A 114,093-nucleotide genomic window follows, 5' to 3' on the forward strand; every position below is an offset into this window, starting at 1 on the left:
GAGCGGCATCTCGGCTTCGACACCTTCGACCTCGTCGAGCAGATCCTCGTCTCCCACCACCTCACCCTAGACGGCGACGGCGACGGCGGCCGCTACCGCCGCGACGCCTCCCGGCACCGGTATGCCTGGCCCGCCGAGCTCGACCTGATGGCCCGGATCGCCGGGCTCGAGCTGGAACGCCGCGTCGCCGACTGGGACGGGTCACCGTTCACCCAGGACTCCGCGAAGCACATCTCTGTGTGGCGCAAGCCGGTCTGAGGCCCGCCGGCCTCCGGGCCGTCGACATGAGGACGGCCCCGCACCCGGGACAGGGGTGCCGCCTCACCCTCCGTGTCCTCCGCGTCCGTCGCGCGATCGGCTGGTGTGGGCGAAGCGACGCCCGGTGTTATTCAATGAGGTGTGCGGTCAGGGATCTCGGGGCCCCGTCGCACGGGTCCGAGAAACGCACCCGGCGCCGGGCCGGGGAATGCCGAGAGAGCCGCATGGACGCCACGCCGTCGCCCTCGTCCTCATCCCCGTTCGACCTGCTCAGCAGCGCCTTGGGCCGCTACTGCCCGCGTGGCGGATCGGCGGCGGCCGGCGGCCGCGCCACTCGCCCGCACACACCGGACGACGCGGTGGCCGACCGTCAGGACCGGATTCTCGGCGTGGTCAGCCTGGACGCGGAGCTGCGCATCACCCGCTGCAATCTGGACGCCGCCGTGTTCGCCGGTCTGGACGCCGTGGCCGGGAGCCCCTTCGCGGATCTCCTGCCGCCCGGGGACGTGCCCACGGTCACCCGTCGGCTGCGGCAGGTCCTGGAGATCGGTGAGGCGCACGTCGCCCGGATCCAGCGCCTGCGGCGCGCCGACGGGACGGAGCTGGTGGTCTCCATGAGCATCCTGCCCGCGGCGGCGCCCCAGGACGGCCTGACCGTCTCCCTGATCGCCATGGCAAGGCGGCTGCACCTGTACGCCGCCGAGACCGCGATCGGCACCTCCCTGGACATCGGCGAGACCGCGCAGTCACTGGCGGAGTCCCTGCTGGCATGGGGGGACGTGGCCGCCGTCGACCTCGACTTCGCCGTGTGGACGGGCGAGGGAGTCACCGAGCACGCACAGGGGCGCATCCGGCTGCGGCGGGCGGCCCTGGTGCCGGACCGGGTGTGGCCGGAGGGGTACACGACTCCCGGCGACGATCTTCCCAACGACGCGAGTCGCCTCCTGGCGCAGGCGGTGCGCCGGGACGACGCCCCGCAGGCCATCGTCATACCGGACCGGGATTCGGTCGAACGGCTGCTCGGCAGCCCCCGGGTGATCCGTGCCCTGGTGCCCGGCGACCGGTCGGCGAGTGTGGCGTGCATACCGCTGGTCCTGGACGGCACGCCGCCGGTCGTGCTGGGCGTGGCGGAGGTCTGGCGGCGGGCGGACAGCCCCTTCCGCGACAGTGAGCTGTTCGACCTGCAGGAACTGGTGGCCAGGACCGCCCATCACGTCGACCTGGCCCGTCAGCACCACCGCGAGCACACTCAGGTGCTGGCGTTGCAGCGGCGGCTGCTGCCCCGGACGAGCGGCCGCACCATGGAGGTCGCCAGTGTCTACCAGCCCGCCACCCCCGACAGCGCGGGCGTCGGCGGCGACTGGGTGAACAGCTTTCCGCTGGCGGACGGGCGTACCGCGCTGGTGGTCGGAGACGTCGTCGGGCACGGTCTGGGGGCCGCGGCGACCATGGGCCAGCTGAGCATGGAGGCGCGCGCCCTGCTGTCCGCGGGGCTGGCGCCCGACGAGGTGCTGGAGCACCTGGACGAGACGGTGACGCTGCTGGACGACGCGGACTCCGGGCTGGCGGCCGGCTACAGCGCCCTCGGCTCCACCTGCTGCATCGCCCTCTACGACCCGGTCAGCCATCGTGTGACGCTCTCCAGCGCCGGTCATCTCCCGCCGGTCCTGGTGCTGCCGGACGGCCGCGCCGGCCCGCTCGCCGTCACCCCTCACCCGGGCCTCGGCGCCGAGTTCGCGCTGCGGGAGCCGTTCGACGTGTACACGTTCGACGCGCCCCCGGGTTCCCTGCTCGCCCTCTACACCGACGGCCTGGTGGAGGATCCCGCTCTGTCGATCGACGAGGGGATCAGCAGGCTGGCGGACACCTTGTCCACCGTGCACCCCTGGGACGCGCTGCAGCGGGCCGCACGGCATGTCGTCTCCTCGCTGGCGCCCGTGCGCCGGCGCGACGACGTGACCCTGCTGCTCGTGCGCATGATCGGCTACCGCAAGGGGGACACGGCGACCTGGCGACTGCCCGCCCGCGAGGACGCGCCCGCCCGCGCCCGTGCGCACGTCGCCGCGCGGCTGCGGCGATGGCACACCCGGGACGACCTCCGGGACGATGTGACGCTGCTGGTCAGCGAGCTGGTCACGAACGCGGTGCGATTCGCCGCCGGCCCGGTCACGGTACGGCTGATCAGAGCCGGACACGGTCTGCTTTTCGAGGTGGGCGACACCGGCAACGGCAGGCCCCGTCTGAGCCGGGGCGGCCTCCTCGACGACGGCGGGCGGGGCCTGCGCGTCGTGCACCGGCTGACCACCCGGTGGGGGGTGCGCTGGACGGATACCGGCAAGGTGGTCTGGGCGGAAGTCGCGAGGTGACACGCCTGCCGGGCGGGGTCGCGGGGTGACACGCCTGCCGGGCGGTGGTTCGGGCGTACGCGACTCTGTCCCGCCGGCACGTCCTACGGCTCCTACGGCTCTTACGGCTCTTACGGCCGGTCTACAGCCACTCCCCCTCCAGGGCGGTGGCGGTGAGCCCGGGCGCCGCCGCGTACAGGACGGCGCGATCGCCCGACTTCTGCCCGGCTTCGTACGCCCGCCGCAGGATGTCGAACACGGCGGCGCCCCCGCGGTTGCCGCTGGTGTAGCTGTCCCGGCTGTGGTCCAGCAGCCCCGACGGCCACGAGTCGGGCATCGTCTGCTCCATGTACTCCAGCACCCGGGTCCCGCCGGGGTGGGCGAGCAGCACGTCGGGGTGCCACGCCTCGGGGTCGTCCTGGTAGCGCAGGCGCAACCACTCCCACATCGCGGTGACCGTCTCCTGCACGGCGCGCGGCCCACGCCGGTCCATCACGAAGTGGGCGCCGTCCGCCCGCGTGTCCAGGCGGTGCAGGTCCTGGGTGCCGGGCAGGGTGTGGTGCCAGGCGGCGTCCAGTCGCAGCACCGACTCCTGCCTCGGGCGGCCCGTGACCACCGCGGCGACCGCGGTGTCGGCGAACAGCAACCGGACGATCAGGGACTCGAGGGTGTCGTCCGCGGGCTGGTACGTCGTGCTCAGCGCCTCCGCGATCACCACCAGGACCACCCGCTCGGGATCCGCGGCCACGAGATCCGCCGCCAGGGCCAGGGACCGGGTTCCCGCGACACAGGCCCACTGCGTGGCCGGCAGCAGCATGACATCGCTGCGGAGCGCGAGCCTGTTGGCCAGGGCGACGTCCAGGCCCGGCAGCGCCGGGGTGGTGGAGTGACTGGTGATCAGGCAGTCGACGTCAGCGACGTCCAGACCCGCGGTCTGCAGGGCCCCGCGCGCGGCGCGCTCCCCGTAGGACTGCACCGCCTCCCAGGCCGGGGCGGTGCGCTCCTGGACGGTCTGCGGCGCGGGTATGGACTCGAGGGCGGCGATCACACGGTCCATGTCCTGCCGGGTGAACCCGTCGCGTGCCAGCGCCTCCTGGGCGGCCCCGGCGCCGACAGCCCCCAGGCCGGTGCCGTTGCCGGGGGCGACGGCGGTCTCCAGCGGCAGCATCCACCCGCGGGTCTCGATGCCCGTACTGGCGGCGATCCCGTCGATCCGCGGCGCCCACGCCGCGTGCGGGTGCCGGTCGCGCACCTCAGCCACGATCTGGCTGGTCTCCACGGCGTGCTCACCGTGTATCACGGCGGGAGGACAGACGTAAGCGGCCATGATGGGTCACCTTTCCAGGAGGACGAGGAGGGAACGTCACGAGGACTTCGTCATGGGCCACTTCTGGATGTCGCGCCCATGGCGGTGGGCTCCGCTTCGGGAGTCGCCGTCCGTGTCGAGCATGGACGCCAAAGGGACATTTCCGCTGTGACTCACACAACTTGGGCGACCTTCGGCATGCGTGATACGGCACACATCGCAGCAATGGGGACCTTCGGAGCGGCTTCGCCCGTCGCCTTCTGACGCTTCGTCAACCCTGAAGCCGCCTGTCCCGCCGGGACCGCCGATCGAGCCGGACGCCGCGCGGAAGAGCGGCCGAGGGTCGTCGGTGACACCCGAATCACGGGAGCGCGTACGGCAGTTGCCCCTCCGAGGTCGCCACCGCTCGACAGGAAGGGTGAACGGCAAGGCACGCCCACCCCCTCCCGTCAGCCGCGGCGCGTCACGCACGGGTCCGGCGCGGTGCGCCCGCCAAGCGGGCGAGCGGGGCGGGCGGACCCGGCATGGTGCGGCTGCCCGAAGGGGCCGAGGCCGGAGACTGGCGGTCCGGAGCCAGTCAGGAGAGAGCATGGACGACCGCAGCCGCCCGGACCCCCACGGCTTGGTGACCGCCGACGGGGACGGGGGAGCCGGCAACCGGGCCGGGGTGCTGGGCACCGCGCTCGCCGGCGTGCTCGCGTTCGCGCTCTCCGCCGGCTCGTGGCAGTGGTTCTCCACCTACCTCGGCGTCACTCTGCTCGCCTTGATCCTCTCCTTCACCGGGCCACCGACCCCCGTGCCCGGCGCGAGATTCGCGTACGCGCGGAGCCTGACGGCGTACTCGCTGGTCGTCGGCCTGTGCGTCACGCTCGCGGTGGCCCCCGCCATGCAGCGCTGGGCCTGGTTCTTCCCGATGCCGGGCGCCCGCGACGCATGCGCCCACCTGGGCCGCTACGCGGCGCTCCAGACGCAGGCCGCGGTGAGCGGCCTGCACAGCCACGACAGCGCCGCGCTGGCGTATGCGCGAAGCGACCGGAGCATGCACGCCGTCAACGACTGCCTGGCGTCCACGACGACGCTCTGGCTGCCCGTGTACGCCTTGGCGGCGGCTCTCCTGGCCGGATTCGGCGCCTGGTTCGTGAGCAGGACCGGCGGCGCGCTCCGTCGAGCGGCATGACGCCGGCGAGCCGGAATTCCCGTTGCGGGTCCGCAGCTGCGGAAGGAGGTGACGGTGCACAGCGCGGCCGACGGCAAGGAGCCGGGCCACGTCGTGACGCTCGTCCGGGCGTCACCGTCGTCCGCGGAACGCACTCCTTCCAGTTCGGGTACAACCATGACGAGGGCACCCACGGCACCCACCACGACCTCTTCAGCGTGGTGGCCAGGAAGCCCTTCTCGCGCTTGCCGTGGATGTCGTGGCCCTCGGCGCCGAGCTGCTCGGCGACCTTCATCCGGACCGGGTCGTCGTCGTAGACCGTGCGGGCGTTCTCGCGGTGGACCGCGACGTCGACGCAACGGGTGACGACAGTCGTCATCGACCGCGTCACGGTAGACCATGACGAACGTCATAACCAGAGGGATCGGAAGAGAGGTCGTACGTGACCAAGCCCGAGCAGTCGGCGCGCGACCTGATCGTGGCCGGCGCGGCCTGAACGCGACGAGCATCCGCGAGACGGCCAAGCATGCCAGGGCGCCGCTCGGCTCGACGTACCACTACTTCCCCGAGGGCAAGCAGCAGCTGGTCACCGAGGCGGTCCGCTTCACGGGCGACGCCACAGCCAGGGCGCGTGACAATCCGCTGTTCCCCTGCACGTGACAACGAACTCACCGTCCGGCGCTCGCAGTTCAGACACTGCCGGGCGGGACGGGTGTGGCCTGGTGGTAGTACATCTGCCACGTTGCGGCCGCACCCCGCTTGCGCCAGAGCGAACTCCGCCGTGCCCGGTTTCCGTTCAACGTGGTCTCGTAGGTGAGATGCACCAACCCAGGCGCCAGCAGGACACCGGTGAACTTCGAGGCCTCAACGCGCGAACCGCTTCCTGCCGCACCGTCCAACTCGGGCAGCGCGGCCAGCATCTCGTCGAACGTCCACCGCCGCCCCGAAGCGCCGACCTCGGTGAAGTCCGGGTCCAGCAGCTGTCGGGCGAGCGAGCGTGACGCGCGCACGCTGGGGTCCATCAGACGCAGCTCGCCTGCGATCGCTTCGCGTACCTCATCCGTCTCTCGGCTCATACCGGCATCCTCGCCCAGGTGACCAAGCCCCTCGCAACCGAGTTACGTCACGCAGAGCACAACTCAGCCCCCGGGCCGTGACCTGTGGCTCAGCCGCGACGTGGTCCGGCGGCCTGGAGAGCTTGGCGGAACGCTTTCGACGGGTACGGGGTATCCCTGTCCTCGTCCTGGACCGTGACATAGAAGTCCGTCATCGCAGCGGCGATCGGTGCATGGCGGGAGAGGATCGCCCTGACCTCTCACCGATTCGACTCTGTTCTGCGCCAGGTCGGAAAGGTTCTTGTGAAGCCTCTGTACGAAGGCCAAGAAATTTTAAGTCTCAAGATTCCATTTCGCGACAACGGCCGCGACAGTGGAGCTGCGGGGAGAACGCCCATGCCGGATCGACCACATGGAACAGACTTTGACGCACCTTCGCATGGCCCGCCGGGGAGCCGCCGTGGCCCTGGGCCCTCTCCTCGTCGGAATCCTGTCACTCGGCTGCGCTCTTACGCCGACGAAGATCACTACAATCCAGGCGCCGACCGTGGAACTCCAGCATGCCTACGACGGTGGCGAGCCGACGGTGCGCATCAACGATGAGCCTGCTCCCTCACCCTTGCCGCGGCCCGTTCCGCCTGAGGACAGGGCGGTTCCGCGTGTGGAGCGTGATCCTGCTGCGCGGGTACCGCCGGCGGTCGCCCCGGAAAGCGGTGGTGGGGTCGATGAACAGGACCCGGTACAGCGCTCCCGGTCGGCCTGCTGAGCCGGCCGGGCCTGACAGCCGGGGCAGACCGATCCGCGATGCGGGGACGGGTCAGGGGCGTGCTCGGGGGGGCGGGGGACGCTGGTGGGTAATTTCCGGTCATTCCGACGTCGTGGTCTCGAACCAGGTGGGTCCGTCGGAGAGCGCCTGCTTGATGCGGAACAGCTGCCGTTCGTCCAGCGGCGGCAGGGCGTCCACCGCGAACCAGCCCACGTCGACGGACTCGTCGTCGTTGACCCGTGCGGCCCCGCCCACGGCCCGGCAGCGGAAGGTGACGTCCATGAACTGGCACTTGTCGCCGTTGGGGAACTCCATTTCCGTCCCGGCGCGCACCAGGACGACGCGCTCCGGAACGCAGCGCACGCCTGCCTCCTCGTAGACCTCGCGCACGGCGCAGTCCGCGGGCTGCTCCCCGGGGTCCGGGATGCCGCCGATCACGGTCCACTCCCCGTTGTCGGCGCGCTGGCCGAGCAGCACCCGCCCCTCGTCGTCGAAGACGACGGCGCTGACGCCGGGCAGCCAGAGCAGCTGGTGTCCCGCGGAGGCCCGGATCTCGGTGATGAAGTCAGGAGTCGGCATGGTCCGACCCTATCCGGGCCTCCCGGTCAGCCCGCCGCGTTCCGTCGGGTCCGCACCCCGGCGCCGATCGCCCACCCCAGACCACCCGCCGCGACCAGCACCAGAGCCACCTCGGGCAGGATGCCGAGCTTCGTCGCCGGGGTCTGCGAGGAGCGCAGAGGCACCTTCTGCACCAGGGAGTCCGCCACGAACATGCCGGTCTTCTGGGTGATCTTCCCGTCCGGCATGATGATCGCGCTGACACCGCTGGTCACGGGCACCGTGACGGTCCTGCTGTGCTCGACCGCGCGGACCCGGGACATGGCGAGCTGCTGGTAGGTCATCTCACTGCGGTCGAAGGTGGCGTTGTTGCTGGGCACGGAGATCAGCTGGGCGCCGTCGGTGACCTCGGAGCGCACGGCCCAGTCGAACGCGGCCTCGTAGCAGGTGACGAGCCCGACCTTGGCGTCGTCCATGTCGAAGACGCCCGGCTTCGTGCCCCGGCTGAAGTCCTTGCGGACCATCGACGTCCAGTCGCTGTTGATCGCCCCGATGAGCGAGCGCAGCGGAAGGTACTCGCCGAACGGCTGGACCTGTCGCTTGTCGTACGTCTGGGTGGGGCCCTTCACCGGGTCCCAGAGGATCTGCTCGTTGTAGAGCTCGCCGTCCCGCTCGACGACGCCGCCGACCGAGATGGGCGCGCCGATCGCCTTGGCGGCCCGGTCGATGACGGCGGCGGCGTCCGCGTTGGCGAAGGGGTCGATGTCGGAGGAGTTCTCGGGCCACAGCACGAAGTCGGGGCGGGCGACCTTGCCGGCCTCGACCTCGGCGGCCAGCCGCTCCGTCTCGCGCGCGTGGTAGTCGAGCACGGCCCGGCGCTGGGAGTTGAAGTCCAGGCCGAGGCGCGGCACGTTGCCCTGGATGACAGCGACCGTCGCGGTGCCGTCCTGCGCCTGGTCGCTCACCAGGGTGCGGGCGGCCAGCGCGGCGACGACCGGGACGGCCACGCTGAGCAGGGCCACCGCGGCCGCCGACCGCCGCACCTCGCCCGAGCGCCGCCGCTCGAGCACGAGGCGGACCGTCTCGTACAGGCCGAAGCCGCACAGGACGACGCCGAAGCCGAGCACGGGGGTGCCGCCGACCGCGGCGAGGGGCAGGAAGACGCCGTCCGCCTGACCGAAGGCGATCTTGCCCCACGGGAAGCCGCGGAAGGGCACACGCGCGCGTGCCGCCTCGCCGGCGATCCAGAGCGCGGCCGCCCACAGCGGCCAGGCCGGCAGCTTGGACACGGCGGCGACGCCCACGCCGACCAGCGCGACGAAGATCGCCTCGATGGCCACCAGGGCGAGCCAGGGGCCGGGGCCGACCTCGACGCCGGTCCACACCAGGAGCGGCAGCAGGAAACCCAGCCCGAAGAGGTAACCGAGACCGAAGGCGGCCTTGGGGCTGCGCCCCCGCAGCACCCAGCCGAAGGCGGCGAAGGCAGGCAGCGCCAGCCACCACACGGTGCGCGGCGGGAAGCTGACGTAGAGCAGCACGCCGGAGAGCGCCGCGGTGGCGGCCGGGACGAGGCGGCGCAGGAGCCGCGCGCCGCGCGAAGCCGGCGCGGCCGAGGGCTCCAGCCGGTCCGGCCGGCCTACGGAAGTTGCGGTGACGGTCACTCCGGGAGTGTACGGCGAGTGACCTTTTGCCCGACAGTTCGGTCCCACCGGGGCCGGGACAAGGCCCGCCGGGTCGACGGGCGTGCGCACCTGGGGCGATGACCGTGCCCGCCCGGGTCGAGACCGTGCCGGGACCGCAGACCGGACCCGCCAAGACGGAAGACCGGACGCGCCGGGACCGAAGATCGAGCTCTCCCGAGCCGAAGACCGAGCCCGTCCGAGCCGAAGACCGAGCACGCCGGGACCGGAGACCGGACCCGGCTAGGCGGAAGAAGACCGGACGCGTGGGGCCGATGACCGGGACCGCCAAAGGCCGACGACCCTGCGTGCCGCGGTCGGAGACCGGGCGCGTCATGGCCGATGGCCGGGCCCGCCGGGGTCCCCGGCCCTGGTGGGCCCGGGTCCCCGTGCCGGCGCACAACCCGGCGCGACTCATCCACAAACCGCCCATCAGCGGTTACCGTGGGCCAGAGTCCCGGTCTCGTGCGACCGGGGTCCGGCACGGTTCAGGTCCGTCACGGTCGGGGGGCGACCGGGTTCGGGGGGCGGGGTGGGTTCCACCGGGATGTCGTCCGCGGTCGACGAGGCCGCGGACGGAAACAGACGAAACGTTTCGGACGCGCTCGGCGCGACCGTGCTCGGGGCCTGTGCCGTCTGGTCCCTGGTCACTGCGGCGGTGCACGGCGGACGCCCCGAGGGCGTCCTGCTCGCCGTGCTGGCGGTGGCCGCCGGCTATGCGGCGGGGCGGATCACCGGCGTGCTGCTGCCGGTCGCCGCGCCCGGCGCCGGCGCGCTGGCAGGGCTGGCGTTGACGGTGACCGTGCCGGGGCTCGGCCCGGGGCCCGAGATCGCCGCGCCGCTGGGCCACGCGGGCGGCACCGCCGCGGTGCTGACCCTGTCGGCCGGCGCCGCCTGCTGCGCCGCATGGGCGACGCCCGTACCCGCACTGCGGCTCGCGCTGCGTCTGCTCGCCGCGGGCGTGGCGGTCACCGCGGCCCTCCTGGACTCGACGACGGGCGTGGTGACCTGCTGCGCCGTGTTGCTGTGCTCGCTGGCCGCCGGACGGATGCGCCACCGTGGGCCGGCGCTCGCCGCGTGGGTCGTGGCGGCCGCCCTGGTGACCGGCATGAGCTGGGCCGTCGCCGGGAACGCGCTGCCCGGCACACTCAACGGCTCACTCACGGGCCAGTTGACTCCGCACCGCGTCGACCTGTGGCGCGACGCCCTCGGCATGTTCCGCCGCCAGAGCGTTTTCGGCGTGGGCCCGGGACGCTTCGGCGAGCTGAGCGCGACGGCGGCGCAGTCGACGCCGTCCGACGACAAGCCGCACTCGGCGACGCTGCAGACGGCGGCGGAGCAGGGCGCCGTCGGGCTGCTGCTGCTTTCGGCGGTCTTCTGCTGGGTGCTGTCCGCGCTGTGGCGCTCGCGGCGTCCGACACCGGTCGTCCTCACCGCGGGGGCCACGCTGACGGCGGTCGGCGCGGTCGCCGCGGTCGGCAACGCGCTGAGTTTCACCACGGTGTCGGTGGGTGCGGGACTGCTGGCCGGTCTGGCCACGGCCCTGCCGCTCGCCGCGGAGCCCGCGGCGCCGGCGACTCCCGGAGCTCCGTCGCCGTACGAACGGGACCTGCACCACGGCGACCGCCCAACGGCCTGACGCAGCGGCCTGAAGGGGCGGCCTGAAGCGGCAAGGAAAGGCCTGACTGTCAGCGCGCCGGGCCCGGGGCGCCGGTGCGCAACCGCTCCCGGATGACGCGCACGGCCGACTCTGCGTCGTCCACCGTGATCGTGAACGTGTGGCCGTCCCACAGCCTCAGCACCACGCCCTCACCCTTGCGGACGACGACCGCGGTGCCCTTCTCCGGCCGCCAGCGATAACCCCAGCCGCCCCAGTGACGAGGCGTGACGTGCGGTTCGAAGTCGGCGCCGGCGACATGGGCCAGCGGGATCCGGCGGCGCGGCAGCCCGATGTGACCGCAGCGCACCTCGAGGGACTCCTCGTCGAGCTTCAGGTCGACGTGGACGAAGGCGAGGGTGCCGAAGAGCACCAGCAGCCCGGCGGCGATGCAGCCGACGACGGACATCACGAGCGGGGCGACGCCGGACGTCCAGGCCGACTCGACGGCGAGCTCGACGCCGAGCGCCATGCAGGCGGCCCCGACCAGGGCGAGCAGCCACTGGAAGCGGTTGGTGGCGCGCCCCGTCCAGACATCGGCATGCGGGACGGCGGAGGGCGGGGCGTCGCGATGCGGGACGTCAGGAAGCGGAATGCTCTCATCGTGGGGGTGGTGGTCCCTCATATCCATGAGATTACTCAGGTTTCGCTGCGCCGGTAGTCCGTAGCGCAGGGTGACTACTCCGCCCGGAGCCGGCCCGGGACCCGCCCGGGGAAGGCTCGGAGCCCGCCAGAAACAGCACACCCAGCGGGCCACAGGCGGGGTTCCGGACGGTCACGGAGCGGGGCTGACAGCCTGGAGCAGGCGGCCTTCCGGGTAGGCCAGCGCCGGAGTCGGCAGAACGCCCGGGCGACCGCTGAGCAGAACCGTCACTGCACCGAGCGCCGCACCCTCCGGCTCGGGGCGGGCGCCGATCCTGCGCAGTGCCTGCGCGGCCACCGCGCCGGCCGAGCCGTGCAGGACCAGCGGCGGCCGGCCGGGGCGCCGCACGGCGGCACGGATCCGGTCGGCGACGAGCTCGTAGTGGGTGCAGCCGAGGACGACGGTGGTGACTTCCTCGGGGGTGAGGGCGGCGGCCGCGGCGACCGCCGCGTCGATCGCCGTCTCGTCCGCGTGCTCCACCGCCTCGGCCAGCCCCCAGCAGGGCACCTCGGCGACCGTGACGCCGTCGGCGAAGTTCTCGATCAGGCCCCGCTGGTAGGGGCTTCCGGTGGTGGCGGGCGTGGCCCAGATCGCGACGGGACCGCCCCCGGCCGCGGCCGGCTTGATCGCCGGAACGGTGCCGATCACCGGGATGCCGGGTTCGAGGGTGGCCCGCAGGGTGGGCAGGGCGTGCACGGTCGCCGTGTTGCAGCCCACGATGAGGGCCTCGGGCCGGTGCGCCGCGGCGGCCTCCGCGACGGCCAGCGCACGCGCGGTGAGGTCCTGCGGGGTACGCGGTCCCCAGGGCATGCCGTCGGGGTCGAGGGAGAGCACGAGATCGGCGTCCGGTCGCAGGCGCCGTACCGCGGCGGTGGCCGCCAGCAGGCCGATTCCGGAGTCCATGAGCGCGATCTTCACCCGGCCACCATAGACGATGTGCGCCTGTCGCCCCTTCGGGTGGGGAAGACTGCGCACGTGAGCGCCATTGTGTGGATCGCCGCCCTGTCCCTGGCCGCCTGGCTGTGGCTGCTGCTCTGTCAGGGGCTCTTCTGGCGCACGGACATCAGGCTGCCGGACCGGTCGGCGCCGCGGGAGTGGCCGTCGGTCTGTGTCGTCGTCCCCGCGCGCGACGAGGCGGCGGTGCTGCCCGCGAGCCTGCCCTCGCTGCTCGCCCAGGACTATCCGGGGCGGGCCGAGGTCTTCCTCGTCGACGACGGCAGCCGCGACGGCACGGGAGACCTGGCGCGCGCCCTCGCCCGGCGGCACGGCGGGCTCCCGCTGACCGTGGACTCACCCGGTGAGCCGCCCGCGGGCTGGACCGGGAAGCTGTGGGCGGTGCGGCACGGGATCGGCCTGGCACGCGCGCGTGAGCCCGAGTACCTCCTCCTCACCGACGCCGACATCGCGCACGCGCCCGACAGTCTGCGGGAGCTGGTGGCGGCAGCCCGTACCGGCGGCTTCGACGTCGTCTCCCAGATGGCACGGCTGCGGGTGGAGAGCTCGTGGGAGCGGCTGGTGGTGCCGGCGTTCGTCTACTTCTTCGCCCAGCTGTACCCGTTCCGCCGGATCGGCCGGCGCGGTGCGCGCACGGCGGCCGCGGCGGGCGGCTGCGTCCTGCTGCGCGCCGAGACGGCCGAGCGGGCGCGGATCCCGGACGCCATCCGGCAGGCGGTCATCGACGACGTGGCGCTCGCGCGGGCCGTGAAGGGCGCGGGCGGGCACATCTGGCTGGGGCTGGCCGAACGGGTGGACAGCGTGCGGCCGTACCCGAGGCTGCACGACCTGTGGCGGATGGTGTCGCGCAGCGCGTACGCGCAACTGCGCCACAGCCCTGCCCTGCTCCTCGGGACGGTGCTCGGTCTGGCTCTGGTGTACCTGGTCCCGCCGCTCGCCCTCCTCGTCGGACTCACGGCGGGCAGCGCGCCGACGGCGGTGTGCGGCGCGCTGGCCTGGCTGGTCATGGCGGGGACGTACGTCCCGATGCTGCGCCACTACCGGCAGCCGGTGTGGCTCGCTCCCCTGCTGCCGTTCACCGCGTTCCTCTACCTCCTGATGACGGTCGACTCCGCCGTGCAGCACTACCGGGGGCGCGGTGCGGCCTGGAAGGGCCGCACCTACACGCGTCCGGACGCCGTCGCCGACGAGGGCTGAGCCGGCCCGGGACCGGCGCCGGCTCCTATTTGCGGCCCGGGGTCCAGTTCATGCCCCACCCGTAGGCGTGGTCGACGGTGCGCTGCGGGCTCACGCCGCGCTCGGGCACCAGGTAGCGGGCCTCGCGCTGGACGACGAGGTCGCCGCCCTGGTTGGTGATGAGCGCCAGTACGCAGACGGTCGACGGAACGGTGCACTCGTCCAGGGAGAAGTCGACCGGTGCGCCGAACTGGGGTTGCAGCGTGACCGTGGCGTGCAGGTCGGCGAACGAGCGGGCGCCCTCGTAGATGGTCACGAATACCAGGATGCGCCGGAAGTCGTTCTTTCGGTCGAGGTTGACCGTGAGGTTCTCACCGCTCGACACGGCGCCCGTGCGGTCGTCGCCGTCGAGGTGGATGTACGGCGGCTGGTGCAGCGAGCCGAAGGCGTTGCCCAGGGCCTGGACCACGCCCTTGCGGCCGTCGGCGAGTTCGAACAGGGCGCACAGGTCGAGGTCGAGGTCGTTGTGCAGCGCGACCGCCCGCCCGCGCTTGCTGCCCCATCCGGAGAACTGCTTGCGCACCTCCCAGTTGAGGTTGACGCGCAGGGCGCCCGACGTGCCGCCCTGTTTGGTCAGGGACACCGACGGGGCGGCCTTGGTGAGCGTCACCTTGGTCAGCCTGATGGGCGCGCCCGTCGCGCCCGGCGCCGCGGGCGGGGCGGTGGGGGGCGGCGGGGCCTGGTGGACGGGCGGGGGCACCGTGACGGGGAAGGCGGGCATCGTCGGCTGCTGGGGCGGCGGCGTCGGGGTCACGGGGGCCGACGGAACCGGGGGCTGCGGAGCGGAGGCCGGCGGCGGAACGGGGGGCGCGGCGTGTTGCGGCTCGTCCACGGTGATGCCGAAGTCCGTGGCCAGGCCCTCGAGTCCGCTGCCGTAGCCCTGTCCGACGGCGCGGAACTTCCAGGCGCCCTGACGGCGGTAGAACTCGCCCAGCACGAAAGCGGTTTCAACGGTGGCCCCGGCGCTGTCGAACCGCGCCACCACCGCGTCCCGCGCCGCGTCCCGCACCTCGATGTAGAGGTCCGGGATCTGACCGAAGGAGCCGCCGTCCGACGAAGCGGCCAGGACGACGGTCTCGATCGCGGGCTCCACGCGCGCGAGGTCGACGAGGATGCTGTCGGTCACCCGCCCCTCGGCGTCGCGTTTGCCCTCGTGGCGGACGGCGCCGGAGGAGTGCGCGGGCTGGTTGTAGAAGACGAAGTCGGCGTCGGAGCGGACCTTTCCGGCCAGCAGGAGCAGCGCCGACGCGTCGGCGTCGGGAACGCCCGGTCCGGAGCGCCGACCCAGTTCGACGCGCAGCGCCGTGGTCGGGACCGGGACATTGGACCCCTTCTGCATTGACATGTACGCCCCCATTGTGTGTCAGTGCACCAGGCCGTAGGTCCCGGCACCCCTCGGGTTGTCTACCGGCCAACCTATTGCGAGGGACGGCGGACGCCCATCAAGAGCGCGGGACCGAGCCTGGCCAACCCCTGGTAACCCACCCGGAACTCGGCTTTTACACGATCTACGTGTTGTTCGCCGTCCTTTTTTCCCAAGTTCGCTCGCATTGGGGATCCGAGGCTCCTACCGACACGGAAATCAACCCTCTTATCGGTCTCCCCAACCAGCACATCGTGGGCTTACCTTATGTGCCATGACCTCCCCCCGCTCCACCTACGGAGGCGGCTACTACTCCGCCTTCCCGGACACTCCGATCTACGACTCGCTCGTGGCCGAGCGGGGCACCCCGCAGATCGCCCCGATCCGGGTCCCCGCCGCGTACGACATGGGCGGCGGCAACCTGCCCGCGCTGCCGTCGGCGCTGCCCGCCCTCCCGGCCGGTCCGTCGCAGCAGTCCTACGGCTACCCGCAGGCGCAGCAGCCCGCGCCGCTGCAGCAGGCCCCGGCGGCCTACATCCCGCCGCAGGCCGTCGCGCCGCGCGGCTACCCCGGCCCCCAGATGCAGCAGCAGCCGCGCCCCGCGGGCCCCGGCATGAACTACGAGGCGATGCGCCCGGCCGCGCCCCGGCCCGCCGCGCCGCAGTACCAGGATCCGTACAACCAGCAGCAGTACCGGGGTTACTGAGCTGATCCGGGGTCACTGAGCTGATCCGGGGTCACCTTGCGCCTCCTGGCAAAATGACCCCCATGCCTGAAGCGGAACTGCTGTCGATCCACGTCCACCCGGTCAAGGCGTTGCGGGGCCAGGCGCCCCGTGAGGCCGTCGTGGAGCCCTGGGGGCTGGCCGGAGACCGGCGTTGGGCGCTGATCGACGACGGGGGAAAGGTCGTCACCCAACGCCAGCAGCCGCGCCTCGCACTGGCCGCCGCCGAGCTTCTGCCCGGCGGCGGCGTGCGTCTGTCGGCGCCCGGTCGGCCGCCGCTGTCGGTCGCCGTGCCCGATCCGGCGGCCCGGGTGCCGCTGGAGATCTTCCGCGACAAGGTGGAGGGGGTCCTCGCCGACGACGCCGCGCACGCCTGGTGCAGTGGCTATCTCGGCGCGGACGTACGGCTGGTCCACATGGACGATCCCGCCGTCCGCAGGCCCGTCGACCCGGCGTACGCGCTGCCCGGCGAGACCGTCGCGTTCGCCGACGGATATCCGCTGCTGGTCGTCACGACCGCGTCCCTCGACGCCCTCAACTCACTCGTCGCGAAGGGCGAGCACGCCGCCGAGGGGCCGCTGCCGCTGAACCGTTTCCGGCCGAACCTGGTCGTGTCGGGCACCGAAGCGTGGTCCGAGGACGGGTGGTCGCGGCTGGTGGTCGGCGAGGTGGGGTTCCGGGTCGCCAAACCGTGCGGACGGTGCGTCGTCACCACCACCGACCAGGTCACCGCCGCGCGCGGCAAGGAGCCGCTGTACTCCCTCGGACGGCACCGGCGCGTCGGCGGCGCGCTGGTCTTCGGCCAGAACCTGGTGCCCCTGTCCCGCGGCACGATCCGGATCGGCGATCCGGTGCGCGTCACCGACTGATCACGGGCAGGGGCGGTCACGGTGCGGGTGACCGGTGGGGAACCCCCGCCCGACCCGGGGCGTTGGGACGGCCGAGAGGTTCACGAAGGCTTCATCAGGGTTCTGAAGCGATCCTCGCGCTGGTGATTTCGCTCTCTCTTCGACGGGAGCCGGGTGTCAACCGCTCCGACGGGGGTTGTCTCGGATCGGAAGGGGGTGCGGTCCATGCGAGCGATGAGCGGGATCTGGCGCTGGCGACACAATCCGCTGCGCCGGGGAACGGACCTGGCCGAGGCGTGGGGGGCCCTGGCGGCCCTGCTCCTGATCCTCGTCGTCGCGCCCGTGGTGGGCTCCGTCGTCGGCGCCCTGGCACAGGGCACGCTGCAGCAGTCGGTCCGTGCGCAGCACGCGTCGCGCCACGAGGTCACGGCCACCGTGGTGCGCAAGGCGACCGGTTCGCCGACGGACGTGGATCCGGAGACGACCAACGGCCGGGAGACACGGACCCGGGTCGTCGCCGACTGGACCGCGCCGGACGGCAGCGCACGGCACGGCACCGTCCTGGCGGGCCTCAGAGCCCCGCACCCCGGCGACCGCTTCGCGATATGGACCGACGGTCACGGCCGTCTCGTGGCCCGTCCCCTGGACTCCGCCACCGCCACGGCGCACGCCGTGCTCGCCGGCTTCGGCGCGGCCCTGTTCTCCGCGGGCGCCGTGGAGGGCGGCCGGCGGCTGGTCGTCTGGCGCATGGTCCGCCGCCGTTACGCCCGTTGGGACCAGGCCTGGGACCGGGCGGGTCCGGACTGGGGGCGCACCGGCGCCGGCAGCTGACGGCCTTTCGTCTCTGGTCAACCCACTGCCCGCGCGCACGCTACGGTGGTCCGGCCGAAGCTTTCGGCATCAACCCGCGTACCACGAGGTGGGGGCACAGCAACGCCATGGCACAGGGCACGGTCCAGGTGACGCACACCGGCACATCGCGGTGGCGGCGCCGCACGGGTGAGTACGCATCGCTCGCCGCAGCCCTGGAGGCCGCGGCGGAGGGCGACGTCCTCACCATCGCTCCCGGCACCTACCGGGAGAACCTGGTCGTGGAGCGGTCGGTGACCCTGCGCGGGCCCGAGGGCTCCCCCGGCTCCGTGCGCCTCGCTCCGTTGGACGGAGTGCCGCTGACGGTCCGGGCCTCGGCCGTGGTGCAGGACCTGCACGTGGAGGGGCAGGACGCGGCCGCGCCCGCGGTGCTCGTCGAGGAGGGCACCCCGGAGCTGCTGGACCTGCGGATCGTCACCCGGTCCGCGGCGGGCGTCGAGGTGCGCGGCAGCGCCCGCCCCACGGTGCGGCGGTGCACCGTCGACAACCCGGCGGGCATCGGCATCGCCGTGGTCGACGGCGGCGGCGGCGTCTTCGAGGAGTGCGAGGTCCTCGCGGCCGGCCAGGCCGGCGTCGCGGTGCGCGGCGGCGCGCGTCCCCGGTTCGAGCGCTGCCGGGTGCACCACACCTCGGGGGCGGGTCTGAGCGCGACCGGCGACCACACCGCGCTCGAGGCGGTGGGCTGCGAGGTGTACGAGGTCAGGGGCAGCGGCGTCCAGGTCAGCGCGCGGGCCACGGCCCACCTCACCGACTGCGACGTGCACCGCACCACCGCCGACGGCGTCACCCTCGACACCGACGCCGTGCTCACCCTGGCCGACTGCCGCATCCACGACATCCCGGAGAACGCGGTCGACCTGCGCTCCCGTTCCGTGCTGACGCTGACCCGCACGACGGTGCGTCAGTTCGGGCGCAACGGGCTGTCGGTGTGGGACCCGGGCACGCGCGTGGACGCCAACCAGTGCGAGATCTTCGACAGCACCGGCGACTACCCGGCCGTCTGGGTCAGCGACGGCGCCACCGCGGTGCTGGACTCCTGCCGGGTGCACGACGTGCCGGACGCCCTGTTCGTCCTCGACCGCGGCTCCCGCGCGGACGTCGTCGACAGTGACCTGTCCCAGGTGCGCAACACCGCGGTGTCGGTGAGCGACGGCGCGACGGCCCAGCTCGACGACTGCCGGATCAGGGACGCGGCGACCGGCGCCTGGTTCCGTGACCACGGCAGCGGCGGCACCCTCGACAACTGCACGATCGACAGCACGCAGACCGGCGTGATCGTCACCAAGGGCGCCGACCCGACCGTGGAGCGCTGTACGGTCGACTCCCCCGCCGAGGCCGGGTTCTACGTGTCGGCCGGCGGCCGCGGCAGCTTCCTGAACTGCCGGGTGACCAACAGCGGGGGCTACGGCTTCCACGTGATAGACGGCAGCCGGACGACGCTGCGCAAGTGCCGGACCGAGCGCTGCGCGCGCGGCGGCTACGAGTTCGCCGACGCGGGGGCGGAGTCCGCGTCCGGTTCCGCGCCCGTCGTGGAGGACTGCAGCAGCGACGAGAGTGCGGGCGTGCGCATGCCCGGCGCGCCGGCCGCCCTGGAGACGGTCGCGCAGACGACGGTCCAGTCCCCGGGTCTGCTCGGCGTGCTGCCCGAACAGCGCGTCGCCGTGCCCGAACCGCAGCCGGCCGCCGCGGCGCCGCAGGCATCGGTGCGGACCTCGCAGGACGTGCTCGGCGAGTTGGACACCCTGGTCGGCCTGGACAGCGTCAAGCGCGAGGTGCGGGCCCTCATCGACATGATCGAGGTGGGCCGGCGCCGTCAGCAGGCGGGGCTCAAGGCGGCGTCCGTCAAGCGCCACCTGGTCTTCACCGGTTCCCCTGGCACCGGCAAGACGACGGTCGCGCGTCTCTACGGTGAGATCCTCGCCGCTCTCGGCGTGCTGGAGAAGGGCCATCTCGTCGAGGTGTCCCGGGTGGACCTGGTCGGCGAGCACATCGGTTCGACGGCGATCCGCACCCAGGAGGCGTTCCAGCGGGCGCACGGCGGTGTGCTGTTCATCGACGAGGCGTACGCGCTGTCGCCGGAGGACGCCGGCCGGGACTTCGGCAAGGAGGCCATCGACACGCTGGTGAAGCTGATGGAGGACCAGCGGGACGCCGTCGTCGTGATCGTCGCGGGCTACACGGCGGAGATGGAGCGGTTCCTGGCGGTCAACCCCGGGGTGGCGTCCCGTTTCTCACGGACCATCACCTTCGGTGACTACGGTCCCGACGAGCTGTTGCGGATCGTGCGGCAGCAGGCCGAGGAGCACGAGTACCGGCTCGGTCCGGGGGCCGAGGACGCGCTGCTGAAGTACTTCACGGAGCTCCCGAAGGGCCCCGCCTTCGGCAACGGCCGCACCGCCCGGCAGACGTTCGAGGCAATGGTGGAGCGGCACGCGAGCCGGGTCGCGCAGGTGGCGGAGCCCAGCACGGACGATCTGACCCTGCTGTACGCGGAGGACCTGCCGGACCTGCCCTGACGGTGGTGCGCGCCCGCTGCCGCGGCGCCTCCCCGGCGGGCGTTCACGCCCGCTGCGCCGGCACCTCCCCGGGTGGCGCCTCGGGCCGCAGCCGGCCCAGCAGCAGTTCGCGCTCCTCGGCGAACGCCGGGTCGGCCTGGTAGTCGGAGTGCCCGAGGACGGGCGTGGGCAGCGGATGGTCCTCGCTGCGGCCGTACGCCAGCGGGTCGGCGAGCGGATCACGGTCCACCCGGGGGCCGCAGCCGTCGCCGGACAGCCGTACGGGGCCGCCGATGGGATCGGTCGGCCGGTACAGGTTGCGCCAGCAGTCGATGTCCTCGTGCAGGGCGGCCAGCGCTGCCGGTCCGAAGTGGGCGGGGAACCAGCGGCCGTAGAGGCGCTCGATCGGGGAGCCGTAGGTGAGCAGGGCGACGCGGGCGCGGTCGGACGGTTTCAACTGCCAGGCCGCCGCGGCAGCGAGGACGCTGCCCTGGGAGTGCCCGGAGATGACCAGGCGTCCGCCCGTGGCACGCGTCCAGGTGGCCACGCGCCAGGTCAGGTCGGGCACCGCGCGCTCCGCGTAGCAGGGCGGGGCGAAGGGGTGCGCGGCGCGCGGCCAGAACGTGCCGACGTCCCAGAGGATGCCGATCGTGCGCCGCGCGGAAACGTCCTTGTAGGCGCGTCGGCCCCAGGTCACGAGCAGGATGAAGCCGAGCCCGATCAGCCAGGAACCCAGCGCCTGGGCGGTCTGGGCGGCGCCCTGCACGAAGGGCTGGGCCGTCTGCGCGGCCCGGGCCGGGGTCCGTCCGGTGCCGAAGGCGCCGACAAGCGCGCCCGCGCCGAGCAGCAGGGTCGCGGTGGCGACGACGGCGACGAGGAGCGGGCCGCGGTCGGTGAGCGAGGCCATCGCGCGGGCCCGGGCGATGAGCCGGGTGCGGGCCGCGTCGCCGGAGCGCACCCCGTACGTTTGGACCACCTCCTTCTCCTCGACCCGGATCAGCAGCAGGGTGCGCCGGGCGAGGAGCGCGCACAGCGTCAGCACCACCAGGAGCAGTACCGGAATGACGGCCGCCTGCCAGGTCAGCATTACCGGCGGGCCGTCGAGGGAGGCGCCGGTGCCGTCGAGCCAGTCCGACACCCGTTGTGACACCCCGCCGGACATGACGCCGCCCAGCGCGCAGGCCAGCATCGCGACGGCGGGGCCGCCGAGGCCGTGCAGCGCGCAGCGCTCCGGCGGCGCGCCGGGGCCGCGCGTTCGCGGGCAGTGGTGCAGGGTGCGGGCGACGACGGCGAGGGCGATCACCAGGGCGCCCTGGGCGAGGGCCAGTGCGCCGAAGGTGGCGTCGCCCGGGAGCCGGCCCTCGGAACTCCAGCCCGGGCGGTCCCATCCGGCGTACACCAGGGTGAGGGCGAGCAGCGTGAGGGCGGCCAGCGGCAGCCGGCGTACGAGGTGGGCGTCGACGCGCCGGTCGAGGCGGCGCTCGCTGCGGCCCCGGGCGCACACCACCCAGACCGTGGCCAGCGCGCCCGCGGCCAGGGACGCCTCCAGGGCGCGGCCCATCAGGTCGAGGAGGGCGGGGCCGCCGGGTCTGCGGTCCTCACGCACGGCCGCCGTGCCCACCGCCGCGGCGACCGTCAGCAGTCCGGCCGCGGTGTGCGCGGCGCGGAGCCGGGCGACGAGGCGGCGGCCGTACCAGAAGCCGGGCCGGCTGAGCGCGGTGTGCGCGGGGCCGGTCTCGGGCTCGGGCGTGCGGTGGAGGGGTTCCTGGGACTCGTACGCCCGCCAGGTGCGGTGCGAGAGGTACCAGAGGAGGCCGGTGAGCGCGGTCGGCAGCAGGGCGGCAAGGGCGAGGCGGCGGCCCGGCAGGCTCCACCAGCCGCCGTCCGAGGCGGTCGGTGACAGGAAGCCCAGCCAGGTGTGGCGTTCGGCGCAGGCGGCCGTGCCGGCGCACTGCCAGGCCGTCAGGTCGAGGGCGACCTCACAGGCCGCGGCCACCAGCAGCACGGTCAGGCTCAGCGCCGCGAGCCGCACCAGCAGGCCGTACACCCGCACCGCGCGTATGCGTTCCGTCGCGGCGGGGCGCATCCAGTGGGCGAGGTTGACGACCATGAACGGCAACAGCAGCAGCCACAGGGCGCGGGTGCCGTTGCCGGAGGTGAGGTTGGACCACACGTACGCCTCGGGGACCGGTGCCGCGCGACCGCGGTCGTCGCCGGGACGGCTGTCGGCGGCGACGTCGTGTCCGGGACGGGTTTCGGCGTGGACGTCGTCGGCACGCCGGTAGACGGCCGCCGTCGCGTCGCCGGTGATCCGCACGGTGCGCGGATCGTTCAGCATCTTCTCGGGCGTGGCGCCGCCCACGCCGTGGACCAGGAGTTCCAGGGCGGCTCCGCCGGCAGAGGCAGGTTTCACGATGCGCACTTCCCCCATGACACGTCTTCGGATGTGTCCGTGCGGGCATAACGATCGCCACTTCGGACGCGTGATACACCTCCGGTCACGGAATCTCCCCGTGGTGTGCGACGGACACGCACCTCGCGGGAGTGGCATGCACGCGTCGGGGTGGTGGCACAGCTGTGACCTCGCCGTGCGAGGATGGGGGGCCCGCACACCGGCGTCGGGGGCGAAAGTCCTCGTCGGAGCAGGTGAGCGGCCTGTCGGACGGCTTGAGGGAAAGGACCGGAGCGTACGTGAGTGAGAATCAGAACCTCCTCGCGGAGCAGCGCCGCTCCCTGATCCTGGACGAGGTGCGACGCCGTGGCGGCGTCCGTGTCAACGAGCTGACCCGCAAGCTCGGCGTGTCGGACATGACGGTGCGGCGTGACCTGGACGCGCTGGCCCGGCAGGGCGTGCTGGAGAAGGTGCACGGCGGCGCGGTGCCGGTCGTGGAGGCGAGCACCCACGAGCCGGGTTTCGAGGCGAAGTCGGGTCTGGAACTGACCGCCAAGGAGGACATCGCCAAGGCCGCGGCGGAGCTGGTCGCCCCGGGCAGCGCGATCGCCTTGTCGGGCGGTACGACCACCTATGCGCTGGCCCATCACCTGGTCGACGTGCCGGACCTGACCGTGGTGACGAACTCGGTGCGGGTGGCCGACGTCTTCCACGTGGCGCAGCGCACCGCGGGCCCCCGGCAGGGTGCGGCCACGGTCGTGCTGACCGGCGGGGTGCGCACACCGTCGGACTCCCTGGTGGGGCCGGTCGCGGACCAGGCCATCGCGGCGCTCCACTTCGACGTGCTGTTCCTCGGCGTGCACGGGATATCGGCCGAGGCCGGGCTGTCGACGCCGAACCTCGCGGAGGCCGAGACCAACCGGCGGCTGGTGCAGTCGGCGCGCCGGGTCGTGGTGGTCGCCGACCACACCAAGTGGGGTGTGGTGGGCCTGAGTTCGTTCGCCGCGCTGGAGCAGGTGGACACCCTGGTGACGGACGCCGGGCTGCCGGCGGCGGCGCGTGCGGAGATCTCCGAGCACCTGCGCCGGCTGACGGTCGCGGGCGAGCCCGGCGAGGGTGCAGACATCTGAGAGGGCGGCGGCTAGGGTGGCGCACCCGTTTCCCCGCCATGCGGAGGTCGCGCGTATGCCTCGCCGGTTGCGTCCCGAAGGGCTCGACTTCGTCCGGACCGCTCCTGTGCGTGTGTTCTTCGCGCGTGAGGTGTCCGCTCCCCCTGAGCTGGTCTTCCGTGCGCTCGCCGAGGACGTACCCGGGTGGGCGCGGTGGTTTCCGGGCGTGACGTCCGCCGAGCCGCTGGACGGCGGGGCGGGGCGCGAGGTGCGGCTGCGGGGCGGCACGCGTTTTCGTGAGACGGTCCTCGCGGCGAAGGAGCCCGAGGTGTACGCCTACCGCGTCGACGTCACCAACGCTCCGGGCGTCGGGGCGCTTGTCGAGGAGTGGCGGCTGGCGCCGGCCGGGGCGGGGACGCGCGTGCGGTGGACGTTCGCCGCTGACGGGAGCGTGGTGTTCCGGGCGGTGCTGCGACTGGCCCGGCCGGGGCTCGGGCAGTCCTTCCGCAAGGCCGTGACGCGGCTGGACCGCCGGCTCTCCGGCTGAGCGCCGCGGAGGGGGTGGGGCGCGGGCGCCTGTGCTTCGGTCCTGGGTTCAGTCCTGCCACACGCCGGTGACCAGCAGTGTCTCGATCACCGCGGTGTAGGGGGCGATGTCCAGGCCCTGCTCGGCGAGCCAGTCGTCGGAGTAGTACTTGTCCAGGTAGCGGTCGCCCGGGTCGCACAGCAGCGTGACCACACTGCCCCGGCGGCCGTCGGCCACCATCTCGGCGACGATCTTCAGCGCGCTCCACAGTCCGGTGCCCGTCGAGCCGCCCGCCTTGCGGCCGATGGCCCGCTCCAGGGCTCGGACGCCGGCGACGCTGGCCGCGTCGGGGACCTTCATCATGCGGTCGACGGCGCCGGGGACGAAGCTGGGCTCCATCCGGGGCCGGCCGATGCCCTCGATGCGTGAACCGCAGTCGCAGGTGACGTCCGGATCGCCGGTGGTCCAGCCCTCGAAGAAGCACGAGTTCTCCGGATCGGCGACGCAGATACGGGTGTCGCGCTGGGTGTAGTGGACGAAGCGCGCGAGGGTCGCGGAGGTGCCGCCGGTGCCGGCCGTGGCGACGATCCAGGCGGGCTCCGGGAACCGCTCCGACTCCAGCTGGCGGAAGATCGATTCGGCGATGTTGTTGTTGCCGCGCCAGTCCGTGGCCCGCTCCGCGTAGGTGAACTGGTCCATGTAGTGGCCCCCGAGGTCCGCCGCCAGACGTGCCGACTCCTCGTACAGCGTGCGCGAGTCGTCGACGAAGTGGCACCGGCCGCCGTGGAACTCGATCAGGCGGATCTTCTCGGCGCTCGTCGTACGCGGCATGACGGCGATGAAGGGGACGCCGATCAGCTTGGCGAAGTAGGCCTCGGAGACGGCCGTCGAACCACTGGACGCCTCGATCACCGGCCGGTCCGGCCGGATCCAGCCGTTGCACAGGCCGTAGAGGAACAGCGAGCGGGCGAGCCGGTGTTTGAGGCTGCCGGTGGGGTGCGTCGACTCGTCCTTGAGGTACAGGTCGATGCCCCACTTCTCCGGGAGGGGGAAGCGCAGCAGATGGGTGTCGGCCGAGCGGTTGGCGTCCGCCTGGACCCTGCGGACGGCTTCTTTCAGCCAGTCGCGGTAGGCGGCGTCGCTGTGGTCGACGTCGAGGGTGGCGCAGGTCCTGGTGTGCGGGGCAGTGGTCACGGCTGGGCTCCTTCGGACTTCGCGCCGACGGTGGTCCGCGCGGCCGACACTCCGATCATAAACACCTTCCACACCCTTCTCACCTGCATAAACACTCCTTTGAGGCCCTCAAAGGCGGCCCTGGGGGCGAGTGCGGGGGCCAGGGGGCGCATTCACATGAATGCTCCGGACGGCCCCTCGCGGGCCCGCGGAGGCACTGGTGCTCGGCGGCGGGCGCGGGCAGACTGCACCGGGTCGGGGGCGAGCCCCCGTACGGGGGGCACACCGGATCGCGGACGAGTTCGAACGAGGGGGCGGGAAGGCATGGCGGAGCCGGAGTTCACGGCTACGGGCGTGCGTATCGGGAAGCGGCTGCGCTCGCTCACCCGGGCCGGGCAGGTCCGGATCAGCGACGGCAGGCTGGAGTTGCTGACCAGCTACGGAAGCGAGATCGACAGCGCGCCCGTGCAGGCGGTCCGCGCCTCGAAGCCCTGGTTCGCCCCGGAGGACCGGGCGCTGGCCGACCTCAACGGCAACCGGTACCTGCTGACGCTCGGCGACCACGACCCGGCCCCGGGCGAGCCCGGTCCGCCCGCGGCACGCCGCTTCATCGAGGCCGTGCACAGGGCGGCGGGGCGCGGCGGCTGAGCCGGGGACGAGAGACCGGCCCGGGTGGCCGAATCACCGCGAGTTGCGCTACCGCATCCGCTGCGTCACTCTGGTCTCACGTCACTCTGGGTTTACCGGCGATAACGCTGCGAACCAGCCCCGCCGGCCATGTCAGCAGGCGGCCGCCTCGCGCAGACGCCCTGCTCGATCCGAACTCCGTGTTCTTCCGGACCTCAGTCGGGGAGTCGCAGCCGTGATCAGCAACCCAAGCAGGCACTGCATGGTGGAGCTTCAGGCCCTGCCGTCGCGGATCGGTCAGGTCCGCAGAATCGTATCGGCGCAGTTGCGCTACTGGCACATGGACCCGCTGATAGAGCGCGCCGCGCTCGGTGTCACGGAGCTGTTGACCAACGTCCACCTGCACGCCCAGCCCGACAAGACCTGCGTCGTGGAGTTGGAGCTGCTGCTCGACCGGCTGACCGTCTCCGTGCGCGACCACGACCCGCGGCTGCCGGTCGTCAAGGCCGCCGAGACCCTCGCCACCTGCGGACGCGGGCTGGCCATGGTGGCCGCGGTCAGCGAGAGCTGGGGCGCCCGGCCGGACGGCGAGTCCGGCAAGGTCGTGTGGTTCACGCTGCCGGCGCCCGTCGCCGCACGGGAGCTCGCGGCGCGTCCGCCACGCCGCACACCGCGGGAGCAGGCCGCCCCCCGCTTCACGGAGGTCGTCTCCGTCGACGATCTGCGGCCCGCACATGCCCCCGCCCGGTCGGCCGTCGTCGGCTGACCGGGCGGTGACGTCCCGTACCAGGAGACGCCCCCGCCGCGCCCGGTGCACCGCCCCGCCGAGGGGCCGGTACACCGGGCGCGCTTGTACAGATGCCCGGCAAAGCCGGATGTTCTCCTCCACGGTCAGGGTCGGCACCAGGTTGAACGCCTGGAAGACGAAGCCGACCCGGTCGCGGCGCAGCAGCGTGAGACGGCGGTCGTCGAGCGCGCCGAGCTCGGTTCCGCCGACGTACGCGGTGCCCGAGGTGTGTCCAGGCCGGCCGCGCAGTGCATCAGGGTGGACTTGCCGGAGCCCGAGGGGCCCATGATCGCGGTGAACCGTCCGGCCGGAAAGGCCACGGTCACCCCGTCCAGGGCCCGTACGGCGGTGTCGCCGGCGCCGTACACCTTCACGGCGTCGACGACCCGTGCGGCGTCCCGTGTGCCCGTCGGGGCGGTCACGGTGCTCATGCCGGGCCGCCCTTGCCCATGCTGCCGAACTGCTCGTCCAGGACGGACAGCCGGCGCCAGTACTCGTCCTCGTCGATCTCGCCGGAGGCGAAGCGGCGGCCGAGGACGGCGAGGGGCGAGTCTCCGGTGGGGCGGGTTTGGCCCGTCGCGTTCCAGGGGCCTGGGCGTCCGCGCCACACGGTGCGGCGCAGCACCGTGACGACGCCGATCACCACGGCCGCCCAGATCAGCGGAAGGAACAGGATCCAGGGTCCGGGACCGCCGCCTTGCCAGTCAGCCAGGGTGTTCATCTCGAGTCATCTCCTCTGGGGGTCCGCAGGAGTTCCGCGGCGGGTTCGCGCGGGGTCTGCGTCATGTCTCGAGAGTCCCGCCGGGCGGGGGTCCGGGTCGTCGTACGGCCAGCGGCAGTGTGCGTACCCCGCGGGGAGTACGCGCGCGTGCCCGGGCTGCTCCTCGCGGCGCGACGTGCCGGTCTCGTCGGAACTCGGAGGGCGGAAGTCGGAGAGCCGAACCGGGAGGGGACCATGGAAGGCGACGGACGACCCGCCGAGTGAGGAGCACCTGCCGCGATGGCCCTGGAGATGCGCGACCGCTGCGAACGCTGTACCACCGCTGCCCTGCCGCCCGACGGGCCGGCCCGGATCTGCTCCTACGAGTGCACGTTCTGCACGCCGTGCGCCGAGGCCATGGACGGCGTCTGCCCGAACTGCGGCGGGGAACTGGCGCCCCGGCCGCGCCGGGCCGCCGCCGATTGAGATGCGGTCGGCGTCGGCCCGGCTCTCGTCCCCGCGCGTCTCGACGGCCTGTTTCAGGCGGTGCTGTCGAAGCTGGCGAAGTAGGCGGCTGCCATGTCCTCGTCGCCGTGGCCCTGCGCGGCGGCCCGTTCCAGACGCTCGGCGCTCGCGGCCGCCACGTCCAGGCGGACGCCGTTGCCCCGCCCGGCCTCGACGATCAGCCGGGCGTCCTTCGCGGCCGTCGCCACCGCGAACTGGGCCGGGGTGAGCCGTTCGTCGAGGATGAGGGCCGCCTTCGCCTTCAGGTACCCCATGTCGAGCGGGCCGCCCTCGATCAGTTCGAAGAACGCGTTCGGGTCGACGTCCAGGGACTGCGCCAGGGCCAGGAGCTCGCCGGTCGCGGCGGTGGCCGCGATCACCCAGCTGTTGGTCACCAGTTTCAGCCGGGTGGCGGTACCCGCGCCGCCGTCCTCGCCGGTCCACACGGTCCGAGCGCCCACGGCGTCCAGGACGGGCGTCACCGCGGCCCGGCTCTCGGAGGGCCCTGCCACGAGGACGGTCAGCTGGCCGGTCTCGGCCGGCTGACGGGTTCCCAGGACGGGCGCGTCGAAGAAGACGAGGCCGTGTCCGCGGGCGAAGGCCGCCAGGTCGGACACGGCCTCGGTCCCGGCGGTCGTCGACTGCACCCAGGCCGTCCCGGCGCGCAGGGCCGGAGCGGCCTCACGCATCACCTCCAGAGTGGCGGGGCCGTCATAGAGCATGGTCAGGACGACGTCCGCGCCCTCGACTGCCTCCGCGGGGGAACCGGCGATGTGCGCACCGTCCGCGGCGAGCGGTTCGGCCTTGGCGCGGGTGCGGTTCCAGGCCCGGACGGTGTGGCCGGCGCGGGCGATGCTGCGGGCCATCGCGGCGCCCATGATGCCGGTGCCGAGGACGCTGACGGTCAGGTGGTCTGTCATGGCGTCAACCTACTGCGGCGCGGCGACGACCAGCGTCTCTCCCCCGCCCCGACAGGGGGCGGGGAACGGGCGACGGGAGCGCGGACCCGCCGCGCGCCTCTCATGCCGCGGTCAGCGCCCCCAGCGGGTCGTCGAGGACCGGCTGCCAGGCCAACTCGGCCGCGCCCACCAGGCTGTTGTGGTCGAGGGAGCAGGCGAGGATCGGCACACCGCCGCTGTGGCCCCAGAGACCGCGGTCGGTGACGACCGCGCGGAGCCGGTCGGGATCGGCGTCGAGGAGGGTGCGGTGCAGTCCGCCGAGGATGATGCGGTCGGGGTTGAGGATGTTCACCAGACCGGCCAGACCCAGCCCGAGCCGGTCGATCAGGGCGTCGACGGCCATCCGGACGACCGGGTCGCCGTACTCCTCGCGGATCAGTCGGTCGGCCTGCTGCAGCAGGGAGCCCTCGGGGCCGGGCTGCCGGCCGGCGGCGTTCAGCAGGGCGAGCGGATCGGCCTCCACGTCGAGACAGCCGCGGCTGCCGCAGTAGCAGGCACGTCCCTCGGGGTTGACGGTGAGATGCCCGACTTCCAGGGCGAGTCCCGAACTGCCCGTGTGCAGACGGCCGTCCAGCACGAGTGCGCCGCCGACGCCCCGGTGCCCGGTGGCCACGCACAGCAGGTCACGGGCGCCGCGCCCGGCCCCGTGACGGTGTTCGGCCAGGGCGGCGAGGTTGACGTCGTTCGCCGCGAACGCGGGTCCGGTGACGCCGACGGCGCGGATCCGCTCGGCGAAGATCTCCCGCACGGGCGCGCCCGCGGGCCAGGCCAGGTGCAGGGGGTTGAGCGCCAGCCCTTCGGGTTCGGTGATCGCGGAGGGCACGGCGAGCCCGGCGCCCACGCAGCGCCGGCCGGTGCGCCGCAGCAGCTCCGCGCCCGCGTCCACGGCGGCCCCGAGGACCTTCGCGGGGTCGGCGTCGACGGCCTCGCAGCTGGGCGTGGTGGCGACGATCCGGCCGCCGAGACCGACCAGCGCGGCCCGGAAACCGTCGGCGTGGACCTGCGCGGCCAGGGCGACCGGGCCGTCCTGCGCGACTTCGAGCCGGTGGGAGGGGCGGCCCTGCGAACCGGCGGCGGCGCCGGGCCGCGCGTCCACCCGGATCAGGCCCAGGGCGACGAGTTCGGCGGCGACCGCACCGGCCGTCGCGCGGGTGACGCCGAGCTCGGCCGTGAGTACCGCACGGGTGGGCGCCCGCCCGGTGTGCACGAGCTCCAGCGCGGGCCCGAGCGCACCGCGCCCCCGGTCCAGCCGCGCCCTCGAGGTGGTCCCTTCCCCCGCCGGCCGGGGGTCCGCCTTGCCGCTCATGAGGGCGAGTCTCCCATGATCCGTTACTCAGCCCGCGTCGGGGAAGCCGCTCACCCGCAACGTGATGTTCAGCCGTCCAGCCAGGCCCAGCGCGGGCGGAGCCGTGCCCGGCAGCACGCGGGGCACCCCGTGGTACGCGAGGCGGGAGGGGCCTCCGAACACGAAGAGGTCGCCGCTGCGCAGCTCGACGTCGGTGTAGGGCCGGGTCCGGGTCCGCGGGTTGCCGAAGCGGAAGACGCAGGAGTCGCCGAGGCTGAGGGAGACCACCGGTGCGTCGGACTTCTCGTCGGCGTCCTGGTGCATGCCCATCCGGGCGTCGCCGTCATAGAAGTTGATCAGTGCGATGTCGTATGCGGCCCGCCGGGACTCCTGCGGCCCGAGCGCGTCGGCCACCGCGCGCCGGCCCAACTCGCCCAGCCAGTCCGGAAACGGTTTGACGGGCGTGCCGTCGCCGTCGGTGACCGTGCGGGCGTAGGCGTACGGGCGCCAGTGCCAGCCCAGGCAGACCTGGCGGGCGGTCATGGTGCCGCCGCCGGGCGTGCGGACCGTGCGCAGCCCGGCCGGCGGACGGGCCCAGTCCCGGCACGACCCGAGCAGCTCGCGCTGGCCGGCGGCGTCCAGCCAGTCGGGCACGTGCACCGCCCTCGGTGCGACCTCCGCACGCTCACGGGGAAACAGCTCGTCGGCCACCGCCTCGTCCATGGCACCATCCTCCCGCATCGCCGTGGTGCCGCGTCCGGCGGTGACACCGCGTCTGAACTGCGGCTCGGCTAGCCTGACCACGATGAACGACCGTATGACGACGCCGTGGGGCGAGGTCGAGCTGGCCCGCCACCCCGAGGACACCCGCGATCAGCTGCGCGCCTGGGACGCCTCCGACGCCTACCTGCTCAGACACCTCGCGGCGCAGGACGTCCCGCTGACCGGCACGGTGGTGGTGCTGGGCGACCGCTGGGGCGCGCTGGTCACGGCGTTGGCAGCGCACCGGCCGACGCAGATCACCGACTCCTGGCTGGGGCAGGAGGCGACCCGGGCCAATCTGGCGCGGGCCGGCGTCGAGACCGGTTCCGTGCGGCTGCTCACCACGCAGGACCCGGCTCCGGAGCGGATCGACGTGCTGCTGGTCCGGATCCCCAAGAGCCTCGCGCTGCTGGAGGACCAGTTGCTGCGGCTGGCGCCCGCCGTGCACGCGGGCACGGTCGTCGTCGGCGCGGGCATGGTGAAGGAGATCCACACCTCGACGCTGAAGCTGTTCGAGCGGATTTTCGGGCCGACCCGGACCTCCCTCGCCGAGCAGAAGGCCCGGCTGGTCTTCTGCACCCCCGACCCGTCGCTGAAGCCGCCGGCCACCCCGTGGCCCTATGTGTACGACCTGCCCGACGACCTCGGCTCCACGCTCTCCGGCCGTCCGGTGGTCAACCACGCGGGAGTCTTCTGCGCCGACCGCCTCGACGTCGGCACCCGGTTCTTCCTCCGGCATCTGCCGAGCGCCGGGGGCGGCCGCCGGGTCGTCGACCTGGGCTGCGGCAACGGGATCGTCGGCACGGCGGTGGCGCTGGGCGACCCGCGGGCGGAGGTGCTGTTCACCGACGAGTCGTTCCAGGCGGTCGCGTCGGCGGAGGCGACCTACCGGGCGAACGGGGTGCCGGGGCACGCCGAGTTCCGGGTCGGGGACGGGCTCGCGGGCGTCGCGGACGGCAGTGTGGACGTCGTGCTCAACAACCCGCCGTTCCACTCCCACCAGGCCACCACCGACGCGACGGCGTGGCGCATGTTCACCGGGGCCCGGCGCGCTCTGCGGCCGGGCGGCGAGCTGTGGGTGGTGGGCAACCGGCACCTGGGCTACCACGTGAAGCTGAAGCGGCTGTTCGGCAACAGTGAACTGGTCGCCGGTGACCGAAAGTTCGTGGTCCTGAAGGCGGTCAGGCGAGGCTGAGCCCCGCCCCGCCCCGCTACGCCAACGCCATGCCATGGCGCCGTTCCTCCGCTCGACGGTGGGGGCGACGGCCTTCCGGCCGGCACGGCGCTCAGGCAGCGGCGGGCGTCAATGCGGAAGATCCGCCCCTGCCCCGCCGGATGCGACGAACCAGTCGCCCGCGGGGGCGCGCTCGACGTCGTGGGCGAGGTCGATGTCGTGGAAGCCCACGTCGGCGCCGCCCGGGTGGACGGTCTCGGCCCGGGGCGGGTAGCCGGCCGCGATGACCGTGTACGGGCCGTCGTCCAGGTCGGAGAAGGCGTACGCGCCGTCGCTGCCGGTCGTGACGCTCGCCACGACGTTGCCCGCGGCGTCCACCAGGGTCACCCGGGCGTCGCTCAGGGGAGCGCCCGCGCCGCGTACCGTGCCCCGCACCCGTGCGCCGGGCCGCAGTTCGACGTCGACCCGGGTGACGCCGGCGACGCCGATCTCGACGGGCAGGGCCTGCGGCCGGTGCTGCGAAGAGCTGACTGCCAGGACGACCGGTCCCGGCACCAGGTCGGCGACGGTGAACTCGCCCTCGCCGTCGGTCCGCGCAGTGGTCAGCACATCGCCGCGGACGTCCATGACGACGACCGCCGCACCCGCCACCGGCGCTCCGTCGTCCGCGGAGCGCACCGCGCCGACCAGCCCGGTGGCACTGCCGAGCAGCACGTCGTGCCGGACGGGCTGCGCCCCGAGCACGACGGTCGCGGCCTGCGGCTGGTGGCCGGCGGCCGAGGCGATGAGCACGTAGGCGCCCTCCCCCGGCGACTGGAGCTCGTAGGAGCCGTCGGGGCCGGCGACCGCACGGTCCAACTGGCGTCCGCTCAACGAGATCAGGGTGACGGCTGCCCCGGCCACCGGTATTCCCTCGGGGCCCCGCACCAGCCCGCGCACCGCTCGGCAGCCGCCGGCCGGACCACCGTCGGTCAGTCCGGGAACGGTCGCGACGAGCTCCGCGACGGCACGGGCCAGCGGCACGGCGACGGCCGCGCCCACCTCCCGGCTCCCTGCCCCTGCCCCTGCCCCGGTCACGCCGACGCCCGACAGCTCCGCGTTCTCTTGGATCGAGGCCGATTCGATCGGGGCGGGTTCGATCGACGCCGGGCCACCGGAAGACGGTTCGACCAAGGCCGATCCGCCCGAGGCCGGGCCGCCCGAGGGCGGCGCCACCGGCGCGCCGGTGGCCGCGGGCTGCCGCGCCGGGAGGACCGCGGCGACGGCCAGGGCGAGGACCACTGCTCCGGATCCCGCCACCATGACGACCCCGAAGCCGTTCCCCGAAGGCAGGACGAGGCCGCCGAAGTCGGTGGTCAACGGTGTGAGGATCACGCCGGCCACAGCACCGAAGGCGAGCACCGCCACGACGACGCCGGCCCGGGGCGCCGCGGCCCCCTCCTCGATCCGCACGGATCGGGTCTGCGCAGGGGACATGGGCCGGGCCTCCGTGGGGGGATGCGGTGCTTCACGACTGCGCAGCATCCTAGGCCCGCTTGATTGACTCAAGCAACTAGCATGTTCGGTGTGCGATGTGTGAAGGTTCCGGGCAGGGAAACCCTGCCCGGAACCCCTTTCCCGCCCGTTACAGCGCGCGCTCCAGGCTGTCCGCCACCAACTTCACGAACCGGCCGGGCTCCTTCGGCCGCCCGCCCTCGGCGAGCACCGCCAGGCCGTGCAGCAGCTCGGCGGTCTCGGCGAGGCCGGAGCGGTCCTCGCGCTCCTGGTAGGCCTTGTTCAGGCCCTTGACGAGCCCGTGCCCAGGGTTGAGCTCGAGGATCCGCCGGGCCCGCGGCACCTCCTGCCCCATCGCCCGGTACATGTTCTCGAGCGCCGGCGTGAGGTCGTTCGCGTCGGACACGATGCAGGCCGGCGAGACCGTGAGCCGGGAGGACAGCCGCACTTCCTTGACGTCCTCGCCCAGGTGCTCGTTCATCCAGCCGAGCAGACCGGCGTACTCCTCGCTCTGCTTCTCACGCTCGCCGTCGGCCTGCTCGCCGCTCTCCCCGTCGAGGTCGACCTCGCCCTTGGCGACCGACCGCAGCGGCTTGCCGTCGAACTCGCCCACCACGTCGACCCACACCTCGTCGACCGGGTCGGTGAGCAGCAGGACCTCCACGCCCTTCGCCCGGAACGCCTCCATGTGCGGGAGTTCTCGATGCTCTGCCGGGATTCGCCGGTCAGGTAGTAGACGGCGTCCTGGCCCTCCTTCATCCGCTCGACGTAAGCCCGCAGCGTGGTCGGCTCGTCCTCGCTGTGGGTGGTCGCGAACGAGGAGACCGCCAGCAGCGCGTCGCGGTTGTCGGAGTCGGAGAGCAGGCCTTCCTTCAGGACGGCGCCGAACTCCCGCCAGAACGTGGTGTAGCGGTCGGGCGCCGCGGTCATCATGTCCTTGACGGTGGACACGACCTTCTTGGTGAGCCGGCGCTGCATCATCCGGATGTGCCGGTCCTGCTGGAGGATCTCGCGGGACACGTTCAGCGAGAGGTCGGCGGCGTCGACCACGCCCTTGACGAAGCGCAGGTACGGCGGCAGCAGCGCCTCGCAGTCGTCCATGATGAAGACGCGCTTCACGTACAGCTGCACACCACGCTTGTAGCCCTGGTTGTACAGGTCGTGCGGGGCGTGCGAGGGCACGAACAGCAGCGCCTGGTATTCGAAGGTGCCCTCGGCCTGCAGCCGCACGGTCTCCAGCGGTTCGCGCCAGTCGTGGCTGATGTGCTTGTACAGCTCGTGGTACTCGTCGTCGGACACCTCGTCGCGCGAACGCGCCCACAGGGCCTTCATCGAGTTCAGCGTCTCGGGAGCGGGCGCGGCGTCGTCGCTCTCGCCCTTCTTCGGGGTCATCCTGATCGGCCAGGTGATGAAGTCCGAGTAGCGCTTGACGATCTCCCGGATCGTCCACTCCGACGCGTAGTCGTGCAGCTTGTCCTCGTCGTCCGCCGGCTTCAGGTGGAGCGTGACGGAGGTTCCCTGCGGCGCGTCGTCGACGGCCTCCAGCGTGTACGTCCCCTCGCCGCGCGACGACCAGCGGGTGCCCTTCGCCTCCCCCGCGCGCCGGGTCACCAGGGTCATCTCGTCCGCCACCATGAAACCGGAGTAGAAACCGACGCCGAACTGCCCGATCAGCCCCTCGGCGCTGCCCGTGTCCTGCGCCTCGCGCAGTTCCCTGACGAACTGGGCCGTGCCCGAGTTGGCGATCGTGCCGATCAGCCGTCCGACCTCGTCGTACGACATCCCGATCCCGTTGTCCCGCACGGTGAGGGTACGGGCCTCGGGGTCGGTCTCGATCTCGATGTGCAGGTCGGAGACGTCGGCGTCGGGCGCGTCCTCCCGCAGCGCGGCGAGGCGCAGCTTGTCCAGCGCGTCGGATGCGTTGGAGACGAGTTCGCGCAGAAAGACGTCCTTGTTCGAGTAGACCGAGTGGATCATCAGTTGCAGCAACTGACGGGCCTCTACCTGGAACTCAAACGTTTCGGTCGACATGGTTCGCGTGTTCCTCACAGATTCCGAAAAGTCTCCTGAACTGGCGGAAGCCACTTTAGGACACGTTCTCGGGCGGCGCGGGCCGGTGATACGGACGCTTTCCCGCCAAAGCGTGCGGGTCGGTCAGCGCATGAGCGCGGCGCGCAGGGTGAGGCCGTAGCCGACGCGGAGCCGGCGCAGTTCCCAGAGGGCGACCGCGGTGACCGACAGCGGGGCGCCCAGCAGAAGCAGGATCCGCACCGTCCCCGGGGCGCCCTCGTACGCGCCGGTGAACAGGTCGATCAGCGCCATCTCCCACACGAGCACGAGCGCCAGCACGGGCGGCACCGTCTCGTGGACGTCCGCGGTGCGGAACACGTGTACGAGGGACATCCCGGCGCCGTAGACGACGAACGGCAGGACCCACACGATCATGAGCAGGGCAACGAGGACGGTGATCACCGTCGTTGCGGGACCGGTTGCGAAACGACCGTCGAGCAGGCCGGTCAGGACGGCCGCCGGGAACAGGGCGACCGCGGCGATGATCGCCACGACCGAGCCGAACGGCCTGGCCGCCCGGCGCAGCAGTTCACGCCGGGCCGGCGGGCGAGCCGCGCCGATCAGCGCGCCGACGACCACGGGGAAGGTCACCGCGAGGACGAGAACGTTGATCCACGTCTGATGCACCCGGTCGTCGGCGAAGTCCCCGACGGACGCGACGAGTCTGTAGGAGATCATCACCCACACCACGGCGGCCAGTCCGACGGCGGTGCGGATCCGCTGCATACGCGCGACCACCGGATCGTCGACCCTGCCGGGCCGGGACGGCCGGAACACCGTGCGGCCCACCGCGATGGGGCCGACGGCCCGCCACACCCGCCGGAACACGCCCACGCGGGGCGCCGGCCGCGGCAACGGCTGCGGCCCATAAGGGTGGTTGGGGTGGTAGGGCTGGTTGGGGTGGTACGGGTCGTACGGCGGCTGTCCGCCCTGCTGGTTCCAGGCGTTCATGGTGACGGCTCCCCCGGTGGCACTGCGGTGATGACAGTGTGTGATGACAGCGGTGATGGCAGATGCGCGCGGAAGCCTAGCGACTGCGGCGCCTCGGTATCGGGCCACGCGTGGATCAGCGCGGAATCTCCTCCACCTGTGCGAAGCCTCCCGTCGCGTGCCAGTCCAGCCGGGTCAGCGTCTCGGTGGAGTTCCGGGTGAAGCGCAGGCGCCGCGCGTCGCCCTCGCCCTGCGCGGCGACCTCCGTCCAGCCGTCGAAGTCCTCGGTGAGTCTGGTGTCCCAGCGCCCGAGGTCCGCCGTGCCGACCGCGGCGATCGACTCGGTCGGCGGCTCCCCGTCGTAGCAGTAGTCGCCCCAGTCCGCGATGACGGCGACCGTGTCGTCGAACGCCTTGAGCGTGACGCTGTGACAGCGGTCCGTCGCGGTCGCGTACACCAGGAGGGGCGCGCTCCAGGCGCCTGTGCCCGCGTCCCGGTGCCGCTCCACCAGTCCGCGTCCGGCGACGTACGCCATGCCCACGCGCCGGCCGTCGGGCAAGCGGATCTCCCCGTCGAAGCGCGGGCCCACAGACGGGGTCGGCGAGGCCCCGGCGACGGACCTCGTCGGCGTCGCGGTCGCCCGGGTCGCCGTGTCCGTCGCCCCCGCGGTCGCGCTCCCCGTGCCCGTCGGCCCGCCGCAGGCCACCGCGAGGCCCGTCACCATCGCCACCGCGGCCGGGACCCGCAGCCGATCTCCGCTCATGCGCATTCCCCCATGGTGCACGCCCTGCCAGGTGCGCCGACGCCGCGCGACACGGCCGGCCGCCTCCCGTCGGCGCGCTGCTCCTCCCCGCATCCGCGCTCCGTCGGGCAGACTTCCCCCCATGGAGACTGCCGAGTTCCTCGAGATCCTCGACCGCGAGGGCCGGGCCCTGGCCGACGCCGCGGCGGCGGCGGGCCCCGACGCCAAGGTCGTGACCTGCCCGAGCTGGCAGGTTCGGGACCTGCTGCGGCACACGGGCGCGGTGCACCGCTGGGCCACGTCGTTCGTCGCCGACGGCCACGCCGCCTTTCGCCCCGTCGAGGAGCCGCCGGAGCTCGACGACGAGGCGCTGCGGGAGTGGTTCCGCGCCGGACACCGGCGGCTCGTCGACACCCTTTCCACCGCGCCGCCGGACGTGCGGTGCTGGCACTTCCTGCCCGGGCCGACGCCGCTGGCGTTCTGGGCCAGGCGTCAGGCGCACGAGACGGCCGTGCACCGCGTGGACGCCGAGTCGGCCCGCGGCCGCGATCTCGAGGACGTCGCGCGGGAGTTCACCGCCGGGTTCGCCGCGGACGGCGTCGACGAGTTGCTGCGCGGTTTCCACGCGCGCGACAGAAGCAGGGTGCGCAGCGAGGAGCCTCGGACGCTGCGGGTGCGGGCGACGGACACGGCCGACGCGGTGTGGTCGGTGCGCGTGTCGTCGGAGCCGCCGGTGACGCGGCGCGACGCCGACGGGCCCGCCGACTGCGAGGTGTCCGGACCGGCCGCCCTGCTCTACCTCTCGTTGTGGAACCGTTTGCCGCTGCCCGCCGTGACCGGTGACGTTGCGCTCGCGACGCTGTGGCGGGAGACGTCCGGGGTGGGCTGAGCGGCGGCCCCGGTCCGGCGGCGGGCGGTCGTCAGTCCGTCAGCATTCTTGTGAGCACCGCGCGCTGCACCGGCCGTACGTCGCCGTGCAGCGCGCGTCCCTTTCCGGTGAGCGCCACCCGGACGCCTCTGCGGTCCTCCGCGCACAGGCCGCGCTCGACGAGGCCGTCCTTCTCCAGCCGGGCGATGAGCCGCGACAGCGCGCTCTGGCTGAGATGGACCCGTTCGGCGATCTCCTGGACGCGGAAGCCGCACGAGACGTCCCGCGCGGCCGACGCGGCGAGGACGTCGAGCACCTCGAAGTCGCTGGCGCACAGGCCGTGTCGGTGCAGCGTCCGGTCGAGTTCGCACTGGGTGCGGGCATGCAGCGCCAGCAGATCACGCCACTGCTCCACGAGCGCCTGCTCGGCCTCGGCCGTGCCCTTCTCCTCCGCCATGCGGCGCACCGTAGCAGAGCGCGAAATTTGTTGCATCTGAATTTAATGCGCTTGCATTCAATGCATGCGCATGTACTGTCTTCGGCATGACCTCTCCGCTCTCCTCCCCCGCGGTCCCCCTCCCCGAGGGTCGCTGGACGTCCCGGCTCTGGGGCACGCTCCTGGTGCTGTGCGCCGCGATGTTCCTCGACGCGCTCGACGTGTCCATGGTCGGCGTCGCCCTGCCGTCCATCGGCTCCGACCTCGGGCTCTCCACCTCGACGCTGCAGTGGATCGTCAGCGGCTACATCCTGGGCTACGGCGGACTGCTCCTCCTCGGCGGCCGCACGGCCGACCTGCTGGGCCGCCGCCAGGTGTTCCTGGTCGCGCTCGGCGTCTTCGCACTGGCCTCGCTCCTCGGCGGGCTGGTCGACTCGGGTCCGCTGCTGATCGCCAGCCGCTTCATCAAGGGCCTCAGCGCCGCCTTCACCGCCCCGGCCGGCCTGTCGATCATCACCACGACGTTCCCGGAGGGCCCGCTGCGCAACCGTGCGCTCTCCATCTACACCACCTGCGCCGCGACCGGCTTCTCGATGGGCCTGGTCCTCTCCGGTCTGCTCACCGAGGCCAGTTGGCGCCTCACCATGCTGCTCCCCGCCCCGATCGCCCTCGCCGCGCTGGCGGCCGGTCTGCGGCTGCTGCCGCGCAGCGAACGGGAGAAGAACCACAACGGATACGACGTCCCGGGCGCCGTCCTCGGCACCGCGTCGATGCTGCTGCTGGTGTTCACCGTGGTGCAGGCCCCCGAGGCCGGCTGGACCTCCGCCCGGACGCTGCTGTCCTTCCTGGCCGTGGCCGCCCTGCTGACCGTCTTCGTCCGTGTCGAGCGGCGTTCGGCCGGCCCGCTGATCCGGCTCGGCGTGCTGCGCTCGGGCAGCCAGATCCGCGCCCAGCTCGGCGCGATGGCCTTCTTCGGCTCCTACGTCGGCTTCCAGTTCCTGGCCACCCTGTACATGCAGACGCTGCTCGGCTGGTCGGCACTGCACACGGCGCTCGCCTTCCTGCCGGCCGGCGCGCTGGTGGCGGTGTCCTCGACCAAGGTGGGCTCGGTCGTGGACCGGTTCGGCACCCCACGGCTGATCGCGGCGGGCTTCGCTCTCATGGTCGCCGGGTACGCGCTCTTCCTCCGCGTCGATCTCGACCCGGTCTACGCCGCCGTCATCCTGCCGTCGATGCTGCTGATCGGCGCGGCCTGCGCCCTGGTCTTCCCCTCGCTCAACATCCAGGCCACCAACGGCGTCGCGGACCACGAGCAGGGGATGGTCTCGGGTCTGCTCAACACCTCGGTGCAGGTGGGCGGCGCGATCTTCCTCGCCGTGGTGACGGCGGTGGTGACCGCGGGCTCCCCCGCCGACCCCACCCCGCAGGCCGTCCTCGACAGCTACCGCCCCGGACTGACGGTGGTGACGGTCGTCGCCGCCGCGGGTCTGCTCATCACCCTCCCCGGCCTGCGCACCCGGCGCGCCCGGAACTCGGTCGTCGTCGCCAAGTCCCCCTCGGCGGAAGCGGAGTTCGAGACGGAGACCGAGCGGGTGGGAGTCCGCGACTGAGCGAGCGGGCGCCCGGAGCGCGGTCCGCGCCGGACGCCCGGCAGGGCCGATTGCCCCGCCGGGCGTCCGCCTGTGACACTCCCTCCATGGGCGGTTACGGGGGGCAGGGCCGGCGCACGCAGGCCGAGCGGGACGCGATCACCGTCGAGATCGGGTACGCGCTGGCCAGCGCCGTGTTCGCGGCGGCGGTGGTCTTCGGCGCGGTAGCGGGCCCGGCGCTGCTGTTCGACCTGCCCGGCCCGGCAAAGACCTGGCTGGTGCGGGCGGGCCTCGTCCTCGCTCCGGTGCTGTTCGCGGCGCGGGTGATCTCCGTGCTGGTCCACTTCCGGCCGGGCGCTCAGCCCAGCCAGCCCGGCCGGACCAGCCCCGACTCATAGGCGAGGACGACCAGTTGGGCCCGGTCGCGGACGCCCAGCTTCACCATCGTGCGGCTGACGTGCGTCTTGGCGGTGAGCGGGCTGACCACCAGCCGGCGGGCGATCTCCTCGTTGGACAGACCGATGCCCACCAGGGCCATCACCTCGCGTTCCCGCTCGGTGAGCCGGCCCAGCGCGTCGTCCGTGGCGGGCTCCTTGGAGCGGGCGGCGAACTCGGCGATGAGCCGGCGCGTCACTCCCGGCGAGAGCAGCGCGTCGCCGGCCACCACCGCCCGCACGGCACGCAGCAGTTCGTCCGGCTCGGTGTCCTTGACCAGGAATCCGGAGGCGCCCGAGCGGATCGCCTCGAACACGTACTCGTCGAGTTCGAAGGTGGTGAGCATGACCGCCCTGACGTCGGAGAGGGTCGCGTCGTCGGTGATCCGGCGGGTGGCGGCCAGGCCGTCCAGGAGGGGCATCCTGATGTCCATCAGGACGACGTCGGGCCGCAGTTCGCGCACCGCCCGCACCGCCTCCTGCCCGTCCGCGGCCTCCCCGACCACTTCGATGTCGGGTTGCGCGTCGAGCAGCGCCCGGAATCCCGCCCGGACCAACGACTGGTCGTCGGCGAGCAGTACGCGGATCACCGGTCCTCCCTCGCTTCCTGGTCTTCCCCGGACTTCTCCTGGTCTCCCCCGGACTTCGCGGGCAGCACGGCCAGCACCCGGAAACCGCCGTCGGGCCGCGGTCCCGCCTCGATCGTGCCACCCAGCGCCGCGGCCCGCTCCCGCATTCCGGCGAGACCGTTGCCGCTGCCGCCCGCGTCGGCGCCGGTCGCCGGGCCGTCGTCGTCGATCCGCAGCCGCAGCGTCGAGCCGCTCGCGTCGAGCCGCACGCGCGCGTGACGCGACCCCGAGTGTCGTACGACGTTGGTCAGGGCCTCCTGGACGATGCGGAAGGCTGCGAGGTCCGTGTGCGGCGACAGCCGCGGCGGCCGTCCGGTCACCTCGACCGTGAGCCCCGCACGCGCCGCCTGCTCCACCAGTTCGGGCAGCCGGTCCAGGCCGGGCGCGGGGGCCCGCGGCGCGTCCCCGGGTGCGCGCAGGGTATCCAGCACCTGGCGCACCTCGCCCAGCGCCTCCTTGCTGGCGGACTTGATGGTGCCGAGCGCCGTGCGCGCCTGCTCGGGGTCGGAGTCGAGAAGCGCGAGACCCACACCCGCCTGCACATTGATCACCGAGAGGCTGTGTGCGAGGACGTCGTGCAGTTCACGCGCGATGCGCAGCCGTTCCTCGCCGGCGCGCCGCCGAGCGGCCTGGGCGCGTTCGGCCCGCTCACGGGCCCACTGCTCACGCCGGATCCGGGCCAGCTCCGCGAACGCCACGATCGCCAGGACCCATCCGGCGACGACTAGCTCCTGCCCGAAGGGGGCAGGGTCGTCGCCGTCGGGCGGCAGCCACCGGTACAGCCAGTGCGCGACCAGCAGATGCACGGCCCACAGCATCCCCAGGGCCGTCCAGGCGGCCCGGCGGTGTCCGGAGACGACGGCGGCGAAGCAGGCCACCGCCACGGTCAGGAAGACCGGTCCGTAGGGATAGCCCGCACCGAGATAGAGCGCGGCGAGCGCCGCGGTGCCGAACGCGACAGCGACGGGGCACCGCAGGCGCCACAGCAGGAGCCCCGAGGCGAGCACCAGCAGCACGCGCGCGAAGGCGTCGAGGGAGGCCCGTTCGCTCTCCTGCGCGTGGGCCGCGAAGGTCGAGCCGACGAGGACGACCACGGTGATCAGCACAGTCGAAAGCCACGGCAGGCGGGCGGGGCCGGGTTCCGTGGCGTCCCGCTCGTCCGACCGCCCCGCCCAGCGTCCCGCCCACGTCCCCTCCCAGCGTCCCCGTCGGCGGCGCGCCCACGGCGACGACTCGTGCCGGCGCCGGCTCCGCCGCCGCGGGCCGGCGCGCCCGGGCCCCCGCTCTGAGTCCATGCCCGCCACGCTAGACGCCGCCGGTCCCGCCCGACGTCCGCCGGGCGCGGTCATCGGCCGTACTCCCCCGGAAGTACGGCCGCGGAACGGATCGCGGCGGGAGACCGGGAGATGAGGAGAGGCAACGGTAGACGACCGGAGACGACCCTTCAGCGGGCAGCACGCGCACCACGTCGCCCCGACGACAGAGCGCCCGGACGACCGCGAGGTCAGCGGACGCCGCGAGGGCTCCCGGGACTGCGCTGCCAGGACTGCGGGAGCGGGGGGCGGGCGTTTCTGCGGGCTTGGCAGGTTCGGCGGGCCGGCGGAAGCTGCGGGGTCGGCGGGGCGGCAGGCTCGGCGGGGCGGCGGGACGGCGGGAGCTGCCGGGACTGCGGGGGCTCGGCGAGGCTGCGGGACTGCGGGTCGGCCTCTAGCGGAGGCCGACGTCGCGGGCCAGGCGGGTCACCGCGTAGCGAAAGAAGGGCTCGCGTTCCTCCACCACGCGGTGGAACTGACCGAAGAGCTCGAACCCGACCAGGCCGTACAGCTGGGCCCAGGCAGCGACGAGGGCGGTGACCGCTCCCGGCGGGAGGTCGGGCGCCAGGTCCGCGGCCATCCGCACGGCCTCGGGGACCAGCTCGTCCGTCAGGAGCGGTACGTCCAGCCGGTCCTCACGGCGCGCGTCGCGCACGATGCCGATGAGGAGAAGACCGACCCGGGCGGCTGAGGGGACGGTCGTCTGCGGGGCGCTGTAGCCGGGCACCGGCGAGCCGTAGATCAGCGCGTACTCGTGCGGATGCGCCAGCGCCCACGCGCGCACCGCCTCGCCGACCGCCACCCACCGCTCGACCGGCGCCGCGTCCGCGGTGGCCGTGTGCGCGGCTTCCGCGCTCTCGCCGAGGGAGTCGTAGGCGTCGATGATGAGCGCGGTGAGCAGATCGTCGCGGCTCGGGAAGTACCGGTAGAGCGCCGAGGAGACCATGCCGAGTTCACGGGCCACGGCGCGCAGCGAGAGCTTGGCCGCGCCCTCGGACGCCAGTTGCCTGCGGGCCTCCTCCTTGATGGCGGCGGTGACTTCGGCCCTGGCCCGGGCCCGTGCGCCTTTAACGGTGTTGCCGCTCATGTCCGCAGTGTCTCACGATCCGGATCAGTGCACACAAGAGTGAGCATAGAACAAAAAAGAGAGCACTGCTCTTGCCGTGGCGCGCCGCCCTCAGGCAGACTCGTCTCGAGCGAGAGCAGTGCTCACACTTTCCGCCTCAGGAGGCAGCAGCCATGTCGACCCACGTGCAGAAGCCCGGCTGGTTCACCGTCAACGTCCTCAACCGTGCCGTGGCCTGGCTGACCCGTCGCGGTCTCAGCGTGTGGGGGTCCAGGGTGCTCGCGGTCCGCGGCCGCAAGAGCGGCGCCTGGCGGACCACCCCGGTGAACCTGCTGACCGTGGACGGGCAGCAGTACCTCGTCGCCCCGCGCGGCCACGTCCAGTGGACGCACAACATGCGCGCGGCGGGCGGCGGCGAGCTGCACCTCGGCAGAGCCGTGGAGGAGTTCACGGCCACCGAGGTCACCGACGACGACAAGTCGCCACTGCTGCGCGCCTACCTCAAGCGGTGGAAGGCCGAGGTCGGCGTCTTCTTCAACGGGGTGGGCCCGGACTCCTCCGACGCCGAACTGCGGCGCGTCGCCCCGGACCACCCGGTGTTCCGGATCACGGTCACCGCCCGCCGCTGAAGGGACCCGTCAGGAACCGCTCTCCTCGGCCGCCGGAGCCGGAGCCGGGGACGGATCCGGCTCCGCGGCGGCCGCGGCCCGTGGGTCCATCGCGGTCAGCGCCCGCTGGGCCATCGGATGGGACCGGACGAGCTCGCCCAGCGTCGTCCGGCCACGCGTGATGTCGGTGAACGACCGCCAAGCCGGACGGAACCCGGTGAGCGCCGCGTGGAACAGCCCGGGACGGCGCTCGAACGCGGCGAGCATCCGCTTGCCGACGCTCATCTCCACGCCCAGGCCGGCCTTGATCGCGAAGGCGTAGTTCAGCGCCTGGCGGCGGGCGTCCACCGCGTCGTGCGCCTCGCCGATCCGGACCGCCCACTCGCCCGCGAGCCGACCTGAGCGCAGGGCGAAGGAGATGCCCTCGCGCGTCCACGGCTCGAGCAGCCCCGCCGCGTCCCCGCAGACCAGCACCCGTCCGCGCGAGAGCGGCGAATCGTCCGCCCGGCAGCGGGTCAGATGACCGGAGGAGATGCTCGGCTCGAACCCGGCGAGCCCGAGCCGCCCCACGAAGTCCTCCAGGTAGCGCTTGGTGGCCGCGCCTTCGCCGCGCGCCGAGATCACGCCGACGGTCAGCGTGTCCCCCTTGGGGAACACCCAGCCGTAGCTGCCCGGCATCGGGCCCCAGTCGATGAGCACCCGGCCCTTCCAGTCCTCGGCGACCGTGTCCGGCACCGGGATCTCCGCCTCCAGGCCGAGGTCGACCTGATCGAGTTTGACGCCGACGTGCGCTCCTATCCGGCTGGCGCTGCCGTCCGCCCCGACCACCGCGCGCGCCAGCAGCGTCTCGCCGCCCTGCAGGACGACGGCGACCGAGCGCCGGTCCGGCACCGCCGAGCCGTGCTGCTCGACCCGCTGCACGGTCACTCCGGTGCGCAGCTCGGCCCCCGCCTTCTGGGCGTGCTCGACCAACTGCTGGTCGAATTCAGGCCGGTTGATCAGCCCGAACAGCATCTGCCGGGAGCGGCGCGTCCGGGTGAAGCGGCCGTTGTTCGAGAACGTCACCGCGTGCACCCGGTCGCGGAAGGGCAACTCGAAGCCTGGCGGCAGCGCGTCCCGGGAGGGGCCGATGATGCCGCCGCCGCACGTCTTGTAGCGGGGCAGTTCCGCCTTCTCCAGCAACAGCACGCGCCGCCCCGTGACCGCGGCCGCGTAGGCGGCCGAGGCCCCCGCGGGTCCCGCGCCCACCACGACGACGTCCCACACCTGCCGGGCGTCGTCCGCCGAAGAGTTCTCGTCGTCCGCCGAAGAGTTCTGGCTGCTCACGATGGTCTACTGCTCCCGATCAAGCCGCTTGCCGCACCTGTATCCCCGCATCCTACGGCGGAGATCGTCACGGTCCGATGACGGTCCGCTGTGGCAGGATCGGCGGCGTGCGCGCCCCTCACCCGGCAGGCGCGTACGCTCGCACGGTCCCTCGAACGGACCAGTGCCACCCGTTACAACGTCGCACCCACAAGGAGCGTGCCCATGTCGTCGAATCCGGTCGCCGAGACCGTCGCCTCGCTCATGCCCAGGGCGCGGGCGGAGCTCACCGAACTGGTGGCTTTCGCGTCGGTGGCGGACTTCGACCAGTTCCCGAGGAGCGAGAGCGAGGCCGCCGTCGACTGGATCTCGGCGGCCCTGCGGGCCGAGGGCTTCCAGGACGTGGCCGTCCTCGACACTCCAGACGGCACCCAGTCGGTCTACGGCTGTCTGCCCGGCCCCGCCGGCGCGAGGACCGTCCTGCTCTACGCCCACTACGACGTACAGCCGCCGCTGGACGAGGCCGCCTGGACCAGCCCGCCCTTCGAGCTGACCGAGCGGAACGGCCGCTGGTACGGCCGCGGCAGCGCCGACTGCAAGGGCGGCGTGATCATGCACCTGCTCGCGCTGCGCGCCCTGAAGGCGAACGGCGGCGTGCCGGTCACCGTCAAGGTGATCGTCGAGGGCTCCGAGGAGCAGGGCACCGGCGGCCTGGAGCGGTACGCGGAGGAGCACCCCGACCTGCTGACGGCCGACGCCGTCGTCATCGGCGACGCGGGCAACTTCCGCGTCGGCCTGCCGACGGTCACCTCCACCCTGCGCGGCATGACGATGCTGCGGGTGCGGGTCGACACCCTCGAGGGCAATCTGCACTCCGGCCAGTTCGGCGGTGCTGCCCCCGACGCGCTGGGCGCGCTGATCCGCGTCCTCGACTCGCTGCGCGCCGAGGACGGCTCGACGACCGTCGACGGCCTCACCGACGACTCGCGGTGGGAGGGCCTGCAGTACGACGAGGCGCAGTTCCGCCAGGACGCCAAGGTGTTGGACGGCGTCGGCCTGATCGGTTCCGGCACGGTCGCCGACCGCATCTGGGCCCGTCCCGCCGTGACGGTTCTCGGCATCGACTGCCCACCGGTGGTCGGGGCCACCCCCTCGGTGCAGGCGAGCGCCCGTGCTCTGATCAGCCTGCGCGTGCCGCCGGGCGTGGACGCCGCCGAGGCCACGAAGCTGCTCCAGGCGCACCTGGAGGCGCACACCCCGTGGGGCGCGCGGGTGAGCACCGAGCAGATCGGCCAGGGCCAGGCGTTCAGCGCCGACACCGCCAGCCCGGCGTACACGGCGATGGCCGAGGCGATGGCCGTCGCCTACCCGGGCCAGGAGATGCAGTACGCGGGCCAGGGCGGCTCCATTCCGCTGTGCAACACCCTGGCGAGCCTGTATCCGCGGGCGGAGATCCTGCTCATCGGCCTGAGTGAGCCCGAGGCGCAGATCCACGCGGTCGACGAGAGCGTGTCCCCGCAGGAGCTGGAGCGGCTGTCGGTGGCGGAGGCCCTGTTCCTTCGCCGTTACGCGGCGGGCTGAGCCCCGGGGGCGGGTGCGGGGCTTGGAGCGCGCGGCCCTCGTGTGGACGAGAGCGGACCGGTGCGGACCGCTGCCGGCCGGTCCCGCAGGCACTGCGGCCCGAGGGCGTCCCCGGCGGAACGCCTCGCCAGCCGGCCGGCCCCGCTGGTCGGCCGCCCGCTGGTCTGCCGCCGCGCTCCGTGCGACGGCGGTCCGGCCGCCGTCGCACGGCTGCCCCGACAGGAGAGACGGGAGAGACTGCCGTCTCCGTCGCAGCCCGGCAGGATCCTCACAAAGGGCACGCGGGCGAGACGGCCCTCCCGGCAGGAGGGCCGGGAAGCTGTGTCCCGGCGGCGGTCGTGCGGCGTGTCCCTGCCCGGCCGCCGCGCTCATCCCTGCGGAACGCCGGCCTCGAGGTAGAGCGCGGCCCCGCGCTCACGGGCCCGCAGCGCCCAGCGCAGTCGCTCGTAGCGGACCGGCGGCAGCAGGTCGGCGGCCTCCTCCTCCGTCGCGAAGCGCCAGGCCCGCAACTCGGGGCCGGGCAGCAGCAGCCCTTCGACGGCAGCGGCGTCGAGCCGGCCGCCGTCGAAGAGGAGGCGCAGGCCCCCGTAGCGGGGCGGCGCCGGCCGCTCCCAGTCGACGACCAGCAGCCGGGGCATGTCCGCCAGCCGGACCCCGGTCTCCTCCTCGACTTCGCGGATGCCCGCGCGCGCGGGCGCCTCGCCGGGCTCGACCACACCGCCGGGGAACTCCCAGCCGGGCTTGTACGTCGGGTCGACGAGCAGCACCCGGTCCTGATCGTCGAAGAGGAGGACCCCGGCCGCCAGCGTCTCGGCGGTGGGCTCGGGGGTCTGCACGATGTCGCACGCTGTCACGGCTCCGCTGCCGACGGCCTCGGCGATCCGGACGGCGGTCTCCTGCGGGGTGAGGGCGCCGTTGTCCACGAGGTGGGCGTCGGCGGTGAGCCAGGACGCGAGGGCGGCGCGGTAGGGCTCGATGTGGTCGTACGCCCACTGCCGGACGCGTATCTCGCCGTCGGGAAGGTCCGCGGGGACCTCCCGGTCGGCTATTCGCTCGCGCAGGATCGTTTCCGCCGGGGCGAGGAGCACGTGCCGGACAGCGATGCGGCGGGCCGCGAGACCACCGAAGATCTCGTCGCGGTACTCCTGCCGCAGCAAGGTCATGGGGACGACGAGGGTTCCGCCCAGCTCGGCGAGGAGCGCGGCCGCCGTGTCGATCACGAGTCGCCGCCAGACCGGCAGGTCCTGATAGTCGCCGACCTCGGCGAGTCGCTTGGGCGGCAGCAGGTACGGGAGCGCCGCGCCGACGACCTCGGGGTCGAAGAGCGTGCTGTTCGGGATCAGGTCGATCAGTTCCCGTGCGGTGGTCGTCTTTCCCGCACCGAACGCGCCGTTGATCCAGACGACGGTCACTGTTCCCCCTCTTCTGTTGGCCCCCTGTGGCTTGCCCGCTCCACCCTGCCACGGAAACCAGTTCGCGTTGAGGGCGCGTGAACACGCCGACGCCGGCGCCCCCGGCAGTGGGGCGCCGGCGCGGTGGCCTCGGGGGCGGTCCGTCAGTCGGACTGCCCGAGAGCGTCCTCGTCGACGGCGAGGCTGTCGCCGGAGAGGGTCTCGCCGGAGAGGGTGTGGTCGAGTGAGCTGAGCGTGTCGTTGACGTTCAGTCCGTCGAGGTCGTCGGCGGCCAAGCCGTGCGAGGGGCTGATCGCCGCGACGACGAAGCCGGTGGCGAGGGAGGCGATGGCGAGCATGCTGCGCTTCTTCATGCGCGGATCAACTGCGCGAGCGGGCCCGGAGTCACGCCCCACCCGGCAATCCGTTCGCACGGCCCACCGCCCGGCGGCCCGAACGCCGACGCCCCACCGGCCGGCGGCCGGAACTCCGAGGTCTCTCCGACGGCACCGAGCACCGGCGGCGCCGACGGCAGTCGCGTCGCCGAACCCGGTACCGGGACCAGCGGGCACACCCGCAGGCGCACTGCCCTTCCGCCACACCTTCCCCAGCGGTCGGCGTCTCCCGGCGTCTCCCCCGCCTGCCCCACGCCTGCCCCACGCCTGCCACGCCTGCCACGCCTGCCACGGGCGGAACGTTCCTTCTCAGCCCCCGCGGACCCCCGCCGTCGTGGCTCCGGCCTCTGCACCCGCACCGGCGCCCGCCACCGCTCCGGCTGCCCCCGCTGCGCCCCTCACCGCTCCGGCTGCCGCAAGAGCGGCCGCCGCCGCTCCCACCAGCCCCGCGTCGGTGCCCATCCGCGCGGGCGCCACCGTCAGGCCTCGCACGAAGGAGAGGGTGGCGTAGTCGCGCAGGGCCCGGCGCAACGGAGCGAAGAGCACCTCGCCCGCCTTGCCGACACCGCCGCCGATCACCGCGATGTCGATCTCGACCAGGGTCGCGGTGGCCGCGATGCCGGCGGCGAGGGCCTGGGCGGCCCGTTCGAAGGAGGCCCCGGCGACCGGGTCGCCCGCGCGGGCGGCGGCGGCCACCGAGGCCGCGGAGACGTCGCCGTCCGGGCCCGGCCGCCAGCCGTTCTCCAGCGCCCGCCGGGCGATGTTGGGGCCGCTGGCGATGCGTTCGACACAGCCGCGCGCCCCGCACGGGCACGCGTCGCCGTCGAGTTCGACGCTGATGTGGCCGATGTGTCCCGCGTTGCCCGTGGGCCCCGGGTGCAGCCGGCCGCCCAGGACCAGACCGCCGCCGACGCCGGTGGAGACCACCATGCACAGCGCGTTGTCGTGGCCGCGCGCGGCGCCCTGCCAGTGCTCGGCCGCCGTGATCGCCACGCCGTCGCCGATCAGCTCGACCGGCAGCCTTCCGGTCGCCGCCCGGACGCGCTCGACCAGCGGGTAGGCCCGCCAGCCCGGCACGTTCACCGGGCTGACCGTGCCCGCGGAGGCGTCCACCGGGCCGGCGCTTCCGATGCCCACGGCGTGGACGTGTTCCCACCGGGGCGACGCGGTCAGCTCAGCCAGCACCTCCTCGACGGCCCGCATCACGGTGTCGCCGTTCTCCTGCGCCGGCGTGGGGCGCTGGGCGCGGGCCAGGATCGTTCCGTCGCCGTCCACCAGCGCTCCGGCGATCTTGGTGCCGCCGATGTCCAGCGCGGCAACGAGGTCGGTCTGCATCAGTGTGGGTTCTCCCCGTCCGCCATGGAAAAGAGCTGCCGGTCCAGCGGTCGGAGCACGCGGGCCGGGAGTTTGCGACGGACAGTGTCCCCCGCATCTGACAACGTTGTCCAGGCTCTATGCTCGACGACGCCACATCCTCATACGAACCCGGGGGACCACGCACCCCCCGTGCGCAGCATTCCGGAGCGTACGTGACCGCCCCCGTGGACGACAGGACAGGACACAGCATCGTGCCCGAGACGCAGCGCCGGCCCGAGAATCGTTACGGCAACCGTCCCACCATGAAGGACGTGGCAGCTCGGGCCGGAGTCGGCCTCAAGACCGTGTCGCGCGTGGTGAACAGCGAGCCGGGGGTCACGCCCGAGACGGAACGGCGTGTCCAGGAGGCCATCGACGCGCTCGGTTTCCGCCGCAACGACAGCGCGCGGGTGCTGCGCAAGGGCCGCACGGCCAGCATCGGGCTGGTCCTGGAAGACCTCGCCGACCCGTTCTACGGGCAGCTCAGCCGTGCGGTGGAGGAGGTGGCCCGGGCGCACGGGACGCTGCTCATCAACGGCTCCAGCGCGGAGGACCCGGACCGCGAACAGGAACTGGCGCTCGCACTCTGCGCCCGCCGGGTGGACGGACTCGTGGTGATCCCGGCCGGGGACGACCACCGCTATCTCGAGCCCGAGATCAAGGCGGGGGTGGCCACGGTGTTCGTCGACCGGCCGGCCGGGCAGATCGACGCCGACTGCGTCCTGTCGGACAACTTCGGAGGGGCCCTCGATGGCGTGGCTCATCTGCTGGCGCACGGGCACCGCCGGATCGGCTTCATCGGCGACATGCCGCGCATCCACACCGCCGCCGAGCGTCTGCGCGGCTACCGCGCGGCGATGGCGGAAGCCGGGATACCGGTCGAGGACGCCTGGATGTCCCTCGGCGCGACCGATCCGCTGCGGGTGCGCCGGGCGGCCGAGGAGATGCTGGCCGGGCCCGCGCCGGTGACGGCGGTCTTCTCGGGCAACAACCGGGTGACGGTCACGGTGATCCGGGTGCTCGCCGAGCAGCCCCGGCGGACGGCGCTGGTGGCCTTCGACGATCTGGAGCTCGCCGACCTGCTGCAGCCGGGCGTCACCGTGGTCGCCCAGGACGCGGCCGTGATCGGCCGTACCGCCGCGGAACGGCTGTTCCGGCAGCTGGACGGCACCCTGCTCGTGCCCGAGCGGATCGAACTGCCCACCCGGCTCGTCGCGCGCGGCTCGGGCGAGCTGCCGCCGGCGGACTGAGGCGGTCGTGGACGCCCGCGGCGCGCGCCGCACCCTGGAGGCGCTGGGACTGGCCGAGGCGCCGCGCGACCGCCCGTTGACCTATCCGGGAGTGTGGCCTGCCGAGTCCGGGCTGCTCGACGGCGACGAGTGGCTGCCGCTGGACCGGCTGACCCATCCGGGCCGGACTCCGGTGGTGGCCGTCGGGTCCAACGCCAGCCCCGCCCAACTGCGGCTGAAGCTGGCCGCGTTCGACGTCTCCCCGGCCGTCCCGATGACGCGGGCGCGGGTGACGGGCGTGGAGGTGGGGGTGTCGGCGCACATCAGCCGGGCCGGATACGTGTCCGCGTCTCCCGTCCACGCCCCCGCCGTCACCCGGGAGTTGTTCGTCATCTGGCTGGACGCCGGGCAGCTCGCCGTACTCGACGCGACCGAGCCGAACTACGACCGGGTCCTGTTGCCGGCGCCCGGGTTCCGGGTCGAGCTGGAGAACGGCGAGGCACTCCTCGACGCGTTCGCCTACGTGAATCATCACGGTGTGCTGCACGACGGCTCCGGCGTTGCGCGCAGCCATCCCGGGCAGCGTGCCCTGCTCACGGAACTCCTGGCAGGATCAGCAGAGTTGCGGCGACTGTTCGGTGCCACGCCGGAGGAGTTCTGTGCCCGGGCGCGGGCCGACGCAGGGCGCTGCGAGCAGGGTACGAGACTGTTCGCACAGGAGAAGAAAGTGACCGCGTCCGGTCTGGAGCACCTGCACGTCCGTTAGGGTGATCGAACGGCGTCGCGTGTCGGTCAGCGGCCGGGTGAGGCATGGAGGCGCCCGTGAGTTTGCCTTACGGAGGCATTCACACATGTCAGTCGAGTTGAACCACACCATCGTCCATTCCCGGGACAACCGGGAGTCCGCCGAGTTCCTCGCCCACATCCTGGGCCTCGAGGTCGGGGCCGAGTGGGGCCCGTTCGTCCCGGTGGCCACCGGCAACGGGGTCACCCTGGACTTCGCCGCCATCCCGGCGGAGTCGATCGTCATGCAGCACTACGCCTTCCTCGTCTCCGACGAGGAGTTCGACGCCGCCTTCGACCGGATCGAGCGGGCGGGGATCACGTACTTCGCGGATCCGCACGGCAAGCACCCCGGTGAGATCAACCATCACTACGGCGGCCGCGGCGTGTACTTCATGGATCCCGCCGGGCACGGCATGGAGATCATCACGCGCCCGTACTAGTTCCCGCAGCAGTAGTCGCCGCCCGGCAGCGACCGGGGGGCGGGGCAGGGGCCGCGCGTGTCGTCGCGCGGCGCCGGTCCTCGGTGAGGAGGCCCCGCCCACCGACCGGGCGCCTCCTCGCCCCTGGGGAAGGGCCCGCGGCCGCCCCGTGCCGGGTGCTACGGCGCGGCGACGGTGAGATCGCCGCGGCGTGGCGACGCGAACGCCTCCAGCGCCTGCCGGGTCAGCCCGGTCGCCTCACTCACCTCGGCCGGGTCGAGCGCGCCGCAGTCCAGACCGCGCAGCAGATAACCGCTGAGGGCCTTGGCGGTCGCCGGCTCGTCCATCACGTCGCCGCCGGCCCGGCCGGCGTACCGGGACAGCCGCTCGGCGGCCTGGACGAAGCCCTCGCGGTAGAAGGCGAAGACGGCCGCGTAGCGGGTGGGCAGGTGGCCCGGGTGCATGTCCCAGCCCTGGTAGTAGGCGCGGGACAGGGCGCGACGGGTCAGGCCGTAGTGCAGCCGCCAGGCGTCGTGGACCTGGGCGGTCGGGCCGACCGGCAGGACGTTCGTGGAGCCGTCCGAGACGCGCACACCGGTGCCCGCGGCCGCGACCTGCATGACCGCCTTGGCATGGTCGGCGGCGGGGTGGTCGCTCGCCTGGTGGGCGGCGGAGACGCCGAGGCAGGCGCTGTAGTCGAAGGTGCCGTAGTGCAGTCCGGTGGCGCGGCCCTCGGCGGCCTGGATCATGCGGGCGACGGTGGCGGTGCCGTCGGTGGCGAGGATGGACTGGCTGGTCTCGATCTGGATCTCGAAGCCGAGCCGACCGGGGGTCAGACCGCGCGCCTCCTCGAAGGCCTCCAGGAGCCGGACCATGGCGGTGACCTGCTTTGGGTACGTCACCTTCGGCAGGGTGAGGACCAGGCCGTCGGGCAGGCCGCCGGCGTCCGCCAGGCCGGTCAGGAAGACGTCGAGGGTGCGGATGCCCCGGTCGCGCACCGCGGCCTCCATGCACTTCATGCGGATGCCCATGTAGGGGGCCGCGGCGCCCTCGGCGTACGCCCGCGCGATCAGCCGGGCCGCCCTGGCGGCCGCCTCGTCCTCCTCGGCGTCCGGGCGGGGTCCGTAGCCGTCCTCGAAGTCGATCCTCAGGTCTTCGACGGGCTCGCGTTCCAGCTTGGCCCGCACGCGCGCGTACACGGGCTCGGCGAGGTCGTCGGACAGGCCGAGACAGGCGGCGAAGGAGGCCGCGTCGGGGGCGTGCTCGTCGAGGGCCGTGAGGGCCTGGTCGCCCCAGGAGCGGATCGTGCCGCCGTCGAAGACGTCGCCGGGGACGTAGACGGTGTGGACGGGCTGGCGGGTGCCGGGGTCGCCGGGATACCGGCGGTCGAGTTCGGCGTCGACCGGGGCCAGGGACGCGCTGATCTTCTCGCTGACGGCGCCCGCGAGGCTCGTCGCCACCGTCTCCTGCCGGCCCTGACCCATTCCACATCCTCCAGTTTTCCGCTGTACGGAATCAACAATCCGTAGAATGAAGTTATCCGGGCGTCTTCCGATGGTCAACACCCTGTCCACGGTGTCGCCCCGCGCACCTCTCGCCGCACCCACGCCCTCTTCCGTACGACAGTTCCCCCCTTCATCCTGTCTCACGGGGCGCGCGCGGGACCGGAGACGAGGGGGACGTATGACGAGGAGCGGCAGGCCGACCCGGCGGGCGGGGCTGAGGACCGTGCTGGCCGCCGTGGCCGCCGCCCCGCTGATCGGCACGGCAGGGGCGTCCGCGGACCGCAGGCAGGAGAGCCTGCCCCGCGAGCCGCTCCGGCCCGTGCCCGTCCCGTCGCTCGAGGTCATGACGTTCAATCTTCGCTTCGCCTCCGCCCGCAGGCCCCACAGCTGGTCCGTCCGCCGTCCCGTGATGCGGGCGTTGCTGCAGCGGGCGGCCCCGCACGTCATCGGCACCCAAGAGGGCCGCCCCAAGCAGTTGCGGGACATCGCGGCCGACCTCGGACCGCACTACGACTGGATCGGGACCAGCCGGGGCGTGGGCGCCGACGAGGCGGTGGCCGTCTTCTACGACACGCGGCGGCTCGCCCCGGCCGAGTACGGGCACTTCTGGCTCTCCGGCACTCCGCAGGTGCGCGGCTCCAACACCTGGGGCGGCGACCATCCCCGCATGGTCACCTGGGTCCGCTTCCGCGATCTGCCGGCCGCGGGGCGGCAGTTCTGTGTGCTCAACACCCATCTCGACAACGCGAGCCAGTACGCGCGCGAACGTTCCGCCGCACTCATCGCCGCGCGGATCTCCCGGTTCGACCCCTCGCTGCCGCTGCTGCTGACCGGCGACTTCAACACCGTCGCGCACCACGACCCGGTCTACGACAGGCTGCTCGCCGCCGGTCTGGTGGACACCTGGGACACGGCACGCACGCGGGGCGACGCGTACGCCACTTACCACGGGTACAAGGCGCTGACACCGAACGGCGGCCGCATCGACTGGATCCTCGCGACGCCCGGCGTCCGCGTCCAGCGGGAGTGGACCGACGCCTTCAGCGTGGGCGGTCAGTACCCGAGCGACCATCTTCCGGTGCAGGCCTCACTGGACCTGGGATGAACGAAGGCCCCCGCGACCGGGAAGGTCACGGGGGCCCGATGCGGTCCTGCGACCGCCGGGAGATCAGCCCTTGCGGGTCTTGATCTCCTCGGTGAGCTGCGGGACGACGTCGAACAGGTCGCCGACGACGCCGTAGTCGACGAGGTCGAAGATCGGGGCCTCGGCGTCCTTGTTGACGGCGACGATGGTCTTCGAGGTCTGCATGCCGGCCCGGTGCTGGATCGCGCCGGAGATGCCGTTGGCGATGTAGAGCTGCGGCGAGACCGACTTGCCGGTCTGGCCGACCTGGTTGGTGTGGGGGTACCAGCCGGCGTCCACCGCGGCGCGGGAGGCGCCGACGGCCGCGCCGAGCGAGTCGGCGAGGGCCTCGATGAGCGCGAAGTTCTCCGCGCCGTTGACGCCACGGCCGCCCGAGACGACGATCGCGGCCTCGGTCAGCTCCGGGCGGCCGGTCGACTCGCGCGGGGTGCGGCCGGTGATCTTGGTGCCGGTGGCCTGCGCCGAGAAGGAGACGGCGAGGGCCTCGACGGCGCCGGCGGCGGGAGCGGCCTCGACCGCGGCCGAGTTCGGCTTCACGGTGATGACCGGGGTGCCCTTGGAGACACGGGACTTGGTGGTGAAGGACGCGGCGAACACCGACTGGGTGGCCACCGGACCCTCGTCGCCGGCCTCGAGGTCGACGGCGTCGGTGATGATGCCGGAGCCGATGCGCAGCGCCAGACGGGCGGCGATCTCCTTGCCCTCCGCGGAGGAGGGGACGAGGACGGCGGCCGGGGAGACGGCGGCGACGGCGGCCTGCAGCGCGTCCACCTTCGGCACGACGAGGTAGTCGACGTACTCGGAGGCGTCGTGGGTGAGGACCCGGGTCGCGCCGTGCTCGGCCAGCGCGGCGGCGGTGCTCTCGGCACCGGCGCCCAGCGCGACGGCGACGGGCTCGCCGATGCGGCGGGCCAGCGTCAGCAGCTCCAGGGTGGGCTTGCGGACGGCGCCGTCCACGTGGTCGACGTAGACGAGGACTTCAGCCATGGGATTTGCTCTCCTGCGAAACGAAGTTGAGGGGCGGTCGGCAAGGGGCCTTTAGATGAACTTCTGGCCCGCGAGGAACTCGGCGAGCTGCTTGCCGCCCTCGCCCTCGTCCTTGACGATCGTGCCCGCGGTGCGGGCGGGGCGCTGGGTCGCGGACTCGACCGCGGTCCACGCACCCTCGAGACCGACTTCCTCGGCCTCCAGGTCCAGGTCCGACAGGTCCCAGGACTCCACCGGCTTCTTCTTCGCCGCCATGATGCCCTTGAAGGACGGGTAACGCGCTTCACCCGACTGGTCGGTGACCGACACGACGGCCGGCAGGGACGCCTCGAGCTGCTCGGAGGCGGCGTCGCCGTCGCGGCGGCCCTTGACCGTGCCGTCCTCGACCGAGACCTCGGAGAGCAGGGTGACCTGCGGCACGCCCAGGCGCTCGGCCAGCAGGGCCGGGACGACGCCCATGGTGCCGTCGGTGGAGGCCAGGCCGGAGATCACCAGGTCGTAGCCGGCCTTCTCGATCGCCTTGGCCAGTACCAGGGAGGTGCCGATGGCGTCCGTGCCGTGCAGGTCGTCGTCCTCGACGTGGATCGCCTTGTCGGCGCCCATCGAGAGGGCCTTGCGGAGCGCGTCCTTGGCGTCCTCGGGGCCCACCGTCAGGACGGTGATCTCCACGTCGTCGTCTGCGTTCTCGGAGATCTGCAGCGCCTGCTCGACCGCGTACTCGTCGAGCTCGGAGAGCAGACCGTCCACGTCGTCCCGGTCGACGGTCAGGTCATCGGCGAAGTGCCGGTCGCCAGTGGCGTCGGGCACGTACTTCACAGTGACAACGATCCTCAAGCTCACGCCGGCTCTCCTACTGCATCGTCAGTTACGGCTGCCTTCTTCCAGGCAGCATAGGCGTCACAAGCGGCCGATCCCGGTTGGGGCGGCCTGCGCTCCCGACCGAAATATTACTCGTCAGTACACCCAGTTCGTTCCCGCTAAGCAAGCGCTTTGAACTGTGACCTTCGCAACGCAGCGTAACCGGAACCCGACGACCTCGCAGCGGGCCGCGACAGTGATCAATCCCGCAGCGCCGTGAACCGGCCCTGGTGGTACAGCAGCGGGCGGCCCGCTCCCTCCGGGTCTCCCAGCACCACCTCGGCCAGGACGATGCGATGGTCGCCGGCGGGCACCCGCGTGACGACGCGGCACACCAGCCACGCCAGCACGCCGTCAAGGACGGGGACGCCCTCGGGTCCTTCGTGCCAGGCGGTCGGCGCGCCGAAGCGGTCCGCGCCGCTGCGGGCGAAGGTGGCGGCGAGCTCCTGCTGGTGTTCTCCGAGTATGTGGACGCCGACATGCCGCGCGCGGGAGACCGCCGGCCAGCTGGACGCGCCGGTGCCGATGCCGAAGGAGAGCATCGGCGGCTCGGCGGAGACCGAGCTGAGGGAGGTGGCGGTGAAACCCACCGGGCCGCCGGGCGTGGCGGCGGTGATCACGGCGACTCCGGCAGCGTGCCGCCGGAAGACGGAGCGCAGGAGATCGGGCGAGGCGAGCTGGGGGGCGCCGAGGCCGGGCACGGCCGTCATGGAGTTGTCCTTCTGCGGGGAGGGGTGTCGGGGTCCGTGAATGCTCAACGGGCCGGACAGCACGCGCTCGCGGTACGGCCCAGGTCGACATGGGCCCGTCCGTGCAGAAGGAGTTCCTCAGGCATGGGGCCAGGCTGACGAGGTGCGAGGGTCGCAGTCAAGTGCGTTCCGGCATCTGGGAGATGCCTCACCGTCCCCGCGCAGCGGTCACACCGCTTCCCCCAGGGCCGCGATGACGTCGGCCTTTCGGGGCTGACCGGCGGCACGCCGGACGATCCGGCCGTCGGCGTCGAGCACCAGGACCGTCGGCGTCTTGAGGATGTCGAGTTCGCGCACGAGGTCGAGGTGCGCCTCGGCGTCGATCTCGATGTGGGCGACCCCGGGGACCGCCGCCGCCACCTCGCCCAGGATCCGGCGGGTGGCCCGGCAGGGCGCACAGAACGCGCTCGAGAACTGTACGAGCGTGGCGCGTTCGCCGAGTTCCCCGCCGAGGCGGTCCGCTTCGATCCGCCTGCCGTCGTCGCGCCCGCGCACCCGTACTCTCCCGCTCCGCCGCCGCTGCAGCACTCCGAAGGCGCTCGCCGCCGCGAGCACCGCCACGCACACCATCAGTCCGGTCATCTGCCGCTCCAGCGTTCACGAGACTGCAAAGATTCCCGAGCCCAGGAATCGCCGCCGATGCGGAATGCTTGATTCATGGACATCGACGCGAGGGGCCCGCGCTTCGGGGCCGCCGTGACGACCGTAGTGCTCGCGGTCGTTGTGATCACCGGGAACGTCTGGCTGCTGGCCTGGCAGACGCTGGCGTTCGCGCTCGGCGCGGCGGGCGGGCCGGGGCGCTCGCCGTACGGCTGGGTGTTCCGCAGGGTCGCTCGTCCCCGGATCGGGCCGCCCACGGAGTTCGAGGCGCCGGAGCCGCCGCGGTTCGCCCAGACGGTGGGGCTCGTGTTCTCCTGCGTCGGCCTGGCCGGATTCGCCCTGGGGTCGCACTGGCTCGGTCTCACCGCGGCAGGCGCGGCTCTCGCGGCCGCGTTCCTCAATGCCGTGTTCGGGTACTGCCTCGGATGCGAGATGTACCTGCTCGCACGGCGGGTTGCGGTGCGGGCGGAGTGAAGACGGACCCAGGCGGGTCACAAAAGGCCCGAGACGGGTCAAAGGGGTTGACGTGACGAGGATCTCGCCGTTCCCGGGCACCAGGGCTGGCTCCCCGGCCGTTCTTGGGGCACGATCTGCGAGATGCCGCAAACCTACGGCAGCGTAACTTTGCCGTCGGATGTCTCCCCGGCAGAGAGAAGGAAGGGTTCGCCCCGCCCATGGCAGAGCTTGTCTACCGCCCCGTCGTCGGCCTCGCCCAGACGCTGTTCAAGGTCTGGGACCTCAAGATCGACTGCAAGGGGTCGGAAAACATCCCGCGCTCGGGTGGCGCCGTGCTGGTGAGCAATCACATCAGCTACCTCGACTTCATCTTCGACGGGATGGCCGCCCTCCCGCAGAAACGCCTCGTTCGCTTCATGGCGAAGGAGTCCGTCTTCCGCCACAAGATCTCCGGCCCGCTGATGCGCGGCATGAAGCACATCCCGGTGGACCGCAACCAGGGCGAGACGGCGTACCAGCACGCGCTGGACTCGCTGCGTTCCGGCGAGATCGTCGGGGTCTTCCCCGAGGCGACCATCTCCCAGTCGTTCACGCTGAAGAGCTTCAAGTCCGGCGCGGCCCGGATGGCCCAGGAGGCGGGCGTACCGCTGATCCCGGTGGCCCTTTGGGGTACGCAGCGGCTCTGGACCAAGGGCCACCCGCGCAACTTCAAGCGCAGCCACACTCCGATCACCATCCGCGTCGGCGAGGCCATCGAGGCCTCACGCGACAAGTACGCGGGCGCCATCACCCGTCAGCTGCGCGAGCGCGTCCAGGAGTTGCTGGAGGCCGCTCAGCGCGCCTACCCGGTACGCCCCAAGGACGCGCACGACACCTGGTGGATGCCGGCCCATCTGGGCGGGACCGCGCCCACTCCGGAGCAGGTGCGCGCGGCCGAGGCGCGCTGAGGCCCGCCCCGCCCTGATTCGGCGCCGCTCTTCGGCGCCCTTCTTCGACGTCGACCCTCTCCGCGGAGAGGGCCGACGCGTTTTCCGGGAGTGAACCAAAGTGCGCCGTGGCGCGCGCCGACGGGGCTCACAGCGCGGCGGGCAGGTTCTTCCACAGCCGCGGCCGGTCGGCAGCGCTGCGCAGCGCTTCGAGGACGCCGGGATGCGGCGCGGCGTAGAGGCCGGGGTAGTCCACCTCGCCGACGTCGGCGTCGGGGACGAAGGCCAGCCGTTCGCCGTCCAGGGAGAACCGCGCGTCCACGCCCGGTTTGTTGCCCCGCGGGTCCTGGCGGTGCCACGCCCCGCGGAAGCGCACCGCGACGAGTCCGTGCAGGACGTGCCCGCCATCCCCGTCGCCCTCGTCGCGCGCCAGCTGCTGATAGCACAGCGCGGTCGGGATGTCCTCGGCCCGCAGCAGCGCGGCCAGCGCGTGGGCCTTGGCGTAGCAGATGCCCGTCCGCTGCTCCAGGACGTCCGAGGCGCGCCAGGTCACCCGCGGGTCTTCGGCGTCCTGCGAGTGGGGGACGGCGTCGCGCACGAACTCAAAAGCCAGTCGTGCATAGGAATACGAGTCCTCGGCTTCCCGCGCGAGGCGTCCGGCGGTGGCCCGCACCACCGGGTGGCCGTGGTCGATGACCTCGTCGGCAGCCAGATAGGCGGACAGGTCGGGGTTCTCCTGGATCAGCTCCATGGCGGGAGAGCATAGGAAAACGATCACCTGAACGTCAATGAGTTTTCATAGGATCGCATACCTATGCAGAAATTCCGACGCCCTGGCGCCCTGGCGCTCGATGCAAGAGGCCCTACCGGGCCATCTCCTCCTTGAGTGCGGCGACGAACGCGTCCACGTCCTCCTCGGTCGTGTCGAACGCGCACATCCACCGCACGTCGCCCGCCGCCTCGTCCCAGAAGTAGAACCGGAACTTCTTCTGCAGCCGCTCGCTCACGTCGTGCGGAAGCCGTGCGAAGACGCCGTTGGACTGCACCGGGTAAAGGATCTCCACACCGTGCACGGCCCGCACGCCCTCGGCGAGGCGCTGCGCCATCTCGTTGGCGTGGCGTGCGTTGCGCAGCCACAGGTCCTTGGCGAGCAGCGCCTCCAACTGCACCGACACGAAGCGCATCTTGGAGGCGAGCTGCATGGACAGCTTGCGCAGGTGCTTCATACGGCGCACGGCGTCCGGGTCGATGACCACGACGGCCTCGCCGAACAGCGCGCCGTTCTTGGTGCCGCCCAGGGACAGGATGTCCACGCCGACCGCGTTGGTGAACGTCCGCATCGGGACGTCCAGGGAGGCGGCCGCGTTGGCTATCCGGGAGCCGTCGAGGTGGACCTTCATGCCGTGCTCGTGGGCGTGGTCGCAGATCGCGCGGATCTCGTCGGGCGTGTAGAGCGTGCCGAGTTCCGTGCTCTGGGTGATCGAGACGACCTGCGGCATCGCCCGGTGCTCGTCCTCCCATCCCCAGGCCTGCCGGTCGATCAGCTCGGGCGTGAGCTTGCCCTCGGGCGTGGGGACGGTGAGCAGCTTGAGGCCGCCCATGCGCTCGGGTGCGCCGCCCTCGTCCACGTTGATGTGGGCGCTCTCGGCGCAGATCACCGCGCCCCAGCGGTCGGTGACCGCCTGGAGCGCCACGACGTTGGCCCCGGTGCCGTTGAAGACCGGGAAGGCCTCCGCCGTGGACCCGAAGTGGCTGCGGACGATCTGCTGGAGGTTCCCCGTGTAGTCGTCCTCGCCGTACGCCACCTGATGGCCGCCGTTGGCCAGGGCCAGGGCGGCCATCACCTCCGGGTGGGCCCCAGCGTAGTTGTCGCTGGCGAAGCCGCGCACCTCGGGGTCATGACGCCGACGGGCGTCGGTCTTCGCAGGGTTCACGGCTTCTCGGTGAGCCACAGACGCTGTCCGTTCACTTCCTGGGCGGACTTCTCCCAGACGCCGGTGATGGCCTCGGCCAGGTCCTTGACGTCCGTGAAGCCCGCGAACTTCGCGTTGGGGCGGTCGGCGCGCATCGCGTCGTGCACCAGCGCCTTCACCACCAGGATCGCAGCCGCGGAGGTGGGCCCCTCTGCGCCCCCTGCCTTGCGGAAGGCGTCGGCGAGGGCGAGGGTCCAGGCCTCGGCGGCGGCCTTGGCGGCGGCGTACGCGGCGTTGCCCGCGGTGGGCTTCGACGCCCCGGCGGCGCTGATCAGCACGTACCGGCCGATCTCGCTGCGCTGGAGGGCCTCGAAGAAGGCCAGCGAGGTGTGCTGCACGGTCTTGACGAGCAGCAGTTCCAGGAAGTCCCAGTCGTCCAGGCTGGTCTTGATGAACGTCTCGCTCCCCCGCCAGCCGCCGACGAGGTGGACCACGCCGTCGATCCGGCCGAAGTCCTTCTCGACGCGCTGCGCCCAGTCCCGGGTCGAGTCCAGGTCGAGCAGGTCGACCGGCTCGCCGGTGACGGTGGCGCCGCCGGCCCCGTAGCGGGCCGCGTCGACGGCCTCCGCCAGGCGCTCGGGATCGTTGTCCGCGCCGACGACGGTCGCGCCGGCCTCGGCCAGCCTGAGCAGCGCCGCCCGGCCGGCGGGTCCGCCCGCGCCGGCCACCGCGACCACCGCACCGCTGAGAACCCCGTTCCCCATGGTCTTCGCCTCCTGAGCAGTGTTCTGCCCCGCGGTGCCCCGTGGAACAGTGTTCTCGTGTTCGCAGGTCGCCATTCACGCGGCGATCCGCTCGGCGCCGTCCGCCGTGATGCCCTGGTGGAGGCCGATCCACGGTTCTTCAGCTTCTTGGACATGTGCCTCATAGAACATGCTCAGCGGAAATCGTCGGGAAGCACGTCATCGACGAGCCTGCGCGGCGGCTGGGTCAGGTCGAGGGCGTCGGGACCCTTGGCCCACTTGGAACCCGGTGCGGGGCGAGATAGGTCGAGACCAGCTCGTAGCCGGCGAACCAGTGCACGAGCTTGGGGGCGGGTCGATGCCGTCGCGGTACAGCGTCTCGATCTCGCGCACAGCTGGTTGGTGACCTGCGGGGCGCGCTCCCAGTCGATGTGCAGCCGGTTGTCGGTCCAGCGGACGACCCCGTGCTTGTGCAGGTAGGCGAAGAGCAGCTGGCCGCCGAGGCCTCGTAGTTGCGCACGCGCTCACCGGTGACCGGGAAGCGGAACATGCGGTCGAAGAGCACCGCGTACTGCACGTCGCGGGCCTTCGGAACGCCGTCGGCCTGCAGTTTCACGGCCTCCTTGAAGGCGGTGAGGTCGCAGCGCAGCTCCTCCAGGCCGTACATTCCAGAACGGCTGGCCTGCTTGATCATGAACGGTCGAAGGCAGGTCGCCATGGCTGTGGGGTGCGGTCGTGGACCCATGTCCCACAGCACGAAGGCCTCCTCGCACCGCTTCTGGTCGTGCACCATCTCGGCGACGTCCCTCGGGCAGCTCCAGGCCAGATGTCGACGGCGGCGTCCGTCACGCGGCGGAAGCGGGCGGCCCTCGCGGTCGCAGAAGATGCCACCCCAGGAGAAACGTTCCGGCGCTTCCCGGACGGCGATGGTCTCCGGGAACAGGACGGCCGAGTTGGTGTCGTAGCCGAGGTGAAGTCCTCGAAGGTGATGCCGCAGAACAGCGGGTTGTCGTTGCGGGTGCGCTCCAGCTCGGCCAGCCAGTCCGGCCAGACCATGCGCAGGACGACCGCTTCCCAGGTTGCGGTCGGGTTGCCGTTCTGCGTGTACATCGCGAAGACGACCAGGTGCTGGAGGCCGTCCGCGCGGCTCGTGGCGGGCTGGAAGGCCAGCAGCGAGTCGAGGAAGTCCGGCACCCCGAAACCGCCCTCGGCCCACATCCGCAGGTCCTTGACCAGGGCGCGGTGGTAGTCGGCGTCGTGCGGGAGGAGCGGGGACAGCTCCTCGACGGCCTCGACCACCCGGTGGACGGTCCTCTCGGCCTCGCCGCGCGACGGAGCGCCCTCGGCCGAGAAGTCGATCGACCCGTCCTTCGACTGCCAGGGCCGGACCTGCTCCACGGCATCCTTGAGCACGCGCCACGCCGGATGCCCCACCACCCTGGACGCCGGAGGAACCTGCTCCCCCGATGCTGCCTGCACAAGAATTTCCGTCCATGTCCCATCCTCCGCTGAAGAACCTCGCGTCTGCACACCGTAGGCATATGAGGTTTCCTTCAGCAAGTGACCCCTCGGGAAAATATCCTGCCCAGCCGCTCATTCGCCGCACTTTTTCCTGTGTGCCATCGAGGAGTGTCGGCTTCCGGCAGAGCAGGGCGGGTAGGGAACACGTCGGTGCGCACACACCTGCGCACACACCTGCGCACAGACCTGTCCTCGGAAGCGAGTCACGTCTTGAACTTCGTCACCATCGGTCACCGTGGAGTCATGGGCGTCGAGCCCGAGAACACCCTGCGCTCCTTCGTCGGCCGCCGAGCAGGCCGGCCTCGACGCCATCGAACTCGACCTGCACCTGAGCAAGGACGGCGCCCTCGTGGTCATGCACGATCCCGAGGTGGACCGCACGACCGACGGCACCGGCCCCATCGCCGACCAGACGCTCGCGGAACTGCGCACACTCGACGCCGGCCGCGGGGAACGCGTCCCGCGGTTCGAGGAGGTGCGGGACGTCGTACAGGCGCCGCTCCAGGCCGAGATCAGGACGTACAGGCGGCGCGGGCGCTGGCGGAGGTGATGCTCGCACGGGACCTCGTGCGGCGGGTGAGGTGTCCTCCTTCCACGACGAGGCCGTCGCGGAGGTCGCCCGGCTGGTGCCCGGGGTGCGCACCGCGTCATCGGTAGCCGCTACGGCCTCGACATCGTGGACCGGGCCGTCGCGGCCGGCGCCGCGACGGTCTGCCTCAATCTTCGTCTGCTCACCCTGGAGATCGTCGAGGAGGCACGCAAGCGCGACCTGCGGATCATCGCTGGGTGGTGAACACGCAGGAACAGTTGCGGCTGGTACGCGCCCTGGAGCTGGACGGCGCGACGACCGACTACCCGGACATCAGGCGCACCGGCCGGTTCACCGCCTGAGCGAAAGCCGTGTGGAGCCGTACGGTCCATGCGCGGTGGTGTGCTCAGGCCCGCGGGTCGGCGAGCGGCTCGGCCAGCTCCTTGACCAGCAGCTCGAACTGGAGGTCGTCGCGGCGCGGAACGCCGAAACGCTCGTCGCCGTACGGGAAGGGGTCATGCGTCCCGTACGGCGGTAGCCGCGCCGCTCGTACCAGGCGATGAGGTCCTCGCGGACGGAGATCACCGTCATGTGCATCTCGTCGACGCCCCAGTCCTCCGGGCCTGCCGCTCGGCCTCCGCCATGACCTTCCTGCCGAGACCGGCGCCCTGCACCGTGGGGCTCACGGCGAACTGCCGAAGTAGGCGTGGTCGCCGCGGTGGGCGAGCTGGCAGCAGGCGACCAGTCGGCCGTCCTGCTCGACGGTGACCAGCCGGCTGTCGGGCGCCTCGAGGACCGCGCGCACGCCTTCGGGATCGGTGCGCTGCCCCTCGAGGATGTCCGCTCGTCGTCCACCCGGCCCGGCTGGAGTCTCCGCGGTAGGCGGACTCGATGAGGGCGACGAGCTCGTACACGTCCGCGTCGGTGGCGGTTCGGAAGACGAAGTCGGTGGCGGCGGTGTCCATGCGGGCGGTCTCTGCTCTCTGACACGGGCTGGGGCTTGCCCGAGCCTAACCCCGTCCGGCTACTAGCGCCGGCCGCATGGTGCATGTACTGAGCAGCAGGATCCTGCTCCGACCGCCGATCCCGAGCGTTCCCGCGTCTTCTACGGCGAGCAGCTGGGTCTGGCCGTCTGCCGTGAGTTCGGCACGGGCCCGGACCGGGGACGGTCTACTTCCTCGGCGGCGGCCACCTGGAACTGTCGGGCCGGGCCGAGAACCCGCCCGCGGGCCGAGCGCGCCGGCCCCCCCCGTGCGCCTGTGGCTCCAGTGGCGGACGCCGCGGCGGCACACGACGAGCTGCGGGCGAAGGGCGTCGAGATCGCGCGTCCGCCGGTGAAGGAGCCCTGGGGACTGATCGAGCTGTGGATCGCGGGACCCGGACGGGATCCCCGTCGTGCTCGTGGGAAGTACCGGCGGACCACCCGATGCGGTACCGGCGGGCATCTGAGGGGGCCCTGCAGGACCGGCCCGGTTCCCCGGACGCCGGGGCCAGCGGGCATGCGGCCCCGCTTCCCCTGTCGGGGCTGGTCCGGCTGGCCGGCGGGGGCGCTGACGTCAGCGGATGCCGTGCGGCCGGGCGGGGCATAGCGGTGCTGAGGGCGGACCTTTTCGGAGGAACGTCATGAAGCTCGAAGCGCCCGTGCCGGGCGGGGCCCTGCTGGGCCGAGCTGGGGACCGGGTGACCTGGAAGCGGCGAAGCGGTTCTACGCGGAGCTGTTCGGCTGGCGCGCGGAGACGGACCCCCGGCAGGAGGCCGGCGGCTACTCGGTCGCGCACCCTCGGCGACGCGGCCGTCGCCGCGCTCAGTCCCCGGCACCAGGAGACGCAGCCCTGCGCCTGGAGCGTGTCGTTCGCCGTGACCGGACGCGGATGTCAGCGCCCGGCTGGTCACGGAGGGCCGGCGGCAAGGTGCTGGCCGGACGATGGACGTCTTCGACGTGGGCCGGGTTCGTGGTCGTCCTCGATCCCGCGGGGCCGCGTTCCAGTTGTGGCAGGCGCGGGTCCTTTGCCGGCGCCGGCCTGTTCAACGCGCCCGGCTCGCTCGGCTGGGTCGAGTTGCTGACCCGGTAGCCCGACCGGGCGGAGACCTTTTACACCACGGTCTTCGGCTGGACCGCCACTCGTCGGAGACTACCTGCAGTGGGCGTCGGCGGCGCGGATTTCGGCGGCATGATCGGGATGGACGACAAGTTCCCGCCCGAGGTGCCCCCGCCTGGCTGCCCTACTTCGCCGTCGCCGACGTGGACGCCCGCCTCACAGACCGCCGCCGGGGCGGGCGGCGCCGCGCTCATGGAACCGACCACGGTGCGGGACGGCCCGCGGATCGCCGTACTGCGCGACCCCCAGGGCGCGGTGTTCGGGGTGTACCGCGGCAGGCCACGACAGATGAACGCCTGCGCTGCGAGCCGCCGCCCTGGCCGGGCAGCCTCCCGCGCCGCGGTCAGACGCCCAACGACCGCATCTGCCCCTCCAGTCGGCTGAGCAACTCCCCCAGCAGATCGGCCAGTTCACCCTGGCGTCCGTCGTCCATGGCGGCCAGCGCTGCGCTCTCTCGTGCGAGCTGCTCAGGGCATGATGCCGTCGACGAGGTCACGCCCCGGCGTCCGTGGAGCCGCAGGTGCGCGACCCGACGGTCCCGGGAGTCGCCCCGGCGCTCCACCAGGCCGCGTTCGGTGAGCTGCTTGAGGCGCTGTGGTGGACGGCCGCGCCGGAGGAGAAGGTCTCACGGACCAGGTCGCCGGGGGTCAGCTCCTGGACCCTTGCGGCGCAGTGCGCCGAGCACGTCGAACTCGGGGCGGGTCAGTCCGGCGCGCCGCAGGGGCGCGTCCTCGGCCTGCTGCAGGAGGGCCGCGCAGCGGTTGACGCGGCCGATGATCTCCATGGGCCCGGGTCCAGATCCGGCCGGACGGCCTGCCACTGCCGGACAACGTCCGACACCGTGTCATTCCTCGCCGGGCCGCCGTTCCCGTTCCCGTTCCCGTTTCCGTCGTCGTTCCTGTTTCCGTCGTCGTTCCTGTTTCCGTCGTCGTTTCCGTTCCCGTCGTCGTTTCCGTTCCTGTTTCCGTTGCCGTCGTCGTTTCCGTTGCTGTTCCTGTTGCTGTTCCTGTTGCCGTTGCCGTTCTTGCTCCCGGACCGCCCGTCGTCCCCGCCCCCGGCCGCTGCACGCCCCAGCTTCCCCGTCATCCGCGTACGTCCTCCGCTCTCGTCTTCGCGTCCCGGCCCAGGAGCAGTCCCTGGCGCCGTGCCGTCGCGGCGAGCGTACGGTGTCCGGACTGCTCGGCCGGCACGACCCGCTTCTGGGGCCGCTCGCTGCCGCCACTCGCCGGACGCGGCGTCCGCATGCACACGCTTTACCCGTGAACGATTTGCCGCGCTCCGCCCGGCGCTCCCCTTGTACCTCCTTGCGCCCGCGTGCGCGCTGCGTGGCATGGGCATCGCATTCGGTGACTGGCGACGTCGAGCGGGGAGGTGCGCGTGCACGGACCGGCTTCGCCCGGCTGGCTGCTGGTGACGCTGTGTGCGGCGACCGGGGCCTACTGCCTGCTGCGGATGCGCAGCAGCGTCGAGGAACAACGCCGGGCCGCGGGCGGCGAGGCGTTGATGGGCTTCGGAATGGCGGCCATGGCCGTGCCCCCGGCCGTGTTCACCCCGCCGGCCTGGGCCTGGCCCGCGTACGCCGCGGTCTTCGGCACCGCGGCGCTGCGGGCACTGTGGGCGGCCCGGGAGAGCGCCTGCCATCTGCATCACCTGGTCGGCGCCGGGGCCATGGTCTACATGGCCGCCGCGATGGCCGTCTCCCCGGCCCCGGCACACGCGCACCAGCACGGCGGCGCGGGCGTGCCGCTGTTGACGGGCGTGCTGCTGCTGTACTTCGCCGGCTACGTCCTCGTGTCGGGGATCCGGCTGTTGCCGGTCGCCGGGGCGGGCACCTCCGCCGCCTCCTGGAGCGACCGGCCGGAAGTCGTCCGGGCATGCAGGCTGTCGATGGGGATCGGCATGCTCGCGATGCTGCTGACGATGTGATCCGCGCGGCGGCAATGGCCTGCGTCACTTCGCCGCGCGAAGCCGTACCCCCGGTGGCGCTCCGCTCATAGGGTGCTGTGCATGACGGTCACCGCGGTCCTGCTGCTGCTCGGCGCTCTGACCGCCGTGGCCGCCCCCCGGCTGATCGCCCGGGCCGACTGGCCCGATCGTGAACCGGTGGTCGCCCTGTGGGCATGGCAGTGCGTGGTGGCCGCGATCCTGTTGTGCTGCGCGCTGTCCATGACGCTGAGTGCGGCGGCCGCCTGGCAGGCGGTGCGCGGACAGGTCTTCGCGCCGGCTCCGCAGGCGGTCGTGGAGGCGTACACGCCGGGCGGGCCCGGCCCTTGGGCCGCGGCGACCGCGGTGGCGCTGGCCTGCGGCGGGGTGTGGAGCGGGACGATGCTCGTGCGGGAGATCCTGCGCAGCCGGGCCGGACACCGGTCCCGCCGGGCCGAACTGCGGCTGAGGGCACCGCTGTTGCCGGGTGAGACGGCACGGTCAGGCGGGCTGCTCGTGGTGGAGGGCGAGCGCCCCGACGCGTGGTGGCTGTCGGGTGCCCGGCCCCGACTGGTCGTCACCACGGCCGCGTTGCGGCGCCTGAAAGGCCGTCAGCTCGACGCCGTCCTCGCGCACGAGCAGGGACACGCCCAGGCGCGGCACGACTGGTTGCTGCACTGCTCGACCGCGCTGGCCACCGGGTTCCCCCAGGTACCGGTGTTCGCCGCGTTCCGCGCCGAGATGCACCGGCTGGTCGAGCTCGCCGCCGACGACATGGCCTCGCGCCGCTTCGGCCGGCTGACGACCGCGCTGGCACTGGTCGAACTCAACGAGGGCCGTGGCGTGTTCGGCCCCGCTCCCGCCTCGCAGGCCCATGTCCCGCGGCGCGTGAGCCGGTTGCTGGCACCGCCCGACCGGCTCACCGCGCCCCGCAGACTCGGACTGACGGCCGCAGCCGCGCTGCTGCCGGTGATCCCCGTACTGGTGACCTTCGTCCCGGGCCTGCGGGCACTGGGCTGAGCCTCCGCCGACCCGCACGCGCAGGCGGCAGTGGGCAGTGGGCAGTGGGCCGAGCGTCCGCCGACGCACGGAGCGGCGCAGGCCGCGCTCCCCGGTGAGCCGCCTCCGGTTCGCTGCCCCCGGCTTGCGCGTGGGTCTTCCGTCGGCGGTCCGTATCGCTCGCTGCCGCGTGGACCCGTCTCCCGAGCCGGCCCCTCTCCCAGGCCACCGGACCACCCGATTCCCGTCCTCGGTCGCCCCCATTGGATTCCGGTCCCGCGGGTCGGCGAGGATCTGTACATGCACCATGCACCCCTCGCCTCCCCGCCCCGTCCCGCGGCCCTGCGCACGGTCCTCCGTGCCGCGGCGGTCCTGGGGCTGTGCTCCCTGTTGCTTCTCGTGCTGGTCGCGGTCGAGTGGCGTCCCCTGATCTCCGCAGACGGCGACGTCTCCCGCACCACGCATCGCTGGGCCCTCGCCGACCCCGGATTCACGCAGGCCTGCCGCATTCTCACCGACTGGGTCTGGGACCCGGTGACGATGCGGTTGCTGGTAGCTGCGGTGGCCGTGTGGCTGGTGTGGCGGCATGCGGACTGGTGGACGGTCGGATGGCTGGTCGCCACAGCCGCCCTGGGCACCCTGCTCCAGCAGGGACTCAAGGCCGCGGTGGGCCGTGCCCGGCCGGTCTGGCCCGACCCCGTAGACTCCGCGCACTACGCGGCGTACCCCTCGGGGCACGCGCTGACCGCCACCGTCGTCCTCGGACTGCTGTTGTGGCTGTTGCACCGGCAGGGCGTCCGCCGCGTGCTGTGGCGGGCCGCGTCGGCCGTGGCGGCCCTGTCCGTCGCGGGTGTGGGCCTCACCCGGATCTGGCTGGGCGTGCACTGGCCCTCGGACGTCCTGGGCGGCTGGCTGCTCGGGGGCATGCTGGTGGCGCTGGCGATCGCGGCGCAGCTCCGGTGGCGACCGTGACCGCGCCTGGGCGACGGTACACCTACGTGGGGCCGCAGGATCTGCGACGGACAGTCGTCCGAGGGGCCGGCGGCCGGGTGATCCGCAGCGCCGCGGACCTGGACGGCGATCCGGCCACGGCGGACGACGAGGAGCCGTTCACCTATGTCGTCGCCCTCGACGGGCTGCTGCGGCTCGCGCCGCGCCGCAGCGAGCACGTGGCCTGCGCCGAGGGTGAGGAGGTGCTCGGGGCGGGCGAGATCTCCTTCCACCGAACCCCGCACGGGCCCCGCGTCCTCGAGGTCGGCAACCAGTCCACCGGCTACTGCCCGGATCCCGACTCCTGGCCGGCCGTGGCCGCCGCACTGGACCGGGCCGGCATCGGTCGTCCCGACGGTTTCACGCACACGCTGGTGTTCCGGCGCTGCGAAGGATGCGGGGAGCACAACGTGGTGCGCGAGGGGGTCTTCGTCTGTGTGTTCTGCGACGACGACCTACCGCTCACCTGGAACATGACCCCGCCCGGGGGCCAAGGCCCGTCCACGGACCGACCGCGCCCCTGGACGGGAGCCCGTTCGTGAACCGACCGCATCCCGGCGGACGCGCGTGCCGGCTCCCTAGGATCATCCGCATGACCACCGTGCTGTTCGACTTCTCCGGGACCCTCTTCCGCATCGAGTCCACCGAACGGTGGCTCCGCGCGGTGCTCGACGCCGCGGGCATCGCGCTCGCCGCACCGGAACTCGCCGAGAAGGCACGGGCGTTGGAGGCGGCAGGCGCGCTGCCGGGCGGGGCGGCTCCGGTCCGCCTGCCCGAGGAGCTGGCCGAGGTGTGGCGGGTCCGGGACCAGAGCAGCGAGCTGCACCGGGCCGCGTACACGGGACTGTCACGTCAGGTGTCGCTGCCGGACCCGGCGCTGCACGACGCCCTGTACGAGCGGCACATGTCGCCGGCGGCCTGGTCGCCGTATCCCGACGCCCTCGAGGTGCTGACCGGGTTGCGCGAGCGCGGGTTCCGGGTCGGCGTCGTCAGCAACATCGGCTGGGATCTGCGCCCGGTGTTCCGCGCGCACGGTCTCGACGGGTACGTCGACGCGTATGTGCTGTCGTACGAGCACGGTGTGCAGAAGCCGGACCCTCGGCTGTTCACGGTCGCGTGCGCGGCACTGGACGCCGATCCCCGCAACACGTTGATGGTGGGCGACGACCGCCGTGCGGACGGCGGCGCGGCGGCGCTGGGCTGCACGGTGCACTTCGTGGATCATCTGCCGGCGGCCGACCGTCCGGACGGGCTGCGCCCGGTGCTCGACCTCGTGGGCTGACCGCCCTCCGCCGGTGCCGGGACGCCGGTGCCGGGACGCCGGTGCCAGTAGCCTGAGGACACCATCAGGGTGAGAAGCGCGCCCACTCTGGACGATCCCCCGCGTCGCCCAGAGCAGGCACCGGCCCGGTACGCTCCGCCGGAGCGACCGGGACGCCCTGAGTATAGTTGACTGACAGCCAGTCAACACAGGAGTTACAGGATGTCCCCGCGCAGCGCCTCGGTCAATGAAGAATTGCGGCGGCGTTCCCGGGAGCGGCTCCTGCAGGCGGCGGTGGAGCTGGTGGGCGAGCAAGGTTACGAGGCGACCACGCTCGGCGACATCGCGGACCGGGCCGGCTCGGCGCGCGGTCTGGTGTCGTACTACTTCCCCGGCAAGCGGCAGCTGGTGCAGTCGGCGGTGCACCGGCTGATGCACCGGACGCTGGAGGAGGCGCTGGAGCGCGAGCCGCACACCGAGGACGGCCGGGAGCGGATGGCGCGGGCCATCGACGCGATCATGGGGCTGGCCCGGGACCGTACCGTCCTGATGCGCCAGCACATGGCGGGGCTGCTGCAGGCCGAGGGCTTCGTGCAGTGCCCGGAGCAGCAGCGGCTGGCCGAGCTGCTGCGGGAGACCGCGGCCCGGCATGGGGCGCAGGACCTCGACCACGACTATCCGCTGCTGCGCTCCCAGTTGATGGGCGCGGTCTACGCGATGGTCCTGCCGAATGCGCCGTTGCCGCTGACGACGCTGCGCGCCGAGCTCTTCGCGCGCTACGGGCTCGACCGGGAGCTGGGGGTCCCGCCGGACGCCGAGGCGCCCGGCGGGGGGTGCGGCGCCGATCTGTCGCGGTTCTTCGCGACCGGCCCGGCGCCCGGCGATCAGTCGAAGTAGTCCGGCTGGGTCTGGACGTTGAGCTCGCGCAGATGGACACGCCCGGCCGGATCCGTGCGCCGGTCGCTGAGCTTGAGCACGTCGAAGCCCTTGGCGATGTCGTTCGAGTAGATGTAGCCGTTGTAGTAGTACGCCGACCACGCGCCGCCGGTCTGCAGGGTCGTGGTGCTCAGCGGACCGCGCTCGAAGTAGGCGATCTCCCTGGGCTTCGCCGAGTCGGTGAAGTCCCAGACGGAGACGCCGCCCTGGTACCAGGCCTGGACCATGAGGTCCTTGCCCTTGACCGGGATCAGCGAGCCGTTGTGGGCGACGCAGTTCTCGGTGGCCGCCTGGTGGCGCGGGATCTTGTAGTAGCTGCGGAAGACGAGTTTGCGCTTGTCGCCCTTTCCGGTGATGTCGTAGATGCCGTCGGCGCCGCGGGTGGGGCCGGTCGCCGCGTCGCAGGTGGCCGCGCCGCCGCCGCCCAGCTCATCGGTGAAGACGACCTTGTTCGCCTTCTGGTTGAAGGTGGCCGAGTGCCAGAAGGCGAAGTTGACGTTGTCCTGCACCCGGTCGATGACCTTGGGGTGTTCCGGGTCCCTGATGGAGAACAGGATGCCGTCGCCCATGCAGGCGCCGGCCGCCAGGTCCTTCTCCGGGAGCACGGTGATGTCGTGGCAGCCGGTCGTCTTGGAGACGCCGGGGTTCGTCGGACCGCCCGGGTTGCCGCCGCCGTCCGGGCCCTCGCCGGGGAACAGCACGGGGAAGCCGACGACCGCGGCCTTCTCCGGCGCGTTGCGCGGCACCTTGATGACGGAGATGCCGTCGTGCGGCGGCATGCAGTCGGGGTAGGCGGCGTTGGGCGAGTACGAGGAGACGTAGACGTAGACGTTCTTGCGCTCGGGCACCAGGGTGTGGGTGTGCGAACCGCACGCGGTCTCGACGGCGGCGACGTACTTCGGGTTCCTCTTGTCGCTGATGTCGAAGACCTTCATGCCCTCCCACGAGGACTTCTCGGTGACCGGCTGCGTGGTGCTGTTGCAACTGCTGTCGCTGCGCGAGGAGTCGGTCGACAGGAAGAGCAGGTCGCCCGAGACGGAGACGTCGTTCTGCGAGCCGGGGCAGAGCACCTGGGCCACGGTCTTCGGCGCCTTCGGGTTGGCGATGTCGAAGATGCGGAAGCCGTCGTAGTTTCCGGCGAAGGCGTACCGGCCCTGGAAGGCCAGGTCCGAATTGGTGCCCGGCAGGACGTCCTTGGGGATGTTCGTCAGGTGCCGGATGTTGTCGGAGTGGACGATCTCGTCCTGTCCGGGTATCTCGCCGGCGGCGATCGCGGCGCTCGCCTGGGTCCTGGCGTCGCGGGTCACCTCCTGCCCGGTGGCGGGGCCGTCCCCCGGGTCGGGGGTCGCGGCCGCCGGAACCGCCGTCAGCAGCGCGGCCAGGAGCCCGGTGCAGGCGGCGGCGGCTTTCCACCGTCTGCGTCGCGTTCGAGGATCGTTCGACAGGGTCACTGCATCCTCCCTAGGTACCGTTCGCGCGGGAACGGTTCACGGTGCTCCGAAGTATCGTCTTCATCATGCACATATCAAGGGCCGGCAATGCACTCGTCATGAATGAATCGGTTCGGCGGTGCTGTCTGCGGTGCATGAATCCGGACGGGGGCGGACCCGCCCTCGACTCGCCTGCTCCAGGAGGTCGTTGTGCTCGTCCGCCGCGTGCCCCTCGTGTCCGCCTCGCTGCTCCTCGCCCTGGCTCTCGCGGGCTGCGACTCGGGGACGGAGACCGGGTCGGGCGCGGTCAGCGGCCCTTCGTTGATCGCGCCGGGCAAGCCGGGCGAGGCGAACCGCACCCTCTCGGCGCAGGACGCGGCCGAGCAGCGCGCCGACGACGACACACCCAACTCGGCCGACGTGTCCTACGTGCGGAAGATGATCGAACACCACGCCCAGGCCCTGGAGATGACCGAACTCGTACCGGACCGTGCCGCGTCGGGGGACGTCAAACGCCTCGCCCTGCGCATCTCCGCGGCACAGGGGCCGGAGATCAAGGCCATGGAGGGCTGGCTCACGACTCATGGCCAGAAAACGACGGGCGGCGGCCACACCCACGCGGCGATGCCCGGGATGGCGACCGCGGCCCAGCTGACCGCACTGCGGGCGGCCCGCGGAAAGGCGTTCGACACGCTCTTCCTCAACCTGATGATCACTCACCACGAGGGTGCGCTCACCATGGCCACGGACGTCAAGGCGCAGGGCAACAACGTACGGGTCGAGGAGATGGCGGACGACGTGATCGCGCAGCAGACGAGCGAGATCACGCGGATGAACGGGATGCGCTGACGCCTCCCGACGCACCGAGTACCGAGTACCGGGACATGACGCTCAGCGCCGGGCGTGCCGCGGCGTCAGGTATCCGGCGTCGCGCGCCTGGGCGATCAGCCGCAGCGACCGGCGTCTGCTGTGCCCCGTCGCGCACATGACCGCGAGGACGGGGTCCGCCCCCGCCTCCTGGGCCGCGCGGTACTCCTGCGCCGCCAGCCACCGCCCCTCGACGCCGCGCGGCCAGACCGGGCGGGCCCGGCGGGACCCGAAGGGCTCCTCGGCGCGGTGCCCGGCCGCCGCCGGGCAGCCCACGCCCCCTTCGCCCTCGCTTCCGTCCTCGCCTTCGCCCTCGTCCTCGTCTTCGTCGGGCCCGTCGAAGAGGGGTCCCTCGATCCAGTCCGCGAGCAGGGTCAGGTCGACGAGCGAGAGGGCGGGACGGGCCCGGACGTCCTCGATGGAGACCCGGCCCTCGCAGACGACGGCGAGCAGGTCGACACGCGCACCATCGGTGAACGACAGCCGGACGTGGGTCCAGGAAGTGGCGCCTCCCCCCTCCTGGACCTGCGGGCCACACGGACACCGTGCCGTCCTCGGCGGAGCGATCAGAAAGATTAAGAAACGATGCTTCTAGCACATACGCAACGTAACCGCATGATCACTTTGCATACGAACGGACACGCGTGCGGCGCGACGGCGCGGCACCCTGTCAGCGGAGCCGTACCGGTGCGATGCTGGAGGCACCAGCGAATCTCCTCCGGCCTCCGGGGTTAGGAGTTCCGCCGTGCTCCGTGTCGCCGTCGTCGGCTCCGGGCCGAGTGGTGTCTACACCGCCCAGAGCCTGGTCCAGCTGGACCCGGACGTACTCGTCGACGTCCTGGACCGCCTGCCCTGCCCCTACGGGCTGGTGCGGTACGGCGTCGCCCCCGACCACGAGAAGATCAAGTCCCTGCAGCAGAACCTGCGCGCCGTGCTCGAGCACGAACACGTCCGTTTCCTCGGCGGCGTACGCGTCGGCGCGGACGGAGTGCCCACGGCCCGGCTGCGCGAGCTCTACCACGCGGTCGTGTACTGCGTCGGCGCCGCGACCGACCGGCACCTCGGCATCCCCGGCGAGGAACTGCCCGGCAGCTGGTCGGCGACGGAGTTCGTCTCCTGGTACAGCGCCCACCCGGACGCCGTCCCCGCACGGTTTTTGCACGGCGTCGACTCGGCCGTGGTGGTGGGGGTCGGCAACGTCGCGGTGGACGTCACCCGGATCCTGGCGCGGGGCGCTGCCGAGCTGAGCGCCACCGACATGCCCCAGGCGGCCCTGGCCGCGTTCGAGGCGAGTCAGGTGCGCGAGATCCACATGGCCGGGCGGCGCGGCCCGTCGCAGGCCCGGTTCACCACCAAGGAGCTGCGGGAGCTGGGCACGTTGCCGGATGCCGAGGTCGTCGTCGACGAGGCGGAACTGGCGCTCGACCCGGCGTACGGGGACCCCTCCGGGCTTGCGCCGGCGCAGCGCCGCAATGTGGAGGTGCTGCGCGGCTGGGCGGCGTCGCCGACCCGTGGCGCCCGACGGCGCATCCGGCTGCGGTTCTTCCTTCGGCCCGTCGAACTGCGCGCCGTGGGCGGCCGGTCGGGCGTGGTGCGGTTCGAGCGGACGACGCCGGACGGACACGGCGGGGTCTCCGGCACCGGCCGGTACGAGGACGTCCCGGCGCAGTTGGTGCTGCGGTCGGTGGGCTATCGGGGCGCCCCGCTGGAGGGCCTGCCGTTCGACGCCGGGCACGGCACCGTGCCGCATCTGGCCGGACGGGTGGTGCGCGACGGTGCGGTCGCGCCGGGCGAGTACGTGGCGGGCTGGATCAAACGCGGCCCGACCGGTGTCATCGGCACCAACCGGCCGTGCGCGAAGGAGACGGCGACGTCCCTGCTGGCGGACGCCCCCGCCCTCGTGCGACGGGAGCTGCCCGGCGACCCGCTCGCGCTGCTGCGGGCCGCCGGGGCCGAGCCCGTCGAGTGGGCGGGCTGGCTGGCGATCGAGCGGGCCGAGGCCGAACTGGGGGCCTCGCTGGGGCGCGGGAGGGTCAAGCTGCCGGACTGGCCGTCGCTGCGGGCGGCGGCGGGCCCGGCCGCCGCCGTCGACGTCCAGGACCCGCCGCCCCTGCTGTGAGCACCGCGAGTCCCGCCCTCTCGGACCGCGGATCCCGCCCCCTCGGTGAGCACCGCCGGCCGCCCCCTCGGTGAACACTCCGGTCATGCTCTCCCGGTGAACACTCCGGTCGCGTCCCTTCGGCGGGCACCGCGCCAACGTTCTTCGGCGGGCACCGCGGTCACGGCACGCTCGTGACCGTGGGCGGCGGCCGGCCGCGTCAGGAGCTCGTGAGGACGACCAGGCGCTGGGTGGCCCGGGTCATCGCGACGTAGCGGTCGACCGCGCCCTCGACGCCCGTCCCGAAGGTCTCCGGGTCGATCAGGACGACCAGATCGAACTCGAGCCCCTTCGACAGCTCCGGCGTCAGCGACCGCACCCGCGAGGTCGAACGGAACGCGGGGTCGCCGATGACGCAGGCGATCCCGTCGTCGTGCTCGGCGAGCCAGGCCTGGAGGATGGGCTCCAGCTCCGACACGTCTCCATGGGCGACCGGGACGCCGCTGCTGCGGACGGAGGTCGGGACGTTGGCGTCCACAAGCGCGGCCCGGATGACCGGTTCGGCCTCCGCCATCACTTCCTCCGGGGTCCGGTAGTTGACGGTCAGCGACGCCACGCTGATCCGGTCGAGCCCGATCCGCTCGAGCCGTTCCTGCCAGGACTCCGTGAATCCGTGCCGGGCCTGGGCGCGGTCCCCGACGATGGTGAAACTCCGCGAGGGGCAGCGCAGCAACAGCATCTGCCATTCCGCGTCGGTCAGCTCCTGCGCCTCGTCGACCACGATGTGCGCGAACGGGCCGGCCAGCAGGTCCGGGTCCGCGGTGGACAGTTCGCTCTCGTCGACCAGGCTGACCTGGGCGTCCTCGCCGCGCAGCATGGTCACCAGGCCTTCGCCGTCGTCACCGTCGGCTCCGGAGTCGGCCACGGCCGCGATCAGGTTGTCGACGACCTGCGTCATGCGCTCGCGCTGGGCGGCGAGAACGGCCTTGTGCCGGACCTTGCGCCGGGCCTCCTTCGGGTCGCCGAGCCGCTGGTGCGCCGCGTCCAGGAGCGGCAGGTCGGACACCGTCCAGGCCTGGGGATCCGCCCGTTGCAGCGCGCGCACCTCGTCGGGGGTGAGCCAGGGGGCGCACATCCGCAGATAGGCGGGCACCGACCACAGATCGCCCACCAGGTCGGCCGCTTCCAGCAGCGGCCACGCCCGGTTGAGGGCGCCGACCAGTTCGCGGTCGTGCCGCAGCGCCTTGCGGAACAGCTCCGGTGCGACGTCGCCGCCGTGCTTGTCCAGCAGGATCGTGACCAGTTCCTCCCAGATCAGGTCGCGTGCCTCGTTGTGGGGAGTGCCCGGCGGCGGCGCGTCGAACGCCTCGGCCCAGTCGTCGGCGCTGAGCCGGACGTCGGCATCCGAGACGGTGACCGTCATCCCCTCCGTCGGCGGCGACTCGTAGAACCGGACGGCCGTCTCGATCGCCTTCACCATGTCCGCGGACGACTTCAGCCGGGCCACCGTCGGGTCGGCGTCGACCGCCGCGTCGGCGCCCTCGGCGACGAGGTCGCGCAGGACGCACGTCTGCACGCCCTCCTCGCCGAGACTCGGCAGGACGTCGGCCACATAGGCCAGGTAGGGCCGGTGCGGGCCGACGAACAGCACACCGCCCCGACGGTGCCCGAGGCGGGGGTCGGAGTAGAGGAGGTAGGCCGAGCGGTGCAGGGCCACGACGGTCTTCCCGGTGCCCGGCCCCCCGTCGACGACGAGCGCGCCCCGCGAGCCGGCGCGGATGACGGCGTCCTGGTCGGCCTGGATGGTGGCGAGCACGTCGCGCATCCGGCCCGACCGCCGACCGCCCAGACTGGCGATGAAGGCGGACTGGTCGTCGAGTGCGGCGTGCCCTTCGAGCCCGTCGGCGGTGAACACCTCGTCCCAGTAGTCGCTGATCCGGCCGCGGGTCCACCGGTAGCGGCGGCGGCTCACCAGGCCCATCGGGTCGGCGTGGGTGGCCGCGAAGAACGGCTCGGCCGCAGGCGAACGCCAGTCGATCAGCAGCCGGCGGCCCGTGTCGTCGGTGAGCCCGATCCGTCCGACGTACAGGGGCTCGGGGTCGTCGGCGGCGACCATGTGGCCGAGGCACAGGTCCAGGCCGAAGCGGTTCAGGGAGCGCAGCCGGCCCGTGAGCCGGTGGATCTCCTGGTCGCGGTCCATCGCCTCCCGGCCGAGGCCGCCGGGGGCGCGGCGCTCGGCGTCGAGACGGGCGGAGAGTTCGGCGATCGTCTGCTCGAGGCTCTCCGCGATCGCCGCGAAGTGCTGCTCGTCGCGGGCGATCAGCTTCGGGTCGGCTTTGGCGGACAGCCGGTCGGGAAGGTCGAACGCGCCGGCGGTCGAGGGGGTCATGTGGTCGACATGCACTTCGTAGATCACTCATTTCCGCAGGTTCGGGCCTCGGCCTGCGATTCTGCGGGACGACGGGGGCCTTGCCGCAAGCCCCGGGGTGCGCTATACATTGAGAGTGGCAAGGAGTGGTGTTTCCTCCGTGCCACTTCTTTTTTGCCTCGTCGGCCAGGGTTCCGGCCAGGGCGCCGGACTTCCGCGATCGTACGCGGGCCCCGGGGCGGCCGGGAGCGCCGGCCGCCCCGGAGAGGTCAACTCCGTGTGCAGGAAGCACCGTTGAGCGTGAATACGCCTGGTGCCGCGCTGTTTCCGGTGTGATCGGCCTGGTAGCCGATGGTGACGCTCGCACCGGCGGCGAGGGTTGCGTTGTAGCTCGCGTTGGTGGCCGTGACCGCTCCGGTGACCGGCGCGTACGTGGCGCCCCAGCCGTTGGTGATGGTCTGGCCTGAAGGCAGCGTGAAGCCGAGCCGCCAGCCGTCGATCCCACTCGACCCGGTGTTGGTGAGGGTCACGGAGGCGGTCAGACCGGCGTTCCAGGCGTTGGTCGTCGCGGTCACCTTGCACCCGGTGGGCTGCGGTTCCGGAGTGGGCCCGGCGGAGTCCAGGCCGAAGAAGGTCAGCACCCGGGCGGCCATGCCCCAGGCGTACAGGTTGTGCCCGACGCCCTGCAGACTGACGGCCTCGACCGGGGCCTGGTCACCGGTGCCGCCATAGCGGGTGCGGGTCCAGCCGGAGGCGGGCGAGTCGGTGGCGGCCGGGGTCTGGCTCACGCCCCGGACGTCGGTCCACTGCTTGATCTCCTCGCCGAAGTTGGGGTAGCGCAGCACGTCGTCCTCGGTGCCGTGCCACACCTGCATGCGCGGCCGGGGCCCGGTGTAGCCGGGGTAGGCCCCCCGGACGAGGTCGCCCCATTCCCGCGCGGTGTGCACGACGGTGCCGCCGGAGCAGGCGCTGTTCCACTCGGAGCCGTCGGCCGTGGCGAAGCAGCCGAAGGGGACTCCGGAGAAGGCGGACCCTGCGGCAAACACGTCGGGGTAGTCGCCGAGCAGGACGTTGGTCATCATCGCGCCGGAGGAGATGCCGGTGGCGTAGACGCGGGCGGTGTCGGCCGCGTACGCGGCGGTCACCCAGTCGATCATCGACTTGACGCCGACGGGGTCGCTGCCGCCTCCGCGCCTGAGCGCCTGCGGCGACGAGACGTCGAAGCACTTGCTGCTGCGGGTGACGGACGGGTACACGATCACGAACCCGTACCGGTCGGCCAGTTGGGCGTACTCGGTGCCGGAGTGCATCGCGGGCCCGGACCCTCCGCACCAGTGCACCGCGACGAGCACGGCCGGGTGCGCGGTGACGTTGGCCGGCGCGTAGACGTACATCTGGAGGTTGCTGGGGTTGGCGCCGAAGCCGGTGACCTCGGTCAGCGTGGCCGGTGGCACCGGCGCGGCCGCCCGCGGCGCCGCGGAGGCGGCGGGAGCGGTGAGGACGGCGGCCGTGAACAGGAGCAGCAGGGCGCCTAACAGGGGGCGCAGCGCCCTGCCGAGGGAGGTGACCCGATCGATCATGTGGCTGTCCCTTTCTGGTAGCGGCTCGGGGGGACGTCGTACGAGGTGCGCGAGAAGCGGACGGCGAAGCGGAGACAGCGGGCGGGCTCGGCAGAGCGGGTCCGCCCGGTCGACGGCTCCGGCTGCCAATGGCGGCGTCAGGCCACGCTCGCCGGCCCCCGCTGGGAGGTTCCGGGGTGGACCCGCCTCGCATGGTGGCATGCACATGCCTGTCATGGAAGCGCTCCCACGCCAGCTACCGCGCGACGTCGCGACTTGGCCGGGGAGAGCCCCGGTGACCGGAACACGTTCTGCGCGAGACGTTGACTAGAAAGCGCTTGCCCCCTACGTTCCGTTCAGCAGTGTGACCGAGCCGCTCAACTGGACCCCACACAGGGCGCACTGTTCGATCAGATTGTTCAGAGTCTCGTAAGTCATTCACGTACTTGATCCTCCTCACCGCTTGGAAGAAGGCATCGGGACATGACTTCACCGGCAAGTTCCGCACCACTTCGCGTCCCCGGGCGCGCACTCACCGGAGGGCTGGCCGCCATCGGCCTTACGGTTGGCATGATCATGACTAGTGGGGCGCTCACCCCCGCGGCCGCCGCCACCTGGCCCACCCCCACCAGCAGCAAGCCGGTGACCGCCACCATCTCGGTCTCCGGCACCAAGGACTACGGGATGCAGCGCCTCTACGGCAGCGGCGACCTCGGCAGCGGTGGCCAGAACGAGGACCAGGACCCGATCCTGGAGCTCAAGCCCGGCGCCGTCCTGAAGAACGTCATCATCGGCGCGCCCGCCGCCGACGGCATCCACTGCCTCGGCAGCTGCACCCTGCAGAACGTCTGGTGGGAGGACGTCGGCGAGGACGCGGCGACCTTCCTCGGCTCCTCGTCGTCCAACGTCTACACCGTCTCCGGCGGTGGGGCGAAGGAGGCCAGCGACAAGGTGTTCCAGTTCAACGGCGGCGGCACGCTGAACGTCTCCAACTTCGCCGTGAAGAACTTCGGGACCTTCGTGCGCAGCTGCGGCAACTGCAAGAGCGGCCAGTACAAGCGCACGATCAATCTCAACACCATCGAGGCGACGTACAAGGGCAACAAGCTCGTCGGCATCAACACCAACTACGGCGACAGCGCCACCCTCAAGAAGATCACCATCATCGGGGACAGCAGCAAGAAGATCACCCCCTGCCAGAAGTACATCGGCAACAACACCGGCAAGGAGCCGACCACCAACGGCAGCAACGCGGACGGCACGTACTGCAAGTACTCGTCGTCCGACATCACCTACAGGTAGGCCCGCCGGGCCCGCACAGCCCCCCACGGCGAGACGGCGGCCGTACGAAGCGTCCCCGCACTACGCTTCGCACGGCCGCCCCGCCTATCGGCATCCGACGGCGTCCAGCGGCGTCAGCGGCGTCTTTCGGCAGCCATCGGCGTCTCATCGGCCCGGCCCGGACACCGTGGCGACGAGCTCGCGCCGGTACCGCTCGTAGGCGGTGCGCAGGACCGGACCCGGCCAGTCGGCGGGCAGGAGCGCGGCGGGCAGCACCGGGTCGGCCAGCAGATGCCGCACCGCCGCCGCGAGGGCCGTGAACCGGTCGGCCGGCCTCCGCGCCCGTTCGACGTGGGCCAGCAGACCCCGGGCCGTCCGCGCCCACGCACCGAGCGGCCACAGACTCACGGCCAGGTCGCGGGCGGGCGTCACGGGCCGCGTGACGAAGTGCTGCAGAACGGCGTCCGGTTCCGCGGGCCAGGACCGGCTCAGATTCGCGGGTCGCAGCCAGACGCCCTCACGGAGCTCGGCGAGCCGCAGGGCACTCAGCCGGGTGCGCAGTTCGGCGCGTTCGGCCGGGCCGCGACCGGTCGCGGTGATCACGGCCATTTCCCAGTCGCCGTCCCAGGCGCGCGTGTCCGGGTGCAGGGCGTCGTCCTGACGTCGTTGACGCTCCACCAACCGCTCGCTCAGCCGGTAGACGCCGTCCGCCCGGCGCAGATCTCCCGCGGCGACCATCCGGCTCAGCGCCGCCCGCACCGTCGAGCCGCCGACGCCGAACGGCTCCACCCCGCGCACCAGATCCTTCGCGGCCAGCTCGGGCGGGTGCGTGCCCAGCAGCAGGCTGAGGACCACCGACCGCGCGGACAGCGGGGGCAGATCGACCTCGACCTCGCCGGACTGCGCCGACACGTTGATCCGCATAAGGCCGTACTGTACGTGGGTCGCGCATGTTGCACTATTGCTGCGACTGTCAGATAAGTGCAACATAGGTGCATGTCCCAGACACTCGCCCATAGCCAGAGCCAGAGCCCGACTCTCTCGTCCCAGGTGACGCACGAGGTCACCAATCAGCCGCCGCCGCTCGCTCCGTACGACGCGGCCGACGACGCCGCCCTGCTGGAGGGACTGGGCCGGGAGGGCGCTGGGTGGGCGGAGGCGGACGTACGCCGGATCGGCCTGCTGGCCGGCGGCGTCGAGGCGCAGGAGTGGGGCGAGCTGGCCAACCGGCATGAGCCCGTGCTGCGTACGCACGACCGGTACGGCCATCGCGTCGACGAGGTCGACTTCCATCCGAGCTGGCACGAGCTGATGCGGGTCGCGGTCGCCGAAGGGCTGGCCGGGGCGCCCTGGGCCGACGACCGGCCCGGCGCCCATGTGGCGCGCACGGCGGGCTGCCTCGCGTGGGGGCACACGGACGCCGGGCACGGCTGTCCCGCGTCGATGACGTACGCGGCCGTCCCGGCGCTGCGCCGCCGGCCGGAGCTGGCCGCCGTCTACGAGCCGCTGCTCACCAGCCGTGTGTACGACCCGGGGCTGCGGCCGCCCGCCGAGAAGCGCGGGCTGCTCGCCGGGATGGGGATGACCGAGAAGCAGGGCGGCTCCGACGTCCGCACGAACACGACCGCGGCCACTCCGACGGCCGAGCCCGGGCTGTACACCCTGCGCGGGCACAAGTGGTTCACGTCGGCGCCGATGTGCGATCTGTTCCTGGTTCTGGCGCAGGCGCCCGACGGCCTGTCCTGCTTTCTCGTGCCGCGCGTGCTGCCCGACGGCACGCGCAACGCGTTCCGCGTCCAGCGGCTGAAGCAGAAACTCGGCAACCGTTCCAACGCGTCCTCGGAACCCGAGTTCGACGGGACCGTCGCGTGGCTGGTCGGGCCGGAGGGGCAGGGCGTCAAGACCATCATCGAGATGGTCAACTGCACACGGCTGGACTGCGTGATGATGTCGGCGACGCTGATGCGCAAGACGCTCGTCGAGGCGGGGCATCATGTGCGCCACCGCAGCGCGTTCGGGGCGCGGCTGCTCGACCAGCCGTTGATGCGCAACGTCCTGGCCGATCTGGCGCTGGAGTCGGAGGCCGCCACCACGCTCACGCTGCGGCTGGCGGGCGCGGCCGACCGCGCGGTGCGCGGAGACAGCGGTGAGCAGGCCTTCCGGCGGATCGCGACCGCCGTCGGCAAGTACTGGGTGACCAAGCGGGGGCCCGCCTTCACCGCAGAGGCCCTGGAGTGTCTCGGCGGCAACGGCTACGTGGAGGACTCGGGCATGCCCCGGCACTACCGCGAAGCGCCCCTGCTGTCGATCTGGGAGGGCTCGGGCAACGTCAACGCCCTCGACGTGTTGCGGGCGTTGACCCGCGAGCCGGCGACCGCGGAAGCCCTGTTCGGCGAACTCGCCCTGGCGCGCGGGGCGGACGCCCGGCTCGACGCGGCCGTCGCACGGCTGCGCACCCGGCTGGGCGAGGCGACCCCGGCCGGCGCCCGCCGGCTGGTCGAGCAGATGGCCCTCATCCTCCAGGGCTCCCTCCTCGTCCGGTACGCCCCGCCGGCCGTCGCCGACGCCTTCTGCGCGACCCGGCTGGGCGGCGACTGGGGACACGCCTTCGGCACGCTCCCGGACGGCGCCGATCTCGGCGGAATCCTCGAGCGAAGCCTTCCGGCCGGTTCCCCTCGCCTGTGAGTCGTCGCTCGATTCCGCTTCGTCTTCAGTGACGTGGTGCCGACTCGTGATCGGTCGGCGCTCCTTGTACGGCGCGGTGCACCAGGACGGGCGGGTGTACGAGGGGACGCCTCCCGGCGCCGCGCACCGTCGAGGCAGACGCGACGGCGGTCGCCGCGCCGCGGTCCGCATGGACGGGGCGCCCCCGTTCCCGCCCGGCCGTCGCGTCGCGGCCGTCGCCGCCGGGGCGGCGAAGCAGCCGGTGCGGGACCCCCTTGTGCGGGCCGTCCGGCAACGCGGGGAGCCGCCCCGTCGGCGGGTCAGCTCGCCGGACGTCCGCGCAGGGCGTCGAAGCGGGCCCAGTCGATGTCCCACTGAGCGACCCTGCGGCGCTCCAGGCGGCCGCGCAGGACCCGGCCACCCGCGAAGGGCAGCGCCGCCACGCCGAGGCCCGCCACGCCGCCGACGAGGGACCCGCGCAGTCTGGCCTGGGCGGCGCTGACGGGTTCGGTCACCATGCGGCCCCGGGGGTCCGTCCAGACCGTGACGGGCGTGCCGGCGGCACTGCCGGGGCCGACCCTGACCTGGCCGGTGTGCGCGGAGCCGTCCGGCCCCGTCCAGCCCGCCTTCGCCCACACACGGTCGCCGCTCGCGGACCCGCCGGCGGCGGGCTTGCCGGGTGCCCGGTCGGTCAGACGGCCCGTCAGGGGCCGCCACTCGACGCGCTCGCGCGCGAGCGAGTCCTCGACGGACCCCGCGGTCGCCGCTCCCGCCAGGACGCCGGCGAGTACGGTCAGCGCCCACACGCCGAGCAGCGCCCAGGACTCCACCATGTCGGCGCGGCGCTTGAGCGGGTTGCGCCGCCAGCGCCACAGCCACACCTTCGGACCACGGAACGCCATCGAAGGCATCCTCCTCATGAGCACCTGTACATCCCGGCCGCCCTCCCATACGGGGCGGGCGGGCCCGCTGCTCAGGACGAGCTCAGGGCGAGTCCCCGCGCCCGCCCTGGGCCCGCTCCCGGCCTGCCCGCCAGGTGTCCCGGCAAGGAAGGCCGAATTTTTGCGCTCAGAAGCCGCCCGGGCCGCTGTGACCTGCGGCGACGGCGTTCCGGGAGGTGACTGTCAGTGGCGGGGTGCAGACTGGCGGTGTCGAGGACGAAGGCGTCCGAAACGCAGCGGAGGTGATCGGCATGACCGAGGTACTGCTCGCCGTGGGCACGCGCAAAGGCCTGTTCGTGGGGCGTCGGCGCGGTGGCGCGTGGGAGTTCGACGAAGCCCCCTATTTCAACGCACAGGCGATCTACTCGGTCGCCCTCGACACCCGCGGCGACCTCCCTCGGCTGCTCGCCGGCGGCGACAGCGCGCAGTGGGGGCCGTCGGTGTTCCACTCCGACGACCTGGGCCGGACATGGACCGAACCGGCCGCGCCGGCCGTCAAGTTCCCTCAGGACACCGGGGCCTCGCTGGAGCGGGTGTGGCAGCTGCATCCGGCGGCGGCCGAGCCGGACGTGGTCTACGCGGGCACCGAGCCGGCTGCGCTCTACCGCTCGCAGGACCGCGGTGAGAGCTTCGAACTGGTCCGCCCGCTGTGGGAACACCCGACACGCTCCCAGTGGGTGCCGGGCGGCGGCGGGGAAGGGCTGCACACGATCCTCACCGACCGGCGCGACCCGCGATCGGTGACGGTGGCCGTGTCGACGGCGGGAGTGTTCCGCACGGCCGACGGCGGGGCGAACTGGGCCCCCGCCAACTCGGGTGTCTCCGCGGTGTTCCTGCCCGACCCGAACCCGGAGTTCGGCCAGTGCGTGCACAAGGTCGCGCGAGACGCGGCGAACCCGGACCGCCTCTACCTCCAGAACCACTGGGGGGTCTACCGGAGCGACGACGCGGGCGGGGAGTGGCACGACATCGGCCCCGGTCTGCCCTCCACCTTCGGCTTCGCCGTCGCCGCACACCCGTCCCGCGGTGACACGGCGTACGTGTTCCCGATCAACGCCGACGCGGACCGGGTCCCGGCCGACCGCCGCTGCCGGGTCTTCCGCACCGCGGACGCGGGCAGGAGCTGGGAGCCGCTCTTTGCGGGCCTGCCGCAGGAGGACCACTACGGAACCGTCCTGCGGGACGCGCTGTGCACCGACGACGTCGAGGAGCGGGCCGGCGTGTACTTCGGCAACCGCAACGGCGAGGTGTTCGCGTCCGCGGACGACGGGGACAGCTGGCAGCAGCTGGCCTCGCACCTGCCGGACGTGCTGTGCGTGCGAGCCGCGGTGATCGGATGAGGCGGACCGCACGCGCGCAGGGGCGGGCGCTCGGCGGCCCGGGCGGCTCCGGGTCCCCGACGCGGCGAGCCGTGCGCGCGAAACCGGCGGTACGGCGAGCACGTCCCCGAGCGCCGGCGGGAGGCACGCCCGCCCGGCATGTCGCACCGGGCACGATGCGCGCGCTCCGTCCAACAGGCCCTGGCCACTGGTTGATCGCCGCGCCGCGCGTGGCAGTAGGGTGACGCCGTGGCACCACGACCCTTGCATGAGATCGTCGAACCGGGGTGGGCCGAGGCCCTTCAGCCCGTCGCCGGAAGGATCGCCGAGATGGGCGGCTTCCTGCGCGCGGAGATAGCCGCGGGACGCACCTACCTCCCGGCCGGACAGAACGTCCTGCGGGCCTTCCAGCAGCCGTTCGACGACGTCCGTGTCCTGATCGTCGGACAGGACCCGTACCCGACGCCCGGGCACGCGGTCGGGCTGTCGTTCTCGGTCGCCCCCGAGGTCCGCCCGCTGCCCGGCAGCCTGATCAACATCTACCGGGAGCTCACCACCGACCTGGGGGTGACCCAGCCGTCCGACGGCGATCTGACGCCGTGGACGCGGCAGGGGGTGCTGCTGCTCAACAGGGCGCTCACCACGTCCCCGCGCAAACCCGCCGCGCACCGAGGCAAGGGTTGGGAGGAGGTCACCGAGCAGGCGATACGGGCGCTGGCGTCGCGCGGCAAGCCCCTGGTGTCCATCCTGTGGGGCCGCGACGCCCGCAATCTTCGCCCGCTGCTGGGCGATCTGTCGTCGGTGGAGTCCGCGCACCCCTCCCCGATGTCGGCGGACCGCGGCTTCTTCGGTTCACGCCCGTTCAGCAGGGCCAACGACCTGTTGGTCCGGCAAGGGGGTCAGCCGGTGGACTGGCGTCTGCCGTGACCTCCGGCGCCCACCCGGGCCCCGGCACCTCGGCCGGCCCCGGCACGGGCATCCTCGCCGTGGATTCGGGCGGTTCGGGAGTGCGGGTCGCTCTGGGGTCGGCCGGACGGGGCGCTCTGGGCCGGCGTTCGTCCGCGGTGCCCGTGCGCACCGGGGCGCGCGGCATCGACCCGGTGCATCTGATGGAGCAACTGGTTCCGCTGGTCAGGGCGTTGGCGGCTGAGACCGGCGCACCGCCGCCGACCACGGCCGTCGTGGGCGTGGCGGGCCTCGCCACCCTGGGAGCCGCGCTGCGCGCCGAGCTCCCGTCCGCCCTGGCGCGGGAGTTCGGCGTCCGTACGACCGTGCTGGCGGCCGACGCCGTCACCGCCTATGTCGGGGCGCTCGGGATGCGGCCGGGAGCGGTGGTGGCCGCGGGCACCGGCCTGATCGCGGTCGGCATGGATCTGACGGCCTGGCAGCAGGCGGACGGCTGGGGGCATCTGCTGGGCGACTGCGGGGGCGGCGCCTGGATCGGCCGGGCCGGGCTGGAGGCCGCGCTGCGCGCCCACGACCAACGCCCCGGCGGGTCCGCGGCGCTGCCGGCCCGCGCCGAGGAGCGGTTCGGCCCGATGGCCGCCCTGCCCGGGCAGCTGTACCCGCGCCCGGACCGCCCGGCCGTCCTCGCCTCGTTCGCGCCGCTGGTGGCCGAGTGCGCGCAGGACGACCCGGTGGCGGGCGGCATCCTGCACACCGCGGCCCGGCATGTCGCGGAGTCGGCCGCCGCCGTCTGCCCGCCGGGGGGTGAGCCGCGGATCGCGCTCACCGGGGGCCTGTTCGCCCTGGGCGACCCCCTCCTCGTCCCCCTGGAAGACGAACTGGCGAGACGGCTGCCGCACGCCCTGCGGGTGCCCGCCGAGGGCGATCCGCTGGACGGCGCCGTGCGCGTCGCCGCCGGCCTGGCAGCGGGCGCCCTGGGCTTGCCGCGTGAGGAGACGCTGCTGTCGGTGCTGCCGTCCGGGTAATGCATCGTGCGTAGGGAACGTACGTCATGCCCCAAAAGGGGGATTACCCCCTTCAAGGGCAAGTCGCCTGGAAAACACGCTGATCACTTCTGATCCGTACGTAACTCATCAGACAAAACCGGACGGATACCGCTCACGTGCACCCTCCCCGAACAGGGGAGCCCAGGAAGCCAGTAACATGCGTCGCCATGAGCTCCCCCACTGGGCCCGCGTCCGGCCTGCCAGTACGAATGCCGCGACCTCGCCAGCCCGGGCGGCACCGCCGACCCGAGCCGCTGGCGGCTCCCGAGGGCGCGCCCGCGCTCGTCCTCGCGGTGCCGGGCTCGCCGAGCGTCGCCACCCGCGGTCTCGCCGAGGAGGTCGTGAGCATCGCCCGCTCCGAGCTCCCCGGCCTCGACGCGCGCATCGGCTACCTCGACGGGGACGACACCGAGTTCCCCACCCTGCAGTCCGTGCTGACGTACGCCGCCGAGGAGCGCACCGCCCGCTTCGAGCAGGCCCGCGCCGCCGGTCTGGACGTCAAGGAGCCCGACGGCCCGGTCGCCGTGGTCGTGCCGCTGCTGGCCGGTCCCGACAGCGCACTGCTGCGCCAGGTCCGCCAGGCCGTCATGGAGAGCCGGATCGCGGCCGAGCTGACCGATGTGCTCGGCCCGCACCCGCTGCTCGCCGAGGCGTTGCACGTGCGGCTGTCCGAGGCGGGTCTGGCCCGCGCGGACCGCGCCCGGCTGTTCACCGTGGCGACGGCCGCGGACGGCATCATCCTCGCCTCCGTGGGCGGCGAGGAGGCCGTGCAGGCCGCCGGCATCACCGGCATGCTGCTCGCCGCGCGTCTCGCCGTTCCGGTGATGGCCGCCGCTCTCGACCAGGAGGGTTCCATCGCCTCCGTCGCCGAGCAGCTGCGCACCTCCGGCTCCCAGCAGCTGGCGTTGGCGCCGTACCTGATCGGCCCGGAGATCGACGCCACGCTGATCGAGGAGGCGGCCAAGGAAGCGGGCTGCCCCGCCGCCGACGCGCTCGGCCCCTACCCGGCCATCGGCAAGCTCGCGCTGGCCAAGTACACGACGGCCCTCGGCATCGCACCGCCGCAGCAGCAGGGCGCGCCGGTCCGCTGAGACGCCCGGAACATCCCAGGACGCCGACGAAGGGCTCCCTCCCACCCGGGAGGGGGCCCTTCGCGTCACGCGCCGGGCAAGCAGGCGGACCGGGCGGGCGGGACGTACCCGCCCCGACACAGGCAGCGACAGGTGAACCGACGACCGGGCCGCGGAGGACGGGGCCACGGAGGACGGGGGCGGCTGACCGGTCAGTCGAGGACCGGTCGGTCGAGGATCACGCAGGACGCGGCGGGGACCGCGACCGAGCCCGCGCGGCGGGGCAGGCCGGACGCCGGGTCGAGGGTGAACCAGGTGACGTCGCCGGAGCGCTCGTTGGCGACGTAGAGGAAGTCCCCGGCGGCCGCGAGGGCGAGCGCCCGCGGCCACCGCCCGTGACAGGGCACTGTCCCGACGAGCCGCAGCACCTCGCCCTCGGCTTCGACGGCGAACACCGAGAGCACGTCCTCACCGCGGGTGGCGGCCCATACGAAGCGGCCGTCGGGCGAGACGACGAGGCCCGAGGGGTAGGCGTCCCCGGCCGGCGCGCCGGGCAGTACGGCGGCCTCGGCCAGCGGCTTGAGGGAACCGTCCGCAGCGTCCCAGCGGCAGACGGTGATCGTCGGCGTGAGTTCGTTGACGACATAGGCGTGCCGGCCCGCCGGGTGGAAGGTCAGACGGCGCGGCCCGGACCCGGGACGCAGGGCGTGCTCCCGGTGCAGGACGGGCACGCCGTCGCGCAGCGTGCAGATCCGCACGGAGTCCGTGCCCAGGTCCACGCTGACCGCCCAGCGGCCGCTCGGGTCGGGCTGCACATGATGGGCGTGCGGGCCCTGCTGACGCCGCGTGTGCGGGCCCGAGCCGGTGTGCCGCAGCATGCCGGAGGCGACGCGGGCGAGGGTGCCGTCGGCCCGGACCGGGACGGCGGTGACGCTCCCGGAGCCGTAGTTGGCGGTCAGGACATGCCCGTCGAACACGCTGAGGTGGGTGGGTCCGCTGCCGCCCACCGGCACCGGCGGCCCGGTCGGTTCGGGCACGTCGCCCGTCACCCGGTACGCGGCCACCGCGCCGTCCGCCGTCTCACTGACCGCGTACAGCGTCTCCCCGGTGGGCGACAGGGCCAGGCAGGAGGGGTCGGGGATGGCGTTCACACTGCTCAGAAGGGTCAGGGCTCCGCTGGTCGGGTCCACGTCGGCGACCACGATCCCGGGCCCTCCCGCGGCCGTGAACGAGCCGATGAACGCCCGCCGTCGTCTTCCGCCGAGGTCTGCCACCGCTGTCGCCTCCTGGGTCGCCGCTGCCGCTGTTGACGCTGCCGTTCGGGAGTGACCGTAGCAGTCGATCATCAGGGGTCTAGACCAGGCGCGCTCCGCACAGTCCGCCGACTGCCCTTCGCGCCACCCGACGGCCTCCCGACGGCCTGCCGACGGCTTCTCGACGCCCGCTCGACGACCTCCCCGGCACCGCCGGCCGCCGTCCCACGGTCGCACGGCCCGCCGATGAGGCCGGCACGCGCGCGTGTCAGGCGCCGGCCGACACCTGGTCGGTGCGGCGCAGCGGGACGGCGAGTTCGAGGAGCGCGCGTTCCAGGGCGTGCAGGTGGGCCAGCACCGGCTCCGCCGGAGCGGCGTGCCGCGCCGCACCAGTGGCGGTGGCGGTGGCGGTGGGACGACGGCCGGCGGGCCGGGCGATGAGCGCCTCGACCGCGGCCTCCACCCGCCAGCACGCGGCGACGAGGCGGGCGTCGTGCGAGGCCTCCGGGTCCGCGGCGACCTCGGCGAGCCCGCGCACCTCGCGGGCGCAGTCGTCGAGCAGCGCGAGCGCATGCCGGGCCCGGCCCCTGCGGGCCCGCAGCGGGCTGAGCGGATGCACGAGCGGAGCCGACGACATCCGGACGCGGGCCAGGATCTGTTCGAGTTCGGCCACGCGCCGCGACGGGTCCGCGGTCGCGGCGCCCGAGAGCCGCGCGGCCGCCTCGGCCGTGCAGGCGTGCACGCAGCGCACCGCGCGCTCCACCCACGCGTCGGTGACGGAGTGCGTGGTCACCGGGAGGACCAGCAGCACCGCGAGGACGGCCCCCAGCGCGCCCACCGCCGTCTCGGCCGCCCGCAGGGCGAGCAGCGCCGGGTCGAGCAGGCCCAGCAGCCCGTACAGCGCACTGGCCATGACCGTGACGGACAGCATCATCCACGTGTAGGAGACGGCGGCCGTGTAGAAGATGCCGAAGACGCCGACGCCGACGACCACGGCGGACGCCACGGGCTCCCCGTGCAGGGGCACGGCCACCAGGAGTCCCAGCGCGAGCCCGAGGACGGTCCCGAGGAACCGCCGGAACCCGCGCACCAGCGTCTCACCGCGCGAGGCGGTGTTCACGAACACCCACCAGGTCGCGCCCACGGCCCAGTACCACCGCTGGTCGGAAAGGGCCTGCCCGGCGAACAGGGCGATCGCGGCGCCCACGGTCGCCTGGACGGCCTGCCGCGTCGTGACGCGTGCGAGCCCGCGGCCACCGGTCGGCGGAGCCACGGTCGGCGGCGCGGGCGAGCGCCGCTCGTAGCACCACGCGCCGAAGCGCACCGCGGACGACGCCGCCAGCGACAGCAGCAGGGCCGCGCAGAGCTCCGGCAGCCGCGCGGGGACCGTGTGGAGGAACTGCGCGGCGAAGTACGTCATGAAGGCGAACACCCCGAGCGAGTGTCCCCGCGGGCCCCATCGACGCGCGTACGACCCGGCGCCCACGACGGCGAGGAAGACCAGGTCGCGGGCTACGGGGAGGTCGTGCAGGAAGGCCGCGAGCGTGAGCACCGGCAGCCCGACGGCGGGCAGCAGCGCCGTCGTCACGGCCTGGCCGCGCACGGTCGGGTCGGTGACCGTGAACAGGGCCAGCAGCGCGGCCAGACCCCCTGTGACAGCCGCCGTCAGCGTGTGTCCGGCCGCTCCGCACAGGGCGACGGCGAGCCCGACGCCGAGCACGGCCCGGGAGGCGAACCGCAGCCGTACCCGCCCCGGATCCGGCGCCACGAAAGCCCTCTTCAACAACCTGCCCCGCCCTTTCCCACCCGGATGCCCCGACGACACGGAAAAGGCGCCGCGGAGTCCGCAGCGCCATCGACGGGGTCATCTCAGCACCGGAGGGGCGAATGGTTCAACCGACGACGGGAACACTGCGCCAACGGCACAGTCGAACCGGGTCTGACGCGGCCGCCGTCCGGCCAACGGCCCACTCGCCCCGCCATACGGTCCAGCCATACGCCCCGGTCACTCGCCCGGCCACCCGGTCCTCCACCGCCGTCGGGAGTCGCCGGATAGCGCTCCTCCCGGCCGTTGGTACTGTCGTCGCTGATCAGTGTGTGCACGAAGGGACCGGGCGACCACATGGCCGTGGACGAGCTGGACACCCGCATTCTGCGCCTGCTTCTCGAACAGCCGCGGACCAGCGTGCGGGAGTACGCCCGCCTGCTCGGCGTCGCCCGCGGCACGCTGCAGGCCCGCCTCGACCGGCTGGAGCGCGACGGCGTGATCACCGGCACGGGACCGACACTCTCCGCGGCCGCCCTGGGTCACCCGGTGCTCGCGTTCGTGCACATCGAGGTCACCCAGGGCCACCTCGACGACGTGGGCGACGCGCTGGCGGCTGTCCCCGAGATCGTCGAGGCCTTCTCCATCACCGGCGGCGGCGACCTCATCACCCGGGTCGTCGCCCGGGACAACGCTCACCTCGAGGACGTGATCCAGAAGCTGATCAGCCTGCCCGGGGTGGTCCGCACCCGTACCGAGGTGGCGCTGCGCGAACGTGTGCCGCACCGGCTGCTGCCGCTGGTGCGGTCGATCGGGCGGACGGCCGCACGGTAGCCCTGTCTGCCGTGCCCTAGGAACGGCGGCGGGGTTTTCCGCCGCCGGTTCCGCGCCGGCCGGCGCCGCCCTTCGTGCCGCCGCCGCTCCTGCCGCCGCCTCCGGACTTCGCGCCGCCGCTGCGGCCACGGGCAGCGCCGGCGCCCCCGCCGGTCTTGCGGGGCGCGCCGCCCTGCTGCGCCTTGCGCGGCTGGCGCTCCTTCGCCGGGGTCGGCTGAGCGCGCCCGCGCGTGCTGTTGACCGTGCGGCCGCGGACGATCCCGATGAAGTCCTCGACGAGGTCGGTGGTCGCCTCCTCGGGCCAGGCGAGCGCGACCTGTGATCCGGGGGCGTCGACGACCGTGCGGTAGGTCAGGTCGCGGCGATGGTGCAGGCGGGCCAGGGACTGCGGCACCACCAGGACGCCGATGTTCGCCGCGACCAGCTCGATCGCGTCCTCGGTGGTCGCGGGCCGTTCGAACGCAGGCTCGCCGGGCGGCCGGTCCCAGCCGAGGACGTCGTCGAGGGGATGCAGGACCACCTCGTCGGCGAGGTCGTCCAGGGTGATCTCCTCCGCGGCGGTGATCACATGGTCCCTGGGGACCACGGCGACGGTCGCCTCCGTGTAGAGGGGGATCGCGCTGAGCACCGTCCGGTCGACGGGGAGGCGCACCAGGGCCGCGTCGGCGACACCGTCGCGCAGGGCGTCGGCGGCCTCGGCGGGGGTGACCTGGACGAGGGTGAGGGGGACGTCGGGCAGGCGCTCCGCCCAGATCCGCACCCACTTGGCGGGCGTCACTCCGGGGACGTACGCGAGCCGGAACGAGGGGGAGTCCGCCGAGTCGGTCATCCCGCCAGGCTACCGGCTGTGGTCGGCGCTCTCGTCGGCGGCCGATACCCTGGACGGCATGAAGTCGCAGCAGAACACCCAGACGATGAAGGCCGCCACCGCGGCGAAGAAGCTGGGTGTGTACCTCCCCGCCACGCCCGCCGAGTTCCAGGACGGCGACGTCTCGCGCGCCGAGCTGAACGAGCTGCAGGCGAACCCGCCCGCGTGGCTGGTGAAGCTGCGCGAGAGCGGTCCGCACCCCCGTCCGGTGGTCGCGGCCAAGCTGGGCGTCTCCATCGCGGGGCTGGCCCGGGGCGGGGTGACGGAGGCGCTGACCTCCGAGCAGATCGACGCGCTGAAGGAAGCGAAGCCGGACTGGCTGGAGAAGGAACGCGCCACGCAGGCCGAGGTCCGCAAGGAGACCGCGCGCATCAAGAAGCGGGACGCCGAACGGGCCGAGGGCTGACGCTGCCCTTCTCCGCACCGGCCTTCTCCGCACCGGGCCTCGCCCCCGCGCCGTCGCGTTGACTACCATCTGGGCAGGTTCACCGACGTGGGTGTTTCGAGGTTGCTGGGGGTTGGGATGGTTGCTGGTCGTGTGGTGCGCTTCGACAGCCAGCGGGGTTACGGGTTCATCGCTCCCGACGACGGCGGGGAGGATGTCTTCCTGCACGTCAACGACATGCTGATGCCCGAGTCCCAGGTGCGCCGGGGCATCGTGGTGGAGTTCGAGATCGAGGACGGCGAGCGCGGCCCCAAGGCGTCCGGGGTGCGGCTCGCGCGCGGCGAGGACGGCAAGCCCCTCGCCGCGGACGACGACGTCCTGTGCGACGTCCTCAGCACGGAGGAGTTCGTCCGGGACGTGACCGAGGCGCTGCTGACGGCGGCCCCGTCGCTCACCGGCGAGCAGATCGTGCAGGTGCGGACCGGGCTGGCTCAGTTCGCCAAGAACCATGGCTGGGTCGAGGGCTGACCCGGCCGGGCCGACGCGGCCGACGCGGTTGCCCACAAGTCCTCGACCGGGCTCTTCCCCAGGTCGACGCCCGTAAGGGCCCGTTGTCAGTGCCCTCCTCTACAGTTCCCGTCACTTGATCATTGCGGGTGCGGGAGGCACGCATGGGGTGGGTGTCGGTCGGCGACTACGAAGTCGCCCTCGAGGACGGCAAGGTGGTGTGCCGCAACGCGGCCGGACGGCGATTGAAGGTCGTGCCGCCGAAGATCACCGACGATCCGGCGGTGGTGGGTCTGCGTCAGCTCACCGAGTGGCTGGAAAGGCACGAACGCCAGTGCCTGGCCGACGTCGAGCGGTGGATGGTGCGTTCGCTGCCGGTGCCGTTCGAGGCCGTCGCGCGGGTGTGGCCCGACCCCGCCTGGCAGGCCGCCCTGCGCGACCTGGTCGTCACCGGGGCCGACGGCGAGGTCGCGGGGTTCCTGCGGGACGCCGATGTGGAGCGCGGCCTCGGCCTGGTCGACTTGGACGGCGACACCGTGCGCATCGTCCCCGACCTGGTCCGTCTCCCGCACCCCGTGCTCCTCGAAGACCTTGAGGAGCTGCGGGAGTTCGCCGTCGAACTCGGCGTCGAGCAGCGCGCCCAGCAGCTCTTCCGCGAGGTGTGGAGGCGTCCGCCCGCGCTCGACGCGCAGGACACGGCCGTCGAGGAGTACGCGGGCGGCGCCTTCAAGGAGCAGCGGTTCCTGCACGGCCGGGTCACCCAGCTCGGCTACCGCGTGCGTGGCGGTCACGCCGTCTGTTCCCTTCTGGAGGACGGCCGGACCGTCGAGGCCCGGGTGTGGGTCGGCGACTACGAGGGCTACGAGGAGGCGGAGACCGGCCCCCTGGTGTTCACCGACTCCGCGGGCCGGGTGCTGAAACTCGGTCAGGTCGGGCCGGTGGCCTGGTCGGAGGGCATGCGAATGGCGGCCGCGCTGTACGCGGGACGCGACGTCGAGGACGAGGAGCGGGCGGCATGACGACCTACGACGAGGCCACCGCGGCCGCGCTGCTCGACGCCGGCGCCGTCCTGCCCCCGGGCAGCACGAACCGCGAGGACGCCGACACGCTCACGGTCCGGGCGTACACCCATCCCGCTCTGGGCGACCGGACGGTCGTGCGGCTCGTGCCGGACACCCTCGGCGAGGCCGAGGACCTGGCTCTGGACTTCCTCGGGCTGACCCGCCGGGCGCAGACGCCCGAGGTCGGCCAGGTGCGCCGGGAGACGCTCGGCTTCCCCGCGTGGGCGCTGGTCAACGATCCGGCGAACGGTCACCACGCGCTGGCGCTGGTCAAGGACGTCGAGCGGCTCGCACGGCAGGCCAAGTCCCGTCCCGGCACCGCCAAGGACGGCTTCGAGGAACTGGGCACCCGGCTCGGCCGGGCCGTGCCGCACTTCCTGCCGACCTTCTACGAGCAGGCGGCCCGCGTCTTCCTGCAGTACGAGAACACGACGTACGCCTCCGCGTTCTTCGGCAAGGCCCGCGAGGCCGAGCGGGTGCACGCGCTCACGGTCGACGAGGAGCGGCAGCGGGCCGTGTTCCTGGAGTTCGCCTTCGCCGGGGCGCTGACCGTCAAGGCGCTCAAGGAGCACGTCAAGGCGCTGGCCGCGCGGCTCGATCCGGCCGCGGCCTGGGCGCAGTTCCGGCAGCTGACCGTGGAGCGCTGCGCGGCCGGCATGCCGCCTTACGCGTCGCTGCCGCAGGACGCGCGCGGGCTGATCAAGGCCGCCGGTCTCGACCGGGTCGTAGAGGAGTGCGCCCTGGTCGCCGACCTGCTCGCGTCGCCCGCGGCGGTCCGGGCCCCCGCGTCCTTCTGGAGCGCCTACCGGCCGACGCTCGCCGTCCTCGCCGGGCAGCGGCCCGAGGTCCGCGGGCGCCTGCTGGAGATCATGCCGGCCGGCCTGGGCCGCTCCGTCGAGGACGACGAGTTCTGGCTGGCGCTGCTCGTGGAGTGCGGGGCCGACCGGCTCCTCACCGGCGAGGAGGCGGCCGGGGTGGACGCGGCGGACTGGCTCGGCCGGTGGGCGCTGCACCGCAAGCACGGCGGGAACGTCGGCGACCGCTCCCCGGCGACCCTCGCCCTCGTCGAGCGGATGGCGCCGCACCTGCGCGAGCAGGGCCGTCCCGTGGACCTGTGCACGGGTCGTTGGCGGTCCGGCGCCGACGTCGACCTGATGGACCTGTGCGCGGCGCAGGGCGTGCCGCTGACGCTGCCCGGCCCGGACGAGGTCGTCTTCCTCTCCCTGGACGGCTGGATCGGCAGGCCCGGTCCCGGGCGGCGCGACCTGACGGCGATGGCGGCCGACCCGCGCTTGCGGCGTCTGCTGTACGCCGGCATCGGCACCGTCAAGGACCACCGGCTCGCCGGCGGGGTGCTGGACGGTCTGGCCGCGCACCCCGTGCTCGGCGACGTCCTGCGCGAGTGGCTGGAGGACGCGGCCGGGGAACTGACGGCGGCGGTCGGCCTGCCCGCCGCGCGGGCCGCCCTGGAACGGCTGCGCCCCTTCCGGGCGGTGGCCGCCCGGGTGAGCCCGGCGGCGGTGGCCGCGGTCGCCGCCCACGAGGTCGCCCCGCTGCTCGGGCACACGCTGCGCGCCGGCATCTTCGACGAACTGGGCTGGCCCGCGCTCGACGAGGCGCTGCGCCGGCTCGATGCCGAGACCAAGGCGGGCCGCAACCAGGACAACCCGATGACCGTCCACGAGGCGTGGCCCGCGCTCATCGTCTCGCGCGAGCACAAGGTGTTCGTCGTCGGCCCGCAGGAGATCCTGCTGGAGCACGACCTGCGGCTGCCCGTGGAGCCGGACCGCTGGCAGCGCCCGGCGTTCCGCTACACGGACGGCGAACTGCTGGTGATGTGGCGGCAGGACGGCAAGCAGTTCGGATACTGGTCCGCCCGCCCGGCCGACGTGTTCCCGCTCGGCGGCGAGCAGATCCCCCACTACTGGTACGGCGGCTCCGACGCGGGCGCTCCGTCGATCCCGCTGCCGAGCGGCGGACGGGCCACCGGCGGGCGCACCCTGCACGCCGGCGACACCGTCCTGCCGGCGAGCCGGCGAGTCCTCTGCGACGGTGTCTCCCTGTGGCGCCAGGGCAGGGAGGGCCGCCGGCAGGTGTGGCTCGAGTACGACCCGGCCGGCGGCACGCACGGGCGTGCCTCGCTGCCCGCGTTCCTGCAGTCCGGCATCCGGGAGGACGCGACGCTGCGTCAGGAGCAGTGCCAGGTGCTGCCGCTCCGGCCGGGCCTGGAGCAGAGCCCGTTCGGGACGGACGGCACGGTGCTCGGACGCTGGGTGCGCACCGAGGGCGAGGGCGCCGAGGCACGCACGGTCGCCGGCACGCCGGACGGCCGGACCGTCGCCCTACCCCGGACCGACGGCCGGACGCCGGGCGAGTTGCTGGGCGCGCTGCGCCTGCCGGGCGGCGCCGAGCCGGTGGCCGTCGGCCTGCACCGGCAGGTCGCCCTGTACGCGGGCGACGGCTCGTCCGCGGCCGGTGAGCTCAGCCGGGTGACGCCGATGGAGCGCGGCAGCGAGTTCGCCGCCGGCACCCGGTTTGTCCCGCCGGTCGACTTCTGGCACGCGCTGCGTCCGCGCGACGAGGCCTCGTCGGCCGTGCTCCGGGCGCTGACCGACGAGCAGGCGGCCGGCCTGGTGCGGGCCTCGACCGAGGCGCTGGCGCAACGGCGGGCGACCCTGGCGGCGGCCGGGGCGGTCGACGGAACCGCGGACGCCCGGGCCGTCGCGCCGACCGCCGACGAGGTCCTCCGCCAGGTCGTGTCCGCCGGCCTGCCCTCGCTCGACGACCCCGGGATCGTCACGGGCGTCGCCGCGCTGGTACGCGCGGTGCTGCGACTCGAGGAGTCGACCGCCTCGTTCGTGGCGCCGCCGGCCGACCGGCCGAAGGCGCAGAGCCGACGCGTCCTCGGCATGTACGCCGACCTCGCGCCCGAGCACGGGGACGACCACACACTGCGCGAGGCCGCGACGGGGCTCGCCCACACGCACGGCTGGTGGGGCAGCGAGATGCGCTGGAGCGCACTGCGCCAGATCCGCTCCCTCAACCACGTGCTGTCCGGGAACCCCGCCGACGGCACACCGCTGGGCGAGTCCTGCCGGTCCACGGGCGCCGCCGACGGGTGGCGCAGCGACGAGTTCACCGTTCCGGGCATCGGCCTTGTGTGGACGCCGTTGCTGGACGTGCTGCGACCGCTCGCCTACCGCGCCGCCTCGCCGACGGTGACCGAGCCGCACCGCGAGGCGCTGCTCCTGCTGTGCGAGGCGGTGGCGGACGGGCCGCTCGCCGGCACCGGCGGCGCCCTGCGCGAGGTCGTGCTGAGCGAGCCGCACGAGAAGCAGGAGAGGGTCGGGCAGGTGCTGCGCCGGGACGGCCGCACCGTCGTCGTGCTCGGCTGTCAGAGCGTCGACCGGCAGGCCGGACGGGTGTCCTGGCTCGCCCTGGACCACGACCCGGCCGGCGCCTTCGGCGCGATCGCCCACTTCACCCTGACGCAGGAGACCACGCACCCGGCGGTGTTCCCCGCCGAGGCGCTGAGCGCGGTCACCGCACTCGTCCGGGACAAGGGCCCGGCGCCCTGGCAGCCCGGGGCGCCCGACGCGCTCACCGACGCGACGGGCGGGGGACTCGGACCGATGCAGGCGGCTCTGCTGATCGCCGGCCGGCCTGCGCAGCTCACGGCGGAGGTGATCGCCGCGACCGATCTGAAGCCACGTCAGAAGGAGCTCGGGGACGCCCTGTTGTCCTCGGTCGGAGCGGCCGACCGGCTGGCTCTGGTCGGCGCGCTGCTGCCGGTGAACCCCGGCGACCTGTGGACGGCCGGACCGGACACGGAGGCGGCCGGCCGGGAGTGGGCCGAGCGGCTCGGCGGAGTCGTCCGGCTGCCGGAGGACCTCGCCGGGGAGCTCTCGCTCGCCGGGCTGCCCACCGCCGCCGTCGAGGAGGTCCTCAACCCGGGGCGCACGCCCTGGATCTGCCGCACCACCGTCCAGCGGCCGGACAAGGACGGCAACCTCGTGGCGGAGGATCCGGCGGCGCTGCCCGGCCGCAGCGAGCTGACCCGCGCCGTGGCCGCGCTGGCCGGCCTCGCCTATTCGCTGCCGTACGGGCACCCGCTGCGGGCGCTCCTGCCGGGGGCTCTCGCCGCGCTGCGCCGCCGCTTCGCCGATCCGGTGCTGCTGCTCGACCTGGACGTCGCATGGACGGACACCGGCGCCTCGGCCGCGGCCGAACTGCGCAAGGCGTACGGGCTGCCCGCCGTGGGCGGTGCCGACGCGCACGGTCTGACGCACGCGGGCGAGGCGCTGGTGCTGCGCCCGTGGTACGGCGAACGGGAGACCGTGCTCGTCAGGTCGGGCGCGCTGCGCACCCCCGACGACCCGGTGTTCGGCCTGGTGGAGGGGCTTGTCGGCGAGGGCCGGGGGCACGGCATGTGGGCGCTGCGGACCCTCCTCGGCGAGGATCTCACCCGCGCGGTCACGGCCGGTGCCGATCCCGCGGGGGCTTGCGGATATGCCCAGGACCCGACCGTCGGCGTACCCGGGCTGGTCGCCGAGGTCGCGGCACACCACGGGCTGGGCGAGGACGCGGCGGCGTTCTACCTCCAGTTGCTGGCACTGCCGGACCCCACGGACCGCAACTGCGTCCGCTGGACCGGCTGGAAGCCGGCCCGGACGAAGCGGGCCCGCGCCGAACTCGCGGCGAGCGGCCTGGTCGTCGAGGCCAAACGGGCGCGCGCCGGGCGCACGTTGTTCCTGCCCTGCGGCTGGCTCGACCTGAAGTCCCCCGCGCTGCCGGTGGAGCTCTGGAAGAAGGGGCTCTACCCGATTCCCGCCTACGGGCGCGCCGTGCCGCTGGTGCCGGTGCCCGAGCTGTTCACACGCGCGTGGGAACGCGTCCGCTCCGGCGACGCCCCGGCCTACGAGGAGCTCACCACCCGCGCCACCCGCAAGGGCCGCCGCCGATGACCACCGTCCCGTCCCCCCTGGAAGAGCGCGAGCCGATGACCGTCACCGCCCCGTCCTCCCCCGTCCCGGTACGGCAGATCGTCCCGCCCGAGGACCGGTACGCCGCCGAACTGGCGTTCCTCGCCGCCTACGACGACGGGCCGCGGCCGCCCGCCTGGCGACTCACCCCGCGTGCGGTGGTCACGTTCGTCATGGGCAGCGCGGGCCGTGCCCTGAAGCTCCCCGACGACGCGGAGACGCCCGAAGGGGTGCCGCGCCGGATGCCGGTGGAGGGCAAGTTCGTCGGCGACCGTGCGCTGGTCGAACGGTGCGTCGTGACGCTGGCCGGCGAGCGCGGGCTGCTGCTCGTCGGCGAGCCCGGAACCGCCAAGTCGATGCTGTCCGAGCTGCTGTCCACCGCCGTGTGCGGCACCAGTGGCCTGGTCGTGCAGGGCACCGCGGGGACGACGGAGGACCAGCTCAAGTACGGCTGGAACTACGCCCTGTTGCTGGCGCAGGGACCGAGCAGGCAGGCGCTGGTGCCGTCGCCGGTGCTGACCGCCATGTCCCGGGGCGCCATAGCGCGCGTCGAGGAGGTCACTCGGTGCCTGCCCGAGGTGCAGGACTCGCTGGTCTCCCTGCTGTCCGAGCGGCGCATGGCCGTTCCCGAACTGGCGGGCACCGGCGACGCGTTGGCCCATGCCGCGCCCGGCTTCAACCTCATCGCCACGGCCAACCTGCGGGACAAGGGCGTGTCGGAGATGTCGGCGGCCCTCAAGCGCCGCTTCAACTTCGAGACGGTCGGCCCGATCCCGGACCTCGACGCGGAGACGGCGCTGGTGCGCAGCCAGGCGCGGGCCTCGGTGGAGCGGGCGGGCGCGCCCTTCCAGGTCGACGACGCGGTGCTGGAGGCGCTGGTGACCGCCTTCCGAGACCTGCGGGAGGGGCGGTCGGCGGAGGGCTGGGAGGTGGAGCGGCCGTCCACCGTGATGAGCACCGCGGAGGCGGTGTCCGTCGCGGGCGCGCTGGCCCTCGCCGCGGCCTACTTCCCCGGGGACCGCGACGTGCTGGGTCTGCTGCCGGGCCATCTGCTGGGCGTGGTCCGCAAGGACGACCCGGCCGACGCGGCACGGCTGCGCGGCTACTGGGACGGACCCGTCCGACGCCGGGCCGAGCAGGGGTCGGCCACCTGGCGCACCCTGTGGGACCTGCGCACGGTCCTGGAGGGCTGACGACCGTGTCCCTCCACCCCTCCCCGGACCTCCCGGACTCCCCCGCCGCCGAGGGTCCCGCAGACCTCCCGGACCGCACGGGCCTGCGGGACACCGCGGGTCTCCCGGACCGCGCTTGCCTCCGGGACACCGCGGGCCTCCCGGACTTGCCCGGCACCTTCGGCTTCCCCGGTCCTCCCGCTTCCGTCAGCGGCTTCAGGTCCCCCGGCGAGGCTCTCGTCGTCCTCACCGATCCCGCCGCGCCCTGTCTCATCGGCGTCCGCCACCACGCGCCCTCGCTGGCCGCCGCCGTGCCCGCCTTGCTGGACGAGGCGCGGCCGGAGGTGGTGCTCGTCGAGCTGCCGGCGGAGATGCAGGAATGGCTGGGCTGGCTCGGGCACGAGGAGACCCGGGCGCCGGTCGCGCTCGCCGCCGCGCCCGGTGACGGACGGGGAGGCGCGGGCCCGGCGTTCTACCCGTTCGCCGACTTCTCGCCCGAGCTCGCCGCGGTGCGCTGGGCCGCCCGGCACGGCGTCCCGCTGATCGCCTGCGATCTGCCGCTCGCGGACCGGGCGTGGGGCGAGGGTCGCGGTGGCGCGGAACAGGGCGAGGCCGCCCTCGGACTGACCCGTGCCCTGCGGGCCGGGCTCACCGGCCGCCCCGGGGACGATCTGTGGGACCGGCTCGTCGAGGCTGCCGCGCCGGGCTCGTCGCCCGAGGCGCTGCGCCGGGCTGCCCTGCTGACGGGGTGGGCGCTGCGTGAGGAGGCCGCCGCCGGCGGCGGGGTTCCGGAGCTGGACCTGCGGCGGGAGCGGTGGATGCGGTCGCGGATCGCCGAGGCCACCGCACACGGCGAGCGCGCCGCCGTGGTCGTCGGCGCGTTCCACGCCCCGGCGCTGACCGGAGCGGCCCTCGCCGACCAGGACGAGAACACGGACCGGCAGACTGAGGTGCGGCGGACCGGGGCCGAGCGGCGCGGCAGCACGGACCGGCACACGGAGGAGCGGCAGGCCGGAGCCCACCAGGGCGGAAACACCGACCGACACACGGAAGAACGGCAGGCCGGGGCCGCGCAGGGCGAAAGCACGGACCGGCACACGCAGGACCGGCAGGCCGGGGCCGAGCGGGGCGACAGCACGGACCGACAGACGCAGGAGCCGCAGGCCGGAGCTGAGCGGGGCGGAATGCCTGCGGAGGTGCGGCGGGCCGGGGCCGGTAAGGGGTCGGCCTCTCCTTCGACGGACGGCGGCCCGGTCGGCGACACGGCCGGCCGGGGAGCCGCCTGGGTCACCTCGCTCATCCCGTACGCCTACACCCTCCTCGACGAACGGTCCGGGTACCCGGCGGGAATCCGGGATCCGCAGTGGCAGGAGACGGTGCTGCGGGCGGCGGGCGATCCGGCGGCGCTGGAGGAGGCGCTGGTGCGGGCCGCCGTGCGGATCTGCGTGGAGCTGCGAGAACTCGGACACCCGTCGGGGCCGGCGGACGCGCGCGAGATCAGTCGGCTGGCCTCGGACCTCGCCCGGCTGCGCGGGCTGCCCGCGCCGGGCCGGGGCGAGCTGGTCGAGGCGGTGCAGACGGTCCTCGCGCAGGGCGAGCCCTATGGACGCGGGCGGGCCGTCGCGCGGGCGATGGAGCGGGTGCTCGTCGGGTCCCGCACCGGCCGGCCCGCACCGGACGCTCCGCGCTGCGGACTGGCCCCTGCGGTCGAGGGCGAGACGGCCGCACTGGGCCTGCCGGGCCCGCAGGACTCGGCAGGCGCGGCCCGGGATCTGCGGCTCGACCCACTGCGGTCCGACCTCGACCGGCGCCGGGAACTGCTGTTGCGTCGGCTCACGGTGTGCGGAGTGCCGTACGGGGAAGCGAAGGAGGTGGTCGGCGCGGGCAGCGCGCAGGCCCTCACCTCGCGCTGGGAGGTGCGCTGGACGCCGGCGACGGCGGCCATGCTGACGGCGGCCGGCGTACGGGGCGTCACCGCGGCCCAGGCCGCCGAGGGCGTGCTCCGGGAGCGCCTGCGCACGGAACGGGACGAGGGCGGGCCGACCGCCGCCCAGATCCTCCAGGGGCTCGGGGAGGCCGCGGAGTGCGGGTTGCCGGTGCTCGCGGACGAGCGGCTGGACGATGTCGCCGAGGTGCTGCCGCAGGTCGGCACGCTTCCCGAACTCCTCGCCGCTCTCGCCCTGTCGGACCGTCTGCGGTCCGGTCATGTGCCGGGACTCGGCGTCGACGAGGGGCGGACGGCGCGGGCGGCCGCCGTGACCGAGCTGCTCACCTCGGCGGCGGTGCGTCAGGTGGACGGGCTGACCGGGTCCGAGAACCCGGCCGACGCGCACGCGCTGCTGGAACTCGCCCATCGTGCCGACCTGTTGGGCGGGGTCCGGCTCACCGACGCGCTGGCCCGCCTGGCCGCCGACGGCTCGCCGCTGATGCGCGGCGCCGCGGGAGCCGTCCGCGTGCTGCTCGGGCAGGAGGACGCGCGCGCCTTCGGCGACCGGGTCGCGTCCTGGGTCGACGGGGCAGTCGATCCCGACTCGCGCTCGGCTCTGACGGCCCGGTTGAGCGGGCTGCTGACCGCCGCGGGCCCGCTGCTGGAGGCGGCGGAACCGGCTCTGACGCCGTTGCTCGACCGTGTCGCCGCGTTGCCCGACCGGGAGTTCCTGGACCGGCTGCCGGCGCTGCGGGGCGGTTTCGAGACGCTGAGCCCCGCGGCCCGCGACCGGCTTCTCGCCTCCGTCGAGGAACGTCTCGGCGTCCGGCGCGTCGGGGACACGAGGGGCGTCGACCCGGTCGCGCTCGCCGTCTGGGCCGACGCCGACCTCGCCGCGCGCGACGTCCTGCGCACGCTGTGCCTGCTGCCGCCGTCGGGGGCCGGCGGCCGGATGTCGCCCGCTCCGGAGGCCGCCTCCGCCCCCGCTCCTACGGCGGTCCCTCCCGCGATCCCCGCCTCCGTTGCCGTCGCTGCCGAGGACGCGTCCCGCGAGGAGGACCGCCGCCTCGCCGCCGACGACCGGTGGCGGCTCGTCCTGGGGCGGCGCGCCGACCGGCTGCCCGCGTCCGCCCGCCCGTTGGCGACGGCCCTGGACGAGCTGTACGGCAGCGGACGCGGTGAGGGCAGCAGAGGGGATCTGACAGGCCCGGGGACCGGCGGCGGGCGGGAGGCGCCGTATCCCGGGGCGCGGGAGTGGTCGCAGGAGCTGGCCGCGCTGTTCGGACCGGGCATCCGGGAGGAGGTGCTGGCGGCGGCCGCGTCGGCGGGCCGCAAGGACGTCCTCGCGGAGCTGGACGCGGACAGCGTGCGCCCGTCGGTGGAACTCCTGCACACGGTGCTGCGGCATGCAGGAGGGCTTCCCGAGGCCCGGCTCGCCGCGCTGCGCCCGCTTGTGCGACGGCTCGTCGAGGAGCTGACCCGGGAGTTGGCGACACGACTGCGTCCCGCACTGCACGGTACGGCCCTGCCGCGCCCGAGCCGACGGCCCGGCGGCGGCCTCGACCTGCCGCGCACCCTGCGCGCCAACCTGACGACCGCACGGCGCGGCCCGGACGGCGTCGTGCGGGTCGTCCCCGAGCGCCCGGTGTTCCGCAGTCGGGGGCGGCGGGCCGCGGACTGGCGGCTGATCCTGGTCACGGACGTGTCGGGGTCCATGGAGGCTTCCACGGTGTGGGCCGCGCTGACGGCGTCGGTGCTGGCCGGGGTGCCGACCCTGGCGACGCACTTCCTGGCGTTCTCCACGGAGGTCATCGACCTCACCGGCCACGTCGAGGACCCGCTGTCGCTGCTGCTGGAGGTCAGTGTGGGCGGCGGCACGCACATCGCGGCGGGTCTGCGGCAGGCCCGCGAACTCGTCACGGTGCCGTCCCGGACCCTGGTCGTGGTCGTCAGCGACTTCGAGGAGGGCTATCCGCTCGGCGGGCTGCTCGCCGAGGTGCGGACGCTCGTCGGCTCGGGCTGCCATGTGCTGGGCTGCGCGAGCCTCGACGACACGGGCCGACCGCGTTACTCCACCGGCGTCGCCGGACAGCTCGTCGCCGCGGGCATGCCCGTCGCCGCCCTCAGTCCGCTCGAACTCGCCCGTTGGGTAGGGGAGAAGATCGCATGAGCCCGGACCTGTTGCCTCCGGTCGCCCCGTCCGTCACCGCCGACCTGGTCGAGGCGCTGTCACCGAGGCTGCGCAAGCGTCTGGACGCCGGCGTCGCCAAGCTGGCGGCCCGTCCGGTCGTCCGTGACGGGGACACCGTACGGATCGCCGTCGACGACGGCACCGACCTCGAACTGCACGCCCCGCACGGCGTGGTGACCACCACGGACGGGATCCGCTGCGGTTGTCTGCTGGCGCCCGACTGTCTGCACCGCGCGGCGGCCGCCTCCGCCGCGCCGGTCGCGCAGGACGCCCCGAGGGCCCCGGCCGCGGACCCCGTCCCGGCCGGGCAGCATCCCGAGTCGGCACGAGAGGGCGGGCTCGGACGAGGGCGGTCGCCGCGGCCGGACACGGCGGCCGGGACCACCACCCCCGACGCGCTCCCCACCCCCTACGCGCCCGCCGCCACCGATGCGGCCTCCGCCCCCGATGGGTCCTCCGGCTCCGATGCGCCCGCCGTCCGCGACGCGCGCACCGCCGATCTGCCCTTCCCCGATCAACTCACCGCCGCACAAGCCGTGTTCGACGCGGCGGCCGCCGTGCTCGACGCCGGGACGGACGGCTCCGGCGCGGTGCTCCAGGCGGCGCTGCTGCGGGCCGCGCACACCGCGCGCCTCGCGGGACTGCCCCGGGCCGCCGCAGCGGCGGTCTCCGTGGTCACCGGGGTGCGCGCGGCCCGTTGCGCCGACCCGGCCTACCGGCTGCCCGAGCTGGCGGACGCGCTCCGGGAGGTCCTCGCCGTGGCGCACCGTCTGCCGTCCGCGAGCGGCCCGGCGCTGGCCGAACTGCGGGGAACGGTACGGCAGCCGTACACCCCGGACGGTTCGCTGCGCCTGTACGGGGTCTTCTCAGAGCCCGTGCTGACGACGACCGGTCACGCGGGCGCCGTCACCTGGACCGCCGACGCCGGCGGCCGCCTGTACACGGTCTCCGACGTGGCTCCTGGCGGGCCCGGCCGGGCGACCGGCGCCGCCGACCGGACCGTGCGGCTCGGCGACACCGCGCTGACCCACCGTGAGCTGGCGCGCGCCGGCCTCGCGGTGTCCGGCGCGACCGTCTCCCCGACCGGCCGGCTCGGTGCGGGGGCCCGCGTGCGGGCGGTGCGCGCCTCCGGCGCCGACTGGAGCGCGGAACCGCTCGACCGACTGTGGACGGTCCCCGTCGCCGAGCAGGTCGCCGACTCCCTGGCCGGTGGCCGTGACCTGCTGTTCCTCACCGTGACCCTCGCGGGCGCGGTCCGGGAGGCGACGGGCGACTGTCTGCTGGCCGACTGCGAGGGGCGTGCCCTGCGGCTCGTCGCGGCCCACGACCACCCTGCCCTGCCCTACCGCGACAATCTCCGGCTGCTGGCCGCCGCCCGCGGCAGCCGCCTGCGGATCGTCGCCCGGCTCACCCCGGGGCCGCTCCCCCGCGCGCTGCTGCTCGCCGCCGAACACCCGAGCCGGCCCGACGCCCGGGTGGACCTGGGCCTGGACCGGCTCCGGCACGCCGATCTGCCGCCTGTGACGGCGGTCCCCGCCCCGGCCGCCGTACCCGTGGCGGACGAGGCTCCCCTGCACCTGCTGCGCCGGCGCGTGCACCAGACCGTGTCCGGGGGCCGCCGGGTGCTGGCCTTCCCTGGCGGCGGGACGGGGGACGGGTCGCGGCTGCGCCGTGCGGGTCTCGGTACCGCGGGCGACCTTCTGGACGAACTGGGGGCCGGCGCCGCGGACCGCTCCCGCGACGCCTTCGGCCGGCTGCTGCCCGCGGACACGGGCCGCTTCGCCCGCGCGTGGCTGGCCTCGGCCCTCTACACCGGCGAGGTCGAACGAGCACTGTGCGCGGCGGCGTGGGGTACCGAGAGGGGGGTGACCGCCCCGGCGTTTTAGGTCAGGATCTGACCTCGATCGCTCCTACTGTGGTTCTCGACCGCGGAACAGGATCGACCGAGGACAGAACTATGAGCGACTCCCCCACCCCCACCCCGTCCCTCACCGGCGAGCGCGCCGATCTGCTGGCGGCACTGACCAAGAGCCGTCACTTCCTGCGCTTCACCACGCGTGACCTCACCGACGAGCAGGTCGGACAGCGGACCACGGTGAGCGAGCTGTGTCTCGGGGGCCTGGTCAAGCACGTCACCGCCGTCGAGCGGAACTGGGTCGGCTTCATCCTCGAAGGCCCGTCGGCGATGCCCGACTTCACGAAGATGACGAAGGACGACTGGGCCGCGCGAGCCGCCGAGTTCCGGATGCTGCCGGGCGAGACGCTGACCGGCGTGCTGAAGGAGTACGCCGAGGCGGCCTACCGCACGGACGAACTGCTCGCCACGCTGCCCGACCTGGACGCGGAGCAGCCGCTGCCGCCGGCCCCCTGGTTCGAGCCGGGCGCGCGACAGACGGCCCGCCGGGTCCTGCTGCACATCGTCGCCGAGACCGCCCAGCACGCCGGGCACGCGGACATCATCCGCGAGGCCATCGACGGGGCGAAGAGCATGGGCTGAGGCCGGCCGGCCGCAGCGGCGTGCACCCGCCAGCCGCGGGGCGGAGCGGCTCTGCGCGCAGCCGGAGGCTCTCCGCGCGGGCGGGACGGCTGAAGCGCCGCCCCCGCGCGGTGGCCCCGCCACACCCGCCGTCCGGCTCAGCGGCCCATGCCGATGAGACCCGTCAAGTAGCGCCAGAGCGAGGAGCGTTGCCGGATCGCCGGGTCCGGCAGCGTCGGGTCCGGTGATGTCGGGTCCGGTAGGGCCGGGTCCGCCGCCGTCGGCTCGGACGGTTCCGCGTGCGGCACCGTGTCCGTGGCCGGGCTCGACTGCGGCCCCGGCGTCGCGGCGAGTTCGTACCGTACCGGCAGCGAGCGCAGGCCGCGCATGAACGGCGAGGAGCGCCACGGCAGTTGGTCGACGGGCAGGGCCAGTTCCAGGTGGGAGAACCGCTCGAACAGCCGGCCCACGCCGACCGCCGCGACCGTCGAGGCGAGTTCGCGCGCCGGGCACTGGCGGCGGCCCGCGCCCCAGGCCAGGTGCGCCCGCGTGCTGACCGTGGTGCCGGGCTCCACATGACCGGCGAACAGCGGGTCGGCGTGCGCCGCCGCGGAGGAGACCCACACCGGGTCGCCAGCCCGGATGACCTGGTTGCCCAGCGGGGTGTCCCGGGCCGCGAACCGCGGCACGAAGTTGACCAGCGGCGGCTTGCGCATGACCACCCGGTTCATGCTCTCCCGGACCATTCCCGCGGACAGGCTTGCCCGGGCGCCGCCGCCCTCGCCGGAGATGACCTCGACCACCGTGTTGGAGATGAGGATCCCGACATGGTCGGAGGTCATGCCCAGCAGCATGAACAGCTCACGGGCCAGCTCGTCGAGCGACAGGTCGGGGTGCGCCGCCAGCAGGTACGAGGGGAAGTCCTCCCCCGGCGTCCGCAGCTTCACCGCCGCCAGTTCCGCGAGTGCCGCCAGCAGTCGGTCCAGGGCCGGTTCGGCGTCCGGTCCCGCGTCCAGAACCCGCCACATGTCCATGAGCGCGTCGTCGCCCTGGGACCCGGGGAACCCGAGCAGACGGCTCGCGACCATCAGCGGCAGCGGGCGGGCGAACTGGGCGGACAGATCCGCCAGGCCCGTGCCGCCGGCCTGGCCCACCAGAGTGATCAGCTCGTCGGCGTACGCGGTGACGGCCGTCTTCAGGCGCTTGGCCTGAGGGTGCCGCGGGTCCTGGAACGGCTTGAGCGCCGCGTCCCACGCCGTGCGCAGCGCCGGATAGCCGGGACCGCCCTGGATCAGCACGTGGTTGACCTCGAGGGACGGTCCGAGCGGCCAGTCCGCCGGCACCCTGCCCTCCGAGCGCGCCCGCCAGTTCTCCAGCCCCTTCGGCCACGCGGCGTCGTCCTGGAGCACCTCGAGCGACTCCCGGTAGCCGAGGACCAGCCAGGCGGGCACGCCCAGCAGGTCGACCGGCGCGACCGGGCCGTGACGCTGCCGCAACCGCTCGTACACGAGGGAGGGGCGTGTCTCGTAGTCCCGGGTCAGGAGCGGTTCGAGAGTCATCGTCTCCAACCGCGCGCCGTCGAGGTCCACGGATCCGCCGTCGTCCACCTGCGATTCCACTGCTCTGCCGCCCCCTTGGCACTCCCCATACCGGCGCGTCGTCGATCGGCAGCCGGAACCGGGGGGACCCTATCCCAGGCGCCGGCCGCGGGGAACGGCCGGGGCTCGGACGGAACACCCGTCAGGAGCCCACGGACGGCGAGCGACCGAAGGCGCCGGATCGGCGATTGCTTGTCACGGCAGGACGAAGCCGCGCCCGCCGGCACTCATCTCACGCAAACGCGAGGGCGATCGCTGGGGGTCACCGCGGAGTCGCTGCCATATTCGAGAACCACTTTCGGAGGTGGCTGTGACGCGAGAGGCGACAACTCCCCAGGCGACCACGACCGGTTCGGCGGACGGCACCGCCGCGCGTATCGCGGACCTGGCATGCCGTCAGGAGCGGGCCGCGGTGGCGGTCCCACCGCGCAGACGCGGGGCGCTCGGCGCGCGGGAGCGGATCGAGCGGCTGCTGGACCAGGGGTCCTTCACCGAGACCGGCCTGTTCGTCCGGGCCCGGTCGACGGGGGACGGCGCCCGCCGGCCCGACGGCGACGGGGTGGTCACCGGGTACGGCACGGTCGACGGACGTTCCGTCTGTGTGTTCGCGCAGGACTCCACCGTATTCGGCGGCAGCATGGGCGAGGCCTTCGGCGAGAAGACGGTGGCCCTGATGGACCTCGCACTGAAGACCGGTTGTCCGGTCATCGGGCTCAACGACTCCGGGGGCGCCCGCATCCAGGAGGGCGTCGCCTCGCTCGCCCTCTACGCCGAGCTGGTGCGCCGCAACGTGAAGGCGTCGGGGGTCGTCCCGCAGATCTCGGTCGTCCTCGGCCCCTGCGCGGGCGGGGCCGCGTACTCGCCGGCCATCACCGACTTCACCGTGATGGTGGAGGGCGTCTCGCACATGTTCGTCACCGGCCCCGACGTCATCGAGGCGGTCACCGGTGAGCGCACCACCGCCGAGGAGCTGGGCGGCGCACGGGCCAGCAACTCCGTCAACGGCAACGCCCACTTCCTCGCCGCCGACGACGAGGACGCCCTGGACATCGTCCGCGACCTGCTGTCGTACCTGCCGTCCAACAACCTCACGCGGCCCCCGGAGTACGCTCCCGCGGCCCCTCCCGGCGGGGCGGGGCTCGACGAGGCGGTGCCCGACCGGACCGGTCAGGCCTACGACATGCGCGACATCCTGCGGGCCGTCGTCGACGACGGCGAACTGCTCGAGGTGCAGGAGTTGTTCGCGCCGAACATCGTCTGCGCGCTGGCGCGGCTCGAGGGCGCCAGCGTCGGCGTCGTCGCCAACCAGCCGCTGCACGCCGCCGGCGTCCTCGACATCGACGCCTCCGAGAAGGCGGCCCGGTTCGTGCGGTTCTGCGACGCGTTCGGCATTCCGCTGGTGACCTTCGCCGACGTCCCCGGCTATCTCTCCGGCGTCCACCAGGAACGGGCCGGCATCATCCGCCGCGGCGCCAAACTGCTGTACGCGTACGCCGAGGCGACGGTGCCGAAGGTCACGGTGGTGGTGCGCAAGGCGTACGGCGGCGGGTACGCGGTCATGGGCTCCAAGCACCTGGGCGCCGATCTCAACCTGGCCTGGCCCACGGCGCGCATCGCCGTCATGGGCGCGGAGGGCGCCGTCGGCGTGCTGCACCGGCGGGAACTGGCCGCCGCCGACGACCCAGAGGCGCTGCGGGCCCGTCTCGTCGCCGCGTACGAGTCCGTCCACGGCACCCCGTACCCCGCCGCCGAGCGCGGATACGTCGACGCCGTCATCCGTCCCCGGGACACGCGTGCCCAGCTGTGCCGCGCGCTGCGTGCGCTGCGCGGCAAACGCGCCCCGATGCCGGACCGCCGGCACGGGAACATCCCGCTCTGATCCGGCCCGACCCGCCGACCCGCGCCCCCTGACCCGCCGCCCCCGGCCCCCGGCCGAACCGTGACGTGACGTGAGGAGCCACGCCCGATGGACAGCCGCCCCCCGCTCATACCCGCGTACCGGACTCTGCCCGAGTACGTGCGGCACTGGGCCGAGACCATTCCCGACCGCCGGGCGTTCACCTTCGTCGACCATCCCGCCGCGCGCTCGCGCGGCGTGCACCGCACCCTGACCTGGCAGGGCCTGGACCGCAGGGTGCGCGCGCTCGCGGCCCGGCTCGCCGGCGATGCAGCGCCGGGGTCCCGGGTCGCGCTGCTGTGCCCGCAGGGCACGGACTACGTCACCGCGTTCCTCGCGTCGCTGAGCGCGGGGATGGTCGCCGTGCCGATGTATCCGCCCGGCCTGGCCGGGCACGCGGACCGGCTGGCCGGCGTCCTGGCCGACGCGCGCCCCGCCGTCGTGGTGACCTCGGGCCGCGCCCAGGCGGAGGTGGAGGCCTTCTGCGGGCGGTCACGGACGTCGCGGACGCCGGTGGTCGCCGCGGACCTGGTGTCCGACCTCTCCGCCATGACCTCGCCGTCCGCGCTGCCCGCGCCGCCCGGGCCGCCTGACGCGGGGGCGACCGCCTATCTGCAGTACACCTCCGGTTCCACCCGCGCGCCGGCGGGCGTGGAGATCACCCACGCCAACGTCGTCGCCAACGCCCGTCAGGCGCTGACCGCCTACGGCGCCGACAGGCATCCGGTGACGTGCGTGGGCTGGCTGCCGCTCTATCACGACATGGGGCTCGTGCTGAGCGTCGCGGCACCGGTCGTCGCGGGTCATCCGTCGGTTCTCATGGACCCGACCGCGTTCCTGCACGAACCGGCCCGCTGGCTGCGGCTGCTCGCCGCGCATCCGCACGCGGTGAGCGCGGCGCCGAACTTCGCCTACGAGTACTGCGCCACCGCCGTGA

General features: G+C 73.2%; 95 protein-coding genes and 8 pseudogenes (2 of these 103 only partly in view). 55 read left to right on the top strand and 48 right to left on the bottom strand.

Features of this window, described 5'->3' with window-relative positions; genetic code table 11:
* Both QA802_RS03040 and QA802_RS03045 read left to right on the top strand, forming a co-directional pair.
* A protein-coding gene (locus tag QA802_RS03040; protein ID WP_319165292.1) for a class I SAM-dependent DNA methyltransferase crosses the window boundary here: on the top strand, window positions 1-258 show its final stretch. 489 nt of this gene lie to the left of the window's left edge; only the last 258 of its 747 coding nucleotides appear in the window; its start codon lies off the left edge, out of view; it ends in the stop codon at window positions 256-258.
* Window positions 259-482: 224 nt separating this feature from the next.
* Entirely contained in the window at window positions 483-2,624 is a 2,142-nt protein-coding gene (locus QA802_RS03045) for an ATP-binding SpoIIE family protein phosphatase (protein ID WP_319165291.1), read from the top strand.
* Window positions 2,625-2,745: 121 nt separating this feature from the next.
* Here QA802_RS03045 and QA802_RS03050 read toward each other — a convergent pair whose 3' ends face one another.
* Window positions 2,746-3,930, bottom strand: coding sequence for a type III polyketide synthase (locus tag QA802_RS03050; RefSeq protein ID WP_334517907.1), 1,185 nt, complete (start codon window positions 3,928-3,930; stop codon window positions 2,746-2,748).
* A gap of 568 nt (window positions 3,931-4,498) precedes the next feature.
* On the opposite strand from QA802_RS03050, the gene QA802_RS03055 reads away from it, so the two are divergent.
* On the top strand, window positions 4,499-5,086 hold the full coding sequence (locus QA802_RS03055; protein ID WP_319165288.1) for a hypothetical protein: 588 nt from the start codon (window positions 4,499-4,501) through the stop codon (window positions 5,084-5,086).
* Between the two features lie 402 nt (window positions 5,087-5,488).
* A pseudogene (locus QA802_RS03060) lies at window positions 5,489-5,692 on the top strand (TetR family transcriptional regulator); the annotation flags it as partial.
* Between the two features lie 62 nt (window positions 5,693-5,754).
* Here QA802_RS03060 and QA802_RS03065 read toward each other — a convergent pair.
* From QA802_RS03065 to lnt, 3 genes are all read right to left on the bottom strand, one after another.
* Window positions 5,755-6,141: a nuclear transport factor 2 family protein gene (locus tag QA802_RS03065; protein WP_319165286.1), complete on the bottom strand. Its 387-nt coding sequence runs from the start codon at window positions 6,139-6,141 to the stop codon at window positions 5,755-5,757.
* 844 nt (window positions 6,142-6,985) lie between these two features.
* A complete protein-coding gene (locus QA802_RS03070; RefSeq protein ID WP_319165284.1) occupies window positions 6,986-7,465 on the bottom strand; it encodes an NUDIX hydrolase in 480 nt (159 codons plus the stop codon).
* Window positions 7,466-7,491: 26 nt separating this feature from the next.
* On the bottom strand, window positions 7,492-9,105 hold the full coding sequence (gene lnt / locus QA802_RS03075) for an apolipoprotein N-acyltransferase (RefSeq protein ID WP_319165283.1): 1,614 nt from the start codon (window positions 9,103-9,105) through the stop codon (window positions 7,492-7,494).
* Window positions 9,106-9,670: 565 nt separating this feature from the next.
* Between lnt and QA802_RS03080 the strand changes: the two genes are divergently transcribed.
* Entirely contained in the window at window positions 9,671-10,762 is a 1,092-nt protein-coding gene (locus QA802_RS03080; RefSeq protein WP_334517912.1) for an O-antigen ligase family protein, read from the top strand.
* Window positions 10,763-10,811: 49 nt separating this feature from the next.
* On the opposite strand, the gene QA802_RS03085 is transcribed toward QA802_RS03080, so the two are convergent.
* Window positions 10,812-11,405, bottom strand: coding sequence for a hypothetical protein (locus QA802_RS03085; RefSeq protein ID WP_319165280.1), 594 nt, complete (start codon window positions 11,403-11,405; stop codon window positions 10,812-10,814).
* A 150-nt stretch (window positions 11,406-11,555) separates the two neighbouring features.
* Window positions 11,556-12,341 carry a glutamate racemase gene (locus QA802_RS03090; RefSeq protein WP_334517916.1) on the bottom strand — a complete coding sequence of 262 codons (786 nt, stop codon included), beginning with the start codon at window positions 12,339-12,341 and terminating at the stop codon, window positions 11,556-11,558.
* Between the two features lie 39 nt (window positions 12,342-12,380).
* Between QA802_RS03090 and QA802_RS03095 the strand changes: the two genes are divergently transcribed.
* Entirely contained in the window at window positions 12,381-13,574 is a 1,194-nt protein-coding gene (locus QA802_RS03095; RefSeq protein ID WP_334517918.1) for a glycosyltransferase, read from the top strand.
* Between the two features lie 25 nt (window positions 13,575-13,599).
* On the opposite strand, the gene QA802_RS03100 is transcribed toward QA802_RS03095, so the two are convergent.
* A complete protein-coding gene (locus tag QA802_RS03100) occupies window positions 13,600-14,958 on the bottom strand; it encodes a TerD family protein (protein WP_503461608.1) in 1,359 nt (452 codons plus the stop codon).
* A 292-nt stretch (window positions 14,959-15,250) separates the two neighbouring features.
* Here QA802_RS03100 and QA802_RS03105 point away from each other — a divergent pair, with 292 nt between their 5' ends.
* From QA802_RS03105 to QA802_RS03120, 4 genes are all read left to right on the top strand, one after another.
* The gene (locus QA802_RS03105; RefSeq protein WP_319165277.1) at window positions 15,251-15,682 is read left to right on the top strand and encodes a DUF6643 family protein; all 432 of its coding nucleotides are present in this window, start codon (window positions 15,251-15,253) and stop codon (window positions 15,680-15,682) included.
* A 62-nt stretch (window positions 15,683-15,744) separates the two neighbouring features.
* A complete protein-coding gene (locus QA802_RS03110; protein ID WP_334517922.1) occupies window positions 15,745-16,569 on the top strand; it encodes an MOSC domain-containing protein in 825 nt (274 codons plus the stop codon).
* 204 nt (window positions 16,570-16,773) lie between these two features.
* Complete coding sequence (locus QA802_RS03115; RefSeq protein WP_334517924.1) at window positions 16,774-17,379, top strand: Rv1733c family protein; 606 nt, start codon at window positions 16,774-16,776, stop codon at window positions 17,377-17,379.
* Between the two features lie 107 nt (window positions 17,380-17,486).
* The gene (locus QA802_RS03120) at window positions 17,487-19,934 is read left to right on the top strand and encodes a right-handed parallel beta-helix repeat-containing protein (RefSeq protein ID WP_334517926.1); all 2,448 of its coding nucleotides are present in this window, start codon (window positions 17,487-17,489) and stop codon (window positions 19,932-19,934) included.
* A 43-nt stretch (window positions 19,935-19,977) separates the two neighbouring features.
* Here the strand turns inward: QA802_RS03120 and QA802_RS03125 are convergent, their stop codons facing one another.
* Window positions 19,978-22,326 carry a hypothetical protein gene (locus QA802_RS03125; RefSeq protein WP_334517928.1) on the bottom strand — a complete coding sequence of 783 codons (2,349 nt, stop codon included), beginning with the start codon at window positions 22,324-22,326 and terminating at the stop codon, window positions 19,978-19,980.
* Window positions 22,327-22,604: 278 nt separating this feature from the next.
* Between QA802_RS03125 and QA802_RS03130 the strand changes: the two genes are divergently transcribed.
* Together QA802_RS03130 and QA802_RS03135 are read left to right on the top strand one after the other, a co-directional pair.
* Window positions 22,605-23,435, top strand: a complete 831-nt coding sequence (locus QA802_RS03130) for a DeoR/GlpR family DNA-binding transcription regulator (RefSeq protein ID WP_334517930.1) — start codon at window positions 22,605-22,607, stop codon at window positions 23,433-23,435.
* 55 nt (window positions 23,436-23,490) lie between these two features.
* A complete protein-coding gene (locus QA802_RS03135; protein WP_334517932.1) occupies window positions 23,491-23,961 on the top strand; it encodes an SRPBCC family protein in 471 nt (156 codons plus the stop codon).
* A 48-nt stretch (window positions 23,962-24,009) separates the two neighbouring features.
* Here the strand turns inward: QA802_RS03135 and cds1 are convergent, their stop codons facing one another.
* Entirely contained in the window at window positions 24,010-25,134 is a 1,125-nt protein-coding gene (cds1, locus tag QA802_RS03140) for an L-cysteine desulfhydrase Cds1 (RefSeq protein ID WP_334517934.1), read from the bottom strand.
* Between the two features lie 303 nt (window positions 25,135-25,437).
* Between cds1 and QA802_RS03145 the strand changes: the two genes are divergently transcribed.
* Window positions 25,438-25,761 carry a hypothetical protein gene (locus QA802_RS03145; protein ID WP_334517936.1) on the top strand — a complete coding sequence of 108 codons (324 nt, stop codon included), beginning with the start codon at window positions 25,438-25,440 and terminating at the stop codon, window positions 25,759-25,761.
* Between the two features lie 244 nt (window positions 25,762-26,005).
* A complete protein-coding gene (locus QA802_RS03150; RefSeq protein ID WP_334534285.1) occupies window positions 26,006-26,506 on the top strand; it encodes an ATP-binding protein in 501 nt (166 codons plus the stop codon).
* A 102-nt stretch (window positions 26,507-26,608) separates the two neighbouring features.
* On the opposite strand, the pseudogene QA802_RS03155 reads toward QA802_RS03150, so the two are convergent.
* Window positions 26,609-26,958 (bottom strand): annotated as a pseudogene (locus QA802_RS03155) (ATP-binding cassette domain-containing protein); the annotation flags it as partial.
* Window positions 26,955-27,248: an SHOCT domain-containing protein gene (locus QA802_RS03160; protein ID WP_334517938.1), complete on the bottom strand. Its 294-nt coding sequence runs from the start codon at window positions 27,246-27,248 to the stop codon at window positions 26,955-26,957. The gene QA802_RS03160 and the pseudogene QA802_RS03155, both read right to left, overlap by 4 nt.
* Before the next feature lie 279 nt (window positions 27,249-27,527).
* On the opposite strand from QA802_RS03160, the gene QA802_RS03165 reads away from it, so the two are divergent.
* The gene (locus QA802_RS03165) at window positions 27,528-27,713 is read left to right on the top strand and encodes a DUF1272 domain-containing protein (protein WP_334517940.1); all 186 of its coding nucleotides are present in this window, start codon (window positions 27,528-27,530) and stop codon (window positions 27,711-27,713) included.
* Between the two features lie 53 nt (window positions 27,714-27,766).
* Here the strand turns inward: QA802_RS03165 and QA802_RS03170 are convergent, their stop codons facing one another.
* From QA802_RS03170 to QA802_RS03180, 3 genes are all read right to left on the bottom strand, one after another.
* On the bottom strand, window positions 27,767-28,651 hold the full coding sequence (locus tag QA802_RS03170; protein ID WP_334517942.1) for an NAD(P)-dependent oxidoreductase: 885 nt from the start codon (window positions 28,649-28,651) through the stop codon (window positions 27,767-27,769).
* A gap of 100 nt (window positions 28,652-28,751) precedes the next feature.
* Window positions 28,752-29,996: an ROK family protein gene (locus tag QA802_RS03175; protein ID WP_319165256.1), complete on the bottom strand. Its 1,245-nt coding sequence runs from the start codon at window positions 29,994-29,996 to the stop codon at window positions 28,752-28,754.
* A 27-nt stretch (window positions 29,997-30,023) separates the two neighbouring features.
* Window positions 30,024-30,686: an alpha-ketoglutarate-dependent dioxygenase AlkB family protein gene (locus QA802_RS03180; protein WP_334534287.1), complete on the bottom strand. Its 663-nt coding sequence runs from the start codon at window positions 30,684-30,686 to the stop codon at window positions 30,024-30,026.
* Between the two features lie 106 nt (window positions 30,687-30,792).
* Between QA802_RS03180 and QA802_RS03185 the strand changes: the two genes are divergently transcribed.
* Window positions 30,793-31,932, top strand: coding sequence for a methyltransferase (locus QA802_RS03185; protein ID WP_334534290.1), 1,140 nt, complete (start codon window positions 30,793-30,795; stop codon window positions 31,930-31,932).
* Window positions 31,933-32,040: 108 nt separating this feature from the next.
* Here the strand turns inward: QA802_RS03185 and QA802_RS03190 are convergent, their stop codons facing one another.
* The 4 genes and pseudogenes from QA802_RS03190 to QA802_RS03205 form a co-directional block, all read right to left on the bottom strand.
* Complete coding sequence (locus tag QA802_RS03190) at window positions 32,041-33,387, bottom strand: MSCRAMM family protein (RefSeq protein WP_334517945.1); 1,347 nt, start codon at window positions 33,385-33,387, stop codon at window positions 32,041-32,043.
* Between the two features lie 148 nt (window positions 33,388-33,535).
* Window positions 33,536-35,436 (bottom strand): annotated as a pseudogene (gene htpG, locus QA802_RS03195) (molecular chaperone HtpG).
* A 123-nt stretch (window positions 35,437-35,559) separates the two neighbouring features.
* A complete protein-coding gene (locus tag QA802_RS03200) occupies window positions 35,560-36,426 on the bottom strand; it encodes a hypothetical protein (RefSeq protein ID WP_334517947.1) in 867 nt (288 codons plus the stop codon).
* A 115-nt stretch (window positions 36,427-36,541) separates the two neighbouring features.
* Window positions 36,542-37,168: a hypothetical protein gene (locus tag QA802_RS03205; RefSeq protein ID WP_334517949.1), complete on the bottom strand. Its 627-nt coding sequence runs from the start codon at window positions 37,166-37,168 to the stop codon at window positions 36,542-36,544.
* Between the two features lie 121 nt (window positions 37,169-37,289).
* Between QA802_RS03205 and QA802_RS03210 the strand changes: the two genes are divergently transcribed.
* Window positions 37,290-38,036, top strand: a complete 747-nt coding sequence (locus tag QA802_RS03210; protein ID WP_334517951.1) for a maleylpyruvate isomerase family mycothiol-dependent enzyme — start codon at window positions 37,290-37,292, stop codon at window positions 38,034-38,036.
* 31 nt (window positions 38,037-38,067) lie between these two features.
* On the opposite strand, the gene QA802_RS03215 is transcribed toward QA802_RS03210, so the two are convergent.
* Complete coding sequence (locus QA802_RS03215; protein ID WP_334517953.1) at window positions 38,068-38,472, bottom strand: MarR family winged helix-turn-helix transcriptional regulator; 405 nt, start codon at window positions 38,470-38,472, stop codon at window positions 38,068-38,070.
* 86 nt (window positions 38,473-38,558) lie between these two features.
* On the opposite strand from QA802_RS03215, the gene QA802_RS03220 reads away from it, so the two are divergent.
* Together QA802_RS03220 and QA802_RS03225 are read left to right on the top strand one after the other, a co-directional pair.
* Entirely contained in the window at window positions 38,559-40,061 is a 1,503-nt protein-coding gene (locus QA802_RS03220; RefSeq protein WP_334517955.1) for an MFS transporter, read from the top strand.
* A gap of 86 nt (window positions 40,062-40,147) precedes the next feature.
* On the top strand, window positions 40,148-40,438 hold the full coding sequence (locus QA802_RS03225) for a DUF6332 family protein (RefSeq protein ID WP_334517957.1): 291 nt from the start codon (window positions 40,148-40,150) through the stop codon (window positions 40,436-40,438).
* Here the strand turns inward: QA802_RS03225 and QA802_RS03230 are convergent.
* The 3 genes from QA802_RS03230 to QA802_RS03240 form a co-directional block, all read right to left on the bottom strand.
* Window positions 40,399-41,064, bottom strand: coding sequence for a response regulator (locus QA802_RS03230; RefSeq protein ID WP_334517959.1), 666 nt, complete (start codon window positions 41,062-41,064; stop codon window positions 40,399-40,401). The genes QA802_RS03225 and QA802_RS03230 overlap by 40 nt on opposite strands.
* Entirely contained in the window at window positions 41,061-42,398 is a 1,338-nt protein-coding gene (locus QA802_RS03235) for a sensor histidine kinase (protein WP_334517961.1), read from the bottom strand. The genes QA802_RS03230 and QA802_RS03235 overlap by 4 nt, the downstream gene beginning before the upstream one ends.
* A gap of 412 nt (window positions 42,399-42,810) precedes the next feature.
* Window positions 42,811-43,503: a TetR/AcrR family transcriptional regulator gene (locus tag QA802_RS03240; protein ID WP_334517964.1), complete on the bottom strand. Its 693-nt coding sequence runs from the start codon at window positions 43,501-43,503 to the stop codon at window positions 42,811-42,813.
* 152 nt (window positions 43,504-43,655) lie between these two features.
* Here QA802_RS03240 and QA802_RS03245 point away from each other — a divergent pair, with 152 nt between their 5' ends.
* Window positions 43,656-44,111, top strand: coding sequence for a nitroreductase family deazaflavin-dependent oxidoreductase (locus QA802_RS03245; RefSeq protein WP_334517966.1), 456 nt, complete (start codon window positions 43,656-43,658; stop codon window positions 44,109-44,111).
* 9 nt (window positions 44,112-44,120) lie between these two features.
* Here QA802_RS03245 and QA802_RS03250 read toward each other — a convergent pair whose 3' ends face one another.
* Window positions 44,121-45,416, bottom strand: coding sequence for a geranylgeranyl reductase family protein (locus QA802_RS03250; RefSeq protein ID WP_334517968.1), 1,296 nt, complete (start codon window positions 45,414-45,416; stop codon window positions 44,121-44,123).
* A 204-nt stretch (window positions 45,417-45,620) separates the two neighbouring features.
* Between QA802_RS03250 and QA802_RS03255 the strand changes: the two genes are divergently transcribed.
* Window positions 45,621-46,976 carry a dipeptidase gene (locus tag QA802_RS03255; RefSeq protein ID WP_334517970.1) on the top strand — a complete coding sequence of 452 codons (1,356 nt, stop codon included), beginning with the start codon at window positions 45,621-45,623 and terminating at the stop codon, window positions 46,974-46,976.
* A 368-nt stretch (window positions 46,977-47,344) separates the two neighbouring features.
* On the opposite strand, the gene QA802_RS03260 is transcribed toward QA802_RS03255, so the two are convergent.
* From QA802_RS03260 to QA802_RS03270, 3 genes are all read right to left on the bottom strand, one after another.
* Window positions 47,345-48,388, bottom strand: a complete 1,044-nt coding sequence (locus tag QA802_RS03260) for an NUDIX hydrolase (RefSeq protein ID WP_334517972.1) — start codon at window positions 48,386-48,388, stop codon at window positions 47,345-47,347.
* Between the two features lie 143 nt (window positions 48,389-48,531).
* Window positions 48,532-48,741 carry a hypothetical protein gene (locus tag QA802_RS03265; protein WP_334517974.1) on the bottom strand — a complete coding sequence of 70 codons (210 nt, stop codon included), beginning with the start codon at window positions 48,739-48,741 and terminating at the stop codon, window positions 48,532-48,534.
* 330 nt (window positions 48,742-49,071) lie between these two features.
* Entirely contained in the window at window positions 49,072-50,097 is a 1,026-nt protein-coding gene (locus QA802_RS03270) for an ROK family protein (RefSeq protein ID WP_334517976.1), read from the bottom strand.
* Window positions 50,098-50,330: 233 nt separating this feature from the next.
* On the opposite strand from QA802_RS03270, the gene QA802_RS03275 reads away from it, so the two are divergent.
* From QA802_RS03275 to QA802_RS03285, 3 genes are all read left to right on the top strand, one after another.
* Window positions 50,331-51,368: a LacI family DNA-binding transcriptional regulator gene (locus tag QA802_RS03275; protein ID WP_334534293.1), complete on the top strand. Its 1,038-nt coding sequence runs from the start codon at window positions 50,331-50,333 to the stop codon at window positions 51,366-51,368.
* A 7-nt stretch (window positions 51,369-51,375) separates the two neighbouring features.
* Entirely contained in the window at window positions 51,376-52,113 is a 738-nt protein-coding gene (locus QA802_RS03280) for a hypothetical protein (RefSeq protein ID WP_334517978.1), read from the top strand.
* Window positions 52,114-52,198: 85 nt separating this feature from the next.
* On the top strand, window positions 52,199-52,573 hold the full coding sequence (locus tag QA802_RS03285) for a VOC family protein (RefSeq protein WP_334517980.1): 375 nt from the start codon (window positions 52,199-52,201) through the stop codon (window positions 52,571-52,573).
* 158 nt (window positions 52,574-52,731) lie between these two features.
* On the opposite strand, the gene QA802_RS03290 is transcribed toward QA802_RS03285, so the two are convergent.
* Window positions 52,732-54,036, bottom strand: coding sequence for a DUF6986 family protein (locus QA802_RS03290; protein WP_334517982.1), 1,305 nt, complete (start codon window positions 54,034-54,036; stop codon window positions 52,732-52,734).
* Between the two features lie 199 nt (window positions 54,037-54,235).
* Here QA802_RS03290 and QA802_RS03295 point away from each other — a divergent pair, with 199 nt between their 5' ends.
* A complete protein-coding gene (locus QA802_RS03295; RefSeq protein ID WP_334517984.1) occupies window positions 54,236-55,162 on the top strand; it encodes an endonuclease/exonuclease/phosphatase family protein in 927 nt (308 codons plus the stop codon).
* A 63-nt stretch (window positions 55,163-55,225) separates the two neighbouring features.
* Here the strand turns inward: QA802_RS03295 and QA802_RS03300 are convergent, their stop codons facing one another.
* The 4 genes from QA802_RS03300 to QA802_RS03315 form a co-directional block, all read right to left on the bottom strand.
* Window positions 55,226-56,188, bottom strand: coding sequence for an electron transfer flavoprotein subunit alpha/FixB family protein (locus tag QA802_RS03300; protein WP_334517986.1), 963 nt, complete (start codon window positions 56,186-56,188; stop codon window positions 55,226-55,228).
* A gap of 51 nt (window positions 56,189-56,239) precedes the next feature.
* On the bottom strand, window positions 56,240-57,028 hold the full coding sequence (locus QA802_RS03305; protein ID WP_334517988.1) for an electron transfer flavoprotein subunit beta/FixA family protein: 789 nt from the start codon (window positions 57,026-57,028) through the stop codon (window positions 56,240-56,242).
* Between the two features lie 218 nt (window positions 57,029-57,246).
* Window positions 57,247-57,756: a flavin reductase family protein gene (locus QA802_RS03310; protein ID WP_334517990.1), complete on the bottom strand. Its 510-nt coding sequence runs from the start codon at window positions 57,754-57,756 to the stop codon at window positions 57,247-57,249.
* 207 nt (window positions 57,757-57,963) lie between these two features.
* Entirely contained in the window at window positions 57,964-58,377 is a 414-nt protein-coding gene (locus tag QA802_RS03315; protein ID WP_334517992.1) for a TlpA family protein disulfide reductase, read from the bottom strand.
* A 75-nt stretch (window positions 58,378-58,452) separates the two neighbouring features.
* Between QA802_RS03315 and QA802_RS03320 the strand changes: the two genes are divergently transcribed.
* Both QA802_RS03320 and QA802_RS03325 read left to right on the top strand, forming a co-directional pair.
* Entirely contained in the window at window positions 58,453-58,869 is a 417-nt protein-coding gene (locus tag QA802_RS03320) for a DUF4395 domain-containing protein (RefSeq protein WP_334517994.1), read from the top strand.
* Window positions 58,870-59,069: 200 nt separating this feature from the next.
* On the top strand, window positions 59,070-59,798 hold the full coding sequence (locus QA802_RS03325) for a lysophospholipid acyltransferase family protein (protein WP_319165219.1): 729 nt from the start codon (window positions 59,070-59,072) through the stop codon (window positions 59,796-59,798).
* Window positions 59,799-59,925: 127 nt separating this feature from the next.
* Here the strand turns inward: QA802_RS03325 and QA802_RS03330 are convergent, their stop codons facing one another.
* The 4 genes and pseudogenes from QA802_RS03330 to QA802_RS41435 form a co-directional block, all read right to left on the bottom strand.
* On the bottom strand, window positions 59,926-60,528 hold the full coding sequence (locus tag QA802_RS03330; protein WP_334517996.1) for a transglutaminase domain-containing protein: 603 nt from the start codon (window positions 60,526-60,528) through the stop codon (window positions 59,926-59,928).
* A gap of 112 nt (window positions 60,529-60,640) precedes the next feature.
* On the bottom strand, window positions 60,641-61,711 hold the full coding sequence (locus QA802_RS03335) for a threonine aldolase family protein (RefSeq protein ID WP_319165215.1): 1,071 nt from the start codon (window positions 61,709-61,711) through the stop codon (window positions 60,641-60,643).
* Window positions 61,708-62,454 carry an SDR family NAD(P)-dependent oxidoreductase gene (locus QA802_RS03340; protein ID WP_334517998.1) on the bottom strand — a complete coding sequence of 249 codons (747 nt, stop codon included), beginning with the start codon at window positions 62,452-62,454 and terminating at the stop codon, window positions 61,708-61,710. Before QA802_RS03340 ends, QA802_RS03335 begins: the two co-directional genes overlap by 4 nt.
* 173 nt (window positions 62,455-62,627) lie before the next feature.
* Window positions 62,628-63,963 (bottom strand): annotated as a pseudogene (locus tag QA802_RS41435) (DUF6421 family protein).
* 201 nt (window positions 63,964-64,164) lie between these two features.
* On the opposite strand from QA802_RS41435, the pseudogene QA802_RS03355 reads away from it, so the two are divergent.
* A pseudogene (locus QA802_RS03355) lies at window positions 64,165-64,845 on the top strand (glycerophosphodiester phosphodiesterase).
* A gap of 44 nt (window positions 64,846-64,889) precedes the next feature.
* On the opposite strand, the pseudogene QA802_RS03360 reads toward QA802_RS03355, so the two are convergent.
* Window positions 64,890-65,448 (bottom strand): annotated as a pseudogene (locus tag QA802_RS03360) (GNAT family N-acetyltransferase).
* Window positions 65,449-65,607: 159 nt separating this feature from the next.
* Between QA802_RS03360 and QA802_RS03365 the strand changes: the two are divergent.
* On the top strand, window positions 65,608-66,072 hold the full coding sequence (locus QA802_RS03365; RefSeq protein WP_443042254.1) for a VOC family protein: 465 nt from the start codon (window positions 65,608-65,610) through the stop codon (window positions 66,070-66,072).
* A gap of 34 nt (window positions 66,073-66,106) precedes the next feature.
* A pseudogene (locus QA802_RS03370) lies at window positions 66,107-66,855 on the top strand (VOC family protein); the annotation flags it as partial.
* Between the two features lie 70 nt (window positions 66,856-66,925).
* On the opposite strand, the pseudogene QA802_RS03375 reads toward QA802_RS03370, so the two are convergent.
* Window positions 66,926-67,422: pseudogene (locus QA802_RS03375) on the bottom strand (MarR family winged helix-turn-helix transcriptional regulator).
* 242 nt (window positions 67,423-67,664) lie between these two features.
* Entirely contained in the window at window positions 67,665-67,826 is a 162-nt protein-coding gene (locus QA802_RS03380; protein WP_334535200.1) for a hypothetical protein, read from the bottom strand.
* 133 nt (window positions 67,827-67,959) lie between these two features.
* Here QA802_RS03380 and QA802_RS03385 point away from each other — a divergent pair, with 133 nt between their 5' ends.
* The 6 genes from QA802_RS03385 to QA802_RS03410 all read left to right on the top strand — a co-directional run bounded on the left by QA802_RS03385 (window position 67,960) and on the right by QA802_RS03410 (window position 72,652).
* Entirely contained in the window at window positions 67,960-68,508 is a 549-nt protein-coding gene (locus QA802_RS03385) for a DUF5134 domain-containing protein (protein ID WP_334518000.1), read from the top strand.
* A gap of 81 nt (window positions 68,509-68,589) precedes the next feature.
* Complete coding sequence (locus tag QA802_RS03390; protein WP_334518002.1) at window positions 68,590-69,525, top strand: M56 family metallopeptidase; 936 nt, start codon at window positions 68,590-68,592, stop codon at window positions 69,523-69,525.
* A 279-nt stretch (window positions 69,526-69,804) separates the two neighbouring features.
* Entirely contained in the window at window positions 69,805-70,476 is a 672-nt protein-coding gene (locus QA802_RS03395) for a phosphatase PAP2 family protein (RefSeq protein WP_334518004.1), read from the top strand.
* Window positions 70,464-71,036, top strand: coding sequence for a hypothetical protein (locus tag QA802_RS03400; protein WP_443042069.1), 573 nt, complete (start codon window positions 70,464-70,466; stop codon window positions 71,034-71,036). The genes QA802_RS03395 and QA802_RS03400 overlap by 13 nt, the downstream gene beginning before the upstream one ends.
* Window positions 71,037-71,086: 50 nt before the next feature.
* Complete coding sequence (locus QA802_RS03405) at window positions 71,087-71,776, top strand: HAD family hydrolase (RefSeq protein ID WP_334518008.1); 690 nt, start codon at window positions 71,087-71,089, stop codon at window positions 71,774-71,776.
* A 201-nt stretch (window positions 71,777-71,977) separates the two neighbouring features.
* Window positions 71,978-72,652, top strand: a complete 675-nt coding sequence (locus QA802_RS03410) for a TetR/AcrR family transcriptional regulator (RefSeq protein WP_334518010.1) — start codon at window positions 71,978-71,980, stop codon at window positions 72,650-72,652.
* Here the strand turns inward: QA802_RS03410 and QA802_RS03415 are convergent.
* Window positions 72,640-74,142 (bottom strand): LVIVD repeat-containing protein, encoded by a 1,503-nt coding sequence (locus QA802_RS03415; protein WP_334518012.1) that lies wholly within the window; start codon window positions 74,140-74,142, stop codon window positions 72,640-72,642. The genes QA802_RS03410 and QA802_RS03415 overlap by 13 nt on opposite strands.
* A gap of 189 nt (window positions 74,143-74,331) precedes the next feature.
* On the opposite strand from QA802_RS03415, the gene QA802_RS03420 reads away from it, so the two are divergent.
* The gene (locus QA802_RS03420; protein ID WP_334518014.1) at window positions 74,332-74,970 is read left to right on the top strand and encodes a DUF305 domain-containing protein; all 639 of its coding nucleotides are present in this window, start codon (window positions 74,332-74,334) and stop codon (window positions 74,968-74,970) included.
* A gap of 42 nt (window positions 74,971-75,012) precedes the next feature.
* Here QA802_RS03420 and QA802_RS03425 read toward each other — a convergent pair whose 3' ends face one another.
* Window positions 75,013-75,555, bottom strand: a complete 543-nt coding sequence (locus QA802_RS03425) for a DUF6214 family protein (protein WP_443042255.1) — start codon at window positions 75,553-75,555, stop codon at window positions 75,013-75,015.
* Window positions 75,556-75,733: 178 nt separating this feature from the next.
* Between QA802_RS03425 and QA802_RS03430 the strand changes: the two genes are divergently transcribed.
* On the top strand, window positions 75,734-77,107 hold the full coding sequence (locus tag QA802_RS03430; RefSeq protein ID WP_334518016.1) for an FAD-dependent oxidoreductase: 1,374 nt from the start codon (window positions 75,734-75,736) through the stop codon (window positions 77,105-77,107).
* Window positions 77,108-77,306: 199 nt separating this feature from the next.
* Here the strand turns inward: QA802_RS03430 and helR are convergent, their stop codons facing one another.
* Complete coding sequence (gene helR / locus QA802_RS03435; RefSeq protein ID WP_334518018.1) at window positions 77,307-79,475, bottom strand: RNA polymerase recycling motor ATPase HelR; 2,169 nt, start codon at window positions 79,473-79,475, stop codon at window positions 77,307-77,309.
* A 248-nt stretch (window positions 79,476-79,723) separates the two neighbouring features.
* Window positions 79,724-81,034, bottom strand: a complete 1,311-nt coding sequence (locus QA802_RS03440; protein ID WP_334518020.1) for an extracellular catalytic domain type 1 short-chain-length polyhydroxyalkanoate depolymerase — start codon at window positions 81,032-81,034, stop codon at window positions 79,724-79,726.
* 462 nt (window positions 81,035-81,496) lie between these two features.
* Between QA802_RS03440 and QA802_RS03445 the strand changes: the two genes are divergently transcribed.
* Window positions 81,497-82,315 (top strand): pectate lyase, encoded by an 819-nt coding sequence (locus tag QA802_RS03445; protein ID WP_334518022.1) that lies wholly within the window; start codon window positions 81,497-81,499, stop codon window positions 82,313-82,315.
* Window positions 82,316-82,459: 144 nt separating this feature from the next.
* On the opposite strand, the gene QA802_RS03450 is transcribed toward QA802_RS03445, so the two are convergent.
* Entirely contained in the window at window positions 82,460-83,218 is a 759-nt protein-coding gene (locus QA802_RS03450; protein WP_334518024.1) for a PaaX family transcriptional regulator C-terminal domain-containing protein, read from the bottom strand.
* A 72-nt stretch (window positions 83,219-83,290) separates the two neighbouring features.
* Here QA802_RS03450 and QA802_RS03455 point away from each other — a divergent pair, with 72 nt between their 5' ends.
* A complete protein-coding gene (locus QA802_RS03455; protein WP_334518026.1) occupies window positions 83,291-84,979 on the top strand; it encodes an acyl-CoA dehydrogenase family protein in 1,689 nt (562 codons plus the stop codon).
* Between the two features lie 299 nt (window positions 84,980-85,278).
* On the opposite strand, the gene QA802_RS03460 is transcribed toward QA802_RS03455, so the two are convergent.
* A complete protein-coding gene (locus QA802_RS03460; protein ID WP_334518028.1) occupies window positions 85,279-85,860 on the bottom strand; it encodes an Rv1733c family protein in 582 nt (193 codons plus the stop codon).
* Window positions 85,861-86,150: 290 nt separating this feature from the next.
* On the opposite strand from QA802_RS03460, the gene QA802_RS03465 reads away from it, so the two are divergent.
* From QA802_RS03465 to QA802_RS03480, 4 genes are all read left to right on the top strand, one after another.
* Window positions 86,151-87,239 carry a WD40/YVTN/BNR-like repeat-containing protein gene (locus tag QA802_RS03465; RefSeq protein WP_334518030.1) on the top strand — a complete coding sequence of 363 codons (1,089 nt, stop codon included), beginning with the start codon at window positions 86,151-86,153 and terminating at the stop codon, window positions 87,237-87,239.
* Window positions 87,240-87,467: 228 nt separating this feature from the next.
* Window positions 87,468-88,145, top strand: coding sequence for a uracil-DNA glycosylase (locus QA802_RS03470; protein ID WP_334518032.1), 678 nt, complete (start codon window positions 87,468-87,470; stop codon window positions 88,143-88,145).
* Window positions 88,142-89,149: an N-acetylglucosamine kinase gene (locus QA802_RS03475; RefSeq protein ID WP_334518034.1), complete on the top strand. Its 1,008-nt coding sequence runs from the start codon at window positions 88,142-88,144 to the stop codon at window positions 89,147-89,149. The genes QA802_RS03470 and QA802_RS03475 overlap by 4 nt, the downstream gene beginning before the upstream one ends.
* A 188-nt stretch (window positions 89,150-89,337) precedes the next feature.
* Window positions 89,338-90,261 carry a sirohydrochlorin chelatase gene (locus QA802_RS03480; RefSeq protein ID WP_319165183.1) on the top strand — a complete coding sequence of 308 codons (924 nt, stop codon included), beginning with the start codon at window positions 89,338-89,340 and terminating at the stop codon, window positions 90,259-90,261.
* A 191-nt stretch (window positions 90,262-90,452) separates the two neighbouring features.
* Here the strand turns inward: QA802_RS03480 and QA802_RS03485 are convergent, their stop codons facing one another.
* Window positions 90,453-91,514 carry a lactonase family protein gene (locus QA802_RS03485; protein ID WP_334518037.1) on the bottom strand — a complete coding sequence of 354 codons (1,062 nt, stop codon included), beginning with the start codon at window positions 91,512-91,514 and terminating at the stop codon, window positions 90,453-90,455.
* 247 nt (window positions 91,515-91,761) lie between these two features.
* Window positions 91,762-93,279, bottom strand: a complete 1,518-nt coding sequence (locus QA802_RS03490) for an FUSC family protein (protein ID WP_334518039.1) — start codon at window positions 93,277-93,279, stop codon at window positions 91,762-91,764.
* 336 nt (window positions 93,280-93,615) lie between these two features.
* Here QA802_RS03490 and QA802_RS03495 point away from each other — a divergent pair, with 336 nt between their 5' ends.
* Window positions 93,616-94,092: an Lrp/AsnC family transcriptional regulator gene (locus tag QA802_RS03495; RefSeq protein WP_334518041.1), complete on the top strand. Its 477-nt coding sequence runs from the start codon at window positions 93,616-93,618 to the stop codon at window positions 94,090-94,092.
* Between the two features lie 16 nt (window positions 94,093-94,108).
* Here the strand turns inward: QA802_RS03495 and QA802_RS03500 are convergent, their stop codons facing one another.
* Window positions 94,109-94,921, bottom strand: coding sequence for a LysR family substrate-binding domain-containing protein (locus QA802_RS03500; RefSeq protein ID WP_334518043.1), 813 nt, complete (start codon window positions 94,919-94,921; stop codon window positions 94,109-94,111).
* Between the two features lie 58 nt (window positions 94,922-94,979).
* Between QA802_RS03500 and QA802_RS03505 the strand changes: the two genes are divergently transcribed.
* From QA802_RS03505 to QA802_RS03540, 8 genes are all read left to right on the top strand, one after another.
* Complete coding sequence (locus tag QA802_RS03505) at window positions 94,980-95,366, top strand: DUF5997 family protein (RefSeq protein WP_334518045.1); 387 nt, start codon at window positions 94,980-94,982, stop codon at window positions 95,364-95,366.
* A 117-nt stretch (window positions 95,367-95,483) separates the two neighbouring features.
* The gene (locus tag QA802_RS03510; protein ID WP_334518047.1) at window positions 95,484-95,873 is read left to right on the top strand and encodes a cold-shock protein; all 390 of its coding nucleotides are present in this window, start codon (window positions 95,484-95,486) and stop codon (window positions 95,871-95,873) included.
* Between the two features lie 143 nt (window positions 95,874-96,016).
* Complete coding sequence (locus tag QA802_RS03515; protein ID WP_334518049.1) at window positions 96,017-96,871, top strand: DUF4132 domain-containing protein; 855 nt, start codon at window positions 96,017-96,019, stop codon at window positions 96,869-96,871.
* The gene (locus QA802_RS03520) at window positions 96,868-101,877 is read left to right on the top strand and encodes a hypothetical protein (protein ID WP_334518051.1); all 5,010 of its coding nucleotides are present in this window, start codon (window positions 96,868-96,870) and stop codon (window positions 101,875-101,877) included. Before QA802_RS03515 ends, QA802_RS03520 begins: the two co-directional genes overlap by 4 nt.
* Before the next feature lie 35 nt (window positions 101,878-101,912).
* Entirely contained in the window at window positions 101,913-103,088 is a 1,176-nt protein-coding gene (locus tag QA802_RS03525; protein WP_334534302.1) for an ATP-binding protein, read from the top strand.
* 146 nt (window positions 103,089-103,234) lie between these two features.
* A complete protein-coding gene (locus tag QA802_RS03530) occupies window positions 103,235-107,164 on the top strand; it encodes a vWA domain-containing protein (protein ID WP_443042256.1) in 3,930 nt (1,309 codons plus the stop codon).
* A complete protein-coding gene (locus tag QA802_RS03535; RefSeq protein ID WP_334518053.1) occupies window positions 107,161-109,071 on the top strand; it encodes a hypothetical protein in 1,911 nt (636 codons plus the stop codon). Before QA802_RS03530 ends, QA802_RS03535 begins: the two co-directional genes overlap by 4 nt.
* Window positions 109,072-109,142: 71 nt before the next feature.
* Window positions 109,143-109,682, top strand: coding sequence for a DinB family protein (locus QA802_RS03540; protein ID WP_334518055.1), 540 nt, complete (start codon window positions 109,143-109,145; stop codon window positions 109,680-109,682).
* 137 nt (window positions 109,683-109,819) lie between these two features.
* Here the strand turns inward: QA802_RS03540 and QA802_RS03545 are convergent, their stop codons facing one another.
* Window positions 109,820-111,280, bottom strand: a complete 1,461-nt coding sequence (locus QA802_RS03545; RefSeq protein WP_334518057.1) for a cytochrome P450 — start codon at window positions 111,278-111,280, stop codon at window positions 109,820-109,822.
* A gap of 289 nt (window positions 111,281-111,569) precedes the next feature.
* Between QA802_RS03545 and QA802_RS03550 the strand changes: the two genes are divergently transcribed.
* Both QA802_RS03550 and QA802_RS03555 read left to right on the top strand, forming a co-directional pair.
* A complete protein-coding gene (locus tag QA802_RS03550) occupies window positions 111,570-113,138 on the top strand; it encodes an acyl-CoA carboxylase subunit beta (protein ID WP_443042257.1) in 1,569 nt (522 codons plus the stop codon).
* 87 nt (window positions 113,139-113,225) lie between these two features.
* A protein-coding gene (locus tag QA802_RS03555) for a fatty acyl-AMP ligase (protein WP_334518061.1) crosses the window boundary here: on the top strand, window positions 113,226-114,093 show its start. The gene runs 905 nt beyond the window's last position; 868 of the gene's 1,773 nt are visible here — the first part of the coding sequence; its start codon is at window positions 113,226-113,228; its stop codon lies beyond the right edge, outside the window.

The organism is Streptomyces sp. B21-105 (assembly GCF_036898465.1).
GTDB lineage: Bacteria > Actinomycetota > Actinomycetes > Streptomycetales > Streptomycetaceae > Streptomyces.

What these genes read in the sequence shown, in the direction of transcription:
- QA802_RS03525 (WP_334534302.1), top strand. Translation starts at nt 101,913, where the DNA reads ATGACCGTCACCGCCCCGTCCTCCCCCGTCCCGGTACGGCAGATCGTC.
- QA802_RS03460 (WP_334518028.1), bottom strand. Translation starts at nt 85,860, where the DNA reads ATGGCGTTCCGTGGTCCGAAGGTGTGGCTGTGGCGCTGGCGGCGCAAC.
- QA802_RS03165 (WP_334517940.1), top strand. Translation starts at nt 27,528, where the DNA reads ATGGCCCTGGAGATGCGCGACCGCTGCGAACGCTGTACCACCGCTGCC.
- QA802_RS03450 (WP_334518024.1), bottom strand. Translation starts at nt 83,218, where the DNA reads ATGCGGATCAACGTGTCGGCGCAGTCCGGCGAGGTCGAGGTCGATCTG.
- QA802_RS03080 (WP_334517912.1), top strand. Translation starts at nt 9,671, where the DNA reads ATGTCGTCCGCGGTCGACGAGGCCGCGGACGGAAACAGACGAAACGTT.
- QA802_RS03100 (WP_503461608.1), bottom strand. Translation starts at nt 14,958, where the DNA reads ATGTCAATGCAGAAGGGGTCCAATGTCCCGGTCCCGACCACGGCGCTG.
- QA802_RS03445 (WP_334518022.1), top strand. Translation starts at nt 81,497, where the DNA reads ATGACTTCACCGGCAAGTTCCGCACCACTTCGCGTCCCCGGGCGCGCA.
- QA802_RS03065 (WP_319165286.1), bottom strand. Translation starts at nt 6,141, where the DNA reads ATGAGCCGAGAGACGGATGAGGTACGCGAAGCGATCGCAGGCGAGCTG.
- QA802_RS03085 (WP_319165280.1), bottom strand. Translation starts at nt 11,405, where the DNA reads ATGAGGGACCACCACCCCCACGATGAGAGCATTCCGCTTCCTGACGTC.
- QA802_RS03285 (WP_334517980.1), top strand. Translation starts at nt 52,199, where the DNA reads ATGTCAGTCGAGTTGAACCACACCATCGTCCATTCCCGGGACAACCGG.
- QA802_RS03330 (WP_334517996.1), bottom strand. Translation starts at nt 60,528, where the DNA reads ATGGAGCTGATCCAGGAGAACCCCGACCTGTCCGCCTATCTGGCTGCC.
- QA802_RS03115 (WP_334517924.1), top strand. Translation starts at nt 16,774, where the DNA reads ATGCGAGCGATGAGCGGGATCTGGCGCTGGCGACACAATCCGCTGCGC.
- QA802_RS03255 (WP_334517970.1), top strand. Translation starts at nt 45,621, where the DNA reads ATGTCGTCGAATCCGGTCGCCGAGACCGTCGCCTCGCTCATGCCCAGG.
- QA802_RS03235 (WP_334517961.1), bottom strand. Translation starts at nt 42,398, where the DNA reads ATGGACTCAGAGCGGGGGCCCGGGCGCGCCGGCCCGCGGCGGCGGAGC.
- QA802_RS03210 (WP_334517951.1), top strand. Translation starts at nt 37,290, where the DNA reads ATGGAGACTGCCGAGTTCCTCGAGATCCTCGACCGCGAGGGCCGGGCC.
- QA802_RS03510 (WP_334518047.1), top strand. Translation starts at nt 95,484, where the DNA reads ATGGTTGCTGGTCGTGTGGTGCGCTTCGACAGCCAGCGGGGTTACGGG.
- QA802_RS03455 (WP_334518026.1), top strand. Translation starts at nt 83,291, where the DNA reads ATGTCCCAGACACTCGCCCATAGCCAGAGCCAGAGCCCGACTCTCTCG.
- QA802_RS03395 (WP_334518004.1), top strand. Translation starts at nt 69,805, where the DNA reads ATGCACCATGCACCCCTCGCCTCCCCGCCCCGTCCCGCGGCCCTGCGC.
- QA802_RS03340 (WP_334517998.1), bottom strand. Translation starts at nt 62,454, where the DNA reads ATGGGGAACGGGGTTCTCAGCGGTGCGGTGGTCGCGGTGGCCGGCGCG.
- QA802_RS03325 (WP_319165219.1), top strand. Translation starts at nt 59,070, where the DNA reads ATGGCAGAGCTTGTCTACCGCCCCGTCGTCGGCCTCGCCCAGACGCTG.
- QA802_RS03315 (WP_334517992.1), bottom strand. Translation starts at nt 58,377, where the DNA reads ATGACCGGACTGATGGTGTGCGTGGCGGTGCTCGCGGCGGCGAGCGCC.
- QA802_RS03245 (WP_334517966.1), top strand. Translation starts at nt 43,656, where the DNA reads ATGTCGACCCACGTGCAGAAGCCCGGCTGGTTCACCGTCAACGTCCTC.
- QA802_RS03175 (WP_319165256.1), bottom strand. Translation starts at nt 29,996, where the DNA reads ATGAGCGGCAAGGCGGACCCCCGGCCGGCGGGGGAAGGGACCACCTCG.
- QA802_RS03055 (WP_319165288.1), top strand. Translation starts at nt 4,499, where the DNA reads ATGGACGACCGCAGCCGCCCGGACCCCCACGGCTTGGTGACCGCCGAC.
- QA802_RS03120 (WP_334517926.1), top strand. Translation starts at nt 17,487, where the DNA reads ATGGCACAGGGCACGGTCCAGGTGACGCACACCGGCACATCGCGGTGG.
- QA802_RS03495 (WP_334518041.1), top strand. Translation starts at nt 93,616, where the DNA reads ATGGCCGTGGACGAGCTGGACACCCGCATTCTGCGCCTGCTTCTCGAA.
- QA802_RS03145 (WP_334517936.1), top strand. Translation starts at nt 25,438, where the DNA reads ATGGCGGAGCCGGAGTTCACGGCTACGGGCGTGCGTATCGGGAAGCGG.
- QA802_RS03500 (WP_334518043.1), bottom strand. Translation starts at nt 94,921, where the DNA reads ATGACCGACTCGGCGGACTCCCCCTCGTTCCGGCTCGCGTACGTCCCC.
- QA802_RS03200 (WP_334517947.1), bottom strand. Translation starts at nt 36,426, where the DNA reads ATGAACGCCTGGAACCAGCAGGGCGGACAGCCGCCGTACGACCCGTAC.
- QA802_RS03520 (WP_334518051.1), top strand. Translation starts at nt 96,868, where the DNA reads ATGACGACCTACGACGAGGCCACCGCGGCCGCGCTGCTCGACGCCGGC.
- QA802_RS03135 (WP_334517932.1), top strand. Translation starts at nt 23,491, where the DNA reads ATGCCTCGCCGGTTGCGTCCCGAAGGGCTCGACTTCGTCCGGACCGCT.
- QA802_RS03170 (WP_334517942.1), bottom strand. Translation starts at nt 28,651, where the DNA reads ATGACAGACCACCTGACCGTCAGCGTCCTCGGCACCGGCATCATGGGC.
- QA802_RS03110 (WP_334517922.1), top strand. Translation starts at nt 15,745, where the DNA reads ATGCCTGAAGCGGAACTGCTGTCGATCCACGTCCACCCGGTCAAGGCG.
- QA802_RS03295 (WP_334517984.1), top strand. Translation starts at nt 54,236, where the DNA reads ATGACGAGGAGCGGCAGGCCGACCCGGCGGGCGGGGCTGAGGACCGTG.
- QA802_RS03410 (WP_334518010.1), top strand. Translation starts at nt 71,978, where the DNA reads ATGTCCCCGCGCAGCGCCTCGGTCAATGAAGAATTGCGGCGGCGTTCC.
- QA802_RS03310 (WP_334517990.1), bottom strand. Translation starts at nt 57,756, where the DNA reads ATGACGGCCGTGCCCGGCCTCGGCGCCCCCCAGCTCGCCTCGCCCGAT.
- QA802_RS03225 (WP_334517957.1), top strand. Translation starts at nt 40,148, where the DNA reads ATGGGCGGTTACGGGGGGCAGGGCCGGCGCACGCAGGCCGAGCGGGAC.
- QA802_RS03515 (WP_334518049.1), top strand. Translation starts at nt 96,017, where the DNA reads ATGGGGTGGGTGTCGGTCGGCGACTACGAAGTCGCCCTCGAGGACGGC.
- QA802_RS03440 (WP_334518020.1), bottom strand. Translation starts at nt 81,034, where the DNA reads ATGATCGATCGGGTCACCTCCCTCGGCAGGGCGCTGCGCCCCCTGTTA.
- helR (WP_334518018.1), bottom strand. Translation starts at nt 79,475, where the DNA reads ATGACCCCCTCGACCGCCGGCGCGTTCGACCTTCCCGACCGGCTGTCC.
- QA802_RS03465 (WP_334518030.1), top strand. Translation starts at nt 86,151, where the DNA reads ATGACCGAGGTACTGCTCGCCGTGGGCACGCGCAAAGGCCTGTTCGTG.
- QA802_RS03405 (WP_334518008.1), top strand. Translation starts at nt 71,087, where the DNA reads ATGACCACCGTGCTGTTCGACTTCTCCGGGACCCTCTTCCGCATCGAG.
- QA802_RS03215 (WP_334517953.1), bottom strand. Translation starts at nt 38,472, where the DNA reads ATGGCGGAGGAGAAGGGCACGGCCGAGGCCGAGCAGGCGCTCGTGGAG.
- QA802_RS03480 (WP_319165183.1), top strand. Translation starts at nt 89,338, where the DNA reads ATGAGCTCCCCCACTGGGCCCGCGTCCGGCCTGCCAGTACGAATGCCG.
- QA802_RS03535 (WP_334518053.1), top strand. Translation starts at nt 107,161, where the DNA reads ATGAGCCCGGACCTGTTGCCTCCGGTCGCCCCGTCCGTCACCGCCGAC.
- QA802_RS03240 (WP_334517964.1), bottom strand. Translation starts at nt 43,503, where the DNA reads ATGAGCGGCAACACCGTTAAAGGCGCACGGGCCCGGGCCAGGGCCGAA.
- QA802_RS03050 (WP_334517907.1), bottom strand. Translation starts at nt 3,930, where the DNA reads ATGGCCGCTTACGTCTGTCCTCCCGCCGTGATACACGGTGAGCACGCC.
- QA802_RS03380 (WP_334535200.1), bottom strand. Translation starts at nt 67,826, where the DNA reads ATGCGGACGCCGCGTCCGGCGAGTGGCGGCAGCGAGCGGCCCCAGAAG.
- QA802_RS03300 (WP_334517986.1), bottom strand. Translation starts at nt 56,188, where the DNA reads ATGGCTGAAGTCCTCGTCTACGTCGACCACGTGGACGGCGCCGTCCGC.
- QA802_RS03290 (WP_334517982.1), bottom strand. Translation starts at nt 54,036, where the DNA reads ATGGGTCAGGGCCGGCAGGAGACGGTGGCGACGAGCCTCGCGGGCGCC.
- QA802_RS03070 (WP_319165284.1), bottom strand. Translation starts at nt 7,465, where the DNA reads ATGCCGACTCCTGACTTCATCACCGAGATCCGGGCCTCCGCGGGACAC.
- QA802_RS03320 (WP_334517994.1), top strand. Translation starts at nt 58,453, where the DNA reads ATGGACATCGACGCGAGGGGCCCGCGCTTCGGGGCCGCCGTGACGACC.
- QA802_RS03220 (WP_334517955.1), top strand. Translation starts at nt 38,559, where the DNA reads ATGACCTCTCCGCTCTCCTCCCCCGCGGTCCCCCTCCCCGAGGGTCGC.
- QA802_RS03505 (WP_334518045.1), top strand. Translation starts at nt 94,980, where the DNA reads ATGAAGTCGCAGCAGAACACCCAGACGATGAAGGCCGCCACCGCGGCG.
- QA802_RS03105 (WP_319165277.1), top strand. Translation starts at nt 15,251, where the DNA reads ATGACCTCCCCCCGCTCCACCTACGGAGGCGGCTACTACTCCGCCTTC.
- QA802_RS03160 (WP_334517938.1), bottom strand. Translation starts at nt 27,248, where the DNA reads ATGAACACCCTGGCTGACTGGCAAGGCGGCGGTCCCGGACCCTGGATC.
- QA802_RS03185 (WP_334534290.1), top strand. Translation starts at nt 30,793, where the DNA reads ATGACGACGCCGTGGGGCGAGGTCGAGCTGGCCCGCCACCCCGAGGAC.
- QA802_RS03205 (WP_334517949.1), bottom strand. Translation starts at nt 37,168, where the DNA reads ATGAGCGGAGATCGGCTGCGGGTCCCGGCCGCGGTGGCGATGGTGACG.
- QA802_RS03390 (WP_334518002.1), top strand. Translation starts at nt 68,590, where the DNA reads ATGACGGTCACCGCGGTCCTGCTGCTGCTCGGCGCTCTGACCGCCGTG.
- QA802_RS03190 (WP_334517945.1), bottom strand. Translation starts at nt 33,387, where the DNA reads ATGTCCCCTGCGCAGACCCGATCCGTGCGGATCGAGGAGGGGGCCGCG.
- QA802_RS03045 (WP_319165291.1), top strand. Translation starts at nt 483, where the DNA reads ATGGACGCCACGCCGTCGCCCTCGTCCTCATCCCCGTTCGACCTGCTC.
- QA802_RS03270 (WP_334517976.1), bottom strand. Translation starts at nt 50,097, where the DNA reads ATGCAGACCGACCTCGTTGCCGCGCTGGACATCGGCGGCACCAAGATC.
- QA802_RS03540 (WP_334518055.1), top strand. Translation starts at nt 109,143, where the DNA reads ATGAGCGACTCCCCCACCCCCACCCCGTCCCTCACCGGCGAGCGCGCC.
- QA802_RS03265 (WP_334517974.1), bottom strand. Translation starts at nt 48,741, where the DNA reads ATGAAGAAGCGCAGCATGCTCGCCATCGCCTCCCTCGCCACCGGCTTC.